The 115,343-nt window shown below is 40.5% G+C and carries 101 protein-coding genes, 4 pseudogenes and 1 riboswitch (2 of these 106 cut by a window edge); of the genes and pseudogenes, 88 read left to right on the top strand and 17 right to left on the bottom strand.

Annotated features, from left to right (window positions below; genetic code table 11):
• From ACFX4X_RS01380 to spoIID, 25 genes are all read left to right on the top strand, one after another.
• On the top strand, nucleotides 1-181 hold the end of the coding sequence (locus tag ACFX4X_RS01380) for a S8 family serine peptidase (RefSeq protein WP_377381021.1). Its footprint begins 2,048 nt before the window's first position; the window shows 181 of its 2,229 coding nt (coding positions 2,049-2,229); its start codon lies off the left edge, out of view; its stop codon occupies nucleotides 179-181.
• Between the two features lie 286 nt (nucleotides 182-467).
• Nucleotides 468-839, top strand: a complete 372-nt coding sequence (locus ACFX4X_RS01375; RefSeq protein WP_061465708.1) for an ATP synthase subunit I — start codon at nucleotides 468-470, stop codon at nucleotides 837-839.
• A 19-nt stretch (nucleotides 840-858) separates the two neighbouring features.
• Nucleotides 859-1,575: a F0F1 ATP synthase subunit A gene (atpB, locus tag ACFX4X_RS01370; RefSeq protein WP_061465706.1), complete on the top strand. Its 717-nt coding sequence runs from the start codon at nucleotides 859-861 to the stop codon at nucleotides 1,573-1,575.
• Between the two features lie 72 nt (nucleotides 1,576-1,647).
• A complete protein-coding gene (gene atpE, locus ACFX4X_RS01365) occupies nucleotides 1,648-1,872 on the top strand; it encodes a F0F1 ATP synthase subunit C (protein ID WP_061141280.1) in 225 nt (74 codons plus the stop codon).
• A 150-nt stretch (nucleotides 1,873-2,022) separates the two neighbouring features.
• Entirely contained in the window at nucleotides 2,023-2,541 is a 519-nt protein-coding gene (gene atpF, locus ACFX4X_RS01360) for a F0F1 ATP synthase subunit B (RefSeq protein ID WP_317777930.1), read from the top strand.
• Entirely contained in the window at nucleotides 2,538-3,074 is a 537-nt protein-coding gene (locus ACFX4X_RS01355; protein ID WP_377381017.1) for a F0F1 ATP synthase subunit delta, read from the top strand. The genes atpF and ACFX4X_RS01355 overlap by 4 nt, the downstream gene beginning before the upstream one ends.
• 24 nt (nucleotides 3,075-3,098) lie before the next feature.
• Complete coding sequence (gene atpA, locus ACFX4X_RS01350; RefSeq protein WP_061465699.1) at nucleotides 3,099-4,607, top strand: F0F1 ATP synthase subunit alpha; 1,509 nt, start codon at nucleotides 3,099-3,101, stop codon at nucleotides 4,605-4,607.
• Between the two features lie 37 nt (nucleotides 4,608-4,644).
• On the top strand, nucleotides 4,645-5,505 hold the full coding sequence (locus tag ACFX4X_RS01345; protein WP_061465697.1) for a F0F1 ATP synthase subunit gamma: 861 nt from the start codon (nucleotides 4,645-4,647) through the stop codon (nucleotides 5,503-5,505).
• Nucleotides 5,506-5,593: 88 nt separating this feature from the next.
• Nucleotides 5,594-6,991, top strand: coding sequence for a F0F1 ATP synthase subunit beta (atpD, locus tag ACFX4X_RS01340; protein WP_061465696.1), 1,398 nt, complete (start codon nucleotides 5,594-5,596; stop codon nucleotides 6,989-6,991).
• A gap of 25 nt (nucleotides 6,992-7,016) precedes the next feature.
• Complete coding sequence (locus tag ACFX4X_RS01335) at nucleotides 7,017-7,418, top strand: F0F1 ATP synthase subunit epsilon (protein WP_061465694.1); 402 nt, start codon at nucleotides 7,017-7,019, stop codon at nucleotides 7,416-7,418.
• 372 nt (nucleotides 7,419-7,790) lie between these two features.
• Nucleotides 7,791-8,165 carry an NADH-quinone oxidoreductase subunit A gene (locus ACFX4X_RS01330; RefSeq protein ID WP_061465692.1) on the top strand — a complete coding sequence of 125 codons (375 nt, stop codon included), beginning with the start codon at nucleotides 7,791-7,793 and terminating at the stop codon, nucleotides 8,163-8,165.
• Nucleotides 8,166-8,191: 26 nt separating this feature from the next.
• Nucleotides 8,192-8,668: a NuoB/complex I 20 kDa subunit family protein gene (locus tag ACFX4X_RS01325; RefSeq protein WP_176431826.1), complete on the top strand. Its 477-nt coding sequence runs from the start codon at nucleotides 8,192-8,194 to the stop codon at nucleotides 8,666-8,668.
• Nucleotides 8,669-9,898, top strand: coding sequence for an NADH-quinone oxidoreductase subunit C (locus ACFX4X_RS01320; protein WP_377381011.1), 1,230 nt, complete (start codon nucleotides 8,669-8,671; stop codon nucleotides 9,896-9,898).
• 5 nt (nucleotides 9,899-9,903) lie between these two features.
• Nucleotides 9,904-11,001 carry an NADH-quinone oxidoreductase subunit D gene (locus ACFX4X_RS01315; protein ID WP_061465687.1) on the top strand — a complete coding sequence of 366 codons (1,098 nt, stop codon included), beginning with the start codon at nucleotides 9,904-9,906 and terminating at the stop codon, nucleotides 10,999-11,001.
• Complete coding sequence (gene nuoH / locus ACFX4X_RS01310; protein WP_377381008.1) at nucleotides 11,002-12,009, top strand: NADH-quinone oxidoreductase subunit NuoH; 1,008 nt, start codon at nucleotides 11,002-11,004, stop codon at nucleotides 12,007-12,009.
• A 33-nt stretch (nucleotides 12,010-12,042) separates the two neighbouring features.
• Nucleotides 12,043-12,462 carry an NADH-quinone oxidoreductase subunit NuoI gene (nuoI, locus tag ACFX4X_RS01305; RefSeq protein WP_061465683.1) on the top strand — a complete coding sequence of 140 codons (420 nt, stop codon included), beginning with the start codon at nucleotides 12,043-12,045 and terminating at the stop codon, nucleotides 12,460-12,462.
• Nucleotides 12,459-12,977 carry an NADH-quinone oxidoreductase subunit J gene (locus ACFX4X_RS01300; protein ID WP_061465681.1) on the top strand — a complete coding sequence of 173 codons (519 nt, stop codon included), beginning with the start codon at nucleotides 12,459-12,461 and terminating at the stop codon, nucleotides 12,975-12,977. The genes nuoI and ACFX4X_RS01300 overlap by 4 nt, the downstream gene beginning before the upstream one ends.
• Entirely contained in the window at nucleotides 12,974-13,288 is a 315-nt protein-coding gene (nuoK, locus tag ACFX4X_RS01295) for an NADH-quinone oxidoreductase subunit NuoK (protein ID WP_061465679.1), read from the top strand. Before ACFX4X_RS01300 ends, nuoK begins: the two co-directional genes overlap by 4 nt.
• A gap of 34 nt (nucleotides 13,289-13,322) precedes the next feature.
• Nucleotides 13,323-15,194 carry an NADH-quinone oxidoreductase subunit L gene (gene nuoL / locus ACFX4X_RS01290; protein WP_284469203.1) on the top strand — a complete coding sequence of 624 codons (1,872 nt, stop codon included), beginning with the start codon at nucleotides 13,323-13,325 and terminating at the stop codon, nucleotides 15,192-15,194.
• Entirely contained in the window at nucleotides 15,191-16,714 is a 1,524-nt protein-coding gene (locus tag ACFX4X_RS01285; protein ID WP_377381003.1) for a complex I subunit 4 family protein, read from the top strand. Before nuoL ends, ACFX4X_RS01285 begins: the two co-directional genes overlap by 4 nt.
• A 3-nt stretch (nucleotides 16,715-16,717) precedes the next feature.
• Nucleotides 16,718-18,244, top strand: a complete 1,527-nt coding sequence (gene nuoN, locus ACFX4X_RS01280; RefSeq protein ID WP_284469205.1) for an NADH-quinone oxidoreductase subunit NuoN — start codon at nucleotides 16,718-16,720, stop codon at nucleotides 18,242-18,244.
• 149 nt (nucleotides 18,245-18,393) lie between these two features.
• On the top strand, nucleotides 18,394-18,636 hold the full coding sequence (locus ACFX4X_RS01275) for a DUF1146 family protein (protein ID WP_101223821.1): 243 nt from the start codon (nucleotides 18,394-18,396) through the stop codon (nucleotides 18,634-18,636).
• Nucleotides 18,637-18,795: 159 nt separating this feature from the next.
• On the top strand, nucleotides 18,796-19,545 hold the full coding sequence (locus tag ACFX4X_RS01270) for a YwmB family TATA-box binding protein (protein ID WP_377380999.1): 750 nt from the start codon (nucleotides 18,796-18,798) through the stop codon (nucleotides 19,543-19,545).
• A 32-nt stretch (nucleotides 19,546-19,577) separates the two neighbouring features.
• Complete coding sequence (murA, locus tag ACFX4X_RS01265) at nucleotides 19,578-20,879, top strand: UDP-N-acetylglucosamine 1-carboxyvinyltransferase (protein ID WP_089362013.1); 1,302 nt, start codon at nucleotides 19,578-19,580, stop codon at nucleotides 20,877-20,879.
• A 204-nt stretch (nucleotides 20,880-21,083) separates the two neighbouring features.
• Entirely contained in the window at nucleotides 21,084-22,121 is a 1,038-nt protein-coding gene (spoIID, locus tag ACFX4X_RS01260) for a stage II sporulation protein D (RefSeq protein WP_377380996.1), read from the top strand.
• Between the two features lie 20 nt (nucleotides 22,122-22,141).
• Here spoIID and ACFX4X_RS01255 read toward each other — a convergent pair whose 3' ends face one another.
• Nucleotides 22,142-22,567, bottom strand: a complete 426-nt coding sequence (locus ACFX4X_RS01255; protein ID WP_377380994.1) for a VanZ family protein — start codon at nucleotides 22,565-22,567, stop codon at nucleotides 22,142-22,144.
• 152 nt (nucleotides 22,568-22,719) lie between these two features.
• Between ACFX4X_RS01255 and spoIIQ the strand changes: the two genes are divergently transcribed.
• From spoIIQ to ACFX4X_RS01215, 8 genes are all read left to right on the top strand, one after another.
• Nucleotides 22,720-23,697: a stage II sporulation protein SpoIIQ gene (gene spoIIQ, locus ACFX4X_RS01250; RefSeq protein ID WP_377380991.1), complete on the top strand. Its 978-nt coding sequence runs from the start codon at nucleotides 22,720-22,722 to the stop codon at nucleotides 23,695-23,697.
• A 435-nt stretch (nucleotides 23,698-24,132) separates the two neighbouring features.
• Nucleotides 24,133-24,405 carry a sporulation transcriptional regulator SpoIIID gene (spoIIID, locus tag ACFX4X_RS01245; RefSeq protein ID WP_034315767.1) on the top strand — a complete coding sequence of 91 codons (273 nt, stop codon included), beginning with the start codon at nucleotides 24,133-24,135 and terminating at the stop codon, nucleotides 24,403-24,405.
• Between the two features lie 308 nt (nucleotides 24,406-24,713).
• A complete protein-coding gene (mreB, locus tag ACFX4X_RS01240; protein WP_057911932.1) occupies nucleotides 24,714-25,715 on the top strand; it encodes a rod shape-determining protein in 1,002 nt (333 codons plus the stop codon).
• Between the two features lie 279 nt (nucleotides 25,716-25,994).
• A complete protein-coding gene (locus ACFX4X_RS01235) occupies nucleotides 25,995-26,834 on the top strand; it encodes a flagellar hook-basal body protein (protein ID WP_284469208.1) in 840 nt (279 codons plus the stop codon).
• 55 nt (nucleotides 26,835-26,889) lie between these two features.
• Nucleotides 26,890-27,738, top strand: coding sequence for a flagellar hook-basal body protein (locus ACFX4X_RS01230; protein WP_284469209.1), 849 nt, complete (start codon nucleotides 26,890-26,892; stop codon nucleotides 27,736-27,738).
• Nucleotides 27,739-27,898: 160 nt separating this feature from the next.
• The gene (locus ACFX4X_RS01225; protein ID WP_061466309.1) at nucleotides 27,899-28,153 is read left to right on the top strand and encodes a DNA-directed RNA polymerase subunit beta; all 255 of its coding nucleotides are present in this window, start codon (nucleotides 27,899-27,901) and stop codon (nucleotides 28,151-28,153) included.
• A 121-nt stretch (nucleotides 28,154-28,274) separates the two neighbouring features.
• Nucleotides 28,275-28,703: a 3-hydroxyacyl-ACP dehydratase FabZ gene (gene fabZ / locus ACFX4X_RS01220; RefSeq protein ID WP_061465660.1), complete on the top strand. Its 429-nt coding sequence runs from the start codon at nucleotides 28,275-28,277 to the stop codon at nucleotides 28,701-28,703.
• A 299-nt stretch (nucleotides 28,704-29,002) separates the two neighbouring features.
• Nucleotides 29,003-29,278: a hypothetical protein gene (locus ACFX4X_RS01215; RefSeq protein WP_377380984.1), complete on the top strand. Its 276-nt coding sequence runs from the start codon at nucleotides 29,003-29,005 to the stop codon at nucleotides 29,276-29,278.
• 107 nt (nucleotides 29,279-29,385) lie between these two features.
• Here the strand turns inward: ACFX4X_RS01215 and ACFX4X_RS01210 are convergent, their stop codons facing one another.
• Nucleotides 29,386-29,820: a YwpF family protein gene (locus ACFX4X_RS01210; RefSeq protein ID WP_377380981.1), complete on the bottom strand. Its 435-nt coding sequence runs from the start codon at nucleotides 29,818-29,820 to the stop codon at nucleotides 29,386-29,388.
• Nucleotides 29,821-30,190: 370 nt separating this feature from the next.
• Between ACFX4X_RS01210 and ssb the strand changes: the two genes are divergently transcribed.
• From ssb to ACFX4X_RS01170, 8 genes are all read left to right on the top strand, one after another.
• Nucleotides 30,191-30,553, top strand: a complete 363-nt coding sequence (gene ssb / locus ACFX4X_RS01205) for a single-stranded DNA-binding protein (protein ID WP_377380978.1) — start codon at nucleotides 30,191-30,193, stop codon at nucleotides 30,551-30,553.
• Between the two features lie 600 nt (nucleotides 30,554-31,153).
• A complete protein-coding gene (locus ACFX4X_RS01200) occupies nucleotides 31,154-32,158 on the top strand; it encodes an ABC transporter ATP-binding protein (protein ID WP_155727488.1) in 1,005 nt (334 codons plus the stop codon).
• A complete protein-coding gene (locus ACFX4X_RS01195) occupies nucleotides 32,139-33,107 on the top strand; it encodes an ABC transporter ATP-binding protein (RefSeq protein WP_061465654.1) in 969 nt (322 codons plus the stop codon). The genes ACFX4X_RS01200 and ACFX4X_RS01195 overlap by 20 nt, the downstream gene beginning before the upstream one ends.
• A gap of 46 nt (nucleotides 33,108-33,153) precedes the next feature.
• The gene (locus ACFX4X_RS01190) at nucleotides 33,154-34,770 is read left to right on the top strand and encodes an ABC transporter substrate-binding protein (RefSeq protein ID WP_377380973.1); all 1,617 of its coding nucleotides are present in this window, start codon (nucleotides 33,154-33,156) and stop codon (nucleotides 34,768-34,770) included.
• A gap of 115 nt (nucleotides 34,771-34,885) precedes the next feature.
• On the top strand, nucleotides 34,886-35,890 hold the full coding sequence (locus ACFX4X_RS01185; protein WP_377380970.1) for an ABC transporter permease: 1,005 nt from the start codon (nucleotides 34,886-34,888) through the stop codon (nucleotides 35,888-35,890).
• A 12-nt stretch (nucleotides 35,891-35,902) separates the two neighbouring features.
• The gene (locus ACFX4X_RS01180; protein WP_089362004.1) at nucleotides 35,903-36,805 is read left to right on the top strand and encodes an ABC transporter permease; all 903 of its coding nucleotides are present in this window, start codon (nucleotides 35,903-35,905) and stop codon (nucleotides 36,803-36,805) included.
• Between the two features lie 208 nt (nucleotides 36,806-37,013).
• The gene (locus ACFX4X_RS01175) at nucleotides 37,014-40,748 is read left to right on the top strand and encodes a S8 family serine peptidase (RefSeq protein WP_377380966.1); all 3,735 of its coding nucleotides are present in this window, start codon (nucleotides 37,014-37,016) and stop codon (nucleotides 40,746-40,748) included.
• Nucleotides 40,749-41,309: 561 nt separating this feature from the next.
• Nucleotides 41,310-41,726: a hypothetical protein gene (locus ACFX4X_RS01170; RefSeq protein ID WP_284469215.1), complete on the top strand. Its 417-nt coding sequence runs from the start codon at nucleotides 41,310-41,312 to the stop codon at nucleotides 41,724-41,726.
• 146 nt (nucleotides 41,727-41,872) lie between these two features.
• Here ACFX4X_RS01170 and ACFX4X_RS01165 read toward each other — a convergent pair whose 3' ends face one another.
• Nucleotides 41,873-43,318, bottom strand: coding sequence for an aminotransferase-like domain-containing protein (locus ACFX4X_RS01165; protein ID WP_284469216.1), 1,446 nt, complete (start codon nucleotides 43,316-43,318; stop codon nucleotides 41,873-41,875).
• A gap of 125 nt (nucleotides 43,319-43,443) precedes the next feature.
• Between ACFX4X_RS01165 and ACFX4X_RS01160 the strand changes: the two genes are divergently transcribed.
• Both ACFX4X_RS01160 and ACFX4X_RS01155 read left to right on the top strand, forming a co-directional pair.
• Entirely contained in the window at nucleotides 43,444-44,052 is a 609-nt protein-coding gene (locus tag ACFX4X_RS01160) for a LysE/ArgO family amino acid transporter (protein WP_284469217.1), read from the top strand.
• Nucleotides 44,053-44,315: 263 nt separating this feature from the next.
• Nucleotides 44,316-44,682, top strand: a pseudogene (locus ACFX4X_RS01155) (transposase); the annotation flags it as partial.
• A 257-nt stretch (nucleotides 44,683-44,939) separates the two neighbouring features.
• Here ACFX4X_RS01155 and ACFX4X_RS01150 read toward each other — a convergent pair.
• The 3 genes from ACFX4X_RS01150 to ACFX4X_RS01140 all read right to left on the bottom strand — a co-directional run bounded on the left by ACFX4X_RS01150 (nucleotide 44,940) and on the right by ACFX4X_RS01140 (nucleotide 50,993).
• Nucleotides 44,940-47,912 carry a DEAD/DEAH box helicase gene (locus tag ACFX4X_RS01150; RefSeq protein ID WP_377380960.1) on the bottom strand — a complete coding sequence of 991 codons (2,973 nt, stop codon included), beginning with the start codon at nucleotides 47,910-47,912 and terminating at the stop codon, nucleotides 44,940-44,942.
• Nucleotides 47,905-49,530 (bottom strand): hypothetical protein, encoded by a 1,626-nt coding sequence (locus tag ACFX4X_RS01145; protein WP_284469219.1) that lies wholly within the window; start codon nucleotides 49,528-49,530, stop codon nucleotides 47,905-47,907. The genes ACFX4X_RS01150 and ACFX4X_RS01145 overlap by 8 nt, the downstream gene beginning before the upstream one ends.
• Nucleotides 49,531-50,099: 569 nt before the next feature.
• Nucleotides 50,100-50,993, bottom strand: a complete 894-nt coding sequence (locus ACFX4X_RS01140; protein WP_377380957.1) for a helix-turn-helix domain-containing protein — start codon at nucleotides 50,991-50,993, stop codon at nucleotides 50,100-50,102.
• 539 nt (nucleotides 50,994-51,532) lie between these two features.
• On the opposite strand from ACFX4X_RS01140, the gene ACFX4X_RS01135 reads away from it, so the two are divergent.
• The 5 genes from ACFX4X_RS01135 (at nucleotide 51,533) to ACFX4X_RS01115 (ending at nucleotide 58,546) form a co-directional block, all read left to right on the top strand.
• Nucleotides 51,533-51,850 (top strand): hypothetical protein, encoded by a 318-nt coding sequence (locus ACFX4X_RS01135; RefSeq protein WP_089361999.1) that lies wholly within the window; start codon nucleotides 51,533-51,535, stop codon nucleotides 51,848-51,850.
• A 642-nt stretch (nucleotides 51,851-52,492) separates the two neighbouring features.
• Nucleotides 52,493-53,932: a hypothetical protein gene (locus ACFX4X_RS01130; RefSeq protein ID WP_377380955.1), complete on the top strand. Its 1,440-nt coding sequence runs from the start codon at nucleotides 52,493-52,495 to the stop codon at nucleotides 53,930-53,932.
• Nucleotides 53,933-54,087: 155 nt separating this feature from the next.
• Nucleotides 54,088-56,094: a penicillin-binding transpeptidase domain-containing protein gene (locus tag ACFX4X_RS01125; protein ID WP_377380952.1), complete on the top strand. Its 2,007-nt coding sequence runs from the start codon at nucleotides 54,088-54,090 to the stop codon at nucleotides 56,092-56,094.
• Nucleotides 56,095-56,235: 141 nt separating this feature from the next.
• On the top strand, nucleotides 56,236-56,424 hold the full coding sequence (locus tag ACFX4X_RS01120) for a hypothetical protein (RefSeq protein ID WP_377380949.1): 189 nt from the start codon (nucleotides 56,236-56,238) through the stop codon (nucleotides 56,422-56,424).
• Between the two features lie 49 nt (nucleotides 56,425-56,473).
• A complete protein-coding gene (locus tag ACFX4X_RS01115; protein WP_377380946.1) occupies nucleotides 56,474-58,546 on the top strand; it encodes a SpoIID/LytB domain-containing protein in 2,073 nt (690 codons plus the stop codon).
• 407 nt (nucleotides 58,547-58,953) lie between these two features.
• Here the strand turns inward: ACFX4X_RS01115 and ACFX4X_RS01110 are convergent, their stop codons facing one another.
• Nucleotides 58,954-60,378 (bottom strand): alkaline phosphatase, encoded by a 1,425-nt coding sequence (locus tag ACFX4X_RS01110; RefSeq protein ID WP_284469226.1) that lies wholly within the window; start codon nucleotides 60,376-60,378, stop codon nucleotides 58,954-58,956.
• A 369-nt stretch (nucleotides 60,379-60,747) separates the two neighbouring features.
• On the opposite strand from ACFX4X_RS01110, the gene secA (ACFX4X_RS01105) reads away from it, so the two are divergent.
• The 3 genes from secA (ACFX4X_RS01105) (at nucleotide 60,748) to ACFX4X_RS01095 (ending at nucleotide 65,660) form a co-directional block, all read left to right on the top strand.
• A complete protein-coding gene (secA, locus tag ACFX4X_RS01105; protein ID WP_377380941.1) occupies nucleotides 60,748-63,126 on the top strand; it encodes a preprotein translocase subunit SecA in 2,379 nt (792 codons plus the stop codon).
• On the top strand, nucleotides 63,126-63,608 hold the full coding sequence (locus tag ACFX4X_RS01100) for an SLAP domain-containing protein (protein ID WP_377380938.1): 483 nt from the start codon (nucleotides 63,126-63,128) through the stop codon (nucleotides 63,606-63,608). The genes secA (ACFX4X_RS01105) and ACFX4X_RS01100 overlap by 1 nt, the downstream gene beginning before the upstream one ends.
• 285 nt (nucleotides 63,609-63,893) lie before the next feature.
• Nucleotides 63,894-65,660: an LTA synthase family protein gene (locus ACFX4X_RS01095; protein WP_377380935.1), complete on the top strand. Its 1,767-nt coding sequence runs from the start codon at nucleotides 63,894-63,896 to the stop codon at nucleotides 65,658-65,660.
• Nucleotides 65,661-65,702: 42 nt separating this feature from the next.
• Here the strand turns inward: ACFX4X_RS01095 and ACFX4X_RS01090 are convergent, their stop codons facing one another.
• From ACFX4X_RS01090 to tagD, 4 genes are all read right to left on the bottom strand, one after another.
• Nucleotides 65,703-66,629, bottom strand: a complete 927-nt coding sequence (locus ACFX4X_RS01090) for an LCP family glycopolymer transferase (RefSeq protein ID WP_284469231.1) — start codon at nucleotides 66,627-66,629, stop codon at nucleotides 65,703-65,705.
• A gap of 285 nt (nucleotides 66,630-66,914) precedes the next feature.
• Nucleotides 66,915-67,952, bottom strand: a complete 1,038-nt coding sequence (locus ACFX4X_RS01085; RefSeq protein WP_377380932.1) for a C40 family peptidase — start codon at nucleotides 67,950-67,952, stop codon at nucleotides 66,915-66,917.
• A gap of 350 nt (nucleotides 67,953-68,302) precedes the next feature.
• A complete protein-coding gene (locus ACFX4X_RS01080) occupies nucleotides 68,303-69,466 on the bottom strand; it encodes a CDP-glycerol glycerophosphotransferase family protein (RefSeq protein WP_284469233.1) in 1,164 nt (387 codons plus the stop codon).
• Nucleotides 69,459-69,857 (bottom strand): glycerol-3-phosphate cytidylyltransferase, encoded by a 399-nt coding sequence (tagD, locus tag ACFX4X_RS01075; protein ID WP_061465620.1) that lies wholly within the window; start codon nucleotides 69,855-69,857, stop codon nucleotides 69,459-69,461. The genes ACFX4X_RS01080 and tagD overlap by 8 nt, the downstream gene beginning before the upstream one ends.
• Before the next feature lie 1,108 nt (nucleotides 69,858-70,965).
• Here tagD and ACFX4X_RS01070 point away from each other — a divergent pair.
• The 5 genes and pseudogenes from ACFX4X_RS01070 (at nucleotide 70,966) to tagH (ending at nucleotide 78,983) form a co-directional block, all read left to right on the top strand.
• Nucleotides 70,966-74,295 (top strand): CDP-glycerol glycerophosphotransferase family protein, encoded by a 3,330-nt coding sequence (locus ACFX4X_RS01070; RefSeq protein WP_284469235.1) that lies wholly within the window; start codon nucleotides 70,966-70,968, stop codon nucleotides 74,293-74,295.
• Nucleotides 74,296-74,385: 90 nt separating this feature from the next.
• A complete protein-coding gene (locus ACFX4X_RS01065; RefSeq protein WP_377380927.1) occupies nucleotides 74,386-75,924 on the top strand; it encodes a glycosyltransferase family 2 protein in 1,539 nt (512 codons plus the stop codon).
• A 237-nt stretch (nucleotides 75,925-76,161) separates the two neighbouring features.
• Nucleotides 76,162-77,367 (top strand): annotated as a pseudogene (locus ACFX4X_RS01060) (CDP-glycerol glycerophosphotransferase family protein); the annotation flags it as partial.
• Nucleotides 77,368-77,370: 3 nt separating this feature from the next.
• A complete protein-coding gene (locus tag ACFX4X_RS01055) occupies nucleotides 77,371-78,168 on the top strand; it encodes an ABC transporter permease (protein ID WP_377380924.1) in 798 nt (265 codons plus the stop codon).
• 17 nt (nucleotides 78,169-78,185) lie between these two features.
• Nucleotides 78,186-78,983: a teichoic acids export ABC transporter ATP-binding subunit TagH gene (tagH, locus tag ACFX4X_RS01050; protein WP_061465616.1), complete on the top strand. Its 798-nt coding sequence runs from the start codon at nucleotides 78,186-78,188 to the stop codon at nucleotides 78,981-78,983.
• A gap of 37 nt (nucleotides 78,984-79,020) precedes the next feature.
• Here tagH and ACFX4X_RS01045 read toward each other — a convergent pair whose 3' ends face one another.
• Genes ACFX4X_RS01045 through ACFX4X_RS01035 form a run of 3 tightly spaced genes read right to left on the bottom strand, consistent with a single transcriptional unit; the run spans nucleotide 79,021 to nucleotide 83,169 of the window.
• Nucleotides 79,021-80,187, bottom strand: a complete 1,167-nt coding sequence (locus ACFX4X_RS01045; RefSeq protein ID WP_377380921.1) for a glycosyltransferase family 4 protein — start codon at nucleotides 80,185-80,187, stop codon at nucleotides 79,021-79,023.
• A 24-nt stretch (nucleotides 80,188-80,211) separates the two neighbouring features.
• Entirely contained in the window at nucleotides 80,212-81,735 is a 1,524-nt protein-coding gene (murJ, locus tag ACFX4X_RS01040; RefSeq protein ID WP_284469238.1) for a murein biosynthesis integral membrane protein MurJ, read from the bottom strand.
• A gap of 12 nt (nucleotides 81,736-81,747) precedes the next feature.
• A complete protein-coding gene (locus tag ACFX4X_RS01035; RefSeq protein ID WP_377380918.1) occupies nucleotides 81,748-83,169 on the bottom strand; it encodes an O-antigen ligase family protein in 1,422 nt (473 codons plus the stop codon).
• 111 nt (nucleotides 83,170-83,280) lie between these two features.
• Between ACFX4X_RS01035 and ACFX4X_RS01030 the strand changes: the two genes are divergently transcribed.
• The 3 genes from ACFX4X_RS01030 (at nucleotide 83,281) to ACFX4X_RS01020 (ending at nucleotide 86,272) form a co-directional block, all read left to right on the top strand.
• The gene (locus ACFX4X_RS01030) at nucleotides 83,281-84,024 is read left to right on the top strand and encodes a WecB/TagA/CpsF family glycosyltransferase (protein ID WP_284469240.1); all 744 of its coding nucleotides are present in this window, start codon (nucleotides 83,281-83,283) and stop codon (nucleotides 84,022-84,024) included.
• 18 nt (nucleotides 84,025-84,042) lie between these two features.
• The gene (locus tag ACFX4X_RS01025; protein ID WP_377380914.1) at nucleotides 84,043-85,146 is read left to right on the top strand and encodes a glycosyltransferase family 4 protein; all 1,104 of its coding nucleotides are present in this window, start codon (nucleotides 84,043-84,045) and stop codon (nucleotides 85,144-85,146) included.
• 76 nt (nucleotides 85,147-85,222) lie between these two features.
• On the top strand, nucleotides 85,223-86,272 hold the full coding sequence (locus ACFX4X_RS01020; RefSeq protein WP_089361979.1) for a glycosyltransferase family 4 protein: 1,050 nt from the start codon (nucleotides 85,223-85,225) through the stop codon (nucleotides 86,270-86,272).
• 208 nt (nucleotides 86,273-86,480) lie between these two features.
• Here the strand turns inward: ACFX4X_RS01020 and ACFX4X_RS01015 are convergent, their stop codons facing one another.
• Both ACFX4X_RS01015 and ACFX4X_RS01010 read right to left on the bottom strand, forming a co-directional pair.
• Nucleotides 86,481-87,503, bottom strand: coding sequence for an LCP family protein (locus ACFX4X_RS01015; protein WP_377380911.1), 1,023 nt, complete (start codon nucleotides 87,501-87,503; stop codon nucleotides 86,481-86,483).
• A gap of 173 nt (nucleotides 87,504-87,676) precedes the next feature.
• Nucleotides 87,677-88,312: a YigZ family protein gene (locus ACFX4X_RS01010; protein ID WP_377380908.1), complete on the bottom strand. Its 636-nt coding sequence runs from the start codon at nucleotides 88,310-88,312 to the stop codon at nucleotides 87,677-87,679.
• A 628-nt stretch (nucleotides 88,313-88,940) separates the two neighbouring features.
• On the opposite strand from ACFX4X_RS01010, the gene ACFX4X_RS01005 reads away from it, so the two are divergent.
• From ACFX4X_RS01005 to ACFX4X_RS00905, 21 genes and pseudogenes are all read left to right on the top strand, one after another.
• Nucleotides 88,941-90,083 (top strand): sensor histidine kinase, encoded by a 1,143-nt coding sequence (locus tag ACFX4X_RS01005; RefSeq protein WP_061465607.1) that lies wholly within the window; start codon nucleotides 88,941-88,943, stop codon nucleotides 90,081-90,083.
• Nucleotides 90,084-90,115: 32 nt separating this feature from the next.
• Complete coding sequence (locus ACFX4X_RS01000) at nucleotides 90,116-90,799, top strand: response regulator (RefSeq protein ID WP_061465606.1); 684 nt, start codon at nucleotides 90,116-90,118, stop codon at nucleotides 90,797-90,799.
• Between the two features lie 194 nt (nucleotides 90,800-90,993).
• Nucleotides 90,994-91,836, top strand: a complete 843-nt coding sequence (locus ACFX4X_RS00995; RefSeq protein WP_284469245.1) for a DegV family protein — start codon at nucleotides 90,994-90,996, stop codon at nucleotides 91,834-91,836.
• 127 nt (nucleotides 91,837-91,963) lie between these two features.
• Nucleotides 91,964-93,370, top strand: coding sequence for an ATP-dependent helicase ComFA (locus ACFX4X_RS00990; protein ID WP_377381066.1), 1,407 nt, complete (start codon nucleotides 91,964-91,966; stop codon nucleotides 93,368-93,370).
• Entirely contained in the window at nucleotides 93,348-94,040 is a 693-nt protein-coding gene (locus tag ACFX4X_RS00985) for a ComFC family protein (RefSeq protein WP_284469247.1), read from the top strand. The genes ACFX4X_RS00990 and ACFX4X_RS00985 overlap by 23 nt, the downstream gene beginning before the upstream one ends.
• 98 nt (nucleotides 94,041-94,138) lie before the next feature.
• Entirely contained in the window at nucleotides 94,139-94,558 is a 420-nt protein-coding gene (locus tag ACFX4X_RS00980) for a TIGR03826 family flagellar region protein (RefSeq protein ID WP_377380903.1), read from the top strand.
• A 219-nt stretch (nucleotides 94,559-94,777) separates the two neighbouring features.
• Complete coding sequence (flgM, locus tag ACFX4X_RS00975; RefSeq protein ID WP_061465602.1) at nucleotides 94,778-95,041, top strand: flagellar biosynthesis anti-sigma factor FlgM; 264 nt, start codon at nucleotides 94,778-94,780, stop codon at nucleotides 95,039-95,041.
• 68 nt (nucleotides 95,042-95,109) lie between these two features.
• Nucleotides 95,110-95,598, top strand: a complete 489-nt coding sequence (locus ACFX4X_RS00970; protein WP_377380899.1) for a flagellar protein FlgN — start codon at nucleotides 95,110-95,112, stop codon at nucleotides 95,596-95,598.
• 30 nt (nucleotides 95,599-95,628) lie between these two features.
• Nucleotides 95,629-97,188: a flagellar hook-associated protein FlgK gene (gene flgK / locus ACFX4X_RS00965; RefSeq protein WP_377380896.1), complete on the top strand. Its 1,560-nt coding sequence runs from the start codon at nucleotides 95,629-95,631 to the stop codon at nucleotides 97,186-97,188.
• A 15-nt stretch (nucleotides 97,189-97,203) separates the two neighbouring features.
• Nucleotides 97,204-98,082 (top strand): flagellar hook-associated protein FlgL, encoded by an 879-nt coding sequence (gene flgL, locus ACFX4X_RS00960; RefSeq protein ID WP_377380893.1) that lies wholly within the window; start codon nucleotides 97,204-97,206, stop codon nucleotides 98,080-98,082.
• Between the two features lie 42 nt (nucleotides 98,083-98,124).
• Nucleotides 98,125-98,706, top strand: a pseudogene (locus ACFX4X_RS00955) (DUF6470 family protein).
• A gap of 7 nt (nucleotides 98,707-98,713) precedes the next feature.
• Nucleotides 98,714-99,157 (top strand): flagellar assembly protein FliW, encoded by a 444-nt coding sequence (gene fliW, locus ACFX4X_RS00950; protein ID WP_284471978.1) that lies wholly within the window; start codon nucleotides 98,714-98,716, stop codon nucleotides 99,155-99,157.
• The gene (csrA, locus tag ACFX4X_RS00945) at nucleotides 99,157-99,390 is read left to right on the top strand and encodes a carbon storage regulator CsrA (protein ID WP_284471979.1); all 234 of its coding nucleotides are present in this window, start codon (nucleotides 99,157-99,159) and stop codon (nucleotides 99,388-99,390) included. The genes fliW and csrA overlap by 1 nt, the downstream gene beginning before the upstream one ends.
• 132 nt (nucleotides 99,391-99,522) lie before the next feature.
• The gene (locus ACFX4X_RS00940; RefSeq protein ID WP_089361969.1) at nucleotides 99,523-100,770 is read left to right on the top strand and encodes a flagellin N-terminal helical domain-containing protein; all 1,248 of its coding nucleotides are present in this window, start codon (nucleotides 99,523-99,525) and stop codon (nucleotides 100,768-100,770) included.
• Nucleotides 100,771-100,910: 140 nt separating this feature from the next.
• Entirely contained in the window at nucleotides 100,911-101,078 is a 168-nt protein-coding gene (locus tag ACFX4X_RS00935; RefSeq protein WP_284469253.1) for a hypothetical protein, read from the top strand.
• Nucleotides 101,079-101,417: 339 nt separating this feature from the next.
• Complete coding sequence (flaG, locus tag ACFX4X_RS00930; RefSeq protein WP_377380889.1) at nucleotides 101,418-101,780, top strand: flagellar protein FlaG; 363 nt, start codon at nucleotides 101,418-101,420, stop codon at nucleotides 101,778-101,780.
• A gap of 14 nt (nucleotides 101,781-101,794) precedes the next feature.
• Nucleotides 101,795-103,306, top strand: a complete 1,512-nt coding sequence (locus ACFX4X_RS00925) for a flagellar hook-associated protein 2 (protein WP_377380886.1) — start codon at nucleotides 101,795-101,797, stop codon at nucleotides 103,304-103,306.
• A gap of 24 nt (nucleotides 103,307-103,330) precedes the next feature.
• Nucleotides 103,331-103,732, top strand: coding sequence for a flagellar export chaperone FliS (gene fliS / locus ACFX4X_RS00920; protein ID WP_089361965.1), 402 nt, complete (start codon nucleotides 103,331-103,333; stop codon nucleotides 103,730-103,732).
• Complete coding sequence (gene fliT / locus ACFX4X_RS00915; protein WP_061465592.1) at nucleotides 103,732-104,076, top strand: flagellar protein FliT; 345 nt, start codon at nucleotides 103,732-103,734, stop codon at nucleotides 104,074-104,076. Before fliS ends, fliT begins: the two co-directional genes overlap by 1 nt.
• Nucleotides 104,077-104,329: 253 nt before the next feature.
• Nucleotides 104,330-104,887: a ribosome hibernation-promoting factor, HPF/YfiA family gene (hpf, locus tag ACFX4X_RS00910; protein ID WP_347940824.1), complete on the top strand. Its 558-nt coding sequence runs from the start codon at nucleotides 104,330-104,332 to the stop codon at nucleotides 104,885-104,887.
• 688 nt (nucleotides 104,888-105,575) lie between these two features.
• Nucleotides 105,576-105,658: riboswitch (cyclic di-GMP riboswitch) on the top strand.
• A gap of 31 nt (nucleotides 105,659-105,689) precedes the next feature.
• Entirely contained in the window at nucleotides 105,690-105,830 is a 141-nt protein-coding gene (locus ACFX4X_RS00905) for an anti-repressor SinI family protein (RefSeq protein WP_377380881.1), read from the top strand.
• A gap of 143 nt (nucleotides 105,831-105,973) precedes the next feature.
• Here the strand turns inward: ACFX4X_RS00905 and ACFX4X_RS00900 are convergent, their stop codons facing one another.
• A complete protein-coding gene (locus ACFX4X_RS00900) occupies nucleotides 105,974-106,297 on the bottom strand; it encodes a helix-turn-helix domain-containing protein (RefSeq protein WP_061465590.1) in 324 nt (107 codons plus the stop codon).
• Between the two features lie 419 nt (nucleotides 106,298-106,716).
• Between ACFX4X_RS00900 and secA (ACFX4X_RS00895) the strand changes: the two genes are divergently transcribed.
• The 8 genes and pseudogenes from secA (ACFX4X_RS00895) to ACFX4X_RS00860 all read left to right on the top strand — a co-directional run.
• Nucleotides 106,717-109,230, top strand: coding sequence for a preprotein translocase subunit SecA (secA, locus tag ACFX4X_RS00895; protein ID WP_377380877.1), 2,514 nt, complete (start codon nucleotides 106,717-106,719; stop codon nucleotides 109,228-109,230).
• A gap of 170 nt (nucleotides 109,231-109,400) precedes the next feature.
• Nucleotides 109,401-110,499, top strand: a protein-coding gene (gene prfB, locus ACFX4X_RS00890; protein WP_284469257.1) for a peptide chain release factor 2 whose coding sequence is annotated in 2 segments (ribosomal slippage) — nucleotides 109,401-109,463 and nucleotides 109,465-110,499 — 1,098 coding nt in all. Because the reading frame shifts where the segments join, the coding sequence is not laid out codon by codon here.
• Nucleotides 110,500-110,758: 259 nt separating this feature from the next.
• Nucleotides 110,759-110,919, top strand: a pseudogene (locus ACFX4X_RS00885) (YitT family protein); the annotation flags it as partial.
• Nucleotides 110,920-110,968: 49 nt separating this feature from the next.
• The gene (gene cccB / locus ACFX4X_RS00880) at nucleotides 110,969-111,307 is read left to right on the top strand and encodes a cytochrome c551 (protein WP_089361963.1); all 339 of its coding nucleotides are present in this window, start codon (nucleotides 110,969-110,971) and stop codon (nucleotides 111,305-111,307) included.
• Between the two features lie 292 nt (nucleotides 111,308-111,599).
• Nucleotides 111,600-112,286, top strand: coding sequence for a cell division ATP-binding protein FtsE (gene ftsE / locus ACFX4X_RS00875; RefSeq protein ID WP_089361962.1), 687 nt, complete (start codon nucleotides 111,600-111,602; stop codon nucleotides 112,284-112,286).
• Nucleotides 112,276-113,169 carry a permease-like cell division protein FtsX gene (ftsX, locus tag ACFX4X_RS00870; protein ID WP_284469258.1) on the top strand — a complete coding sequence of 298 codons (894 nt, stop codon included), beginning with the start codon at nucleotides 112,276-112,278 and terminating at the stop codon, nucleotides 113,167-113,169. Before ftsE ends, ftsX begins: the two co-directional genes overlap by 11 nt.
• Before the next feature lie 97 nt (nucleotides 113,170-113,266).
• On the top strand, nucleotides 113,267-114,664 hold the full coding sequence (locus ACFX4X_RS00865) for a murein hydrolase activator EnvC family protein (protein WP_377380870.1): 1,398 nt from the start codon (nucleotides 113,267-113,269) through the stop codon (nucleotides 114,662-114,664).
• A 139-nt stretch (nucleotides 114,665-114,803) separates the two neighbouring features.
• On the top strand, nucleotides 114,804-115,343 hold the 5' portion of the coding sequence (locus ACFX4X_RS00860; RefSeq protein WP_377380867.1) for a S41 family peptidase. It continues 885 nt past the right edge of the window; 540 of the gene's 1,425 nt are visible here — the first part of the coding sequence; its start codon is at nucleotides 114,804-114,806; its stop codon lies off the right edge, out of view.

Genomic DNA, 115,343 nt, shown 5'->3' with positions numbered 1-115,343 from the left:
TGAAGAAGATAGCTTGAAATTCGTGGGATATTTGGATTGGTCGAGACCGGCACCTTCTGGTTTGATCAAAAAAGAAGTGTTGAAAAAGAACTTGCCGCCTAAAGGAGTGTATAAAGCAATAATCTTTGCCAGGAAGGGCGGAAGGGAAGATCGGATAGAAAAGACGTTACTTATTGAGTGAACAAGGGACAATAAGTAAAATAAAACGCTTGTCAATAGTATAAAAAAGATAATTTGTGAACAATTCGTTAATAATTACAAACCTGTGACAAATTTCACTAACCACTCATTGACAATGATTCTTGCCTATTGTATGCTAACAAAGGATATAGAATGAGAGGGGTTTCATACGTAAATAACGTGTCAAAAAGAAGTTTATTATTGACTTTTTAATTGGACTTGTTACGGGAAACTTCACCTAGCTAACCACAGATTCTACAATATTTCTAGGGAGATTACATGACAAAATGCTAGAATTGGAAAAAATGTTCAATAGGCAACTAAAATACATGTTGTATTTAATGGGTATTTATGTACTTGGTGTGGGATTCACTCCATATGATTCAGTCTTCCAAGGATTATTGCTTGGTACTGCCTTCAGCCTATTTATATTCTGGTCAATGGTCAAAAAAAACAAAAAGTTCTCTCAAGAGGTTGCGGAAGGTAAGAAAACGCGCTCCCTTGGTAGTTTAACTAGAATGTCTGTAGCGGGTTTAGCTGCAATTATTGCATTGAGATATCCATATGAGTTTCAAGTGGTCTGTGTGGTTGTGGGATTAATGACAGTTTATTTTGTCATTATGATAGATTATTTTATGCAAAACATACGTAGGAAGTAAAGAAGAGAGGTGAATACTGTTGAATCATGAAGCTCCTATGTGGGAATTTATGGAGACTGGAATATATTTCAATTTGGCTAATGTGCTTATGATGACTATCGCAAGTCTCATTGTCTTCATAATTGCTGTTACAGCAACTCGTAAACTTGCGATGAAGCCAACAGGAATCCAAAACTTTATCGAATGGGTCATGGATTTTGTGAAAAACATCATAAACAGCAATATGGATTGGCGTACTGGTGGTCAGTTCCTAATGTTGGGAATGACATTAATTTTGTACGTATTTGTTTCAAATATGTTAGGATTGCCGTTCTCGATTGTAATAGGACATGAACTTTGGTGGAAATCACCTACATCTGATCCGGCAATAACTCTAACCTTGGCAGTTATGGTAATGGGATTAACTCATTATTATGGTATCAAGATGAGAGGTATGAAAAATTATGCCAAAACTTATGTCCAACCAATGGGTTTCTTGTTTCCGTTAAAGATTATTGAAGAGCTTTCCAATACGTTAACCCTTGGATTGCGGCTTTACGGAAATATTTATGCAGGTGAGTTACTTCTAACCTTACTGGCTGGTTTAGGAACAAGTAGCGCTTTAGGTGCAGTTACTGCTTTTATTCCAATGATGGCTTGGGAAGGATTTAGTGTCTTTGTTGGCTCGATTCAAGCATTTATTTTTACTATGTTAACGATGGTTTATCTTTCCCATAAAGTAAGTGACGACCATTAATTATAAAATTGTTCATTTCGAACATTATATTGATGAAAAAAATAAAACAACATTTCAAGGAGGAAATTTATCATGACAGGTTCTTTAGGTCTTATAGCTGCTGCTATCGCAGTTGGATTAGGTGCACTTGGTGCGGGTATTGGTAATGGTCTTATCGTTGGGCGTACAATTGAAGGAATGGCTCGTCAGCCAGAAGCTCGTGGTATGCTTCAAACTACAATGTTCGTCGGTATTGCGTTAGTTGAGGCACTACCAATCATCGCGGTAGTTATCGCGTTTATTGTTTTAGGTAAATAAGATAACTTGAAAAAGTTCAATAATGGCGAAGATGATCCAAGGAGACCCTTCGCCATTGCTCTGTGTTAAAGTGAACATTTATGGCACTGATAGTGTCAATTGAAAATACAGAACTTCAATAGTGAATCTCATGAAGGGAGTGAACCGAGCGTGTTAACAAGCAATTTTGTTCTTGGTCAAGCAACCCACTTTAATGGTGGGGATATCATATACCAGCTTTTAATCTTTATCATTTTGTTAGCGTTGCTTAAGAAGTTTGCATGGGGTCCGCTAATGGGCATCATGAAAGAACGTGAAGAGCATGTTGCAAATGAAATTGAAGCAGCTGAAGTTAGTAGAAAAGAAGCACTGAAGTATTTAGAAGAACAGCGTGAAATCGTAAAACAATCTCGTACTGAAGCGGGACAACTTATAGAGAATGCTAAGCAACAAGGCGAAGCACAACGTGAAGATATTATCAATCAAGCGCGTGCAGAGGCTGAACGTGTTAAAGAATCAGCAAAACGTGAAATCGTTCAAGAGAGAGAAAAAGCAGTTGCCGCCTTGCGTGAGCAAGTAGCTTCTCTATCTGTCATGATCGCATCTAAGGTGATTGAGAAAGAACTTTCATCAGCTGATCAAGAAAAACTAATAAACGAATATATTCAAGAGGCAGGAGAAGGTAAATGAGCGATATAACTGTAGCAGGACGTTATGCTGTAGCTCTTTTCCAAATTGCGAAAGAGCAAAATCTCATTAACCAACTTGAAGAAGAGCTTCGCATAGTGAATGAAGTTTTTACAAAAGATAAAGAGCTTTTAGGTTTTTTGGCTCATCCCAAAATGACAAGCGATGCAAAACGTGAAGTGTTGGCAAATGCATTTGCAGGTCTATCATCTTCCGTTCAAAACACTTTAATGTTAATGGTGGAGCGGCATCGTACAGATGAAGTGACTGCTATGGCACTAGAGTTCATTGAACTTGCGAATGAAGAAAACTCAGTTGCGGATGCGACTGTATATACAGTTAATCCTTTAACTGAAGCTGAAGCAAAAGCTGTGTCTTCAGCTTTCGCTGCAAAAATCGGCAAACGGAATTTACGCATTACTAATATTACGGATAGCAATATCATTGGCGGCATCAAACTTCAAATCGGTAACCGCATTTATGACGGTACGATTAGCGGTAAGTTAGATCGCCTTAGCAAACAACTATTAGGTTAATATTCACAGATAGGGGTGAAATTCATGAGCATCAAAGCTGAAGAAATCAGTGCGCTGATTAAAAAGCAGATTGAAAACTATCAGTCGGAAATTAAAGTAAGCGATGTAGGTACGGTTATCACTGTTGGTGATGGTATCGCACGCGTTCATGGTTTAGATAATGCAATGTCTGGGGAGCTCTTAGAATTTTCCAATGGTTCAATGGGATTAGCACAAAACCTTGAGCAAAATAACGTGGGTGTTGTTATTCTTGGACCATTCAGAGACATTCAAGAAGGCAGTGAAGTTCGCCGTACTGGCAGAATCATGGAAGTGCCAGTTGGAGAAGAATTAATCGGACGTGTCGTGAATCCGCTTGGACAACCATTAGATGGTCTTGGCCCGATCGCTACGACAAAAACTCGTCCAATCGAAAGCCCTGCAACAGGTGTAATGGACCGTAAATCTGTTCATGAACCTTTACAAACAGGTATTAAAGCAATCGATGCATTAGTTCCAATCGGTCGTGGGCAACGTGAGTTAATCATTGGTGACCGTCAAACTGGTAAAACATCAGTTGCGATCGATACAATCCTTAACCAAGCTGACCAAGATATGATCTGTATCTATGTTGCTATCGGTCAAAAAGAATCAACGGTTCGTGGAACAGTTGAAACACTACGTAAAAATGGTGCATTGGATTACACAATCGTTGTATCTGCATCAGCTTCTCAACCAGCACCACTTTTATACCTAGCTCCATATGCTGGTGTGACTATGGGTGAAGAGTTCATGTTCGCTGGCAAGCACGTTCTTGTGGTTTATGATGATCTTTCTAAACAAGCATCTGCATACCGTGAACTTTCCTTGCTACTTCGTCGTCCTCCAGGCCGTGAAGCATTCCCAGGGGATGTATTCTACTTGCACTCCCGTTTACTTGAGCGTGCAGCAAAATTGAATGACACTTTAGGTGCCGGTTCAATCACTGCGCTTCCATTTGTTGAAACACAAGCTGGAGACATCTCTGCTTACATTCCAACAAACGTTATTTCCATCACTGATGGACAAATCTTCTTGCAATCCGATTTGTTCTTCTCAGGTGTACGTCCTGCGATTAACGCTGGTCTTTCCGTATCACGTGTTGGTGGATCTGCACAAATTAAAGCGATGAAAAAAGTTGCTGGTACATTACGTCTTGACTTGGCTTCATACCGTGAATTGGAAGCATTCGCTCAATTCGGTTCTGATCTTGATGCTGCAACACAAGCAAAACTTAACCGTGGTGCTCGTACAGTTGAAGTACTTAAGCAAGATCTAAACAAACCGATCAAAGTTGAAAAACAAGTCATGATTTTCTATGCATTGACGAAAGGTCATTTAGATGATATTCCTGTATCGGATATCCTTCGTTTTGAAGAAGAATACTATGTGTTCCTAGATCGTTCTCATCCAGAATTATTAGATCACATTCGCACAACTAAAGGTCTTCCTGAAGACGCTGCTATCGTTGCTGCAATTAACGAATTCAAAAAGAACTTCGTTATTTCCGAATAATAAGGTCTAACTAATTTATAAAGGGTGGTGAGAATGAATGGCCTCTTTACGCGATATTAAGTCTCGGATTACTTCAACGAAAAAGACGAGTCAAATTACAAAAGCGATGCAGATGGTATCTGCTTCTAAAATGAACCGTGCAGAAGCTAATGCTAAAGCATATGTTCCATATATGGAAAAAATTCAAGAAGTGGTTTCTAGTATTGCGAACGGAAGCACGGATGCATCTCATCCAATGCTTACTTCACGTCCAGTTAAGAAAACCGGTTACTTGGTAATCACATCTGACCGTGGATTGGCTGGGGCTTACAATAGTAGTATCCTTCGCCACGTTCATAAAACTATTCTTGAACGCCATAAATCCAATGATGAGTTCGTCATTATCGCAATCGGAAGGGTTGGCCGTGATTTCTTTGTCAGCCGTAACATGCACGTAGAGCTTGAGGTAACTGGGATTCCTGATCAGCCGTCTTTCGCTGACATCAGCTCCCTTGCTAAATCTACAGTGAATTTATATCTGAATGAACTGTGTGATGAGCTTTATATGTACTATAACCATTATGTCAGTCCAATCCAGCAGGATGTAACGGAAAAGCAAGTCCTTCCGTTAGCTGACTTCAATACTTCCAATGCTACATTGACTTCTTATGAATTTGAACCGAATGCAGAAGAAATTCTTGAGGTATTATTACCTCAGTACGCAGAAAGTTTGATTTATGGTGCTTTGTTAGATGGTAAAGCAAGTGAGCACTCTGCACGTATGACTGCAATGAAAAATGCAACCGATAATGCAAAAGAATTGATCGATTCACTTTCATTACAATATAACCGTGCACGTCAGGCAGCTATTACTCAAGAAATTACAGAGATTGTCGGCGGTGCAGCAGCTTTAGAATAAAATCATTAAAGGGGACGGTCGGCCCGGACGAAGCTTGGCCGTTCCATAAACTCGATAGTCGTTATAAGCAACGTTAGGAGGGAAAACGATGAATATAGGACGCGTTACTCAAGTTATGGGTCCGGTTGTTGACGTGAAATTCGAAGACGGACAACTTCCTAAGATCTATAACGCGTTAAGAATCGAAAATACAGCGTCTGGTACAGGACTAACTCTTGAAGTAGCCCTTCAACTAGGTGATAATACAGTTCGTACTGTAGCAATGTCTTCCACTGATGGTTTAACCCGTGGTGCAGAGACTGTTGATACAGGAGCTCCAATTTCCGTTCCTGTAGGTGAAGTTACTCTAGGTCGTGTTTTCAACGTATTAGGGGAAAACATTGACTTATTTGAACCACTTACAGCAGAGGTGCGTCGTGATCCAATTCACAGACAAGCACCAACATTCGAAGAATTATCAACATCCGTTGAAATTCTTGAAACGGGTATTAAAGTAGTAGATTTACTTGCACCTTACATCAAAGGTGGTAAAATCGGTCTTTTCGGTGGTGCCGGTGTTGGTAAAACTGTACTTATCCAAGAACTTATTAATAACATCGCACAAGAGCACGGCGGTATCTCGGTATTCGCTGGTGTAGGTGAGCGTACTCGTGAAGGTAATGACCTATTCTACGAGATGACTGATTCTGGTGTTATTAAGAAAACAGCGATGGTATTCGGACAAATGAACGAGCCACCAGGCGCACGTATGCGTGTAGCTCTAAGCGGTTTGACAATGGCTGAATATTTCCGTGATGAACAAGGACAAGACGTTCTTTTCTTCATCGATAACATTTTCCGTTTCACACAAGCAGGTTCTGAGGTTTCTGCCCTACTAGGCCGTATGCCTTCAGCGGTAGGTTACCAACCAACACTTGCTACAGAAATGGGTCAATTACAAGAACGTATCACTTCAACTAATAAAGGTTCAGTTACATCCATTCAAGCGATCTATGTACCTGCCGATGACTATACGGATCCGGCTCCAGCTACAACTTTCGCTCACTTAGATGCAACAACAAACCTTGAGCGTAAACTTTCTGAGATGGGTATTTACCCTGCAGTTGATCCATTGGCGTCATCTTCTCGTGCTCTTAGCCCAGAAATCGTTGGAGCTGAGCACTATAAAGTGGCTCGTCAAGTGCAATCGACTTTACAGAAGTATAAAGAATTACAAGATATCATTGCCATCTTGGGTATGGACGAATTAAGCGAAGACGAAAAAGTAATCGTTGCCCGTGCTCGTAGAATTCAAAACTTCTTGTCACAAAACTTCCACGTGGCTGAACAATTCACTGGTCAAAAAGGATCTTATGTACCAGTTAAAGAAACAGTCCAAGGATTCAAAGATATCCTAGCTGGAAAATATGACGAACTTCCTGAAGATGCTTTCCGTCTAGTTGGCCGCATTGAAGAAGTTATTGCTAAAGCAAAAGAAATGGCTTAATTAAAGGGACCTAGGAGGGAATGAAATGAAGACCATTAAAGTCAATGTTGTTACTCCCGATGGCCCAGTATATGATGCAGAAGTTGAAATGGTAAGCACTAAAGCTAAAAGCGGTGAGCTGGGAATTATGGCTGGACACATTCCAACTGTAGCCCCACTTACCATTGGTGCTGTCCGTCTTAAAAATGGAAGCAACACAGACTATGTAGCTGTAAATGGTGGCTTCTTAGAAGTTCGCCCTGATGTGGTAACCATTTTAGCTCAATCTGCTGAAAGAGCTGAAACTATCGATCTTGCACGTGCTCAAGAAGCAAAAGCTCGTGCTGAACAAAGATTGCAGAACAATGATGGATCAAATGATGCCAAAAGAGCTGATTTAGCGCTTAAACGTGCCATCAACCGGATCCAAATTGCAGAAATGCGATAACTTTAAATGATGAAAACATCTGATTGAACCATTCGTGGTAAAATCAGGTGTTTTTTTATTTACCCAAATGTGGTTTTGAGGATTTTTGTCATTGAACGTCGTAATTAGGAAAAAACTGTTGATCATTCGACAAAAAAATCGAATTATAGAATATAGTTTTTTTACCATATTAATCCTTACGATCGTCGACATTAGATTGTCTTGATGATATAATGTATACGCTTACATCAATTGCTTCATACCCCTCCTTGTCACTTTGCTTCTAAAAGAATGTTACCCTGCATAATATTTAAAAATGGTATCCAACAAAAAAGAAGACAAGCAAATTTTTAATGCACATTTATCATGATTTATCCATAAAGGGAGATGAACATGGGACAGCTGCATATTTACCAAAATAACTATTTAATTGTATTTGTTTTTCTTTGTCTTGGGATTCTATTACCTGTAATCGCATTATTTCTTGGTAGGCTGCTAAGACCTTATAAACCTACAGATATGAAGCATACGACTTATGAAAGTGGAATCGAGCCTTTTCATGATTCAAGGGTTCAATTCAATGTCAGGTATTATCTATTCGGATTGATGTTCGTCATATTTGACGTAGAAACGGTTTTTCTCTATCCATGGGCGGTTGCCTACGATGAACTCGGGCTGTTTGCGCTGATTGAAATGCTATTTTTTGTCCTTATCCTTATGCTAGGGCTAATCTACGCTTGGAAAAAGAAGGTGTTAAAGTGGAATTGAAGTTAGATGAACTTACCGCTAAAGAAATGGAAGAAATGCGTCACAGTATTTTTTTATCCACACTTGAACAAATAAAAGGCTGGGCTAGAAGTAACTCGCTCTGGCCAATGACTTTCGGTTTAGCTTGCTGTGCAATTGAAATGATGGGTGTAGGTTCCTCTCATTATGATTTGGACCGTTTTGGTTCATTTTTTCGGACATCACCGAGACAATCGGATGTCATGATTGTCTCAGGAACGGTAACGAAAAAAATGGCTCCAATAATAAGTAGATTATACGACCAAATGCCAGAACCGAAATGGGTCATTGCAATGGGATCCTGTGCAACTGCGGGAGGGCCCTATGTGAACTCATACTCTGTGGTCAAAGGAGTAGATCAAATTGTACCTGTTGATGTATATATACCGGGGTGCCCCCCAAACCCAGCTGCACTTATTTATGGAATCAATAAATTAAAAGAAAAAATCCGTTACGAGGCAAAAACCGGAAAGCGGGTGATATAGATGAGTGAGAAGGAAGACTTAGTGAAACAAAAGGCAGCGGCAGCGGCCAAGGCGAAGGCTGTAGCGTTAGCCAGAAAACAGGCGAAAGGGGAAGCGGCAGAAAAGCCGGAAGGCGAAACGGATATAGCGAAGCAAAAGGCGGCGGCAGCAGCCAAGGCGAAGGCTGCAGCATTGGCTCGGAAAAAGGCGAAAGCTGAAAGTGCAGAAAAGCCGGAGGGCGAAACGGATATAGCGAAGCAAAAGGCGGCGGCAGCGGCCAAGGCGAAGGCTGCAGCATTGGCTCGGAAAAAGGCGAAAGCTGAAAGTGCGGAAAAGCCGGAAGGCAAAACGGATATAGCGAAGCAAAAGGCGGCGGCAGCGGCCAAGGCGAAGGCTGCAGCATTGGCTCGGAAAAAGGCGAAAGCTGAAAGTGCGGAAAAGCCGGAAGGCAAAACGGATATAGCGAAGCAAAAGGCGGCGGCAGCGGCCAAGGCGAAGGCTGCAGCATTGGCTCGGAAAAAGGCGAAAGCTGAAAGTGCGGAAAAGCCGGAGGGCGAAACGGATATAGCGAAGCAAAAGGCGGCGGCAGCGGCCAAGGCAAAGGCTGCAGCATTGGCTCGGAAAAAGGAATCAAGGGATAAGGATAATGATGATGATTTTGAAAATGCGAAGGCAAAGGCTATTGCAGCTGCCAAAGCGAAAGCCGCTGCTGCTGCGAAGACCAGGACCACTGTAAAGGAAAGCACGGAAGATAACACCCCAGACGAACCTTCCCCAAATCAGGCTAAACTTGATCGAATTGTTCACGCTATTGAAAGGCATGTAGGACAAGAGGCATTAATAGACCACTATATTAATAGACTATCAAAAGATGTACCCACTTTAGTGGCTAATCCGGATACATATTTCTCAATAGCAAAATTTCTGCGAAATGATGAGCAGCTTAACTTTTCGTATTTATCGGAACTTCATGGTACGGATTTTGAATCCCATATGGAAATCTATGTGCATTTACATTCATTCAATATGAACCAAGCGGTTGCCTTAAAGGTGAAGCTGGATAGGGATTCTCCCATTATTCCATCCTTGGTTCCATTATGGTCAGGAGCAAATTGGCCGGAATGTGAGGCGTATGATTTATTAGGTATTAATTTTCAGGAACACCCTGATTTAAAGCGAATTTTACTTGGTGATGATTGGAAAGGGTATCCCCTTAGAAAAGATTATCAGCCTTATGATGTGGAGGTGTAAGCCCAATGTTAAGGACGGAAGAAATGCTTCTCAATGTCGGGCCGCAGCATCCGAGTACACATGGTGTTTTTAGGCTTGTCATCAAGATTGACGGTGAAATTATAAAAGAGGCTACCCCGGTCATTGGGTATTTGCATCGAGGTACGGAGAAACTAGCGGAAAATCTGCAATATACACAAATAATTCCATATACCGACCGACTCGATTATCTAGCCGCAATGACAAATAATTATGTGCTTTGCCATGCTGTTGAAACAATGATGGGAGTGGATATCCCCGAAAGGGCAGAATATTTGCGTGTTATCGCGATGGAATTGGGCAGAGTTGCAAGCCACCTTGTCTGGTGGGGTACATACCTGCTTGATATAGGTGCGACGAGCCCTTTCTTATACGCTTTTCGAGAACGTGAAATGATCGTTAACTTATTGACTGAATTGTCAGGGGCACGACTCACATTCAATTATATGCGTGTTGGAGGTGTGAAATGGGATGCTCCTGACGACTGGATTGTGAAGGTGGCCGAGTTTGTACCTTATATGAGGGAGCAGCTTATCGGTTACCATGAGCTTGTAACAGGGAATGAAATCTTTGTGAATCGAGTTAAAGGGGTGGGCATCTATACGAAAGAAGAAGCGCTGCAGTATTCACTTAGCGGTGCTAACTTAAGGTGTACGGGTGTGAAATGGGATTTGAGAAAGAATGAACCATATTCCATTTACGACAGGTTCACCTTTGATGTTCCTACACGGGAAGAGGGTGATGCCTTTTCACGCTATCACTGTAGAATGGAAGAAATCGAAGAATCACTGAAAATCATCGAGCAGGCGGTTGAGCAATTTCCAGAAGGGCCGGTCCTTGCTAAGGTCCCGAAAATAATAAAGGTTCCTAAGGGTGAAGCGTTTGTCCGGATTGAATCACCAAGAGGGGAAATCGGCTGTTATATCGCGAGTGAAGGCAAAAAGGAGCCATATCGTTTGAAATTTCGAAGGCCTTCATTTTATAATCTGCAAATTCTTCCGAAATTATTGGAAGGGGAAAATATGGCGAACTTGATAACGATATTAGGGGCTATCGATATCGTTTTAGGGGAGGTGGATGGATAAATGATCAAGAATTTGCTCCACTCCACTCCAAGCCTACTGAATTTTGGCATATTTTTTGGTTTGGCAGTCCTGCTGTTATTCGTTGTATTAGGGTTTGTAACATATGGAATCCTATCAGAGCGGAAAATCATGGGGTTCATGCAGCTGCGTGTCGGCCCCAACCAAATTGGGGGTAAATGGGGGCTCTTGCAGACCGTTGCAGATGTTTTGAAACTTCTGATCAAGGAAGATACTATACCAAAAAAAGCCGATAAGCCGCTATATATATTAGCTCCAGTGATTGCTTTTGCTCCGGCTTTCATGGTCCTGGCCACCTTGCCGTTCACCGATGCCTTCCAATTTGCTGATATAGGTGTCGGACTGCTTTATTATATCGCCATTTCCGGCATATCGACAATCGGCATCGTCACTGCGGGTTGGGCATCCAATAATAAATATTCTTTGATTGGCGGAATGAGGGCAGCCGCTCAAATGATATCTTATGAGATTCCGTTGGTGATGTCGCTAGTGGGAATAGTCCTCTTAACAGGTAGTTTAAATTTGAATGAAATAGTCGCAGCCCAGGAGAAGGTTTGGTTCATTTTTCTTCAGCCGCTTGCGTTCATCGTGTTTTTTATTGCATCGGTTGCCGAGCTGAACAGGGTTCCTTTTGACCTTCCGGAAGCGGAGTCCGAGCTTGTTGCAGGCTATCATGTTGAATACTCTGGATTTCGCTGGGCCTTCTTTATGTTATCCGAATATGTGTATATGTTTGCAATGGCTACACTAACCACTGTATTATTTTTAGGGGGATGGAATTCTATTCCGTTTTTGGATTTTATTCCGGCAGCCATCTGGTTCGGTCTGAAGTTTAGTGCTGTTTTCTATGTGTTGGTCTGGATCCGTGTAACTTTTCCTCGTATAAGGGCAGATCAATTGATGGAATTCGGATGGAAAGTGCTGCTTCCGGTTGCATTAGCAAATATATTTTTGACGGCAATTATAAAAGAATTAATTAACCTTTTTTAAAAACTTGAGCTGGTCAGAAAGCGAGGGATTTATATGCTTGGTTTAGCAAAAGGTTTGACCTATACATTAAAGAACTTGACGAGGAAAAAAGTGACCTATGACTACCCGAATGAGCCGCTGCCGCTCCCTGACCGATTCCGAGGAATCCAAAAATTTTATCCTGAAAAGTGTATTGTATGTAATCAATGCGTGACGATTTGTCCAACCGATTGTATTCAATTAACTGGTAAAAAACATCCGGACCAGTCGAAAAAAGGTAAAATCATTGATACGTATGACATTAATTTCGAGATTTGCATTTTGTGCGATTTATGTACGGAGGTCTGCCCTACAGAAGCAATCGTGATGACGAATCAATTTGAGCTGGCGGAGTATAGCCGTGAACATTTATTTAAAAATCTGGAGTGGCTGGATGAAAATGATGAGAATATCCGGAAGGTGAATAAAGTATGAGTTTGTCCGGTGAATTAATTGCCTTTTTTGGTTTGGCACTCGTCGCCATTTTAGGCGGGGTACTGCTAATTACCTTAACTAAAGTAGTGCACATGGTAATTGCACTCGTTTTTACTTTCTTGAGCATTGCTGGCATTTATATGGTACTTTCGGCTGAGTTCGTAGCCATTGTCCAAATCCTTATTTATTCAGGGGCAATTACGATCGTGATGTTATTTGGAATTATGCTCACGAAACACCAAGAAAGTGATGAACCCGCTAAAGGGGGTTGGGGGAAATTCTCCTTACTGGCAGCGATTGCTGGATTTGCCGTGGCGGTTTATCTAGGGATTTATAATCTGGATATACCTGTACAGCCTACCGCCTTGCATGAGGAAAATACAAAACAAATAGGAATCGAACTTTTTTCAAAATATGTGATTCCATTTGAAGTAATGTCGGTACTCCTGCTTGTTGCTTTAGTCGGCGCCATCGTATTGGCTAAAAAGGATGATGAGGAGGGAGATCAATCATGACGGGAGTTCCCTTGTCGGCCTATCTTGTATTGGCACTCGTTTTATTTTGTATAGGGCTATATGGCGCTTTGACGAAAAGAAATGCGGTCATTGTATTGATTTCAATCGAACTGATGCTGAACGCTGCGAATATTAACTTAATTGCCTTCAGTAAATTCGGGGTAACGCCATCCATTACGGGTCAAGTGTTTTCATTATTCACGATTACAATCGCTGCGGCCGAGGCAGCTGTAGGGCTCGCTATTTTAATGTCCCTTTATCGCAACCGGAAGACGGTCAATGTCGATGAAATGGATATCATGAAGCATTGAAGGTTTATATAAATGAAGAAGGGGATTTGATACGATGATGGAGAACGCTTGGCTCATACCGATCTTTCCACTCGTCACGTTTCTGGTTCTGCTTCTATCAGGTGGGCGGTTGAGGGAACGAGGGGCTCATATAGGAATTATATGTACTTTGGCTTCGTTTGTTTTATCTTTGCTTGCCTTGATAGAACGGTTTAAAGAACCTACTTATAAAATATCGATTGATTGGCTTTCCTTCGGAAGGACGCAACTTACAGCGGGATTTGAAATCAATCAGCTTAATGCCTTGATGCTTGTGATCGTTTCCCTTGTCAGCCTGCTTGTTCAGATATATTCGAAGGGGTATATGAAGGGTGAAGTGCGATTCTCCATTTTTTATGCTTATCTGGGCTTCTTCACCTTTGCCATGCTTGGGCTTGTCATGGCACCTAATTTATTACAACTATATTTCTTTTGGGAATTGGTCGGGGTGGGGTCTTTCCTGCTTATTGGGTTTTACTTTTATAAAGAGGAAGCTAAGAATGCAGCAAAGAAGGCATTCATCATGACAAGGATTGGGGATGTAGGGCTCTTAATCGGTATTATTCTACTATTCTGGGAAACAGGCAGCTTTGAATATGGGGAGATCTTTCAAGCCGTTCAATCGGACGTTATATCAAATGGAAGATTGACTTTGATCGCTATTTTGATTTTTATCGGTGCGGTTGGGAAGTCGGGACAATTTCCACTACACACATGGCTTCCGGATGCAATGGAGGGACCGACTCCGGTTTCCGCATTGATTCACGCAGCAACCATGGTTGCTGCAGGGGTTTATCTGGTGGCGACCATGTTTCCGTTATTCCTGGCTAGTTTTGCTGCGATGCAGGTCGTAGCAATTACAGGTGGATTTACAGCCATCTTTGCCGCAAGCATTGCTATAGTGCAAAAGGATGTTAAGCGCGTATTGGCCTATTCTACAATCTCTCAGCTTGGTTTTATGATGCTTGCTTTGGGTACTGCTGGATATGTGGCGGGGGTGTTTCATTTAATGACCCATGCCTTTTTTAAAGCATTGCTGTTTTTGGCAGCAGGCAGTGTTATTCATGCTATACATACACAGGATTTGGAAAAGATGGGCGGATTATGGGGTAAATTGAATTGGACTGGGCCGCTGTTCTTGACTGGCACTTTGGCGATATCAGGATTCCCCTTGCTCTCGGGTTTTTTCAGTAAAGATGAAATTCTAATGGCAGCCTGGGAGAATGGAAATTATGTTTTGTTTGGACTAGCGGCTATTACCTCCTTTTTAACTGCGTTTTATATGTTCCGGCTGTTTTTCATGATCTTTGCAGGAGATTCACGCAGTCAAATAAAACAGGTCAAGGAATCACCTTCCAACATGCTACTTCCCATGCTCGCATTGGGATTGCTTGCTGTAATCAGTGGATATATCCAAACACCTTGGTTTGGAGATTTCCTGGGAGAGTGGCTTGTGGAGGGAAATGAAAATCTTCTAGGCGCCAGCCATAGTGAGGGACCTGTTTGGATAATGTTCATGGCCGTTCTTGTATCGCTGGCCGGGATATTCCTTGCTTATACGATTTACGCTAAAAAGAGGTTACATCCGGGCTGGCTTGTTAAGGAAAGCTCCGGGTTATATAGAATTTTGGAAAATAAGTATTATATTGATGAGATTTATCATTTCACTGTAGGCCATGCAATCAAAGGCTTCAGTATATTCCTATCTTATTTCGAAAGATTCATTGTCGGTGGCTTGGTATCCACTGTTACAAGCTCAATTGAAGGATTGGGGAAAATAGGGTCTAAATTGCAAACGGGGCAGGTACAGCAATATGGAATGATAGCCTTTCTGGGACTTGCGGTACTCTTGGTGATTTTTGCAGTAACTGGGGGGTATCTAAGATGAATGTTTATTTGCTCTCGCTTTTAGTGTTTTCACCTCTGCTGGGCATAGTGATGGTGGCCCTTATGCCGAAAAAAGAGGAAAGGACGATTAAACAATTTGGTTTTTTCGGAACACTGCCTCCCCTTTTCCTATCGTTCTTTCTATGCAGCCAATATTATTCGGGTGTGGCCTTATCCTTATTTGACATTAAGTTGAATTGGATAAGATTTGGGAATTTGGAGATGTATGATCCCAAGCTCTTCACGGTTGACTTTGAGTTGGGGCTGGATGGATTAAGTCTTATCTTCATATTACTGACGACAATCATTTCTTCACTGGCTGCAATCGCCTCCATTTATATAAAACAAGGATGGAAAGGTTATTATTTGTTATTTTTAATCTTGGAAATTGGGATGCTTGGTGTCTTCACGTCAGAAAATCTGATCCTTTTTTTCATATTTTTTGAAATGACGCTGATTCCCGCTTTCTTTTTAATTGGTAGATGGGGCTTTCTGGAGAGGGAGAAAGCGTCTTATAGTTTTCTGATTTATAATGGCATTGGTTCGGCGGTTTTATTGGTGGCTATTTTGATTTTGTTTGCCAGGACAGGTACGACCAATATTGCGGCTTTGACACAGATTATGACAATGGGCGGTGTTTCGCTTTTTGCACCAATATCCGGTTCGATGAAGTTTGGTTTATGTCTGGCCTTTCTCGTTGCATTTGCGATAAAGCTGCCCGTATTTCCCTTTCACAGCTGGATGGTGCGAGTCCATGCAGAAGCACCTCCATCCATAGTGATGATTCATGCAGGTGTACTATTGAAAATAGGGGCATATGGAATCATCCGGTTTGGAATGGGGATATTTCCTGAACAATATAAAAGCTTGGCCTTTACCGTTGTCCTATTTGGGGTCCTCAGTTTTTTATATGGTGCATTTTTAGCATTGGTACAAACGGATTTTAAACTTGTTTTAGCATACTCGTCAATCTCACATATGGGAATCGTCATGATGGGCCTGGGAGCCTTGAATGAAGCGGGCATTCAGGGAGCAACTTTTCAAGTCATCTCACATGGTTTTATTGCTGCTTTGTTATTTTTCTTGGTGGCTGTGTTGTATGAGCGGACGGGAACCACCATGCTTCCTAAGCTTGGGGGATTGGCCAAGTCGATGCCGATTTTTTCAGGCTTCATGTTAGCATGCGGGCTGGCCTCACTCGGTTTGCCTGGCATGTCGGGCTTCATCAGTGAATTCATGGTATTTCTTGGCTTGTTCAAGAGTCAGCCATTGCTTGCAGCAATTGGGGTGATCGGGCTGGTATTAACCGCTGTCTATATACTGAGGGCGGTCATGTTGATGACGTTCGGGAAAAATGATAGCTTGGTAGAGAAAGAGAAACGGGACCTTAGAGGCTGGGAGCTTGTACCAGCAACGGTTCTTCTCGGTTTGATAATATCCGTTGGGGTATACCCAAATTTGTTAGGCGGGCCTCTTCAAGGAACGATTAAAGCCATGATGCTAGCTCTAGGGGGGCGATGAAGGATGGAGTGGAACACGATGCTTTCTTATGATTGGGGAGCGATGATGCCGGAATTCATCATCCTTGGAACGGCCATGATCCTTTCGATATTGGATTTATTCTGGCCGAAGCACTTTAATCGGAGAAAACTGGCATGGCTCGCGCTAACCGGAATCATTTTGGCATGTTTGTCACTGATTAGCTTACTATCCTTTGAGACAGTCAGTATCTTATCCGATACGTTTCGTTTAGATTCTTTTGCAAAAGCATTTAAGCTACTCCTATTATTCGGGGCGGGCCTAATCATCCTTCTGGCTGAAGGCTATGAACCGCAAGAGGGGCTGCGAGAGCATCGGGGGGAATTTTATTATCTGTTCCTGACCGCTTTGCTTGGAGCGATGGTCATGTCCTCAAGCGGGGATTTGATAACACTGTTCGTTGGATTGGAACTTCTTTCACTTTCATCCTATATATTAGTCGGAATGCGTAAACATGATCGGAAGTCTAACGAAGCGTCCATGAAGTATGTGATAAACGGAGGTATATCCACGGCGATCACTTTATTCGGGATGAGCTATTTATATGGAGTGACTGGTTCTGTCAATCTAGGCGAGATGAGCCGGACGATGGCTGCGATGACGGATGGTCAGCTGCAATATATTATGGGCCTCGCTTTCTTCATGGTATTTGTCGGTTTATCCTTCAAGATAGCTGCTGCCCCATTTCATATGTGGGCACCTGATATATATGAGGGGGCACCGACACCAGTTGTAGCCTTCTTAAGTGTAATTTCGAAAATAGCGGGTTTCGTCATCATCCTGCGCATTTTTCTTTCGTTGTTCCTAACAGCTTCCGGCGATACCTTCGGAGCACTCGACTTTTTGGAAAAAAATAATATCTATATAGCCTCATTGGCAGGTCTGACAATCATCATTGGAAATGTGGTTGCGTTAAGGCAGCAAAATCTAAAACGATTGTTCGCTTATTCAAGCATTGCCCATGCGGGTTACCTCCTTGTAGCGGTGGCTACATTGGGCGGGGGATATTTCCTGATCGATACAGTCTGGTTTTACCTAATGGCTTATGTATTAATGAATATCGGTGCATTTGCAGTCATTCAGCTGCTCGCCAGCCAAAGTGGATCAGAAGACATTAGCATTCTTGCAGGACTTGGGAGGAAATCACCGTTTCTTGCCATAGGATTTACTGTATTTATCCTATCGCTTGCAGGAATTCCCGGGACGACAGGATTCATTGGCAAACTCAATATATTCCTTGGAACATTCATTACGGAACCTGGACATTTTGTCCTTGCGGGAATCATGATTGCCGGTACTGTTGTGTCCTATGTGTATTATTTCGGATTATTGGTTCAAGTCTTTTTCCGGCCCATTCATTCAGAGAAGGTCAGTAAAATTCGTTCGGGTCTATCCGCCGTGTTGATCATTTGCGTAATAGGCACCATACTTTTCGGTGTGGCGCCAAATATTGCCTTAGATTTTATTCATGATCAATTCGGTGAATTTACAGACTTTATTTCGAGTAAATGATATAATGCCTGTATCAGAGGCTTGCTCCATTGGATCAAGCCTCTATTTACAGTTTTAAAAAGAAATTTTGCAATTCTTCCTTTTATATTCCAAATACGAAGGGGTTTTGTGTTAGAATAGAAGACGGGTGTCTTTTAGGAGGTATGTACATGTTTTCAGCAATGGGACAGCAGGCTTTAACAGGAATAATTGCACACTTGTTTTTCATTGCAGTTACCTGGTGGGCTTTACAGGCATTACACTTTGATAAAATCTTAAGATCCAATTCGGTCATCAAGGCCAGGGTTTTATATATTTTATTAACGGTTGCCATCGGTTCAGTTGTGAGTAATTTCTTCCTTGACTACCTGGGATTTGCAAACCAACTCCCGTATATGTTTAGTAATGACTGATAAGCTGTAAGGCTCTTCTTATAGCAAAATATGATTCTACTCTTGTATTCGCTTTTGCTTCCTGCCATTTGTCAGGTGGAAGGTGTCACCAATTGTCGGAAAACTCGAAGTATGATCTCTCTCCTTATGGAAAGAATGATAAAAGGGGAGGGATTTAACATGTATAATTTAAACAAAAAAATGTTAACATACATAGTATTTCTTGGTTTGATGGTGATTTTAATTGGGAATAGTACGATTGTGGCAGAAAGTAAACCAGATATAGTCAAATTGGTGGGACTGTTACAAAAGGATAAGGATTTGGACATAGGGGATTGGTCTGTACTCGCTAGAGAAATAAATAAAGAGATTACAACTAAACAAGAGTTTGAAAGAGAAGTTACGGCTTTAAAACGAAAATACCCTCAATTTCAATGGGACCGGAAAGATGATGCTTCCGGCTGGAAGGCTGAGGCGTTAACTTACAATGTCAATTCAGGTCTAACCGAGTCCATCAAAATAATGACAACGGAAGAGAAATTTGATAAAGTTACCTATGTCATTTACGAAGTGAAGGGAAAAGAGTGGGAAAAAGCTAATTCGGCATTTTTTACAACTACGTTCCAGAACAGGGTGAATGAACTATTTATAGGGACTCCTTCAATTTTTTCTTGTATTAAAGGGTCTATCAATGATAATATGGATTCGGTTTTAAACGCTAAAACTGAAGACCTGTTAGATATGTTCCAAGCAAGGGAAATTGAGAGTGTGCATGAAACAAACTTTACATCTATATCTGCACATTCAACATTGTTTAAACAACCTTTGACAAAAGAAAAATTAAATTTGCAGTTTGGGCTACGGACAGAAGGATTGGGTGACCGAACGAACTTTGTAGTTGGCACACCAATCATAACGTTTGAATATTAATATAGAGAAAATGGACGCGGAGGGGAATACTTTTGGAAAAAATCATCGTCCGCGGCGGAAAAAGGCTTAGCGGGACAGTTAAAGTAGAAGGTGCTAAAAACGCCGTTTTGCCAGTTATCGCTGCAACATTATTAGCAAGTGATGGGAAAAGTATCATTAAAGATGTTCCTACGCTCTCCGATGTATATACAATCAATGAAGTATTGCGCAACTTAAATGCAGATGTTGCCTTTCATGACAATCAAGTAACTGTAGATGCATCAAGAGAGTTATTAGAAGAAGCACCATTTGAATATGTACGAAAAATGAGAGCTTCCGTTTTAGTGATGGGCTCATTACTAGCAAGGAATGGCCGGGCCCGCGTTGCTCTTCCTGGTGGCTGTGCCATCGGATCACGTCCTATCGACCAGCATTTAAAGGGCTTTGAAGCGATGGGAGCAAAAGTGAAGGTCGGCAATGGTTTCATTGATGCCGAGGTAGAAGGCAGACTTAAGGGTGCAAGAGTGTATCTTGACTTCCCAAGTGTGGGTGCCACTGAAAACATCATGATGGCAGCAACACTTGCAGAAGGTATAACTGTTCTTGAAAATGTGGCCAAAGAGCCTGAAATTGTAGATCTTGCGAACTTCCTTAATAAAATGGGTGCCAAAGTCAGAGGTGCTGGTACTGGTACGATGAGAATCGAGGGTGTCGATAAATTATATGGCACTGAACATGCGATTATACCTGACCGTATCGAAGCCGGTACATTTATGACGGCTGCTGCTCTTACTGGCGGCAATGTTCTTGTTCAAGGCGCTGTACCTGAACACCTTACTTCCCTTATTGCTAAAATGGAAGAAATGGGTGTTGAAATTCTTGAAGAAGAAGATGGATTACGCGTTATCGGTCCAAAAACCTTGAAGGCCATTGATATCAAAACAATGCCGCATCCTGGTTTCCCGACTGATATGCAATCGCAAATGATGGCATTATTATTGCGTGCTGAAGGAACAAGTATGATTACGGAGACCGTTTTCGAAAACCGTTTTATGCATGTTGAGGAATTCCGTCGCATGAATGCCAATATTAAAATTGAAGGTCGTTCTGTTATCGTTAATGGACCAACTAACATACAAGGTGCTGAAGTAGCTGCAACAGATTTACGTGCCGCGGCAGCGCTCATCCTGACTGGATTGGTTGCAGATGGCATTACTCGTGTTACAGAATTAAAGCATCTTGACAGAGGATACGTGAATTTCCATGGTAAATTGGCTTCTCTAGGTGCCGATGTGGAACGTATTAACGAAGATGTACCTGCAGAAACAAAAAAAATTGCCGATTTAAACGCATAAGATAGCTTATAAAACCATTCACGTTCGTGTCATTGAAACGTGAATGGTTTTTTAGTCTTGTATCAGGCATTCATGGCCTCCAGCTAAATGGTTGTCGTTTTTCTATTCATAAAAGCTTGTCCTTCGACATACATTTGTTATGTAAAGATACCTGCCGGATAGTGATTTACGGCAGAGAAAACAAGTGTAGGGAGGCTCAGGAATTTGAAAGCAATCAAACCGATGATTGTACTATTCATAGCAGTAGCATTCGTAATTATCATGATTCCAGCAGTGCTTGTGCTTCCATTTTCAAATGATAAGACAAGTGGAGAGTTAGCCGAACAATTAGAAAAAAAAGTGAAGAATGAAGGTAAAGAGGTAAGTGCAAATGAAATGAGTTCCGTTGAAGTTGCTGTTTACCGTACATCTGCAAGAAAGATTGAAAAACTGCCGATTGAAACGTACTTAGCTGGTGTAGTAGCGGCTGAAATGCCAGCGGATTTCGAGGAAGAAGCACTTAAGGCACAAGCATTGACAGCGAGAACCTACATTGTCAATCAGCTCCTAAGCGAAAGTCGATTAGGCTTGCCTGATGGTGCCGATGTAAGCGATACGGTCATGCACCAAGTTTATAAGAATAATGATGAGCTGAAAAAACAGTGGGGCTCTGATTATAAATGGAAGATGAAGAAAATTAACAAAGCAATAAAGGATACAGCGGGTCAAATTCTAACCTATGAAGGAAAACCGATTACTGCGACTTTTTTTTCGACCAGCAATGGCTACACTGAGAATTCCGAGGACTATTGGCAAGCGGATTTCCCCTATTTAAAAAGCGTATCCAGTCCTTGGGATAAACAGGAATCACCAAAGTTTTATAATAAAGTTGTTGTGAACACTGCAGATTTTGAAAGCAAACTGGGTGTAAGTCTATCGTCGGGAACAACAATAGGAACTGTCATTGAAAGAACATCAGGCAATCGCGTAGGTGTGGTGAAAATCGGAGGAAAGAAAATGACAGGAAAACAGATCCGTGAAAAGCTGGGTCTGACATCATCCGATTTTAACTGGGAGCGTCAAGGCAACCAGATTGTCATCACGACAAAAGGATCTGGGCACGGAGTTGGAATGAGCCAATACGGTGCTAATGGAATGGCCAGGGAAGGGAAAACCTATGAAGACATCGTAAAATATTATTATAAAGGCGTTAAAGTTCAGTCTTCAAGTAAGTGGCTGAATACGATGACGGCAAAAAAATGAGAGATGGGGAATCCCATCTCTCATTTTTTTGTGCTTATTTTTTCTATAATGGTCAAAAAGCCTCGTTCATGCTTAAAATAATGATATTGGACATGAAAATACACAGCAGCTACTCCAATGATATCTTTAATGACATCTATTAAGGTAGCGGAGCGGTATGGGATGAATGATTGGTGATATTCATCTATAACTCCGTAAAAGCATGCTGCTATGGCCGCCAACAAGCTTAATCCAGGTTTCAGTTTGTGGTTTGCAGCAAGAGCAGAAACCAATAATACATATAAAAGGGCAAATTCGACTAGATGAAGTGCCTCTTTGATAAATCGGTCAATTGAGGATGATGGAAGATCAAGAATCATATCATCGGGGTTGCTCGACATTATCCAAATGGCAATCATATATAGAAAAGGCAATAACGTTAACACGATTTTAAAGGCTTTTTTCATGAATTAAACACCCTTCAATAGTTAGATACCAAACATTTTACCATTCTACGAATAAAATCGGTTTCATTTCCACAAAATAAATCTAAAATTTTTTTTATCTGAATGTATATAATCTTACCAAAATGTTCAGAATGATTGCTGAGGTGATTAATATGAGAGAGGAAGAAAAGAAACCAACTTCCACAATCCGACGTATACTAAAACAACGTTGGGCATTATCAGCAATCTATATCGCAAGTGCAGCCATAATCTTAGCCGCGGCCTTCTTATTACAAAATAGTTTTAATGATTCAGCTAAGGATGGCAAAGAGGAATCAGCTGAAACAGGAAAAAACTATAATCAGCCTTCTGTCGAGGTTAATAGTAATCTTGAGACAATCAAGATGCCTGTAGCCGATGCAGACAAAACGGTTATTAAGAAACAGTTTTATGATGTGAATGCGGATGAAAAGGCACAAGAAGAAGCGTTGGTATTCTACAACAATAGATATGAGCAAAACAAAGGTATAGACATTGCAATGAAAGATGGAAAATCTTTCGATGTAAAAGCTTCACTAAGTGGAAATGTATCGAAAGTCCAAGACGATGCGTTACTTGGAAATTTAGTTGAAGTACAGCATGAAGATGGTGTAGTTACTCGTTATCAATCTGTTAAAGACATTAAAGTTGCAGTCGGTGACAAAGTGAAACAAGGGCAAGCAATTGCTACAGCTGGAAAAAGCCAAATCAATGAAGAGGCGGGCGTGCATGTCCACTTCGAAATCAGAAAAGATAACATTGCGTTAAATCCACTTGATTTTGTCGATAAACAAGCTTCTGCCCTTCAATCGGCAACTGAAGCTGAAGGCAGCGAACTTGACGATTCAGCTAAAAAAGAAGAAACACCTGCGGTTGACGAAACTGAAACTGATAAAGAAGAAGCACCTGCAGTCGAAGGATCTAAAACGGATAAGAAAGAATCACCTGCAATCGAAGAATCTGAAACTGGCACGGATGAATCGCCTGCCGTTGATGAAACTGACGAGAGCACTGATTTAGAGAGTGGCACAGATGAAGAAGGCTCTGTCCCAGGTGAAGATACAACTGAGGAAAGCGATTCCTTAAAAGATTCGTTAAAACAATCTAATTAAGATCAAGATTTTTAATAATATCAAAACAAAAAACCTTGAGCGTTACGAATGACAACAACTGAAAATTTGGTAAAAGGAAGCCGTTCATTTTGAACGGCTTCCTTTTTTCTTTCGAGGAAATATTGGCCGATATGCTGGAACATTTGAATTTCCGACAAATTTCTCGGGAAATAATTTGTTCTTAAGGAAAATAAACAGTTGAAAATCAGAAATAAATCCAAACCTCCTGTCCCATTAGGCATATATTCTTAACCAAGCTAATAAGATGTTATAAACCATGCAAAGAGAGTGTTTGAGGTGAGGAATCGTTTATTACAAATTATCTAATAGGTGAATAATTCTATCTTTCATTGTTTATAGGGCAGCGGTATTCGATTCGAAAAATACGAATCTCATTTCACACTTCTCACATCCAATTTGGGGAGGTCGAGTGGTGTGCACGATTACATCAAAGAAAGAACTATCAAGATAGGAAAGTATATCGTGGAAACTAGAAAAACAGTCCGCGTCATTGCAAAAGAGTTCGGAGTCTCCAAAAGCACAGTTCATAAAGACTTAACTGAGAGGCTGCCAGAAATTAATCCTGATTTGGCTAACGAAGTGAAGGATATATTGGATTATCACAAATCCATTCGTCACCTTCGAGGTGGAGAAGCGACAAAGTTAAAATATAAACGATCGGAAAGAGAAGAAGAAATCGTCAAATAATCTTTGTGATATCATTCCGGCATTTGGAAGCGAATCCAGCAATCAGGGGATGAATAAAGAGACATGGAATTGTGTCAGCTTTTTTCTTAACCTAGACTGCGGTTCCTTGCCGGAATTTTTTTGTGGGGAAAGACCGAAGATAGTACATAAGGCATCGGATTTTTTTACATATTGGAAAAAGAGGTAAAAATAGTAAGTATTAGTGTTTATTTATAATTCATACTTACTTGTGCCAATGCAATATGGTAAAATAAACAATTAGGACAGAAGTAGGTTATATGTGAGGATATTCAAGGAGGATTTAAGAAATGTTTGCTAGAGATATTGGGATAGATCTTGGAACAGCCAATGTTCTTATACATGTCAAAGGTAAAGGAATTGTGTTAAATGAGCCTTCGGTAGTAGCGATTGATAAGAATACGAACCGTGTTCTTGCTGTCGGGGAAGAAGCTCGTAAAATGGTAGGCCGTACTCCAGGAAACATCATCGCAATTCGTCCATTAAAAGACGGGGTCATTGCGGATTTTGATGTAACAGAATCGATGCTTAAGCATTTTATCAATACATTGAATGTGAAAGGCTTCCTTTCAAAGCCTAGAATTTTGATCTGCTGCCCGACGAACATAACAAGTGTCGAACAAAAGGCGATTAAAGAAGCTGCTGAAAAAAGCGGAGGGAAGAAAGTATTCCTTGAAGAAGAACCAAAAGTGGCTGCAATCGGTGCCGGCATGGATATTTTTCAACCAAGCGGCAATATGGTCGTGGACATTGGCGGGGGTACAACGGATATTGCCGTCCTTTCAATGGGGGATATCGTTACATCTTCTTCCATTAAAATGGCCGGTGACAAATTCGATAATGAAATTTTACATTATATCAAGCGGAAGTATAAGCTTCTGATTGGTGAACGTACAGCGGAAAACATTAAAATTCAGGTTGCAACAGTCTTCCCTGGTTCCCGTAATGAAGTCATCGATATTCGTGGACGAGATATGGTATCAGGATTACCTAGAACCATTTCGGTCAATTCGGAAGAAATTGAGGAAGCTCTTCGTGAGCAGGTTTCAATCATTGTACAAGCTGCAAAAAGCGTACTTGAGCGGACACCGCCTGAACTTTCTGCTGATATCATCGATCGCGGCGTCATTTTAACAGGCGGGGGAGCGTTGCTTCACGGGATTGATTTACTCCTCGCTGAAGAGCTTAAGGTCCCAGTACTCGTTGCCGAACACCCGATGGATTGTGTAGCAATTGGAACTGGAATCATGCTTGATAATATGGATAAATTGCCACGGCACAAATTCAACTAAAAAGCGGATGGAAATCTGCATCATAAGATAGGGGTCTAAGGTTCAGACAAACATGAGGCATAGTGAAAGTGCGTGCAGTTCTAGTACTAATGAGCAATAGGCCCTCTTCTTTTAGTCGAGAATTTAACACCATTCCTTTAAATCTGACCTAGCCTACGATACATATAAATTCTTCTGCCTAATGCTAGTCCTTTTCCTTAAGATACTGACGTTCATGACCGATAAGATAAATATGAGAAATTGAACGGGATAAGTTATGTAGAATGAGGAGTGAAGAGGATGTTAAGAGGTTTTTATACAGCTGCTTCCGGGATGCTTACACAGCAAAGGCGCACAGAATTGCTCACAAACAATATGTCCAATGCGAATACAACAGGGTATAAAGCAGATCAAATGAGTGTAAGGTCTTTTCCGGAAATGCTTATCAGCAACATAGATGGCAAAACGGTTCCTGCGGAGAATAAATTGAATTTGCCTGAATTATCCCAGGTCGGGGGGCTCAGTACCGGGGTTTACGTACAGGAGGCAAATCCTTTATTTACCCAGGGTACATTGGAGGAAACCGAGCTTAATACAGATATTTCCTTGGCCGATGAAAACCTTCCGATCAATGAAGAAACCGGTCTGCGAGGGTCGATGTTTTTTACTGTTCAGGATGGTGATGGTGGCATCCGTTATACGCGCAACGGCAGTTTCACTCTAGATGGACAAGGTTATCTGACTACACCTGCCGGTCATTATGTATTGAATGAAAATAATAATCGGATCCAGCTTGATAGCGATCAGTTCACCGTAACGGAAAACGGTGTTATTTTAGAAGGGAATGTTCAAACGGCACGTCTCGGCATCGGTTATTCAGATGATCCATCATCACAGCTCATTAAGGATGGGGAAGGCCTTTATAAGGCTGTGAAAGATGGGAAGTTACCTAGCGCATACACGTCTGAAGGGGTCGGTTTTTCTACTAAGCAAGGGTTCCTTGAAGGCTCTAATGTCGACCAATCGAGAACGATGACAGAAATGATGTCGGCATACCGCTCTTTTGAAGCGAGTCAGAAGGTTCTCCAAGCCTATGATAAAAGTTTGGATAAAGCGGTCAATGAAGTTGGCAGGCTTTAATTGAACATTAGCAGAAAACCGCCTTTGGAAATTTGGAAATGTAAGGGGAATATACATGAATCGTACCATGATGACAGCGACAAATACGCTGAACCAGCTTCAAAGTAAAATTGATCAAATAAGTAACAATATCGCTAATGTGGACTCGACGGCCTACAAAAAGACCCAAACGAGCTTCAATGACTTACTGACACAGAGTTTCAATAATCAACCGAGTGAGACCAAGGAAAAAGGAAGGCTGACCACACCTGGCATTCGGCAGGGAACAGGTGCTAAGATAAGCCAGTCTCAATTGGTGCTTTCACAGGGGTCCTTAAAGACTACGGACCGTAATCTTGATGCTGCATTCACTAGTGAAGACCAATTCTTCACCGTAAGCGTTCAGAACGGTAAAGGGGTCAATACAAGGCTTACAAGGGATGGCGCCTTTTATTTATCTCCAAATGCGAATGATCAGGACCAAATGGTGCTCGTTACCTCTGCTGGACATCAGGTGCTTGATGAAAATGGTGACCCGATCCTTATTGACGGAAATGTTAGAGACATTAAGATTTCGGAAAATGGTTTTTTGACGGTCGATACGGAAGAATACGGAAAAAAGAGTTTTGGGCTCGGCATCGTCTCGATAAATAAGCCGCAATTTCTTGAGCGGCTAGGCGGAAATTTACTTGGCCTGCCCGGAAACATCAAGGAATTGGGTGTAACTGATGACGATATCATGACCGCATTAACAGGGGATTCCCGCAACCAAATAGCTATCCGTCAAGGAACTCTGGAGTCCTCAAATGTCGATCTTTCCAAAGAAATGACGGATCTTATCAATGTTCAGCGGTCTTATCAATTTCAATCCCGGGCTGTAACGATGGCTGATCAAATGAGCGGATTAATCAATGGAATCCGTTAAGTTATCGGGGAAAATAAAATGTCTCCCTGCGGAATTATAGCAAATCGGTTATAATGAATTCATATCAAAGAGAATCGTTTGTCCATAGCTGCCTATTTTCTGGAGTATGGGGGAAATCAGTCGGCGAGTTTTCTTAGAAAAAGGAGCTTTCACATTCTATATGGAACAAAATCGTGTAATGAGACAACAAATTGAAGAAGAGATAAAGGAAGTTGAGACGAAACCGAATCGTAGAATCAAGGTCCGTCTTTTGCCAATTTGGCTTCGTTTACTCATTGTTATCGGATTGATTTTCATTGCTGTGTTATCCGGGGCACTTATAGGATACAGTGTGATCGGGGGAGGACATGCAATGGATGTTTTCCAAAAATCCACATGGACCCATATTATTGATATAGTGAACAAGGACGCGTAGTTCCATTGAGGTAGTTGCTGTCGTTAACGGATTTATATTACATAGCAACTACGCCTCTGTCTTTATGGCAGGGGCGAGTTAACGTTATGTTAGAAATATTTAAATCATAGGAGGAACAAAAATGCTTGATATCACACAAATAAAGGAAATTATTCCGCATCGTTACCCATTCTTATTAGTGGACCGGATCATAGAAATAGATGAAGGGAAAAGAGCGGTAGGTTTGAAGAATGTCTCAGCTAATGAAGAATTCTTTAATGGTCATTTTCCGGATTACCCAGTTATGCCTGGTGTTTTAATTGTAGAGGCTTTAGCGCAAGTTGGCGCTGTAGCGGTTTTGAAACAAGAAGAATATAAAGGACGGCTTGCATTTTTTGCTGGAATTGATAATTGCCGCTTTAAAAAGCAAGTAAAACCAGGTGATCAACTGCGCCTGGAAGTGGAAATAGTGCGTATGAGAGGCTCAATGGGTAAAGGGAAAGCAGTGGCAACGGTAGACGGAGAAGTAGCATGTGAAGCCGAAATCATGTTTGCCTTTGGTGACAAATAAGAAGTGCATTCATTTTCGGGGAAAGAAAATGGACTAATATGACTATATTTTTAAAAGTGGTTTAAGGAATCGTGCAGCGGTGTATATATTAAAGAGTACTGCAGGGGCTTTTTTAATTAGACCCTTTCCATTCTCCCTTTGAATGCCGGACATTTTTATATGTCCGGCATTTTTTAATGATTAAATTCCAATAAATATGAGGTAAGTGTATTTCCTTTTTAAAATTAAAATAGGACGCAAGTTATTTTCTCATTCGGGCAAAATAACTAATGATAAAGAAGGAAAGGAGGTTGCCAAAAATGAAGAAAAGAATTTTTGCACTAATTGGGGGATCTTTATTATCTATTATGTTCCTTGCTGGATGTGGAACGAATGATAAGGATAATGACAACAAACCCGCACCAGAAGATAATAACAACATCATAGATAAGGATAAAAATGGTGTAAAGGATAACAACGGCACGGATAACAACGACTTGAATGATGATAATAATGATGTGATTGACAATGACAATGACAATGACGATAATGATTCAAATGACTTGATTGACAAGAAACACGACGACAATAAGTAATTAGCACAGATTGAAAAAGACTGGCTTAGTTAAGAAGAGGATTATCATCCTTATTCGTCTAAGTCAGTCTTTTTTGTGTATATTCGATTAGGGAAATAAAGGGGGGGTTATTTATTCGTAGCTAATTTAGGCTTTGAACGGATTTTTTGCTTGAACTCATTTATTAATTCATCGCCGACGAGACCTTTTTGGACTAAATCGTCAAGAAGAAGTTCAGCATATTTGCTACGCGTTTTTTGGATGTGACCAACGAATAATAGGCTATAATGGTTGCCTACTTTTTTTATGGTGCGTAAAACAGTGTGAAACAATGCCGGTTCATTGTCCTTTTTGGTAATGACGGCCTGGATATAAACCTCTCCGTCTATATTGGGGAGTGAGGGTTCAAGCTCTTTGAAATGCTTTTCTTCTACAAAGGCTTCCAGTAACCATGTTCTAGCATCGTTTTCTTTATTTATTATTAGTCCATCTGTTAATACAATATCAATCAATTGTAAATTCTCAGTAACAATTTGCAACGAAATTAATTTAAATGATTTCATCTAATTCCTCCATTTCTTGCCAGAAGAGTGATAAAAGCCCCTTCTTAAACGTAAATTTTTATTCTATCTGGAATGGTTCATGTCGATTAATCCTTTTAAAGGTAATTATATCATACTAAAAGATAGTCCCTTAATGAAATGAAAACCCAGCAATTGTCTAAATTATGCAGGATAGAATAAAAATTTGCAAAATATTAAATTTTGTTAACAATGCGTTTATTACTTGATTTTAATCGAAAAAAATTGATTTTACATCAATTCAAACGGTTTTTTAAGAAGGAAAAGGGTGGAATAATGCCATTTCCTTCATTTTTTATTGGAAGGTAGAACGAGTATGATAAAAGCATATTAAAGAGGAAGGAGTGAAAAAATGATTAACCAAGTTACCCTCGTCGGCAGGCTTACGAAGGATCCCGAATTAAGATATACACCAGACGGCAAGGCTGTTTCCAATATAACGTTAGCGGTCAACCGGAACTTTCGTAATACAGTAGGCGATTATGAGGCGGACTTTGTACAGTGCATCATATGGAAAAGGTCTGCTGAAAATACTGCTCAGTACTGTAAAAAGGGTGCCTTAATCGGTATCACAGGCAGAATACAGACAAGGAGATACGAAAATCAAGAGGGTAAAAATGTATATGTTACTGAAGTGGTCGCCGAGAGGGTTCAATTCATCGCATCTAAACAAAACGATATTAAACCCAAGGATTTTGAACATATTGGCTTATAGTCTTACGTGGAGGTCGAGCATGAGTAAAGGATATAAAGCTTGCCTCCGGGCAGGAGCAAGCTCGCTTTTAGACAATGCATGAGAAAAAGCGGATGGAAGAACTCATAAGTGATTTGATCCGTCATGTGGCGAAGACCCATGTGAAAACTTCGAATAATGAATATGAATTAGTACAGATTAATTTGATGCTTACTCAACTGAAAACACAAAACAAGTATTTATACGAACATAATGAAAAATTAATGCAACGAATTTCAGCACTTGAACAAAGCATAAAATATTCCGATGACGAAAAAACTTCTGTAAAGCTTGACTGTAGTATTAGTTCATTTTCATCCCTTACTTCCCCAAAGCAAATATAGCTTTTTCCTCGCTGGAAACTCCGATTTACCCTCATTTGGAATCAAGTTTTCTGATTCCCCTCTTTCATAGACTGCAAATAAGCAGTCTTTTTTTATGCCAAAATGTGAGTGTATAAAAAATAAAAAAATATTCTGTTAAATTAGAATTTTTAGAAAATATATTGTAAAATTTTAATTTTGATGCAATAATAAACCAAATAATGTAATGGGAAAAAAGTTATATATAGGAAGTGATTTGATGGAAGAACCAATTATTAAGGTGAATGGGCTGCGAACCAGCTTTCGTACTGACGATGGGGTGATTCCTGTCGTAAATTCAATCGATTTTCACGTCAATCCTGGTGAAGTTTTAGGGATTGTAGGAGAATCAGGATGCGGAAAAAGCGTAACTTCTTTATCCATCATGGGTCTGGTTTCTTCACCTGCTGGTAAGGTGGAGGGAGAAATCCTCTTTAAAGGGGAGAATATCGCAAATGCCTCTGAAGCGAAAATGAGAAAGATTCGCGGGAATGACATAGCGATGATATTTCAGGAACCGATGACAAGCTTGAATCCTGTGTTCACTATTGGAGAGCAGTTGGTTGAGACGCTTCGGATACATAAAAAATGGAACAAAAAACAGGCCCGACATAGAGCGGTGGAAATGTTGAAGCTGGTTGGGCTTGGCCGTGCCGAGGAATTGCTCAAAGAATATCCGCATCAGCTTTCGGGTGGAATGAGACAAAGGGTCATGATAGCAATGGCCATGATTTGCGAGCCGAAACTCCTTATAGCCGATGAACCGACAACGGCTTTGGATGTGACGATCCAGGCACAAATCCTAGAGTTAATGAAGAATTTAAATAAAGAAACAGACACGGCAATCATGATGATTACCCATGATCTTGGCGTTGTGGCGCAAATGTGTGAACGTGTCATTGTCATGTATGCCGGCAAGGTGATAGAGGAAGGAAATGTGCAAACGATTTTCCAAAACCCTAAACATCCTTATACGGTCGGTTTACTTCAGTCGATTCCCGATATGCGAATAAAGAAAGATCGCCTTTACTCGATACCGGGCAATGTGCCAAAACCTGGGACAAGCAACCTCGGGTGCCAGTTTGCCCCCCGGTGCTCCCATGCTATGGAGCAATGTATAAATGAGACCCCGTCTCTATTGAAATTTGATGAGGGCAGGCATGTTCGCTGCTGGCTGTATGAAGATGGGAAAGGAGCTGCCTTGCATGAATCAAACATTGGTTAAGGTAGAAAACCTAAAGAAGCATTTTCCAATCAAAGGAGGGGTTCTCGGAAAGACCATCGGAGAGGTCAAGGCAGTTGATGGTTTGTCTTTTTCCATTTATAAAGGGGAAACCTTAGGTCTTGTCGGTGAAAGCGGTTGCGGAAAGTCGACGACGGGAAGATTATTGCTTCGATTGCTTGAGCCGAGTGAAGGGAATGTTTATTTCGAAGGAAAGGACCTGACGGCTTTATCTTCCCGTGAAATGAGAAAAATGCGCCGTGAAATGCAGATGGTCTTCCAGGACCCATTCGCTTCCCTCAATCCCAGGCATACTATTGAAAAAATATTGGAGGAACCGCTCATCGTTCATGGGGTTAAAGATAAAAAGGCGCGTAAGGCACGTGTGCAGGAACTTCTTAAGGTTGTTGGCTTAAGCAGTTACCATGCTAAAAGGTATCCGCATCAATTCAGTGGGGGCCAGCGGCAGCGTATTGGCATCGCCAGGGCACTTGCGGTAAACCCAAAGCTGATCATTGCCGATGAGCCGGTATCTGCACTGGATGTGTCGATTCAGGCCCAGGTCTTGAACCTCCTGCAGGATTTGCAGGAAGATTTTGATTTGACTTACCTTTTCATTGCCCATGATCTTGGAGTGGTGAGGCATATCTCCGACCGTGTCGGTGTCATGTATCTTGGACATATCGTTGAATTGACGGAAAGTGAAGGACTATATGAAGATCCGCTTCATCCATATACGCAGGCTTTACTATCAGCCGTGCCCATCCCGGATGTGGAATACAAAGGGGATAGGGTAATCCTGCAGGGTGATGTTCCAAGCCCATCTAACCCGCCAAGCGGTTGTCCCTTCCATACGAGATGCCCGCAGGCCATGGCAGAGTGCAAATCAGTAAAACCAGTCTTGCATGAGCATAAACCCGGTCACTACGTTGCTTGTCATTTATACAATTGACATTTAACGTACACATAAATTTTTAAAAAAATAAAGGGGGAAGAATATGAAGAAGACATTGGCTTTATTGTTGACTACTATCCTGGCGCTCTCACTTGCACTTGCAGGATGCTCCTCGTCTACATCAAAAGAGAAAGATGATGATAAAGGGGGATCAAATGAAGCAAAAGGGGGCATATTGATTTACGGTAAAGGCGGCGATGCAGTTTCACTAGATCCCGCTATAGTAACGGATGGTGAATCATTTATCGTCACACAGCAGGTTTTTGAAACACTTGTAAAATACGGGGAAGATAATACGGAAATAAAGCCAGGTCTTGCAGAATCATGGAAAGTTTCAGATGACGCAAAGACATATACATTCAAATTGAAAACCGGCATCAAGTTCCATGATGGCTCGGATTTCAATGCAGAAGCAGTTGTTAAAAACTTTCAGCGCTGGGCACAAAGTAAGGATGAAGCTAAATTTGCATACTATGCCTCTATGTTTGGCGGCTTTGAAGGTGATGAAGGTCATGTTATCAAAGAGGTAAAAGCCATTGATGATAATACAGTGGAATTCACGTTAAATCGTCCGCAGGCACCATTCTTGAAAAACATTGCGATGCCTACATTTGCCATAGCAAGTCCAACTGGCTTTGAAAAAGATGCAGACAATTTCGGTAAGAATCCTTCCGGAACAGGTCCATTCAAATTCAAATCATGGAAACCAGGCGATACGATTGAAGTGGTGAAAAATGATGATTATTGGCAAGATGGACTGCCAAAGCTTGATGGAATCACGTTTAAAGTCATTAAAGATAACTCCGCTCGTTTAAATGCTGTAATCAAAGGTGAAGTTGATCTAATGGACGGGTTAAATCCAAGTGATATAAGCAAAGTAACAGGGGATGACAAACTACAAATATTCGAACGTCCATCCATGAATGTCGGCTACTTTGCATTCAATGTTGAAAAATCACCATTCGACAAAAAGGAAGTACGCCAAGCCATCTCTCACCTAATTAACAAAAAAGAAATCATTGATAACTTTTACGAAGGCACAGCAGAGCCTGCCAAGAATCCAATGCCGCCATCTGTTTCTGGCTACAATGACAACATTGAAGACTATGACTACGATGTAGAAAAAGCTAAGGAATTACTTAAAAAGGCTGGACTAGAAGATGGGTTCAAAATGGACCTTTGGGCAATGCCGGTACCACGTCCATATATGCCAGATGGTCAAAAAGTGGCTGAAGCCATTCAAGCAAGCTTAAAACAAGTAGGCATTGAAGCAAATATCGTTTCGTATGAATGGGCTGCATACTTAGAGAAAGTGCAGGCTGGTGAAGCTCAATCTTTCATGCTAGGCTGGACAGGCGATAATGGAGATGCGGATAACTTCCTTTACACATTATTGGATAAAGATAATATCGGCTCCAACAACTATGCCCGTTATGCAAACGAGGAAGTCCATAAGCTATTGATCGAAGCTCAGTCCACTGCTGATGAAGCCAAGCGTAATGAGTTATACGGAAAAGCTCAGGAAATCATTCATGAAGAAGCACCATGGGTTCCACTTGTACACTCTTTACCACAACTTGCTGGAACTAAGACAATAAAAGGATTCGTTCCGCATCCAACCGGTTCTCAATCTTTAGTTAACGTGTCTATAGAGAATTAACCGTACGAATCGGGGAGTATGGATTTATGCATGCTGCCCGGTTTTGTTATGGAATGCATTTCAAAATGATCGAGGGCGCTTCGAAGGACCCTTATTTAAAAGGCGGGTGATTGTTTTGTTTTCCTATACCGTACGACGTTTAGGATCTCTCATTCCAGTGTTACTCGGAATGGCATTTATTGTATTCATGATGATTCGGGCGATCCCTGGAAATCCAGCACAAGTAATTTTAGGACAGCAAGCAACAAAAGAGGCAGTTGCGGCAATGACAAAGGAACTCGGTTTGGATAAACCTTGGTTCATTCAATTTTGGGATTATTTATCTGGCCTGTTAAAGGGTGACCTGGGTGTATCGTTAAAAACGAATAGTCCGGTTTCCGAAGAAATCGGGCCATACCTAATGGCCACTATTGAGCTTGCATTGATCGCCATGATCATCGCAGTGGTCATTGGTGTAAATGCAGGGATAATATCAGCATGGTTCCAAAACTCATGGTTTGATTATGTAGCCATGGTGATTGCATTGATTGGGTTGTCCATGCCTATATTCTGGCTGGGATTAATGGAGCAATACATCATTTCAATTCAATGGGATTTACTTCCGACGACAGGGCGGGATAATATCAGGGATCCCGTTGCGGCCATAACGGGCTTGTATTTGATAGATACACTCATTGCTGGCAGGGTGGATCAGTTTTTTGAAGTGATCAAACATCTCATTTTGCCAGGAATTGCGCTTGCGACCATTCCGATGGCCATTATTGCAAGGATGACACGTTCGTCCATGCTGGAGGTTATGAGGTCGGATTTCATCCGTACAGCCCGTGCTAAGGGGATGAGAATGTTTTGGGTCGTTTACAAGCACTCCTTCAAGAATGCATTAATTCCAGTGGTGACGGTTATCGGCCTGCAGACAGGATTACTTTTAGGCGGCGCCATTTTAACGGAAAACATTTTTGGGTGGCCAGGTATCGGTACATATATTTATGATGCAATACTATCCCGGGATTATCCGGTCATACAGTCCGGAATTCTGGTCATCGCCTTTTTGTTTGTCATGATTAATCTTGTTGTGGACTTGTTGTATGCAGCGATCGATCCTAGGATTAAGTATAAATAGGGAGGGAAACTCATGCCTGAAATTGCAACGAATACATCGCCAATCCTTCCTCCTAAAGAAACAGAGGAAAAAGTCATCTCTCCCTGGAAGGAAGGATGGAAAAGCTTTAAGAAAAATAAGGTAGCCCTTGTTGGTATGGGGATTGTCTTATTTTTCATCTTAATCGCCATCTTCGCGCCGCTTATAGCACCCTATTCATTTGAGGGGCAAAAGCTAAGTGACAAACATTTGGCACCGTCTGCGGAACACTGGTTTGGAACGGATGAATTTGGCCGTGATATTTTGAGCAGGGTCATTTATGGCTCGCGCATATCAATAGGAGTCGGCTTTTTATCTGTAGCAGGGTCTGTCGTGGTTGGATCTTTTTTTGGAATCATTGCCGGGTATTACGGTAAGTGGATAGATACAATAATATCGAGGGTCTTTGACATCATTCTGGCATTCCCAAGTATATTGCTTGCCATTGCCGTAGTGGCCGTTTTGGGGCCTTCTCTTCGCAATGCACTCATTGCCATTGCCATCGTCAACATCCCTATATTCGGGAGGCTTTTACGTTCGAGAGTTTTAACGGTGAAAGAAGAGGAATATGTAACAGCTGCCAAGGCAATAGGAATGGGGGATGGCAGGATTCTACTTCACCACGTCCTTCCGAACAGCCTTGCACCCATCATCGTTCAAGGTACTTTGGCGATTGCCACCGCCATCATTGAGTGTGCAGCACTCGGGTTCCTTGGTCTCGGTGCTCAACCGCCGGCACCAGAGTGGGGTAAAATGCTTGCCGATTCGAGGTCATTTATCATTCAGGCACCATGGACGGTGCTGTTTCCTGGTCTTGCGATTATGCTAACTGTCCTCGGCTTTAACTTAATGGGTGATGGACTGCGCGATGCTTTGGATCCAAGAATGAAAAACTAGAAGTAAATGGGTGATGTTAGTTTTAACATCACCATCTTTTTGTCGATTATCTTGTGAATCTATTAATTTATGAAAAATAATGACAATATCCTAGTTCTAAATAGGAAAATAGTGACTATTATCTCTTAAATCACCCCAAAAGTTGTGATACTTTTATACTCAGTAAGAAAATTCCAAATATTCATTATTTTAGAGGAGGAAAAGTTCATTGATTAAACGTAGCTTGTCCATTCTAGCAATCTTTCTATTAGTGTTTACTGCAAGCGTTTCCGCTGCCCAGCTTCCGAATTCACCGAGCGGCTCTGGTGAAGGGAAGAAAAATCAGCAGAATATCCTGAAGTTGAAGAAAAACGATATGGGAAAGAATTATAAAAGTAACGAGAAGGTCAGGGTCATCGTAGAGATGAAGGAAGCGCCTGCGATAGAAATAGCTTCCAAAGAGGGTAAGCTATTTAAACAGTTATCGAAAAGTAAGAAACAACAATTAAAGTCTGAAAAGCTGGCTAACCAGAAGAAATTGAAAAAAAAGGTGAAAGCGAAAAAAATAGCTTTCAAGGAACTTGAAAGCTTTACGACAGTCGTCAATGGGTTCAGTGGTGAACTTCAGTATGGTGAAATCAAAAAGGTGGAAGCCATGCCTGAAGTTGCTGAGGTACATATAGCGAATGAATATGAACGTCCTGTAGAAAAACCCGAGATGCTTTATAGTAAAGAACTTGTCCAAGCCCAGGAAGCTTGGCGGGAATATGGATATAAAGGCGAAGGGATGGTCGTCGGGATTATCGATACTGGAATCGACCCATCACACCGTGATATGGTCCTAAACGACGAGAATAAGGCAGAACTGACTGAAAGTGAAATTAGCGGAATAAAGGAATCTAGCCATCTATTAGGCAACTATTATACGGCGAAGGTACCTTATGGATACAATTACATGGATGAAAATGAAGAAATCCTTGACCTTGGTGAAGGGGCCTCCATGCATGGAATGCATGTAGCAGGAACCGCTGGCGCCAATGGGGATGAAGAGAATGGCGGCATTAAAGGGGTTGCTCCTGAAGCCCAGCTGCTAGCATTGAAGGTCTTCGGAAATGATCCCGCCATGCAAACAACTTGGGGCGATATATATATTAAGGCAATTGACGATGCAATCATCCTTGGGGCAGATGTGCTGAATATGAGCCTTGGTTCCACTGCAGGTTTTGTATCAGCAGAAGATCCTGAGCAGCAGGCGGTATCTAGAGCTGTTGATAATGGGATTCTCATGTCGATTTCAGCAGGAAACTCGGCTCACTTTGGAAATGGATTTGCAAACCCGTCAGCCTCGAACCCGGATATTGGAGTTTCAGGTTCACCTGGACTTGCTTATGATTCGGTACAAGTTGCATCGGTCGAGAATAACTATATGGATTTGGATGCGGCGACATATGATATAAACGGGCAAGCAGGAAAAGCGCCGTTCATGTCGGCCTCAAGCGTACATCCCAATGCATTAAAGGATAAAACATATGACTTGGTCGCTGCAGGTCTTGGGACGCCAGGGGAGCTTTCCAAAGTGGATGTAAAAGGAAAATTCGCCCTCATCGAGCGCGGCACGCTTTCTTTTATAGAAAAAGCGCAAAATGCCCAGGCAGCAGGAGCGGCTGGCGTGATTATTTTCAATAATGCTGACGGATATATCTCCATGGCTACAGATCCAAGCATCACCATTCCGCAGCTGTTTATGTTGAAATCGGATGGTGCAAAGCTGAAAACGGCCTTAATGGATGGAGAAAAGGTGAAGATTACCTTTAATGGTGATAAAACAAAAGCTGTAAATCCAGAAGCAGGAAAAATGAGCTCATTCAGTTCATGGGGAGTCGCACCGAACCTGGACTTCAAACCGGAAATCACTGCTCCAGGCGGACAAATTTATTCGACGTTGAACAATGATGAATATGGTATGATGAGCGGTACTTCGATGGCTGCACCACATGTTTCCGGCGGCTCTGCACTGGTTCTTGAAAGAGTGGATAAAGACTTTAAATTAGATGGATTTGCCCGGGCAAATTTGGCTAAGAACCTGATGATGAATACTTCAAAACCATTAACGGATCAGGGTGTCGTAAATAAGGCCCTTGACTGGGATAACCCTTACTCGCCTCGCAGGCAAGGAGCTGGAGTCATGCAGCTGCAAGCCGCATTGTCCACACCAGCTGTTGTGACGGAGGCATTCACGAAAGAAGCGAAGGTTGCAATGAAGGAGATCGGCAATAAGTTCGCGTTTACTTTAAAGGTTGAAAACTTCAGCAACAAAGCAGTCAAATATGATGTAAAAGGAAATATCCAAACAGACTATGCAATCCAGGGACAACTGGGTTATTCCGCTAACCAGTTAGAAGCACAGGAAATTAAGGACGCTTCAATTAAAATCAATAATAGAAATACAAATAAGATTACCGTACCTGCAAAAAAATCGGTTACATTCGAAGTGAAAGTGGACATATCCAATGCAAAGGTGCTTGGAGATGACCTTCAGACTCTTGTAGACATTGACAAGGTCTTCCCAAATGGATATTTTGTTGAAGGGTTCATATCATTGAAGGATCCAGCTGACACTCATCCGGAACTGCATGTACCGTATGTAGGGTTTAAAGGGAAATGGGACAAGGCACCGATCCTGGATGGCACTATATATGATAAAGAGTCTTTCTATGGCAGGGCAGGAGGAGTATCGACAGCAGGGAAAGATTTCACTTATCTTGGCTATGACCCTGCAGGAAAAACATTTAATGGCAAAAATATTGCCATTTCCCCCAATGGCGATGGAGCACAGGATGACTTCGTGCCGGTCCTATCATTCTTGAGAAATGCGAAAAAGGTAGAGTTCAATATATTGAATGGTGAGAACAAATCAGTCCGGAAAATTCGCACGGAGAATAATGTGCGAAAGGACTATTATGATGGTGGAAAAGGGTCTGCATACACAATTAATCCAGCCCGTAAATGGGACGGTAAAATCAATAATGCACTCGCTAAGGATGGGGTCTATTATTTTGAAATCAAAGCGATGATAGATTACGAGGGTGCAAAATGGCAGACGTTTAAAATGCCTATCAAAATCGATACGGTAAAGCCGACAGTCAAGATTTCGAAAAAAGGTAATGTATTAACCATCCAAGGTAAGGATAATTTGAATGGTTCAGGACTTGCCTATTACGATGTACAAGTCGATGGAGCATCCATAATGGAAGAGCCGCTTCCAGCGAATGCGAAACAATTCACTCTACCTGATGTAAAAGGGGAAAAGGTTCAGGTAGTGGCAATTGACTATGCAGGTAATGAAAAAACGGCTGAAACTGAATTAGCTAATGATTCAGCTCCAATCGATAATCATGCACCAGCTGTAAAGATCAAAAGTCCTGAGGCCTTAAGCGTGAACAATAAAAATAAAATCAAAATAACAGGAGATATTGAAGAAGCGTCGGAAATCAAAGAATTTAAAATCGATGATAAAACGGTCCCTGTAACGTATAACAAAACGAATAATAAATATGAATTCACTTATGAAAAGAAGTTTGAAGATGGCGTCCAAAACTTTACGGTTAAAGCAACGGACAAATGGGATAACACGGTTTCCTTTAAACGGACGATTATGGTCGATGCAACAAAACCAGGTTTAAAAGTAAAAGGTGTACCGGCAACTGTGGGAGTCAAAGGCAAAAATCCAAAAGTGGATGTGACGGTAGAAGATAATTTCGATGAAATCCGCCTTTATCTAAACGGAAGCGAAGTTTTCTATAATGAATTCAAGGAACCATATAAAATGCGTGCCTATAAGAAGAAGATAGAGGATTTGGAACTGCCGCTTAAATCAGGCAACAACAAGTTTGAATTTAAGGTGACCGATCTTGCAGGAAATGAATCGAAGAAATCCTTTAACATCAATAAAGCAAAAAAATGACCAAAAACAGCCCTCTTATCCAAGAGGGCTGCAGTTTGTAGACATAATTGATTTTACCGATAGTTTTTTTGAGGGTTTGTGTAATTAGAACGTTGATTGGAACTTTTTTAAAGAAAGGCTGTTTTCACATACTTTGTTGCTATTTACCAGGTAGTGAGTTGTGGTTGATTTCCCCTCCAGATGCTCGCTTTCCGCGGGGCGGGCGGTGAGCCTCCTCGGTCTCACCTGTCCTGCTGCTCCCGCAGGAGTCTCGCACTTCCGCTCCAATCAAACTTAAATAGTTTCGTTTTAAAAACAACAATCTTTACGAAAAGAGCCTAAAGAAAAAACTGAAGGCAAACTCGCTTTATTCAAATTTGTCTTCAGTATGAGTCCTCTTATCCAAGAGGGCTTTTTTTCCGGATTATGGATTTGAAGTATAATTCTTTAGGTGTAGTTTCCTGTGTTTTCACTGTGCTAATATGGAAATCTATTAGTGGGGAATTATTTTTATTATTTAGCAGGTATTTGGTGAAAGATAAAGGAATTAGGTATAAAGAATCATAAAAAAGGAGGATGTCTATGATTTATAAGAAGAAATCGAGCAAAAAGGTATATAGTCGTGGAATTACAGTGAAATTTGAAGAAATAGGAAGCCACAGGTCAAATCTTACAAAACCAAGTTTTTTTGATGCACTTCAGCACGTCAATTCTCCATTTGAAAAGGAGCCCCGCTCGGATTCACCCTATAAGGATTATCCCCTATGTCAGGAGGTTACCCTTTCCTTTTTTGAAAAGGGTGCTAAAACATCTATTAATTATGACCCCCACCAAGAAAAAATCACCATTGAGGAAAGTTCAGATGAATATCAGCAGAATAAGGGTGAGGCGCTTACCGCAATCCTCGATCATATTATGATCAATCATGGAAATCACCATTCTTTTTTCATCATCCAACCGAAAGAGTGGAATGTAAAAAGGAAGGCCGCTACCCCGTGATATCCTCTTTAACTTTCTTAGGCAGGTGACTGTCGTTAAGTGAAACGTAATTCGACAACTTCTTTACCCACTCAGATTGTTCAGTTCAATAAGAATGGGGCTGCCAAGGCAGCTCCATCAATGTCTCAACACGATGATGTCATGTATCAAATCAGCCGCCGAATGATCTTTGAGAGGGTTTGGATACCATAAGCTAATTGTTCCTCCGAGGCGTATGAATATGAAAGCCGTAGATGCGTATTGTTATTTGGTTCATATATGTACCCCGGATTAAGGAGAAGATTCTCCTTTATCGCTTGCTTGAAAAGGTTTTGATTCACAATTGGTTTACATAACTTTACCCATATATAAAATCCGCCTTGAGGTATTTGCCATTCTGCAAGTCCCTTAAAATACTGATTAAGAAGAGATAATGTAAAATCTCTACGTACTATCAACTGATGCCTTAGCCACTCTAAATGTTTTGTATATTGACCACTTTCTAACCAGTCTGCGACAAGGTGTTGAGACAGTGCACTGGAACCGTAATCCATTTGCATTTTAATATCTGCTAAACGTTCAATCACAGTTATTGGACCAGCAATCCATCCGATTCGCAATCCGGGGCTCAATGTTTTGGACATACTGCCAATGTGCAATACAAGGCCATCTGTATCAAGGGATTTTATAGGTAACGGTGGTCTCTTTTCAAACCACAAGTCACTATATACGTCATCTTCAATAATCGGAATCTGTTCTTTTTTGCATGTGGATAAGAGGTTTAGTCTTTCTTCTTTAGTCCATGTAGTATTGGTTGGATTGTTAAACGTTGGAACAGTATAAAACAGTGACGCTTTCTTCCTTCCATTGATGCGCTTTATTTGTGTCGGAATACTTTCCCGGCCTTGTTTTGATAAACCTACTAAGTGCATCCCCGCAGATTGAAAGGGATGAACAGAATTTAAATAGGAAGGGGATTCATGTAAAACCATTGAGCCCTTTTGAAGTAAACCAACTGAAATCAACTGGAGTGCTTGAAGCCCGCCAGAAACGATCATGAGGGAGCCTGGGCTAGCGTTGATTCCTTTTGTTTCTAAATAAACACTTATACTTTGGCGTAGCCTCTTATCACCCTTGGGTTCAGAATAACCTAATGAGTGGGCGTCAAAAGAAGTGGATTGCAAAGACTTTTCGATTTTTTTAGTAGGCAATAGAGTTGGAGAAAGTTCGCCGGTGCCCAATCTGATGATGGCAGAGTCCGTTTCATGCTGATTAATGTCCTGAATCGTTTTTAAATTAGGTTCATGAAGGCCATTGCGGACATAGTTTTTCCAGTCGGGCTGTTTGCTAGAGACGAGCACATTCCATGTGTTATTCGAAACGAATGTGCCAGATCCAACCCTAGTTTCTAATAATCCGTCCGCAATCAATTCATCCATAGCTGTAATGATGGTACTTCGGTTTACGCCAAAAGAATCGGCTAATGAGCGTTGTGAGGGAAGCTTGGTCGCAACCGGCCATTCCCCTTGTGTAATTTGTTGTTTCATCCAATCTACTATTTGTTGGTGTAGTGATATGCTCGACGGCCGGTTTGGCCTCCAGTCGATAAACATACGAAAACCACCCCTTTCATGTTCTAAATTCATTATAAATTGGTTGGGTTGAATACCAACCAAATGGAGGGTCAATTCCTTTGTCTTTTTCATTATACTGAATGTGAATGGAGGGAAGTATTCGTATGGGACCATTTTTTCATGGATTATTATTGGCATTGGGGCTGATACTTCCATTAGGAGTGCAAAATGTATTTATTTTTAATCAAGGTGCAATCCAACCGAACTTAAAAAAAGCATTGCCTGCAACAATCACAGCTGCCATTTGTGATACAGTGCTCATCCTGTTAGCTATTTTGGGTGTTTCGTTGATTGTCATGCAATATGATTGGTTGCGTCTTACATTAATCATATTCGGAGTCATTTTTTTATTGTATATGGGTTTTCAAATTTGGTCTGCCAAAGCGAACCCACAGTCGGACGCTCAAACTATGCAAATGTCCACCAAAAAACAAATTGTATTTGCCTTATCAGTATCATTACTGAATCCACATGCAATCTTGGATACGATAGGTGTAATCGGTTCGAGCTCACTTGTTTATTCAGGAATGGATAAAGTGATTTTCACGGGAACATGCATCGTTGTGTCATGGTGCTGGTTCCATGGATTATGTTTTGCGGGAAGATTGTTGAAAAAGGTTGATGCATCAGGCAAATTCCTTGGAATATTAAATAAAATCTCTGCAATCATCATCTGGATTACGGCACTCTATATGGTGAAATCGATTTTTTGAAACAGAAAATGACATCTGAGTTCGAACTTGACTACAGTCTTTTTATGGCTTGTACAATTTGAACATTGATTGGAACGTAGGGCACTCGCTTTCCGCGGGCGGTCCGCCCTCGGCTTGCGCCTGCGGGGTCACCCCTAGACGCGCTTTTCCCGCAGGAGTCTCGCACACCCGTTCCAATCAACTTTGTTATAAAATTAAAATCTCTTTTTGCCTACAGTCCTTTTTGTTTTAAAATGGAAGTGTTAAAACTTTAGGTGATGACGATGCTTTCGAAACATGATTCCATTCAGCGAGATCAACTTGAAATGATTACTTTAGATCAACTGGTGCCAACGACCATTTGGTTCGAAAAATGGAGGCCACCATTGACTTCTCATTCAATATGACTTGGTGAAAGATATGTATTCAGAGGTAGGACGCACAAGTATTGATTCAGTTATTTTAGTTAAACTGACATTCATTCAATATAACTTCGGTATTCGTTCCATGCGTAAAACGAACGAAGGAGTTGAAACAAATATGGCTTACCGGTGGTTCTTAGGCTATGGTTTCCATGATAAAGTGCCTCTTTCAACGTTCGGGAAAAATGATGAGCGACACTTTATAGATACAGACTTATTTGAACAGATTTAGATCGATGGTGGATGGCTACTTAAGTATGGGCGGACAGGGAAAGTTATATACCAGTCCAGAAAGCTATTAAAGGTTTTCAGAGTTTGAAAAATGAAGTAACTGAGGTCATTTTTGCAGCATTAACCTGTGCTTTTTGAATAAAAAGGAGAATACATATCGAATATGTATTCTCCTTTATTTTCTTATGTCTTGATAAGCTAGCATGCCCTCATTCAACTTCGTATCGTGAGAGCGGATTTTTGAGTGTGAGAACATTATTGAAGAGCAACCAAGTCCTTGATTTCCTCTGTGGAAAGTTCGGTGATCCAGTTGTCACTGCTGATGATCTCGTCGTTCAGGGCTTGCTTTTTGTCAAGCATCTGGTCAATTTTTTCTTCCAGTGTCCCTGTGCAAATTAGCTTATGAACATGAACGAAACGCTGTTGTCCAATTCGATATGCACGGTCGGTTGCTTGATTTTCAACAGCTGGGTTCCACCAGCGATCATAGTGAATCACGTGGTTTGCTTCTGTTAGATTCAGCCCCGTGCCTCCTGCTTTCAACGACAGGATAAAGACAGGGAATTCCCCATCTTGGAATCGAGTGATCATATCATCACGCTGCTTCTTGTTCGCACTCCCGTTCAGGAATGGCACTTCAAAGCCATACCGTTTTTCCAACAATTCCTTCATCATATTGCCCATACCAATATATTGAGTGAAAATGAGACAGCTTTCATCCTGTTCGCGGACAGCATCGACAAGCTCAGTCAGCTTCTCGAGTTTGCCAGAACGGTTAGGCGCCTTCATGATGTTTTCCTTTTCCATCTCTTTTAAGTAAAGAGCCGGGTGATTGCAAAGTTGCTTTAGCTTATTCAGCATTTGCAGGATGATGCCTTTTCTTTCGAAGGCCGACAGTTGTTCGATATCAGTGAATGTATCTTTGATCAGTTGTTCATACAACGATGCTTGCTCCGTGGTAAGCGGTACGAATTCCTTTTGTTCTTGCTTATCCGGCAGATTAAGGGCGACTTCTTTATCGCGTTTTGTACGGCGGAGCAAAAATGGCTGTATCAAACGCTGTAATTCTTTGATTTTATCCTTCTGTTCATCACGTTCAATGGTTGCCACATATTTTTCCTGAAACTGTCCTAGCGTTCCAAGATACCCTTTATTTATGAAATCAAAAATCGCCCATAGCTCACTTAAACGGTTTTCCATTGGCGTACCCGATAAGGCAATATGATGCCTGCCATTTAGCTTGCGGACCGCTTTGGATTGCTTTGTTTGGGCATTCTTGATGTTTTGTGCTTCATCAAGGATCACGCTGCTCCAATGGATGGAGGATAGTTCAGCTGCATCTTGGTGGGTAAGGCCATATGATGTTAAGACAATATCATGATCCACTGCTATTTTAGTAAATGCTTCACCTTTAGCCCGATTAGACCCGTAGTGAAGGTGAACTTTTAGTGTTGGTGCGAATTTCTCCAATTCCTTTTGCCAGTTGCCTAGGACGGATGTTGGGCATACGATGAGCGACGATTGTACAGAGACCGATTCGCATGTAGCGGTATTGACCTCAGCCTCTTCGCAGCTCTCTGCGTTACTATCCTCATCAACAATGATCGGTTCACTCTTTTGTATGTCCATATGGGCAGTGGGCAGCTCTTTACTGGCTCCTTCTTTGTCTTTTACATGAAGGAGGTAGGCTATCATCTGAACTGTTTTTCCAAGCCCCATATCGTCAGCTAGACAAGCACCAAAGCCATGCTCCCTTAAAAAAAGGAGCCAGCTCATGCCCAGTTTTTGATAGGGGCGTAAATCGCCTTGAAGTGCATTAGGGACGGGCAGGATGGAGATGTTTTTGGTTTCCCTGAGTCTTCCCACCATTTTACGAAGCTCCTGGTTCAATTCAAATTGAATTCGGAGCATTTCGTCGTTTTCAGAATCACTATCGTCATCTTCATTTTCGCCGTTCAACAGTTCCTGCTGCAGCAAGTCAGTCAGTTGGATTCCTTTTTCATTAGCTGTTTCCATCAGCTCCTGAATTTGCTTAATGAAAGCGGGGTCAAGCTTGACCCATTGGCCGCGGATGAAAACAAGCCGCCTTTTTTCATCGACGAGCTCCTCGAACTCCGCCTCAGTGAGCTCTTTTCCATTTAAAGAGAACCGCCAATCAAAGTCCATTAAAGCTTTTAACCCGACATAAGAAGGGCCGCGGTTCGATTGGCTCTTTACTTTCGCCTTCACCTTCAAAGAGGACTCCTTCAAGGCAAGCCACCAGGATGGAAGGAGAATTTCGACGCCAAGAAACAGGAGTTTTTCGCTTGCGTCGGTCAAGAATTCCCATGCATCCGTTTCCGAAATCTCCCTTTTTAGACGTCCATTCTCTCCAAGCCATGGTACGACGAGTTGCCAGCGTTTCGTAGCACGCACCACTTCACTTGCATACTTATTCCAGCCGCGCGGCAGTTTTTTTCCTGTATAGGTTTCGATGATATTCTCATCCCTTTTGGAACGAAGGGTAACATCAAGTACCCAGGGCCCATTACCATCCGGAGGCTCAGTCAAACGGAGGCCTATAGTGAATGGTTTGGGATCGGGCTGGGTCCCAAGCCATTCCTGCCAGCTGTCTTTGTCAAAAAAGGCCTGCAATTCTTCGGGGGAAAGTCTTGAATCCTTTAATGCCCCGACTGCTTCACTCCATTTATGCTGCATAGGTGAGTAGTTTTTTAAATACATATTAGCGGCACCGTTATACCATTTCTCGATAAAAGTCCGATTGGTTTCCACTTCTGGTGAAGGGAGATCTAAAGATATTTCTTCTTCCCAAAAGGAAGGGACGAATTCCTCCTCTACCTCTTCCGGCAGCTTCCAGCCGATGGAGTCCAACTGAAGATTAGTGAAATCCGGTACGGGTATCCCTGCTTCGATGGATTCATGAAGAACAGGCGCAGCAGACAGGCAAAGGGAGGATATCTCCGACCATTCCCATTCTATGAAGGAGTTGAAACTTTCCTTCGCAAAAAAGTTGAGGAGTCCCCAAGCGTCAAGAATGAATACAGGATTTCCATCAATGGTATCCGAAGTCATTTTAGTTCCATAAAAGCTTGCGTCATCCCAATTGAATAGCAACCTGCGTATATAATTCGTGTTGAGGAAGGCATTCTCTTCATTGACGGCACCAAGGGCGTAGGATCCGTTTTCGAGAGCCGCTATTTTGATTTTTAATTTCCCTGGATTAAACATCGATAAGCTTACCCCTTTTTAGTTCTTCTTGGAAAGCGCGAAGCCGTTTGGTTGAATCGGCCACATACAGAATATAACGTTCGAATACGTCTTCCTTTTTGCTCTTTTTATAGATGGTGCGCATCCTTTTTAAATAACGGACAGCTTGCTTATAGGCAGGCCGGTTTTTTAAGGAAACTTTTTCCTGGACCGCATGGTAATAAAGGGGCAGGATTAGTTCCGGTTCTTTAGAGACCACTTCTTTGATGGATTCACTGCTGATTAAGTCAATGCTGATTTCTGAGTAAATATGCATCTCCACCCATTTTTTATATTGTCCTTGTTCAAAAAGGAAATTTGCATAGTTCCAATAGCTGTGCGGAAGGGTGGCTCTGTAAAATTTCTCTAGCAAATCGTTCCGTTTTAATTTATAACAGCAACTGCTGATTAAAGTCGTAAAGGTCCTTACGAAGTCTACCCGCTGATAATAATCGGATAAATCGGCAAGGAACTCCTGGACATTAGCGATGATGAATTCAATGAAAGGAATGGCCCGTGACCGATTGTCTGATTCAGACAGGAGACTCAGCCAATAAAAAATGTATGGACAGGCTTCCTTCTTCAATTCATGGAGAAGTCCAATCGCTTGTTTATCTTGATTCTCCAGAAGGGAAAGGTGAATGGCTGCGAGGGAATAGGACGTCCTCTCAGTTGTGCCCATATACTTCTGAGGAAGTTCTTTCTTGATTCGTTCCAGTTCCTCTTTACGCCATGAGGAATTGGAGAATAAGAAGCTCCAAATCTCCCGGTAGAGATCGATCTTTTCATATTCTAGACCTTCTACTCCGTCAAGTAATTTAGCTACATCTTCCTTGATGCTGAAAACGAAGGGGTCAAAGGCGAAGGGCCTGGCTTGCCGGCTAAGCGGCTGCACCGTTTCATGCAGCTCTTCCGCTAGGTCGACAGCAAGTGCATAAAAGACCCGAATCGTTTGTGGCTGACTTTTATGTAACTGAATCATTCTCAGTGTCAGCTGCATCGTGCAAAATTGCGTAACAAAATGATAAAGCAGTTTCCATTCCCTTTCCATTGGAGCTTTAGAGCTAAGGCGTTTAAAGTATGTTTGTATATGGTTTTCAATTATATAAGTAGGCTCGCCTATATGGGGCTCGACATGTTCAGCAAAGGTTGCATTCACGAATTGCTTCCATGAAGGATAGTTTTTATCTAAGATGAGGGATTTCTCCCCCGCTTGTTTAAGTAATTCACTCGCCCGTTTTACTTGCCGCAGTGCTTGGGCGGTTGAGGTATCTTTTGGTGCTTTCCATTCACTCAGCCAATCGGAAACACTAGCGTTTTCTGAATACGCAGAAAAGAAAACGGCCATTTGATGCCGGCAAATGAACCTTGAATCACATGTACAGCTTCCATCCTGAGGGAAGAGAAGATTCAACCTGGACTTAAAGCGAGTCTCATCCTGTACCTCGGCCACAATCGTATCTACCGATTCTTCTTTAATATCAACAAGCCCCTGACGGTATAACTGGAGCCCTTGATTCACCACGTCCGAATCTTCCGGATTCCCGACCTCCAAAAATTCCGCCAGCCTTTCCCCAACTAACAACAACTCCCGCTCCATACTCTCCTCCTTCAGGGTCAATCCCTGTTAACCAAAATTATATTTTGTATATCATGAACTATCAGTAACCATATTATTGCCTCGGTTAACCGAGGATTTGACGTGTATATTACATCCCGAGCAATTGCCGCAATGCCTTTTTTTAGCCATCATATGCATCATGCTGGACTTATTTCATGGCCGTTCACTTTGCATCTTCATCCATTTAATCGAACAAATCATCAATGCCACAAGCCGTATATTCATTTAAACCCTGTAAAAGTCAATATCGTCAAAAACCCTCATGAATATAAGCAGTTCGGATATATAGCCTTCCAAACAGGAATAACTGGTCTTCAAGATAACGATGCCACGAATCCTTCATCCTCTTCACACTCACGAAACCAAGTGATGAGGGGCCGGAACCCTTTTTTAAAAGTGGGTTTTTGAAGCATCTCTTTATTATACTTCATTTTGGCTTGGAATTTGAAATGTAGAATAGAGGTTTTGGAATTGATATGTGATAGATTCTACATATTCTTGTGAATGGGAATAGCCATTCCCGTGGGGAATGGCTTTAATATATGGAATTAGTCTATTTTCATTTCATTCTTCCAACTGTCCAACTTTTTGTTGATGAATGTAGCAAAGGTATGATTTTTTTGTAATGTGAAGAGAAATGCTGACTTTTCCAAGTACTCTTTTGCCTCATCAAAGTTACCTACGAGTTCAAAATTATAACCTAAATGGTAATGTAAATCCGCTAAAGCATATAATTGATCATGTTGGAGGCACCACTTTATGGCATCTTGGCAGCAGGTAATGGACTCCTCATATCGGACCAGGCGTGTTAACACTCTGCCAAAATTATAGGACAAACGTGTCTTTAGCGTTTTATCCGTCAAAAAAGGCAGGGCTTTCAAGTGATCTAAAGCTTTCCTTAACAAGGCAAATGCATTTTCGTATTGTTCTTCGGCAACATACATTACACCTAGGCTACTCAAGATTTCAAGTTCCCGTTCTGAATAAATTTTATCAGTCGTATGAGTGATGGCGATGGCCTGATTAATAAATTCAATGGCTTTATCTAAATCTTTATTTTTTTCGTATTCGTATATCCCCTTGTGCCAAAGTATCAATTGATGATTCTTTTTATTCTGAAGAAAGAGAGGACTGTTCTCCTCAGCCTTTACAATTTGCTGCATTTCCTCATAATTTCGGGTTCTTCTGGCTATTTTTAATTGATAAATCACTTCTTCCACGTAATCCAGCCTAGGGGTCATTCCAATATCGAAAAAATAGTTTACATCAACGCCTAAACGTTGAGAAATTAAGTAGAGAGTGGATGCATATGGATAGACATCGCCTTTTTCAATCTTACTGATCTGTGCTTGTGTACAAATGCCGGATGCCAACTCTTCCTGGGAAAGTCCGATTTGTTTACGTAGCTCTTTGATCTTTTGTCCAACTGCAAAAAAATCCATTTTGATTCTCCTTGAAATATGCCTAGAGTTATATTTTGTTATGAAAAATCGGTGAAAGCTATATGTACATGTCCTTAACTGATTAAATAGATTCTTTAGTCGAAATATATGGTTTAAAGAAATGTGGTTAAATATAACTATAGAATTAATTTCTATTTTAACCAATATTTTTTTAAAGAAAAGGAGGAATGACCTATGAAAAAAAGTACTAAAGCATTAGTCGTATCTTTTCTTATCATCGCTGCTTTCGTTATTGTCCCAAGCGAATTACCAGGCCTTTACGCAGAACTTCCAGGTTTATATAAATAAGTAATGAAGCTTCAATCAATCATTCAGCATCTTCATTTGAAGATGTTTTTTTTTTTTATCAATGGATTATTCTTTTGCGCATATTCCTGTAGTTATAATTATCTATGCATTGGGAGTGTAAGGTCCATTTGGTAGGTGTGGAAGAACCGTGAGGGTAGTTTGGAACGCCTATTTCCTTTTATTAATTTTGTTATAGTGTAAATAACAAAACGGGGAGAGGTGTAAGGTTAATGATTGATATTAATATGAAAGTTCAACCCTCTTTTTACGATGAAGAATGTGCCATTGTGTTTTCTTTTTACTTTGATGAGGCAACCAGGAAAATTGGTGAAGCCGTGGTGTACACATGCAAAAAATCGAATGAAAAAGAATACAGCCATGATCATATAGATACAGATGTACAAGAAAAAATCGCTTATATTAAAGAGTTTGCCATTGTAGATGAATATCAGGCAACCTCCATGAAGAAAATCCAACATTTTTTGAATGTAATCGGTATCAAAAAATGTGTGAGGCATAACCTTCAGGGAAATGAAATCGCACTTTAAACGATAAAAACTCATGACATCCCATATGTCATGAGTTTTTACCATTTAGATGAGAGTTTTGAGCATTCATTTTCATTTTTTTGACGAAATCGCTCATTTGTTTTCTTTCGCTTGGTTTAGAGTTATTTGTTCTCTCGAAAAATTTAAAGTGTTGCTTATTGCTATCGGTTTTCATGATGTCTCCCCTTTTCTTTTTTTTATTTACCCTTTCTCCATTATTTAAAACGTGATTTTCATGATAAAAGGATGGATTAAACGGTAAGGAGATCATGTGTTTATTCCTATAGTTATATTTTCATGTGTTAACGACTGTATATCCGGATTAATAAGTTAATAATAAGCCGTAAAGTCCAAATATGAAGGGATTCCGTGTTTTATCATACTGAAAATAAATGCTAAAATGGTCCGAATATCGGATTTTTCATTAGAAACATCAGTTTCTAGTACCCTAAAGTGAAGAGAGTTGGAGAACTCTTTTCGATGGCCCCCGAGTGCTTGCTTGGGGGATCTTTTTTTCTTGGATAATATGTCCACTTTATTTCTATAATATGTTTCGTTTTGTTTATATATACATGGGTAAATATAAGAAACAAGATGAATTAAACCTGGATTTATCCCAGTTTAATCGGAGGAATATATTTTATGGATGTGAAAGTAAATAAGAATGACCCCACGAAGCGAACTTTCCAGCAATACATCTTTCCGTTTACCCTTGAAGGAAATATGATTGAAAAGTTTGTCGAAAAGTTGTTTGAGGACAATTTCGTTTTTTTGAACTTGAAAGATATGGAACAACAAAATCAATTTTACGGTGGCCATAAAGTTTCACACCGTAAATTGGAAAAGTATTTTATGCCTTACATCGAGCCGATATTATTTCCAGGTAACGCACAACAGAAGGAAGGCTTGCGCCGTTTTACGAAAAAACAGGATATTGAATGTACCTTCGAATCTCCCTATCTAAATACCCCATTTATTATTAACTCTATAGATATTTTTATATGCCCATTTCATATTGGCATGATGAATCTTCGTGTTACGTTACCTGAAGGACTTTCCTATAATGATGTGCTCTATTTTGGCGATACATTCCGAATTCTCGAACCGATTGCCGATGACGAAGAGAAAACGAAAGTCGGCTGTCGGGAAAATCAGTATGAACAGGTGAAGGATTTCATCTTTAATGAACTATTGCCGCCAATGGAAAAATATATGGATGAAGATCAGGCGGACCCGACCTATTTTGGCAGTTTACCCTTCTTCATCGATGAAAGAATGTACGTAATCAGTTATATTGCATTCCCCGAGAATCGTGATATAACTAAAAATGACTTATTCCGGATCAGCGAGCTGAACGGATATGACAATGATGGAGCGCCATATATAGGGGCACTAAACCCTGATTATATTGAAAAGTATTATCAAGAAAGAGTATATGACAGGTGGGGCAAGGAAACCTATTATGTAACAAGCATGTATCATTTTGCGTGTGTCACGAAAGCAACAAGTAAACTAGAACAGGAACTGGCAAGCGAAATGTATGGCCAGCACTTTTATACAGTGTTGCTTTTCTTCTATTATAAGATCGTACTGCTCAAATTGGCTCATGAGAATTCCCAGATAGATGTAGAAAAAGATCAGTCGGATACGGAAATGCTGATTTTCATGATCACTGAGTTTTCTGCAAAATATTTATTTACTGAAGTCAATAGTACGGCTATCGGTAAAGAGCTATTCAAAAAAACGGATGAAACCTTCAGGATAGCTCCACTCTACAAAGAAGTGAAGGAGACCCTTTCCTACCTTTATCAAAATCAGGATAAACTGGCTGGGAAAAGCAGTAATTATCTTTTGCAAATACTAACGATTTATACGGTTATCTCCGGGATATTCGGAATGAATCTATATATTGAGGATTGGAAAGGGAAATTACCTTGGAAAGCATATATGGATTACACCTTATACGAATGGATAGCTGTCATTGTAACGACAAGCGGTCTCATCATTTCGGGCGTCATGGGTTTTTTCTTCTTGAAAAAATGGCTGCAAGAGAAAAAAAGCCGAAAAAAAAGAATGCTTTAAAATAAAAGTCCTGTACACTATGTACAGGACTTTTGCTTTAGAAAAAACATGGTAAATTAGCAAAATGAAGAAATTGGTCATACAAATTCCCCCATTCCCCTAATATTTTGATAAACTATATGTATACCATTCTAACTATTCATTGGGAGGAAATCATGAAGAAACTAGTTTTAGTTTCCAGCGTATTGTTGATGAGCGTATTGTTCCTGGCCGGATGCTCGGATGAGCCAAGTCCAGAAGATCGCTTTGCGGCATACACGAAGCTTTGGAATAAACAGGATTTTAAGAAAATGTACGAGTATCTGTCACCTGAGACAAAGAAAGAAATCAGTGCGGATGAATTTGCGAAGCGTTATGAAAAAATCTATAAGGGCATAGAAGTCAACCAATTAAAGGTGGATTATAAACAGCCAAAAGAAGAAAAAGATCATAAAGATGGAGAAAAGGTAAACCTTGATTATACCGTAGATATGTCCACTATGGCGGGGGCTGTCAGCTCTGACCATAAAGCGACCCTTGTCAAGGAAGGGGAAGGTGAGGAAGAGAATTGGTACATAAAGTGGGATGAAAGCTATATATTCCCTCAGTTGGAAGCTGGTGAAAAGATATCGGTCGAATCGTATCCAGCCATTCGCGGGGAAATTGTCGATCGACATGAACATGGTCTTGCCATGAATGGAACGGTATCGGAAGTAGGAATTGTGCCAGAGAAAATGGCCAACGCATCCGAAACGGTTAAAAAGGTCGCTGGAATCCTCAATATGTCCACCGACGAAGTGAATCAGAAATTAAAACAATCATGGGTAAAGCCCAGCTATTTCGTCCCTATCAAGAAAATGTCAAGTGATAATGCTGCAACCCTGGAAAAGCTATTGGGCATTGCTGGGGTATCGGTCAATAATACGGAAGAACGCATATATCCATATAAAGAGGCTACTGCCCATCTAATCGGATATGTCGGCGAGGCATCGGCCGAAGACCTGGAGAAATTGAAAGGAAAAGGCTACACCTCAAATGACGTTATTGGCAAGCGCGGCCTTGAGGAAGTTTTAGAAGAACGCCTTAAAGGGAAACCGGGCGGTAAGATCTTTATTAAAACAGCAGATGGCGAAGAAAAGGTGATTGCTGAAAAGCCCGCTGAAGAGGGAGAAACAATTACATTGACCATCGACGCCGAGCTTCAAAAGGATATCTTTAAGCAATATAAGAACGAAGCAGGATCAGCATCGGCACTTGATCCGAAGACCGGCGAAACACTTGCACTTGTTTCAAGTCCGTCATTTGATCCTAATAAATATATATTCGGGATAACAAAAGCGGAACAAAAAGCGCTTGAAGAAGATCCAAAAAAACCGCTTCTAAATCGCTTCAGTTCGACGTTTGCACCTGGTTCAACCATTAAGGCCATAACTGCGGCAATCGCTTTGAAAAATGGCGTGGATCCGAATGAGGCGATCAATATCGAAGGAAGAACGTGGGCCAAATCGACATGGAAAGACCATTCCATTACAAGGGTTTCTGACCCCGGTGTTCCAATCGATATGGAAAAGGCATTAATTTATTCAGACAATATTTACTTTGCCCAAAAAGCATTGGGGCTTGGAAAGGAAAAATTCACAAATGGACTCAAGGCATTCGGATTTGATGAAGCTTTGAACTACGATTATCCGATCAAAGCATCGAGCATTGGTAAGATCGACAGTGAAGGACGCTTGGCAGACGCTGGATATGGTCAAGCGCAAGTCCAAATGAGCACGCTTCATCTCGCTATGACCTATTCAGCCTTCTTGAATGAAGGAAATATCCTGGCACCTTCGTTGATAGCTGGAGATAAAATAGAAAAGAAAATATGGAAAGAAAATGCCATATCAGCTGACCAAGCAAATCAGATCACCAAGATGCTGACACAAGTGGTGGAACATCCTAAGGGAAGCGGACATGGAATAAATGATCTTGGCATCAAAATGGCAGCCAAAACGGGAACTGCTGAAATCAAGGCATCCAAAAATTCTGACGGAACGGAAAATGGCTGGTTTGTTGCCATGGACACGGAAGATCCAGAACTTCTCATGGCCTGGATGATTGAAGATGTGAAAGGACGTGGCGGCAGCCATTTAGTCATCGATCATATGAAACCGGTTTTGAAGAAGTATTTGAAGTAAAGAAATAATTCATCGGTAATGGGTTATATGCATCTAGAATTTACCATAAAAAAGTTGGACATGGTTTCTTCCGTGTCCAGCTTTTTTATTTTTTCACCGGTTATGGAATGAGCCACGTTATCTCAACATTAAAGGTTGGATTTGAAGGATAATGAGCCGTACATCCAGAATGTAAAAAGAGAGTTCTGTGAACGGAATATGGTTGCCATAATCATAGAAGCCTTTACGAATAATGAAAAGGAAACCCGGGACCTGAATTCTATGGCCCTGGAATCATTCAGCAGCAGTGACATCATCCTGGCCGTTATGGACAATGAATTGAGCGTATAAGGAACTGGAAATCTTTGAAGGATAAATAGTTTAGGGAGGATGAAGAGGAATGAGGAGTCTAAAGTATTTGTTTATTGCTTTCTTTATCATTTTTTCTGCATTTCCTTCTCATGAAGCATCGGCAGCGGAAGAGAGTAAAACGATGGAAGTGAAACTGAAGAATTACTTAGGGAATCAAACCAGTGTCAAATTAACGGCAACCGGGGACTATCGTACTTCAGGTGGAGAGACATTCATCAAGGAGGGGGAAGAACTGACTTTGAAAATGGAGTCAGGAAAACTTGGCGTTTACAAAGATTCCAAGAAAATGGGATCCGATGCCTCCTTAAAGATAATTCCTGTTAAACAAGATGCTTTATTGTCCATAAACGGCCGGCCGTATACAGGATCATTTTTATTTACAGTGGAGGGCGGTTACATTCGTCCTATCAATCATGTTTACATTGAAGATTATCTAAAGGGCGTTGTCCCGCGGGAAATGCCCGCACTATGGCATTCCGAAGCCTTAAAGGCACAGGCAATTGCAGCCCGGACTTATGCACTTCGCCATCAATCCACATTAATTGATGATACGGTTTCCTACCAAGTATATGGCGGGGCGGACGGTCACTACCAATCTAATTCAGCCATTGAGCAGACAACGGGTATGGTAATCAAACATGATGGTGAAATAATCGAAGCGTTTTTTTCCTCAAGCAATGGAGGCATGACCGAATCGAATTCGAATGTTTGGTCAAGTGGGAACCCTCTTGCATATTTAACTATAAAAGAAGATTCCTATGATACAAAAACAAATTGGGCGATAACGCTGGACAAGCAGCAAATTGACCTGTCAAAGAAAGATTTATCACAGCCGGATGAATGGTGGACAAGTGTACAGGAAAAAGATAAAGCGGTTGTACCTAAGCTGAAGGTTTGGCTGAAAAATAACGGATATGCCAAGCAGGATATTAAAATTGCTGAAATACCCGCTTTAACCTTAACTGGTAAAAAAACGGGAGGCCGGGTTACGAAAGGCTCCATCCAAATCAATTTCTATGTAAGGAATCTCGTTGATGAAAGGGGGAAACTTTTGGAGCAAAAGGTTAGCCTTACGAATGTAGCGGCTTCCAAAATCAGGGGCATGGTGGGGCAGGATGTGATGAAAAGCTACCTGGTTGACCGTTCATCTTCCAATCCTTCCAGAATTGCTATTGAAGGGTCAGGATACGGACATGGCGTCGGCCTAAGTCAGGTTGGAGCGAAAAACAGAGCGGAAGCAGGTCAAACGTATCAAGAGATTTTGGGGTTTTATTATCCTAACACTAATATAGAAAAGGAATATGGACATGCAGTGTCTGAACCTAAAAGGGATCTTGTTGCGAAGGCGGCACCGAATCCAATAAACCTAAGAGCGAAGCAGGATCATATAAATGATGAGGTTGGAATCATATACTCCCTTAAAGAAGATGCTGTAGTTTCACTCACGATTAAAGATAGTAAGGGGAAAGTCTTAGCCACCCCACTCCATGACCAAACCTTGAAAAAGGGGAGCCATTCAGCAACCTGGAACACGAAAGCTGTAAATAACGGTACATATACAGCAGAAATGTCTGCAATGGACCGAAGCGGTAATGAAGGTTCGACAACAATGAAGATTAAGATAAATAAGGATGCGTCGGCCCCGGATATCACCGATGTCGATACATCGGGTAATTACAGTACCGAGAAAGCGAACATAACGTATATAATAAATGAAAATGCCAATGTAACAGTGGAAATCAAGAACAGTAAAGGAATAGTGGTTGGAACCCTTGCTTCAAGGCAGGTCACTAAAGGCAGGCAATCGGTAACTTGGGATTTCAGAAATATGTCCACCGGGACGTTTACCGTGACCATCTCCGCTAAGGATGAGAGGGACAATCGGAATACCGTTTCAACGAAAATCCCTATTAGGAAGACGATGGGAATAGTGACAGCAAGTGTATTACATATTAAAGAAAAAAGAAGTACATCTTCTAAAACGGTCGGGAAACTGAACAGGGATCAAACCATTACGATACTATCTCAACAAGGTGAGTGGTATAAAGTGAAAAAAGGAAGCCAAATTGGGTATGTTTTAATAAAACATGTTAAAAAATGAGTAATTAAGACGTCATTCATGGCTTCTTTTTATGAACTGGTCCGATCCCTAAATCACGAATCCACGAGTAAACGCACTAAACTCACGAGTAAAAGGCGCAAATTCACGAGTAAACGCACTAAATTCACGAGTAAAAGGCGTGAATCCACGAGTAAACGCACTAAACTCACGAGTAAAAGGCGCAAATTCACGAGTAAACGCACTAAATTCACGAGTAAAAGGCGTGAATTCACGAGTAAACGCTTGGAACACACGAATAAATCCACTGAACTCAGGGATATCGCGCAATATCGTTAGTAATTGCCCAAAACATCGGAGTTATTCCACAAAACTTGAGTTGACGGACCCGAATAGCCGAAAAAACCCAGTTGAAGAGACAGGAGAATGAACTTAAAAGAGGAATGAATTCATTCCTCTTTTGTTTTATGCTGACCAGGTGTGAACGGAACACCGGCGGCTTTTGTGATGATTTTCGAAACATCTGTATTTTCAATGACCCCATCAAAGGCTTCGCTTCCCGGGCCAGAAGCAAAAATGGGAATCATATTGGCGGTGTGCCCTCCTGTGGAACTGGCGGCCCGTATGCTTCTATCAGCTACACCTGCCTTATAATGCTTGGCGATGGTGCTTCCGATTTCCCAATCAATTTGATGCTGTGGATAGACAAGCGTTCTATTCTTTTTTACGTTATCGATGAATTGATGAACTTCCTGATCCGTAAGGGATATATGTGCATACTTCTTGAATGCGGAAACGACACTTTCTGGAATGATTTCATGATTTTTATCGAATATAAGTTGTTTGGACATATATTCAGAAGAAACCCTGATTTTTTTCAATGCGGGGATATCCATCGTTTCAGAAGCGGAGGTCCCCATTGTTTCGTGGTCTGCAAGCACAACAATCAAAGTATCATTTCTATTTTTTGCCCAATTCACAACCTCTTTCACGGTCTGGTCAAATTCGATCGTTTCTTTCCATATTCCAGTGATATCAGCTGCATGCTCCATATGATCAATACGTGCACCTTCACTCATCAAGAAGAATCCCTTATCACTCTGGGATAAAATATCAATCGCTTTGGATGTCATTTCGGGCAGAGATGGCTCCTGTGAATGTAATACTTCTTTATCCAGCTTAAAATTCATGTAGGTAGGGTGAAATAACCCTAAAAGTTTTTCCGGTTTATTAATGGAACTAAGTTCTTCTTTCGTCGTTGTAATCCCATAGCCAGCTTGTTTAAATTTAGCGATTAAATCCTCGCCATTCTGCTTATTTGCCTCGAAATAACTGGAACCTCCGCCAAGAATGACGTCGATCCGGTTATCAAAGAGCTGCCTCGCGATATTCGCGCCGCCTGTCCAGCGGTTAGATACACTTGCACCAAAGGCTGCAGGAGTGGCATCGACTACCATATTGGTTGAGATGATCCCGACTTTTTTTCCTTTAGCCTGAAATGCATCCAATACACTATCTACCTCGGAACCATTGGCATCGACACCGATCGATTCATTGTTGGTTTTTATTCCAGTGGCAATCGCGGACCCACCTGCCGCTGAGTCAGTGACGTAATTATTGGCGGAATAGGTGCGCATTAGGGCAACGTGCTCCAGTTTTTCCAAATGTAAAATACCTGTTTTTCCATATTCCATTTGTCGGGCAATTTCTATTGCACCTAACCCCATACCGTCGCCAATCAGCAATATGACATTCCTGGGGGTGTTCTTTGTTTCTGCTTGAATAGGAGAGGTCATGCAAATAAAGCAGATAAGAACGAGTAATCCAAAGTGATGAGACTGTAAAAGTTTATGACTTCTGGATGTCTTATTCATCGGTAATCCTCCATTGGGTGAAAGTCTCCATATTATTTGTTAAAATCGATAAAAAAACCCTTCATGATATTCACTAATTTCTGCGCTATGTGAATGCAAAAGTAAAGAGCCTGCCTATATTGCCAGTTTGTGCAACAAGGAAAAAGCAATCGCCAAGAATGTTAGCTGACGAATGATCCGCCAACCGTAACCTGAACCTTTTTTTACTCATTGAATAATGAAAGAATATACAGTTTTAAAATGATATTGTAATAAAGTGAAAAAACTTTTCTGTAAATTACAATATATAGGCAATAATTTATAAACAGTAAATATATAACTGATATAATTTCACTAGAGTTCATTTGAAATAATAGGAGAGAGAACCCTATGCTATCCAGTATGAAAAAGTTCTTCAAAGAAAGCTCAAAAGACTTGAATAGAATGTATAAGTTGGTTGATGCCGTGAATCGACTAGAGGGTAAGTATGAAAGTTATTCAGATCAAGAATTAAGCGGAATGAAGGATAGATTTAAAAGCGTATTGGATGCTGGTAAAAATATATGGGATATACAAATCGAAGCTTTTGCGGTAGTAAGGGAAGCTTCTAAACGAGTATTGAATCTTAGGCACCATGATGTTCAGCTTGCAGGCGGTTTTGTCCTGAATGAAGGGGGCATTGCACAAATGAATACGGGCGAGGGGAAGACGCTTGTGTCTACTTTACCAAGCTATTTACATGCACTGTACGGGAATGGTGTCCATATTATTACGGCCAATGAATATTTGGCAAGACGTGATAAAGAGTTAATGGGACAAATTCATGAATTTCTAGGAATGACGGTCGGTTTGAACATTTCCCAATTGGAGCCTTCTGCAAAACGTGAAGCGTATGCGGCGGATATCACGTATGGAACGGCAACAGAGTTCGGTTTTGATTATTTGCGTGATAATATGGTTTTCCGAAGAGAAGAAAAGGTTCAAAGAGGACACCGGTTTGCCATTGTTGACGAGATTGACAGCATCTTGATTGATGAAGCGAGGACACCATTAATTATTGCGGGCAAGTCAAGCGATGGTACCGGGCTTCACCAGATCACTGCACAAATCATGAAGTCATTTATAGAATATGATGATTACGAGATTTTCATTGAGTCAAAGGCTGCCTTTTTCACGGACCGAGGGGCATTGAAGATTGAAGAGGCCTTTGGTATCGACAATCTGTATGGACTGGATCATCAAGAGTTATTACATAATGTAACACAGGCACTTAAAGCCCACGCGATTATGAAATTGGATGTGGACTACATTGTCATGGATGGAAGGATTGCGTTAATCGATAAATTCACAGGCAGGGTGATGGAGGGTAGGAGCTTCAGTGATGGGCTTCATCAAGCAATTGAGGCAAAAGAGGGCTTGGAGATTACCGAAGAGAATGAAACACAGGCAGCGATTACCGTCCAAAATTATTTTCGTTTATATCATTCAATATCTGGGATGACCGGCAGTGCCATGCCATCAAAGTCGGAATTCCAGGAAATATATCAGCTCCCCGTCATTGAAATTCCAACTAATAAGCCCATTATTCGTGTTGATGAGATTGATTTAATTTATAAGGATGAAATGAGCAAAATCAACAAAATCGTCACAGAAGTAAAACGGATTCATAATGAAGGTAGACCTATTTTGATCGGGACGACCTCCATTGAGCAATCTGAGAAAATTTCGGTTCATTTAGAGAAGGCGAAAATTAAGCATCAAATCCTTAATGCGAAGACGGAAGCGGATGAAGCAAAAATCATCGCAAATAGCGGCCAAAAATATCAAGTGATGCTGGCGACGAACATGGCTGGGAGAGGAACCGATATATTATTGGATGAAGCTGTCAAGGAATTGGGCGGCCTTCATATTATCGGTACTGAGCGACATGAAAGCAATCGGATTGATATGCAGCTTAGGGGACGTTCCGGCAGGCAGGGTGATCCAGGTTCAACACAATTCATCATTTCATTTGAAGATGATTTGTTTGATTACTATGATGAAGATGAACTCGAACGGTATATAAAGAAAATCAAAACGGATGAAAGTGGATTGGTGGTGGGCCCTGCACCCGAAAAATTCGTGAAAAGGGTACAGGAAACGATAGAGCAGATGCATCAATCAAGCCGTTACCATTTATTGAAGTTAGAACATGCATTAAATGAGCAGAGTAAAATCATATACGCGATGAGAGACCGGATACTAGATTTGGAATCTGGACGGATGTCGGCCATTTTACTTGAATATATCGAAAAATACATTCGTCGGCTCATAGTGAAATATTACCATGAGCATATAGAGGAACCTGATTACTCGGCCTTTATTGAAGAGCTTTCCCTTGCTTTCCTGACATTGGATTGGCAGGCAAGTGATTTGCAGGACTTAGAAGGTCATATAGTTGAGGGAAAAGCTCTGGATGCTTTAGGTGAATTGGAAGCGATACTTGAAATTTTTCAAGCCGATGCAGAATGGCAAAATCAGTTACGTGTTTTCATGCTGCAGCATATTGATACAAATTGGATGAACCATTTAGACGAAATGAATAGTGTGAAGGAAGGAATGGGTTTAATCGGTTATGGTCATCAGGACCCATATATGCTGTTTGAAAAAGAAGCTCTTAGTCAATTCAATCTTCTATTAAGTAAAGTCGAGTCGGAGATTAGCATCGGCTTTATGGAATATATGAAAAGCAATCAGGAAGACGAAGCTGCTTTGGGGAGTGATGAATGATGAGTTTTTTTGGAAAAAGGGATAAAGGGGTTAATGGAAGGGAAAATATTTTAGCTTCAGATGGGCATAAGGTGCACAATCCGGATGTCACTGTTCATACTTCCCTATTGTTTCACAAGGATTGGGAAACTTCCAAGCAAGAGGAATATGTATATAAATTCCACCATCAAAGGCTGCCTGCATTAAAACCGAATCAAATTTCAATTTCCGGTGTTAAGCTGACTAGGGTGGAGGATGATGTAATCATAGTGGCTTTTCTACGAAATTCATTGGAGAAAGCTGTCCTGTTTGATATCGTGGATTTACTGTTAGTGGATGAGAACGGAAAATTATTGGCAAAAAAGGCTTTCGATCTTTCAAAGCTGGGTGAGATACCAGCACTTTCAAGCATGCCATGGCGGTTTTTATTCGAAGAAGGGGATATGTTGGCAGAATCGATTCCTGATGAAGATTGGAAGATTGCTTTTGAATGGAAGAGATAGTAGGAAAAACACTATGATTGGTGGCAGCCGGACGATATTTTTTTGCCGGACTGCCAAATCAAAACACGCAGAAATGATTAAGACTGTTGAAAGGCCTTCATCCGATGAAGGCTTTTTGTTTTTAAAGGAAGACATTAAAGACTAGTTGGATACCTGCCAAATATTTATGCTGTTTTCTGTGTGCAGTTTCTCATAAATGGCAACGCTAAGTAATATTTATAAGTATTCTTCCGTAATCAGGCTTAATTAAGTCCTGGAAATAATGAAGAGGAAAGTGGCAGGAGCATGAAGAACAACCTGAATCAGCGATTGAAGGAACGGTTATTTGAGATTATGTCCATTTTAATCGTGGCAATACTTTTCATTTATACGAATGATAGGATGGGTAATGATCTTTCGATTGGAATTTTTACGATAATCATCGGCGTTGCCGGTTTTATTGTTTATCTGAAGGAATGCGTACCGAATGGAGTCCTAAAGGGCATCATTTTTTCAGTCTTCCTTCTTTCGATCATGGCCTTTTTCCTTGGGGACATTTGGTTTTATCGCTATTACTCGACACCTATCACTTCCTATATGTGGATGCAAAAAAGCAATCTGAATGGGCTTGGTGAAAGTATATTCAGTATGATGAAAATGAAGGATTCAATCTTTCTTCTGTTAGGCATTCCAATTGCTGAGTCATTCATGAAGAAAAAATACCCCCTCAAGCATATGGCACTTGTACCGGCCGTAACATTCCTCATGATAGCAGGGCTAAAGCCGGTAAAGAATATATTTATCGATAAGGTCGATATAACCCGGCGTTATGAGGCGAATACCTTCTTGCGAAACTGGGGTCCGATCGGTCATCACGTATTGGATACGTATGCCTATTTTACTGACTCGGGAAGGCATGGTATGTCTTCGAAAGAAAAGAAGGCCGTTTCTGATTACTTCGATGAAAAGAACAGGCAGGGTCATGCGTTTTCAGGCTCTTTGGAAGGGAAGAATCTCATTATCATCCAGGTGGAATCTTTACAGGCGTTTCCGCTATTTCAAAAGAGTGCCGGACAGGAGGTAACGCCATTCATGAATGAATTGGCGAAAGAGGGTCTGTACTTCCCGCATGTATATCCACAGACTGTATTTGGAAATTCATCTGACGGAGAGCTGATCGTGAATACCGGTTTATTTCCTTTAAAGCAAGGCGCGACCTTTTTTCGATTCCCTTATAATGATTTTCCGGGTCTTGCTAAAGAATTAAAGAAGTCGGATTATCAAAGTTATGCTTTCCACGGAGATGAAGAAGACTTCTGGAATAGGCAGCATGCATATCCCTCGCTAGGGTTTGATGACTATCTTTCCATAGAGGATATGCAGAAGGATGAGATGATATCGATGGGCCTGGGAGACCGCAGTTTCTTCAATCAAAGTTATAATTTCTTAAAAGATAAAAAAAATCCCTATTACGCTTTTTTCGTTACGCTGACCAGCCATGTACCTTTTTCGCTACCGAAGGAACAGATAACATTGAAACCTAAAGTTGGAAAAGAGGACAGCTATCTGACTAAATATTTCGAAGCAATTCATTATACAGATTCAGCCATCGGGGATTTCGTAAAGAAGCTGAAGGATGACGGGAAATTGAAAGACAGCGTGATTGTCATATACGGAGATCATGATGGACTATTTTTAAAAGATAAACAAGAAGTTGAAGCGTATTACGAGAATAAAATTAGCGATGAGCAGTGGATTGAAAAATATATGCCCATTCCGTTGATCATCTATCAGGAGGGTATGGAAGGAAGAACGATTAATAAGGTAGGGGGCCAGGTCGATATTTTACCAACTCTATACGATTTATTAAATATTAAGAGTTCATCATACTTTGGGGAGAGCATGCTGAATGGCGAAGATGGCGACGCATTGATATTAAAAGGGGATTATGGTTCTCAAATGAAAATAAATGGAAAAGGGAAGGTCGAAGGATTTTCACCAGAAGACCAAAAGGAGGTTGATCTGAGTGACCAAGTGATACGTACCGATTATTTTAAACAAACGAAGGATTGACCAAAAAAAAGAGGATGACTGATAAAAGCCATCCTTTCTCCATTATAATCCCAGATGTTTCTTCACACGGTTCTGGGCTTCAAGTTTTATATCTTCTGGAACAATGTTGTACCAAACGCCATCTAGCTTTTGATTGTCACCTTCAAGAGTATATTGTTTTATATTTTTAAGGGATGATTTATAGTTATTTTGGATACTCAACATTTCATTGAAACTTAAATTGGTTTCCACGTTTTTACCTAGTGCCTCGAAAATATCGTCATAATTGGTAAGTGTTGAGAGACTTGCCCCTTTTTTCATGACGGCTTGGATAACCTGGCGTTGCCGCATTTGCCGTCCATAATCCCCGCGGGGATCTTCCTTCCGGATTCGGGAATAAATCAATGCCTCTTTTCCATTTAAGTCGATTGTGCCCTTTTTAAAATTATACCCTTTATAGGCAAGGTCCATATCATTATCAACAGTGACACCGCCTACGGCATTCACTATATCCTGAAAGCCTTCCATATTCATTTTGACGTAATAATCAATCGGAATATCCAAATAGGCCTCCACTGTGTTTATCGACATGGAAACTCCGCCATAGGCATAGGCATGATTCATTTTATCATTTGTGCCTTTACCGATGATTTCTGTACGCGTATCTCTGGGTAAACTCAATAATTCAATGGATTCTTGTTTAGGATTAACAGTCATGACAATCATCGTATCTGATCGACCTTTGTCATTTTTCCTTTCATCCACGCCAAGAATTAGTATTGAAAATGGATCTTTGCTTTTGAACTTGATGTCATCTACACGCTTATCCGTTTTATGCGCAGTACCTTGCATAGTTTGAATCGCACCTGCCAAAGATTGATAAACTGAAGCTCCATAAGCAACTGTGCCAATGAGAAGGATAAGAAGGGTGAAGCCGATTATTTTAAACGATTTGCGTTTCTTTTTCTTTTTTTGTTGTTCGGATCTCATCTAATTCCTCCCTGAACCATTCCACTAAATGGAAGATGTGAAAAAGTACCTAGTCGGTATGTTTTTAACTATACCTTTTTTTAATCAAAAATAGAATAGTTTCTTTTTGTACTTAGAGTGCATATTTACCTGTTTTTATTCAAAAAAAACGAAGGATTCACAGAAAATGAATTCCTTCGCTTCCTAATCATTCGAATATTAGTTAATTATATACCCATAGATAAAAAGAAGATGTGATTCTCTTACATGAACTTCGGCTTTAAGAGAAAGTCTGGCAAGTAAATCCTATAAACTTCTATAACCGATGATTCTGCTCTTGAAATAGGAGTTTGAAGTAGAATTGATTTCTACTCCCTTACTTGTTGAGGCATGAATGAACTGCCCACCGCCCAAGTAGATTCCCATATGGCTTACAACTGATTTATTAGAACCCGTTGCAAAGAAGATAAGATCGCCACTTTTCGGTGAAGTAACCCTTTTACCCATATCGTAATATGTGGAAGATGATAGCCTGGAAACTTCATACCCGGCCTTTTTGAACGTATAGTAAATAAATCCGCTGCAATCGAAACCTGATGGGGAGGCGCCCGCCCACGAATAAGGTGATCCAATTAATTTCTTTGCTTCGGAAACGAGTGTGGTTACTTTGTTCCCGGAACTTGGGACTTCCACTTTTCCATCATTTTTATCTGCAGGGGCTGTACTTGCCGATTTACCTAATTTTAGTTTTTGTCCAACTCTGATTAAATCGGATTTTAACGAGTTGTTAGATTTAAGCTGAGCTACAGTCAAATTGGTTTTTCTGGAAATTCCGGAAAGTGTGTCACCTTTTACCACAATGTATGTAGCTGAATTCGCTGGGGTCTGTGTAACATTGGACGGCTTGGAGCTGCTGGGTAAATCAATGGTAGTGGTAGTGGTTGATTTAGATACGATAAGTTTAGCACCTGCATAAATTCTATCGGATTTTAAGTTATTCAATTTCATCAATTCAGCAAGTGTAAGGTTATGCTTGTTTGCTATCCTTGTTAAGGTATCACCTGAAACAATGGTATATGTGGTATTTTTTGTTTTTTTCACGGAAACTGAAGAAGCATTTGATGTTGTTTTGGAGTTGGATGTAATTAATTTTTGATTAATTTTCAAAAAGTCTGTTTTTAAGTTATTAAGCTGTTTTAAGTCTTTTACTGTCGTATTATGCTTCTGTGCAATTTTACTTAGGTTATCGCCGCTTTTGACTGTATATGTACTGGCAAGGGCAGGAGAAACAAAAGTCGAAGATAAAATGGCTAATGTCGAAAATGCGACTACACTTTTTTTCACGGTTTTCCACCTCGAATATGTCTTTTTCCCTATTCTAACAAATGAAAAGGGTTAAAAAATATTACATTTTTGTTACAAGGGGAAAATAGTAGTATTTTACTGGTTTATATTGGTTAGTTTTGAGAGATGTAATCTACAATATTTTCTATATTATGAGTCCTTTCTCACAATGTGGCTTCGTGTTTTCCTGTTTGTCAATCCCTGTGAAAATAGCGCTATTTTTAGAATGTTCATTTCCTGTCCCATCTAATTTCACATTGAGAAGGTATTTCCTTCTTTTTATGAGGGGTTATTGGATATTCTGCCACTTAACATTAAAAACCCACTTCATTTTACAAAGTGGGTTGATTTTATTTAAAAAGGAAATCAACTAAATTCCTACTTGAATTTCCTGTGGAGTATTGATTCCATTTTTGGTTAAAGGGAGCAATCTTCATTAATGATTGATCTGCGACCCGTATTTTCCCTAAAAGCTCTTCAGTGGTAGATACCACCGGTCCGGGCATGGAAGAGGAGTAATCCTCCCAAAATCCCCGTTCCTTCACATACTTTTCTAAGTCATATGCAAAGAATATCATTGGTCTTTCCAAAAAAGAGAATTCAAATGGAATCGAAGAGTAATCGGTTATTAAAAGATCCGTACTGATCAGCAGTTGATTTACGTGAAATTCACTTTTGACAGGGTAAACGAACCCTGGGAATTTATGTTGTAGATCATCCTCCGTTTTTACAGCTGGATGCAGTTTAAGTAATAACGCATATTGTTCGTCCTTTAGTTCCTTGTAGAGCATTTCTAAATCGAGTGCAATCTCTCCGTTGTTCAAGCCGTCATTACGAAATGTAGGGGCATATAAAATGATTTTCTTATGCTCAAGTTCTGGATATTTGGCTAGCAACGAACTGCGTGCAGTTTTTTTTGATTCATCATTGAAAAAGAAATCAGTCCGAGGTATCCCGGTTCTTAGAATATGGGATGTCGGCAATTGAAAACTTTCTTGATAAATTTCCGCCATTCTCTCTGAACCTGATGTAACATAATCAAATTTTTTATATACCTCTAAAAATCTTGTCCTTGCACGGGTAGAGCGGTTTTGAATGGAAGGGTCTTTTGCCCCGAATTGCTTAACGGCACCGGCCGCATGCCACACTTGAACACATTTCACTTGCTTTTTGAATGCAATAGCTGAAAGAAAGCCAAAATAATTATCAATGATGATCCATTTTGATGTAGCGAGGTGATAAATCGATTGGATCATGGCAATGATATTATTAGATTCAAACGGAAGGACGATGGTTTTTCCATCGTCCTTCACTTCTATATGACTGCTCGGCTTCATTAAAAATACTTTTTGAATAGGAATGTCCTGCTTGTCCATTTCATCCGCTATATATTGGCAGTTGTCCCCGAATGATGTGACAAAGGTCGTTTTATCACGTAAAGGGAAAAGTTTAAAGATAGAGAATAAAACCTTAAAACAAAAAAGGTAAATTCCTATCGCGAATTCTTTAGCCATTAGTAACTTGTAAAAGGTCATCTTTAATTTGGGATGTAGAAATGCCAATTGTTCTTGGAAGGTAGACCACTTCACAAACTTCAGATAATTCATCGAATTGGCCTTTCCAGTCATCTCCCATTACAAAGATATCTACACCTTCACGAAGGATGTCTTCTCTCTTTTGTTCCCAATTGTCTTCCGGTATAACCTCGTCCACAAAGCGGATTGATTCAAGGATCATCTTCCTGTTTTCAAAGCTATGATAAGCTTTTTTATCTTTTAAAGCATTGAACTCATCCGTTGAAATGGCAACGATAAGATAATCCCCTAAATCTTTAGCACGTTTTAATAGATTGATATGACCCCAATGAAGTAAATCAAAGGTTCCATAAGTGATTACTTTCTTCATATTTTCATTCCTCCTGTAAGACTCTTTATTTCCTTAATTAAATTAGGATATATATTTGGACTATTAGAATATTAAATGAAACAATAAAACAGGTAACCAGCTTTTCAGGGCATTCAGCTTTTTGCTTAAAGGCAAGACAAATGCGTTTTTAAGTAAGTCTTTCTCCTATTAATTATAACTTAATAGTTTTACAAATAAACCACAATTTTTTTACAAATAAACCACATTTATTTAATTTAATGATAATTGTAGATATTAATTTTTAAGCTATAATTAAATGTTGACTAAGTTGTATTATTCTGGAGGGAATATTAATATGTCCATACAAAATATTTTATATTGAAATAGATATTGTATGGTTTATATTGAATAGTATTTAATATAATTTCAAACACACACCACTCTTATTACTTGGAGTCAAAGGTGATTGCTTAATAAAATTACAAAAAAAATATTATTCTTGCTGTAATTAGAATAAGCCATTCACATTTTACCATTTGTAGGTGAGAACATCATAAAATCCATGTTATATAATATAGAAGTTGAAAGTGTCATTAAAAAATCTAAATTCGATCTATGAAGGACAGAGGATGAGTCATGTATAGACTCTAAACCTACCGGAGAACATTTTATAGACCCATTTAGCCTATTCCTGTATTGAAAGCGTTAACTATGATGTTAAGAATGCTCCTATGCTATTAAGTATCTTGATTTTGCTATACCCTTTCTATTCTGGCTGGCAACGGAAGGACATGCAAATGATTTTTACGTTAGTCCTTCCTTGGCAACGAACACATTGTGCTCAAGGGGACAGTCATTGGCTTGTAGAACTTGGTCTTTTAGCCGATTGAAGTAAAGGTGTTGCTTTCAACCCAAACGATATCAAAAAATTAAGATATGTAATATTCGATGTAAGCTGCAAGTGACTCACATTTAAAGGTTCTATTAGGATAAGCTAACCAATAATGTCCCATTTTGTATATTCAAGGCGATTTGGGTAATATATGAACATTTCACCTGATATTGAGGAAAAACCGAAAAAAGTTTATGATTTTAAAGTGCAATGAAAGATTCATTTATTTAAATAATTTGTTATAGGTGGTCTAAAATGATAAAAAAGCTTCTTAGAAAAAGGAAAGCAAGAAAAACCCCTAAAATTAAGTTGAAACAAGTTCTGTCCATTGTGCAAGAGGAAAATACGCTCTTTATAAAAGGTCAATTTTCAAAAGAACATTATTGTGCGAAAGAACTATGGCTATATTCTAGGGGAAATGAAGATCAAAAATTTAAAATAGCGGAATCGGTGGTTTCACATAAATTTGAGTTTGAAATAAATCTAATAGATTTAATCCGAAAATTAGAAGATGAACCCCATTCTGTTTATGACTGTTATATCAAAGTTTCCGTTCCAGTTGAAAATCTAAGCAAAAAATCAATCCTTAATATTGAACATAAAGCTGAATATGTAGAAGTATGCGAACAGGTTAATATTGAATATCCAATTCGTCTAGGGCGTTTTCAGGAAACATACACGAACAATTTAGGTTTTTATACCTATGAAGATAAACAAAGTATATTCTCTATAACCAATAAAGGGAATTTATCTCTTTATATCAATAAGACCCCTGAAATTTCGATTAAGTCTCAAATCGAAAAAATCACCAACAAATCGAAGACAATGCATATTAGTGGTCAAATCTTCACCAAGAATTCAAAGATAATAAAAGGTGAGAGCCTAGTAAAAGGCAGGCAAAGTGACAAAGAATATCAGGCAAATATATCTTTTATTCATAATAAGGAAATGAATATTAAGAAATATGGACTGAATCGATATATATATGATATGAATTTGGATTTAGAACAATTGGTCAGTGTGGATTTGGAAGATGATGTATATGATATTTACATGAAATTATATTTGCATGATCAGGAAGAGCCGAAAATGATACGCGTCGGAAGACCAACCACCAGAACTAAAATATTCACTAAAAAGACCGATGTTATCTCGGATAATGGAGTTGCTATAGTCAATCCATACTATACCTTTAAAGCAGCTAATTTATCTTTGGAAGTGTTTACCTTCCCTACGGAAACATATCGATACTTAAAAAGGATGATGGGGTGGAGGCGATTTCTGGGTTTATTTAAAAAGAAAAAGGATGTCTGGATTATTGGAGAAAGAACTTATAAAGCCCAGGATACTGGATATCATTTTTTTAAATATATGAGAGAAAATCACCCTGAAAAAGAAGTGTATTATGTAATAGAAGAGAGTTCTGTGGAAGCTAAGAACGTCGAGCCCTTTGGAAATATACTTTATTTCAAGTCAAAGGAACATATTAAAAAGACAATGGAATCAACACGTATTATTTCATCACATCATCCAGATTATTTATATCCTTTAAGGACATCTGAATTTAAAAATCGTGTTAAGGGTGTTAAGGTGTTTCTACAGCATGGTGTTATGGGTACTAAGAATATGGTGGCAAACTACGGGAAAAAGGCAACCTCTGGTTTTAGTACGGATGTTTTTCTAGTAAGTTCAGACTTCGAAAAGGATATGATCGTAACTGATTTTGGGTACAACGAAAAAGAAGTATTCACAACGGGACTGTCAAGGTTCGACTCGCTGTTTAAGGGTGATGTTTTAATAAAGCGACAATTATTGATCATTCCAACATGGAGAGATTGGATTACATCCGATGAAATATTTTTGGAAAGCGAGTATTTTGAAAGGTATCAGAAATTAGTGAATCACCCGGTTTTACATGATTTATCTAAAAATAATGGGTTTGAAATCATTTTTTGCCTTCACCCTAATATGCAGAAATTCACGTCTTATTTTAAAGATGCTCCAGTTAGGGTAATTAGTCAGGGTGAAGTGGATGTCCAAAGATTAATTAAGGAAAGTGCGATTATGATTACGGATTATTCAAGTGTAGCTTTTGACTTCAGTTTCCTGCATAAACCGGTGATTTACTATCAATTTGATAGAAACCGTTTTATAGGGAAAAGACCGTCACATTTGGATTTGGATAACGATCTTCCGGGTGAAATCGTTGATGAATTGGATGAATTGTTAGGTGTTTTAGCCGAATATGCCAAGTCTGATTTTGTCATGAAGAAAAAGTATATGGACAAGGCCGACCGTTTTATTAAATATCGCGATGTTCATTCTAATTCAAGGATATTCGAAGTGATTCAACATGCTGAAAAAGATCCAAATTCACTAAGTAAATTATATAACCATCCGGTTGTTAAGCTCTTTGTTAATCGATTTAGGAAAAGTAAAAAGTATTTCCCTGTTATGAAAAATGTATATAAAATTATGTCTAGGCTTATCCCGGTTGACAGGAATCTTATTCTTTTTGAAAGTGGAATAGGAAAACAATTCGCAGATAGCCCCAAGTATATATATGAAGAGCTAGTGAAAAGGGACAATAATTATAAAAAAGTTTGGGTGTATAATGGTAATTTACCGATAAAAGGAAAGAATACGAAGCTGGTAAAACGTTTAAGCCCGGAATACTATTATTATTTAGCTAAAGCCGGCTATTGGATAAATAATCAAAACTTCCCTACCTATCTAAGCAAAAGGAAGGAAACGACTTATATTCAGACTTGGCATGGTACCCCTTTGAAAAAAATGCTATTTGATATAGAAAATATACAAGGAAGAGACGATGGGTACTTAAATCGGGTTCATGGTGCAACGAGAACTTGGGATTATTTAATATCACCAAGTCCATATGCGTCCAAGGCCTTCAGAAGTGCTTTCAAATATGAAGGAGAAATATTAGAAACGGGCTATCCAAGAAATGATTTATTTTATAGGGAAGATGCTTCAATGACCGCCAAGTCCGTGATTGAAAAACTGAAGATACCAACAGGAAAAAAAGTCATCTTATATGCTCCTACATTTCGGGATAATCAAACATCTAAAAATAATAAATTTATTTTTGAGTTGAAATTTGATTTAGAAAGAATGAAAGAAGCACTTGGAGATGAATATGTCCTATTGTTAAGGATGCATGTTGTTATAAGTAATAATCTCAGCATCCCGAGTGAATTTGAGGATTTCGTTATAAATGTATCCAATTATTCAGATATACAGGAACTTTACCTGATTTCTGATATATTGATTACTGATTATTCTTCAGTAATGTTCGATTTTGCTAATACTGCTCGTCCGATTTTGTACTACACTTATGATATGGAAGATTACAGAGATAACATCCGTGGATTCTATATGGACTTTGAAAAAGAAGCACCAGGTCCTTTTTTAAAAACAACTGAAGAGATTATCGAAACTATTGGCGATATTGATGAAATAAACAAGCAATACAAAAAGAGATATAGTTTATTTAGAGAGAAGTATTGTGGAATAGAAGATGGTAAAGCTACACAGAGAATCGTGGATAAATTTTTTGATGATTGATTCCTTAAAGGGTATTTTTGCTTTTAAGTAACTGGTAAACTGGCTGCCTAATCGAAGCATGTGCCTCTACACATAAAGGAGAGGAACCGTATGAATTTTTTGGTGCGTCAAAAAGCGAGGGAACTTTTAAAGAGCAGCAATATTCAAATAAAAAATAATCCTTCAAGCTTAAGAAATAAATTTTTAGGAAAAGTTAAAAAAGTCACTGTAGTTACTGCTGCTTTTAATGCTGAAAAATTCATTAGAAAAACGATTGAATCAGTAATAAATCAATCCATAGGTATAGATCAGATTGAATATATCATTATAGATGATTGTTCGACTGATGATACCGTTAAAATTATTCAGGAGTATGCAGCTAAATATAAAAATATATGTTTAGTTTCCCTTCAGGAAAATAATGGGTCTCCTGGGACCCCCAGAAACATAGGAATAGAACTGGGAACATCTAAATATATAACTTTTTTAGACGCTGATGACTGGCTTGCTCCTGATGGACTGGAAAGCCTCTATAACATCTTGGAGGAAACAGGTGATGATTATGTAGTGGGCAAAACGGTAAAAGTCGAATCTGAGTCAGAGACTGTTATTGGTGAGTTTGCTTCTATTAAAGAAAGAAGAAGCATTACCCCATTGGATGTTCCGCACTTTTTTTATCATATGGGTCCAACGGCCAGAATGATGAATTTGTCTATGGTTAAAGAAAATGAAATTGGTTTTCCAAATATGAAATTCGGTGAAGATAAATGGTTTTTTACAGATGTTTTCTTTAAAGTCAGAGCAGTTTCAACTACTAAAAAACCTATTTATTATGTCAACAGAACTTCAGAAAATCCAAATTCTTTAACACGTGTTACGAATGTGTTAGATAAAAGAAAAGCGGATGTCGAAATAATAAGGTATATTCAATCCAAGGATATAGCCATTGAACTGAAAAGAGTGGCCCTTAACCGGATTTATGAGTACGATATTGTAAAAACGTTCGACAGTCAAATTTTTGTGAAATCCAAGAAAAAAGAAGATTTTATAGAAGTATTAAGGGATGCTGTCGAAACAACGAAAAACCTGTCATATGACTTTAAGAATGAATTTAAAGTCCCTATCTATAAATTTGCCATTGAATTATTCATGGCGGATCGTATTGATGATTTCGTAAGGTTATTTGAATGGTTAAAGCGAGATGCTAATAAAAAATATCTTATTAAAGATTGTTTGCCTTATTATGAACTTCCATTTCTGGAAGGTGATTATCGCTTCGTAAGGATACCGATGCTTGCTCGTGCAATAGATTCTTATGTTATCGATAATGTCTACCACCAGAGTTTTGAGATTTATGGTGATGATATAAACAACATAGAGTCTGTATTAATACGTGATAGAAAAAGAATGGACAATGAAATCAACTGTGAAGTTCGAATAGAAGGTAATAGAGGTCATTTTACTGTTTCATTAGATGAAATTGACCGAATGGAAAAGTCATTATTTACAGTGTTCATTCGATACAATGATTATCAATTGGTGAATATTAAAAGAATCCTGAAAAATAAGATGGCGTATAATAACAAAAATGTGGAGTTTTATACAACAGTGGCAAATAATTTGGGACTAGCTATAAAGTCTTTGGAGTAGCTGTTAGAGGTACACCAAAAATAAGCTCTCCCTTTTATTGGGCGAGCTTATTTTTAATTTGATATATTTGAGAAGAAGTTTGATGATGATTGTATGTAGTAGGTTATGGGGATTGTGTTAATAGGCTGATAACACAAAGAAAGACAGTGCTCCACGATTAATTATAATCATTATTCAATTATTACTAATTAATAAAAAGGGAGATCAGATATGTCAAATGAAACAATACAAACCTCAAAGAGACCTTCCTTTCTATCGCTATTAAAAAATGGGGCTAAAGCAATTATTTTAAGAGGATATAAAATGGCTTTTGCAATGGTAGGGCAAGTATTTCCAGTGGATCATAAGCTTGTAATATTTGAGAGTTTTTTAGGAAAGCAGTATAGCTGTAATCCACGAGCGATTTATGAATACTTGCAGAGTCACCATCCTGAATATAAAATGTATTGGAGCGTAGATAAAAGATATAGTGCTCATTTCAAAGAGGCAGGCATTCCGTATCTCAATCGTTTTTCATTCAATTGGCTGCTTAAAATGACCAGGGCCCGTTATTGGGTAACGAACAGCAGGCTCCCGCTTTGGATTCCGAAGCCGAAGCACACAATCTATTTGCAAACGTGGCATGGGACGCCATTAAAGAAACTTGCTGCAGATATGAATGAAGTACACATGCCTGGAACAACGACGGATAAATATAAAGAAAATTTCCATGCCGAATCAAGTAAGTGGGATTATTTAATTTCACCGAATGCTTATTCAAGTGAAATTTTTGCCCGTGCCTTCAATGTCGATACTTCTAAAATTCTCGAAACTGGTTATCCGCGCAATGATATACTTTACAATGGGAATAATCGTGATACAATCGACTCATTGAAACAGAAGTTGGGTATACCAATAGAGAAAAGGATCATTTTATACGCCCCTACTTGGAGGGATGATGAGTTTTATAGCAAGGGAAAATATAAATTTGAAATAAAACTGGATTTGAATCGAATGAAACAGGAGCTGGGGGAGGAGTATGTCATTTTGCTCCGTCTTCATTATTTGGTTTCTGAGAACTTGGATTTAACAGCTTATCAAGGATTCGCCTACAATTTATCCAATTACGAAGATATTAGTCATTTGTATCTTATTTCGGATTTATTAATAACCGACTATTCATCCGTATTCTTTGATTACGCAAATTTAAAGCGGCCGATGCTTTTCTATGTATATGATATTGAAAATTACAGGGACAAGCTTCGCGGGTTTTACTTTGATTTTGAAAAGAATGCGCCAGGTATGTTAGTAAAAACATCTGATGCGGTCATTGATAGTATCAGTGCGATCAAATTTGAAAATAACAATGAGTTCAATCACTTTCACGAACGGTTTTGTGCTCTCGAGGATGGCCAGGCTTCACGCCGTGTCGTAGAAAAAGTGTTTTTAGGAAGGTCTGTGTAATATATGAGTTCAGCTTTGACCGTTTTAAAAGAACAAATCAATAATTTTTATTTGGTAAGGCGTTTATCTGTTTATGAGGTGAAAAGTGCCAACAGTAATAACTATCTGGGAATCCTATGGGAAATCATCAATCCGATGATACAGATTGCGATTTATTGGTTTGTATTCGGATTTATAATCTTAAATCGCGGTGAACATTTCCTTCCATGGCTGATGGCAGGGATCGTTGTCTGGTTTTTTGTGAATCCTGCTATAACCCAAACGTCCAAATCCGTCTTTTCCCGACTGAATATGGTATCCAAGATGAGCTTTCCGATGAGTGTCATTCCTTCGTATGTCATTTTTGCTAAGTTGTATCAGCATCTTGTGCTGCTGGGGGTCATTATCATACTATTAGGTTTTACTGGATACCTCCCTACAGTTTACATCATACAACTGCCATATTATGTTGTCGCGACGGTTGCGCTGTTATTTTCATTTGGCTTAATCTCGTCAACCTTATCAACCATTATTCGTGATTTTCACAATATGATCGTGTCATTAATGAAAGTCTTGTTTTATTTAACACCAATCCTTTGGGTATTAGATGCTAAAGATCATCCAGTAATCGTTAATATCATGAAGCTGAATCCTCTATATTATATTGTGGATGGGTATCGAGCTTCGTTATTGGGGGAATCATGGTACCTAATAGTGAATTGGGAATATACGCTATATTTCTGGGCAGTCGTAATCATCTTCTTTTTGATAGGTTCCTCGCTGCATGTTAGGTTTAGAGATCGCTTTGTTGACTTTAAGTAAACTGGAAGTGAGAAAAGTTGGAAAAATCGGTAATTGTCAAAGATATAACGAAAAAGTATAAATTATATAATAAAAACTCGGAAAAATTATTGGATCTCCTTTTACCTAAAAGCTATGGGGAAGAGTACTTTGCTCTGAGAAATGTAAGTTTTGAAGCGGAAAAGGGCGATGTAATAGGATTTGTCGGGGTCAACGGATCCGGGAAATCCACATTGTCCAATATTATTGCAGGTATTATCCCGCCTACGGATGGAAATGTCCAAACTAACGGGAAAACGGCTTTGATTGCCGTTTCATCGGGCCTGAATAATCAGTTGACGGGCAGAGAAAACATTGAGCTGAAAATGCTTATGCTCGGATTCGATAAAAATAAAATCAAAGAACTTGAGCCTGAGATCATTGAGTTTTCAGAGCTTGGCAAGTTCATTGACCAACCGGTGAAATCCTACTCAAGCGGTATGAAGTCTAGGCTTGGTTTTTCCATTTCCGTGCATATTGATCCAGATATCCTGATTATTGATGAAGCCTTATCGGTCGGGGATAAAAACTTTGCTGAAAAGTGTTTGGAGAAAATGAACGAATTTAAGGAAAAAGGCAAAACGATGTTCTTTGTCAGCCATTCAATCGGTCAGATGAAGAAGTTTTGCCAAAAGGCTTTATGGCTTGAGTATGGAGAGTTAAAAGCATACGGTGCCATGAACGAAGTAATGCCGCAATATGAAGCATTCTTAAAAGAATATAACGCCATGTCTAAAAAAGAACAGAAAAAGTACCGTGAAGAACAAATGAAAAGACGTAGTTCAACACTGGTATGATAGTGAAAAGCAGACCCGGTCATCGGGTCTGCTTTTTTTAGTTAAGCACTTCATCATAAGTTTTCTCAAACCGCTCGGCAGCTGTAAGGTGGGAGTATTCGCTTTCCATTTTATTTCTTGCTTTCGTAGCTAACATTGTTGCATATTTAGTGTCATTAAGCAGAATAGAGATAGCTTGTGCAAGTGCTTCTATATTTTTTTCCTCAACTAACAGACCATCTTCACCATCAATGAGAATCTCCTTTAAACCTCCGATTGCACTTGCAATGACGGGTGAGCGGCAACTCATCGCTTCTAATGCAGATATGGAAGTCGCCTCTTCCACCCCGTGGGAATGAACACTTGGGATGAGTACGATATCCGATGCTTCATAGAGGCTATGCATTTTCTCGAAAGGCACTGAACCTAAGAAAAGTACGGAATCGGATAATTTGAGCCGTGCTGCCGTTTCCTCAAGCCGGGTTCGCTGTTCTCCTGTACCCGCATAGACCAATACCGTTTCAGGATGGTTTTCCAGCACCTCCGGAAGAGCAAGGAGCGGGTAGATGACACCGTTCTTTTCCGTCATTCTTCTAGGGACGAAAAGCATCTTTTTATGTAGGGGGATTTGAAAATCCTGACGGGTTTGCTTCCGCTTTTCCGTTTCCGGTTTGAAAGCTGACACGTCAATGAAGTTCTTGATCGTTTCCGCCTCTATATGTGCCAAATGATTTATATAGTCTTTTATCCTTTGATCGACCGTCACAACTTTTGCAGCAGACTGATAGGCTTTTCTTTCAAGCTCCCGAATGATTAAATCTTCTTCACTGTCCGGAAGGAGGGCGCCCCTGCTGACTGCTTCGAATGAATAATACCCATGGACGGTTTGTACCGTTGGAATCCCGGATTCAATGGAAGCAAGCGTTGCGAAAATGTCTTGGGCATTAATGACATCATAGTTCTTTTTCAAGCTTTTAATAGATGAAGCCAATAATTTTTGGCGCTGTTTGTCATTGAAAAGCTGACCGCTCCCTTGTTTTACTTTATTCAATAAAAAACCGGGAGCTTGGGCGAGTATCTTCCTCTTGAAAGGGGGCAATTGAGAGAAAGATAATATGTCCACATTATGGCCCCGTGACATTAACCCCTTTTTTAACGTAGTGATATGACTTGATAGCCCTCCTTCATGAGGGTAGTTGAAAATCGTCGTGATTAATATGTTCATAATGGCACTCCTTCTTCTAATTTATTACTTTGATCTTATCCTTTTCATTGCTTGCAGGCTGCTTACTTTAAAAAGCATGGCTAATGCGAAATATAATCCGAATACCAAAAGCGATATGATCACTAATTCCATAATGATGGGGAACGTTTCGGTAAGCGGATGGACCCAGAGCGCAAGTCCGAATATGATGGTTCCGATGATGATCAGCTTGCCGCTTTCCTGAAAAACATCCCTGAAAACGGCCTTGTCCGTTCTTTCTGTCTTTAACCACAGGAAGCCGAATAGGTAGAGAGATTGCAGGAGCATGGATATCCCTGTGGCTAAGGCAATTCCGCCGACACCAAGATAACGTGATAGGACCCAGCTGAGCAGGACATTAAGCAATACGGCGAACAGGCAGGAATACATGGCCACTTTTGTTTTCTTTAAGGCATAGAAGGCGTTCATCAAATAATCCCTTAATGCAAAGAATGGGAGGGAAGCTGAATAAAAGGTAAATGCATTATAGGTCGTTTCGGTGGCTGAAGCATCGAAAGCCCCGCGTTGGAAAGCCAGAGTGATTAAGCTGTTTCCGCTGATTAACATGACGATCATGAAAGGAATGGCTAAAAATAAAAGTGACTTCAGACCTTTTAAGGTCAAATTAAGGAAAGATTGATAGCCTATAAGTGCTCGCTCGACGATTGTAGGATACAATACGGTAATCAACGGCGTGAGGACAATGCTTAATGGCAGCCACAGCAGCCGATTCGCATAGTTCAGAGCTGATACGCTTCCGGTTTCGAGCGAGGTGGCAATGATCCGATCGACGACACTATTCAATTGGATCGCCAAAGCGGCGATGATAATCGGGTAAAAGGTGTACAGTGTTTGAACGATCTGCCTTTTATGAGGCAGGAAAGAGACGATGGGCCGGATTCCGAATCTCTTTAATGATGGGTATTGAATCAGGAACTGACTGGCCGCACCGAACACAAATCCCCAAGCCAGCCCTTCAACCCCAAAGGGAGCAGCGAACAAAACGGTGGCTGCTATAATGACCGTGTTTTGTGCAGTCGAAGTGAGTGCTGGAAGAATAAAACGCTTATTCGCATTCAGGACTCCCGTCGCCATGTATGAAAGTGTGAAAAATAGTAAACTTGGCAGCATGATTCGGGTCAGGGACTCCGTCAGAGCAAGTTCCGAATCAGAGAAACCGGGGGCTACCATTATGACGAGCGGCTTTGTGAAAATCATGCAGGCAATGGTCATTAATCCGGCTATCAACATAAAGAAGGAACCTAAAACACTGATGAATTCATCAGCTTTCAAAGGGTTATTCGCCTTCTTTTCCAAGTAAATGGGAATGACGCCTGCCTGAAGACCGCTGCCGAGGGCCGTAAATAAAATGGTTGGTATGAGGCTTGCCACGAAAAAAACATCTGCCATTGACGATGCACCGAAATAGGCGGCAATGATCGATTCCCGCCCGAATCCGAGGACTTTTCCAATGGCTGCAATAATAGTGACTAGCCCGACCGATTTAATTACATGTGAAAGAGTAGGCATATTTTCAATCCTTTAAATGATATCCTTTTGTAAACAGAAACCTAAACAACTATAAAAAAATAGTGTAAACGTTTTATCTTCTAGAATATTGTAAAAAAGTCCTGCTAGCAATGCTGCTAACATCAGGCAGATAGTAAATACCGTTAAAGTGCCATTTCTCGATTTAATGATTTTACGGTAGGTAAAAAGAATGAATGCAAGTACCGCGAGAAAACCCAGCACCCCAGTTTGAACAAGAATTTGGATATATTGATTATCGGTATACATCCTTTCACCAATTTTGTAATCCTGATAGATTGGTGAGGAAAAGGAAAGGGTGGCAGAATCTCCGAAGGTTGCTAGCCCTGTGCCAATTATGGGATGATCTTTGAAAATTTCAAGTCCCTTAATTAGGACATATAATCGGCCCCATTCTGTACTTTGGTGAAGAGTCGTATTAGAGAACATTTCAGAAAATCGATTGGAAAGGGCATGTTCGTGTTCGGAAGTGGGAGTGCTGCCAATTGCCATATTTTCCATGGGAACCGATGCGGATACCTCCACTTTACTTGAAGCGAATAGAACAGGGTAATAAATCAGAAGCAGGCCGAGACCGAATGCGCCTACAGCATATTTGAGAAATGATTTATTTCTAGTCCAGATTATAAACACGAGCGCCGCGAAGCCGAATGCAATCATCGTACCCCGTGAATAGGTGAGCAGTAACGTACCAGAAAGTAAGATGGACGCTAGAAAGACAAAGGGTTTATATTTTTTCAGCGACTGAAATAGAAAGAAACTAAGGAATAACTGAATGCTTAAGAATAAGGCAAATACATTAGGGTTGGCAGGTGCTCCATAAATCCTCATCCGGTTAGTTGGAGAAAGATTCCACATTTCCCATTCATGGGGCAGCAAGATCGTACGTGAAAAGATTTTCTCCAATATGCCATGCAGGCAAAGAAAAATTGTAAATATTAGGATTACCTTCAAAAAGCGAAAGATATCCTTTCTTTCTAGATTTAATTCACCGATAATGTATAGAAGTAAGAATGTAACAAGCAATGCCCGGAGTTCGAATAGGATGGGGAAGATACCCACTCCGTTTAGGAGTCCAGCTACTGCACCCACTAAACAAAACAACCAAAATGGCACAGTAAAATGATATTTAGAAATATGCCATTCGTATTTCTTGAAATTTTCCATAAGCAAAGAAATGAATAAGGTGAGGATGATCAGATCACCTGTATAGGTTAAGCCGCTATTCAGTTCCATCAATAAGGGACGGGCAGGGAAGTAAATGAATAGAATTAATAACAGGTTTTTTTTATTTATACCGATAAAAACGAGCATTAACACCGTTGCCATGTAACCGGTGATAGGGTGAGGCACTGCTAATGGGACGAGCAGGCACATGATTAGAATGAATAACGATTGTTTTTCTATAAATTTCAATTGATTAACCACCTTTGAATCGAAAATCACGTTCTTTGATGTGTATGAAAAAATTTCTTGAATAATACCCCACCCTTTAGATGTATAGTACATATGAAAGGCTGAAGTGAAATGACAGAAAAGTTTGTTGAGATACTATCCATACCATTCATCGATAGCAATATGGATGAATTCATGAATGAAATGATCTATCCAAGATTAATGAATCAGGAAAAAACGTTTGTCGTTACGGCAAATCCAGAAATAGTTGAGTATGCAAATGAACATCAGGATTATAAGGACATCATTATATCGGCTGATTACATCACTCCGGATGGCATTGGTATTATTATGGCCTCTAAATGGCTAAATCAACCTTTACAAGAGCGGATTACAGGATTCGACTTGATGAATGAATTATTTCGGGTGGCTGATGAAAAAGCGCTGAAGGTATATCTGCTCGGAGCGGAGGAACAGGTTATTGAAACAGCGGCCCTTAAAGCAAAAGAGCTATACCCTGGCCTCGAGTTGGTGGGATACAACCATGGTTATATCGATATTAAGGACGATAGCCTGGCCAAGTCCATAGCGGAACTTGAACCTGACATCATTTTGACTGCATTAGGGTTTCCTAGACAGGAAAAATGGGTTTCCAGGCATTATCCGTTATTTAAAAAAGGAATCTTCATGGGAGTTGGGGGAAGCTTTGATGTACTTGCAGGAAAGGTGAACCGCGCCCCGGTTTTCTGGCAGAAGATGCGTCTTGAATGGTTGTACCGACTGATCCAGCAACCTTCACGGTGGAAACGGATGCTTGCTTTGCCAAGATTCGTATTCAAGGTTAGACGGTTAAGGAAAACGGTACAGCGTTCCTGAACATAAGGAGTGGAATGGATGAGAATCTTGCACTTAAACGCTGGCAATGAAACTGGCGGCGGTATGTTTCATATTATGTCCTTACTGAACCAATTGAATAAAGAGGAGTGCTTGCTTGGTGTATTTGAAGATGGTGAACTTTACCGGCGGGCCATGTCTTCCGGGATACAGGCCGAACTTTTCAAGCAACATTCCAAATTTGACCTTTCAATTTTGAAACCTTTACGGGACTTTATCCGTCTTAATAATATAGATATCATCCATACCCATGGACCGCGGGCGAATATATATGGTGCCTTTTTAAAGCGCTTCATTAAACGCCCTTGGCTCCTTACTGTTCACAGTTCACCTCATCATGACTTTTTAGGCCAGGGTGTAAAAGGAAAATTGTTTACGGGACTTCATGTAAGGTCATTTAAATATGCAGATCATATACTGGCAGTTTCCGATCGCTTTAAGCAAGGCTTGATTGACCAAGGAATCGATTCGTCCAAAATAACAAAGATCCTAAATGGAATCGACTTTGAAAAGGAATTGCCTTTCCCCTTTCAAAGAGATGATTTTGGGTTTGGGGCAGATGATTTCATCATCATCATGCCTGCAAGGCTTGAACCGGTGAAAGGTCATGAATTTGCCTTAGCGGCATTAAGTGAAGTGGTATCGAAATTCCCCCATGTAAAGCTGTTGCTTGTAGGGGACGGGAGCAGGAGAACTGCTCTGGAAGAGATGGTCTCGGAAAAGGGATTATCCGATCACGTGTCCTTTTTGGGGTATCGTGAAGATTTAGAAAGAATCTACCCGATGGGGGACGTCACATTATTGACTTCCTTAAGCGAAAGCTTTCCACTGGTTTTACTTGAAGGAGCAAGGTCCGGTCTTCCCGCTATCACTAGTGATGTTGGCGGTGTAAAGGAATTGATTCCGGATGGGGGAAAGGGCTGGATTACAGATATAGGAAATGTCGATCAACTGAACTTGGCGATCTGCAATGCTTTAGAATTAAAAAAATCCGGGGACCTGACAAAGATAGGGTCGGATTTACAAAAATTTGCAAAAAACAACTTTTCTATAGAGATTTTAGCCAAAAACGTATATAATGTTTATTTGAGGATGAAAAATTAAAATAAGCATTTATATATAGGTTTTCTTATAGATCGTTACGGGTATTAGATTTTTAGTTGAATTGAGGTGGTTCTTGATGTTAATAGGGGCCTTGTTGGTAGCCTTTTTATTATCCATTTTTTTGACTCCTTTTGTCGGAAAGTTGGCCTTTAAATTAGGAGCTACCGATAAACCGAGTGAGCGAAAAGTGCATAGTAAAATTATGCCGCGCATGGGCGGTTTAGCTATATTTTTGAGTTTTTCCATTACATTCTTAATTTTTACGAATGACTTGTGGGAGCAATTGCCTCTTCTAGTAGGTGCTCTTGTCATCATATTAATTGGAATGGCTGATGATATATATGAATTAAGAGCTGCACCCAAATTCCTTGGCCAGATTTTGGCTGCCCTCATTATCGTATTATGGGGCGGTCTTCAAGTGGAATTCATCAATTTGCCGTTCATTACCGATACACTTGAATTTGGTGTTTTAAGTATACCGATCACCATTTTGTGGATTGTCAGCATCATTAATGCAATCAACCTAATAGATGGACTGGATGGTCTTGCAGGCGGTGTCTCGACAATTGCATTAGTGACAATTGCAACAATGGCCCTTATCAAAGGGGACCTATTCGTTGCCATGGTCGCATTGATTGTGATTGGAAGCACTCTTGGCTTTTTGAAATATAACTTTCATCCGGCAAAGATTTTCATGGGAGATACAGGCGCCTTATTCTTAGGTTACATCATTGCTGTCCTGTCCCTGCTAGGGTTTAAAAACGTTACGATGATTTCCTTGATCGTACCGATCATCATCTTGGGTGTTCCCATTTCGGATACATTTTTCGCGATTATCCGCAGGGTCGTCAATAAACAGCCGATTTCGGCTGCTGATAAATCCCATTTGCATCACTGTTTGATAAACTTGGGATTCACTCATAAGCAGACTGTCTTGCTCATTTACGCTTTAGCTGCTTGCTTCGGCTTAGCGGCGATAATCTTTTCATTTGCAACGATGTGGGGAGCTTTGATCCTTGTAACCGGACTCCTGCTGATCATAGAGATTTTTGTGGAGAAAATCGGTTTGGTCAATTCAAACTATCAACCATTGCTGAAGATGCTCAACTTTAAAAACAAGCCATAATGCTTTGCAAATAGATTAATAGATTTGAATAGATGAAAAGCCTCCAAACGTTACTATAAACGGTTGGAGGCTTTTTTGGCATTGATAAAATAAAAGAACCCTTCTATCGGTTATCCCTGACTTGGAAGTGGAGTAGGAATTTCAGAAGTGAGCCGGATGATTCATGAAACAAGGAAAACCCCACTACATGAAGAGTGGGGTTTTCACTTTATTCTTTTATTTGTGATTGAACGGCCTCAGTTTGATTGCCTTCTTTTGGTCCCAGGTTCAAGTGGGATCGAAGTATCTGCTTAGCGTTCGCTACTGATGTATCGTTTAGTTGATAATAATAGGTTCCGTTAATGTAAGAATCCTGACCTTCAAGTTTGATGGTTTCAAGATTAAGTCCCTTATCGGTAGTCACATATTTTATGAAACCCTTAATTTGTGAGAATTGTAGGTTCGTCGTCATATTGTCACCGACAGCTTCCATTACGTCTGTATATTTCGTTATGGACCCAGCAGAAGTTGCTTTGGCGACGATGGCTTTAAGGACTTCCTGTTGACGCTCACCACGTTGGATATCACTGTCCTTTTTACGTGTCCTTGCAAAGGCTAATGCTTCTTCACCATCAACGGTCTGTAATCCTTTTTCAAGATGGATGCCATTCTTCTTGTCATGTGAATCCAGTTCATTTATTTCATAAGGTACGTCGACTTTGATTCCATCCAATGAATCCACGACATCGATGAAAGCATTGAAGTTCATGCGGACATAATAATCGACAGGGATATCGAGTAACTCCTCAACTGTGTCCATCGTTGCTTTTGGTCCACCTGCAGCATGGGCCGCGTTGATTTTCGTGGTTACGCCTTTGGCTGGAACGTACACATAAGAATCACGGGGGATGCTTAAAAGTTTTATGGATTTCTGATCTTTATTGAATGTAGCCAAGATTAAAGCATCCGAGCGTGAGTGTCCTTTATAGTCACGTTTATCACTATCATCGATCCCTATGAAAAGAATCGAGAAATTATCTTTGAGGGGATCTACCGTTTCACTCCGCTTGGCTGAAGCTTCAACCGGGTCATAGGAATTCTTGAAAACATCCTGGGCTTTCAAATATATAGTTGCAGCATACGTAGTGGCCCCTAGACCAAGTACCAGTAGGGGAACAAGCAATAACCAGAGCCTCTTCCGCCTTTTTTTCTTTGTTTTTTTTACTTTATAGACACGCCTAGTAGTAGACATCTTTTTCTTCTCCTTTTAAATAGCGAACATCAGACATAAATCGCTATTTTTCGAATCCAATATATTTCGTCATATATTAATCTTAATTTTACAATGATTTAATAACTTCGTAAAATATATATTTCTTTTCAATTATATTACAGCAAAAAAAAGGAAAAATATGCAGGAGAAAATCAAGTGAATTCCTGTTCCAAATAAAGCATTTCGCCTTCTGTGATTTGGCCTTGACCATTTGTCAGCTCTGTCATCCAGGCGGTATATGCCTCTTTTTGTTTTTCTTCAACATATACTTGGATATCGACCTGTTCAAGGTACTTGATTTCCTTTATTTGATAAATAGAAGATCGCAGTTCATTTTCTAATTTTCCAAGCCAAGTATAGTCGACGGTTGTCGAAATGACCCGCATTAAGTTTCTAATGACTACACCAGTGGCATTTATTCCTTCTGAAGTCGCTTTACTGTAAGCGCGAATGAGACCTCCTGCACCAAGTTTGATGCCACCAAAATACCGTGTGACGACAACGGCGGTGTCTTTCAGTTCTTTTTTCTTTAGAACTTCAAGGATAGGGACGCCTGCTGTACCGCTAGGTTCTCCATCGTCAAGGGCTTTTTGGATTTGATTTTGTTCTCCTATCATATAGGCTGAACAATTATGTGTTGCATCTTTATGCTTTTTCTTGATTTCCTGGATAAAGGCCTGTGCGGCTTCTTCGGTTTCGACCCTAGCGATGTGGGAAATAAAACGGGATTTTTCAATGACGATTTCATGTTCGCCGCGTCCTGTCACCGTTAAATATTGAGTGAGCATATTATTCCACCTTCGTACTTCCTATTAGTTGATTCATTATAAGGCTTTGCGGAAAAAGTGGCAATGACGATTCTATTTCATGCCGTATGTGTAAAGAAACTTTAATATAAGAAAAAGCTGTACGTGTTATAATTAATTCTATTGCCTGCTATTATTATTAGCTGATCATATATGCTTAAAAGAATAACAATGTAGGAAAAACATGAGTTCTGTGCCATTATCTTGCCTTGTCCTTAACGTGTCCTCTCATTTCAAGGATTTTGCCATTTACTAAATGCATCTGTTTCATATGATAATCAATGGAGCGGAATATCCCATTTGATAGAAAAGGATAATTTGTATTGGGATAATAGAAATGGCTTTCTGCCTTTGATGGGTGACTATTACATGATCCCTAATAGCCGATAATATGAGATGGAAAGTTATTGCACATTTTGTGAAAATCAAATAAGGAAAATAACGTATTATTATTATTTTTTTGGTACAATATGTTCATGAAGGTTACTTTATACAAAAGTTTCCTGAAAATTAGCCATTCATGAAAAAGGAAAAAGAACTTTTTTCCATATACATAGTCTTTAAGACAAGAAATTGTTTAAGTCTTTTGATTTAAGTGGAGGGGATCTTAATGTCCATAAAAAAGGTTGATGCTAAAGCATTGGACAAGATCTTAGAAACAATGGTGAGCACTGTTAGTGAAAGTAAGGATGAAGTCTTTGATATCGGCGAACAATGCCGAAACGACTTTGAATCATTAACAAAAGAGCTCGACGATGTGAAAATTAGGGTCGCCATTGTGATAACCGACAGCGATGCACTGGACTCAAAGGCCAGGTTTGCTCGAAAAAGGCTTTCCGAAGTCAGTATGCACTTCAACCATTTTTCTGAAGAACAGGTACGCGATGCTTATGAAAGGGCACATAAGCTGCAAGTCGATTTGCAAATAAACAGGCAATTGGAGAAAGAGCTCCGTAATCGCCGGGATGAACTTGAATTAAGGTTAAGAGGTTTACAGCAGACGATCGATAAAGCGGTGCATCTCGTCTCTCAAATATCGGTTGTACAGAATTATTTGATGCAGGATCTTAAATTTGTAGGGGAAGCCCTCCAAGAAGCGAAACGCAAACAGGACTTCGGCTTGAAAATAATCGAAGCCCAGGAGCAGGAACGTAAAAAGCTCTCACGTGAAATTCATGATGGTCCGGCTCAAATGCTGGCGAACGTCATGATGCGTTCTGATCTGATAGAGCGAGTGCAACGCGAGAGAGGTCCTGATGAAGCGCTGGTTGAAATTCGCAGTTTAAAGGTCATGGTAAGGAATGCTTTATATGAAGTGCGCAGAATCATCTATGATCTTCGCCCTATGGCACTTGATGATCTAGGCCTTGTACCTACCCTCAGAAAGTACCTGCAAACGACCGAAGACTATAATACTGGCGTGCATTTGAATTTCGTCAACCTCGGGCAGGTCAAAAGGCTTCCTTCCGATATGGAGGTCGCTTTATTCAGGCTGGTTCAGGAGGCTGTACAAAATTCATTGAAGCATGCGGAGCCAAAACAGGTTCAAGTTAAACTGTCCATTTCCAAAGAGATGGTGACCGTCGTCGTCAAGGATGATGGAAAAGGGTTTGACTCTTCGATCCAAAAGGAAGGTTCATTTGGCTTGGTAGGCATGAGGGAGAGAGTCGAGCTGCTCGAAGGTGAAATGACGATCGATTCACAACCAGGGGCGGGCACTTTGGTGTTTATACAGATTCCCTATCATTTATAAATTTTAGAATAGAAACTAGGAGGAAGAAGCCGTTGAAGACTAGTATCATCATTATCGATGACCATCAGCTTTTCCGCGAAGGCGTAAAGCGTATATTAGATTTTGAATCATCCTTTGATGTTGTTGCCGAGGGCGATGACGGAAGCGAAGCTATGGATCTCGTTGAAACACATAAACCGGATGTTGTTATCATGGATATCAACATGCCGAATATGAATGGGGTCGAAGCAACAAAAATGCTCGTGAACCGTTACCCTGAAACAAAAGTAATCATCCTTTCCATTCATGATGATGAAAACTACGTACAGCACGCATTGAAAACGGGAGCACAAGGTTACCTGTTGAAGGAAATGGACGCAGATGCGTTGATTGATGCTGTTCGTGTAGTCGCTGAAGGCGGCTCATACCTTCATCCGAAGGTTACCCATAATTTAGTTAAAGAATATCGCCGCTTGGCAGCCGAAGAGGGTGCTGATCGTGATTCCGTACATGCAATAGAAATCAGGAGGCCGCTGCACCTATTGACTCGACGCGAATGTGAAGTACTTCAACTTCTAGCTGACGGAAAAAGCAACCGTGCCATCGGTGAAACCCTATATATCAGTGAAAAGACAGTCAAGAACCATGTGAGTAACATTCTTCAAAAGATGAATGTGAATGACCGTACACAAGCGGTTGTCCTTGCCATTAAAAATGGCTGGGTAGAAGTGAAGTAATTAAAGTATTCGATAAGTCCGGCTCTTCAGTTTCCGCAATGCGTGCTGAAGGTCCGGGCTTTTTTTGATGGCTCGATTTGACTAATTTTACATATTTCCGGTAATGAAGAAAGCTATTTAATGCAAATAAAGGCAATTTCAGATAGAATGGTGAATGAGATACAGAGTAAATTTTTATAAGGATGGTATTATTTATGAAAACCGCAGTCGTAACAGACAGCACTGCATATATACCTAAGGAAATTCGTGAACGTTTACATATACATATGATGCCGCTTAATGTCATTTTTTCCAATGAAGCTTACCGGGAAGAAGTGGACATTGCTGCGGATGAATTTTATGAGGAAGTAAAGAGGCAGGAGAAATTGCCGACCACTTCTCAGCCCCCAATCGGGCAGTTTGTCGAAAAGTTCGAGGAGCTGCAAAGAGAATATGATGATGTTATTTCGATTCATTTGTCGAGTGGTATCAGTGGTACGTATCAAGGAGCGGTATCGGCAGGTGAAATGGTCGAGGGGGTTAGGGTACATGCCTTTGATTCGGAAGTCAGCTGCATGGTCCAGGGGTTTTACGTGATCGAGGCGGCTAAGATGGCACTTGATGGTAGTGCTGCAGGAGAGATCATGGCCAGGCTCGAAGAAATGAAACCATCGGTCAGGGCATACTTCATGGCAGATGACCTATCCCACCTACAGCGCGGTGGACGCTTAAGCAGTGCCAAAGCATTGATTGGCAGTCTGCTTCAAGTAAAGCCGGTCCTCCATTTTGTTGATAAAATCATCGTCCCATTTGAAAAAATCCGTACTAGAAAAAAAGCGATGAAACGAATTGCCGATTTACTTGGAGAAGACGCTGCGAGTGGAGAGAAGTATAAAGCTGTCATTATTCATGCAAAGCGAGAAAGTGAAGCTAAAGACTGGAAAACCGAACTCGAAGCACGATTCCCTAATGTCGAGTTCGATATCAGCTACTTCGGTCCAGTAATCGGAACGCATCTGGGCGAAGGCTCGATGGGGATGGGCTGGTATAAAATATAAGCTGGGACGTCTTTCCTTCGAAAAAGAGGAAGGCGTTTTTTTATGAGCAAAAAGGGATCTGAGAGTAAAAAGCGAATGATATGGAGGAGTATAGTTTATTAAGAAAGAAGGTTACAGTTTGGAAAATATGGTCATTCCCCCCTTTTTTTCTCCGGAACTTCAGCACCATCTCACGGGAAGGCACCTTTTGGCCTTCGAAATCCCCTTCTCGCAGGAACTCATCGCAGGGCATCTCAAGAATGGGTATGTCTCGGAAACTTACGGAGTGCAGTCCAGTAATGGCCTGTTTAACTGTGTGCGCTGCGGTAACAAGGATCAAGCTTTGTTTTATACGTTCCCATGCAAGATTTGCAATCAGGATTGTACTTACTGCCGCTCATGCATCATGATGGGAAGAGTCAGTGAATGTACAAAGTTATATAGGTGGACCGGTCCGGGTTTTCAGTTTGAGATACCTGACAATGTGCTGAGTTGGGAAGGCACTTTATCTGCAGGTCAACAATATGCTTCTGACTGTGTCGTCGAGGCGGTAAACGGAAAAGGTGAATTCCTTGTATGGGCTGTATGTGGTGCCGGTAAGACGGAGGTCCTATTTGCAGCGATTGAGGCAGCCTTGCTTGCTGGGAAACGAATTTGTTTGGCAACACCGCGGACCGATGTCGTTCTCGAACTCTCACCAAGGTTAAAAAAAGCCTTTCCTGCCATTGAAGTCACGGCGCTCTACGCCGGCAGTACAGATCGACATGCGTTTTCGCCACTAACTGTTTCTACGACCCATCAGCTATTCCGTTTTATTGAAGCCTTCGATGTCATCATTGTTGATGAAGTCGATGCGTTTCCCTACTCAATTGATGATTCGCTGCATTATGCAGTTAATAAATCAAAAAAGTTTTCTGCCGCAACCATCTACTTGACCGCCACACCTTCGAAACGAATGCAGCGACTATATCGAAGCGGCAAATTGAAAGCCGTTATAATCCCAGCCCGCTATCATCGTCAGCCAATCCCTGTCCCTGAAATGAAATGGAGCGGCAACTGGCAAAAACAATTTCATCAAAAAAAGATTCCTCCCGCAATCAAAGGATGGGTATGTGAACGACTTGAGCAGAATATCCCCTTCCTATTGTTTTTCCCAAGCATTCAAGTGATGGAGCAGGCACTTCCGCTGTTTCAAATGCTGTCCCCTAAATTATCGATTGTCCACTCACGGCACCCTGACCGAAAAGAAAGAGTAATGGCATTAAGGAATGGAATGGTTCCTGGATTATTGACCACGACCATCCTGGAACGCGGCGTGACAATTGAACGGTTGGAAGTAGCCGTGATTGGTGCTGAACATAAAGTGTTTTCAGATAGTGCCCTCGTCCAGATTGCCGGCCGGGTAGGGAGGAGCTTTGCTAACCCTGCCGGGACGATCAGTTTTTTTCATTACGGTAAAAGTAAAGCGATGGTTGAGACGGTTCACCATATACAAATGATGAATAAAGATGCAATGAAAAGGGGGCTGCTGGATGAAGAGATGCCTAGTTTGTGATGAAGGAATGAAGGAAGCATTGACATGGAGGAGCCTATTGGTGAGGGCTGAGGCAAAGGTAATTTGCGAAAAGTGTGAGGGGAAACTTAATAGGATAACCGGGGAAACATGTACAATGTGCTCAAGGGAGCTGGGTAGGAATTACAGTACTGGTGACATCTGTCTGGATTGTTCAAGATGGGAAAGGAATAGGGAATGGTCCGGCTATTTGTCGAAGAACATATCGCTATTTCATTATAATGAAGACTTAAAAGATATTATTGCTAAATATAAATACCGAGGGGATTATGCATTAGCTGAGGTATTCGTCCCTTTTTTGAAAGACAGGTTAAAGGACATGGAGTTTGACCTGGTAACGGCCATCCCGCTTAGTGATGAACGGCTTAGGGAGCGGGGATTCAACCAGGGACAAGCTTTGGCAGTACTTCTTGGACTTCACACTGCCGAGATCTTAACAAGGATCCATACGGAAAAACAGTCAAAAAAGTCACGTCAAGAGAGAATGTCATTACCCCAGGTTTTTCAGGTCATACAAACGGATTTGCTGGAGCATAAATCAATTTTGATCATCGATGACATTTACACTACAGGCACAACGCTCAGGCATGCAGCCAAGGCATTAAAAACGGCTGGGGCCAGAGAGGTATCATCCATCACCCTGGCAAGGTGAAACAGCTAATTTTAATAAACGTCCTAAAGTATCGCTGGTATTATTCGATATATACAGTAATAAGAATAATCGTTGTGATGGTGAGGGAGGGAAACTCAATGGGAATATTCAACTGTCCAAACTGTAATTCGTTATTCGTTATGACGAAATACCGTGATCTATGCGATGCCTGTTATAAAGAAGAAGAAGCCCAATATGATAAAGTGTATGCCTATATTCGCAAGAAAATAAATAGAACGGCGTCCATGATACAAGTGGTTAAGGAAACTGGCGTTGAAGAAACTTTAATTATTAAATTTGTGAAAACAGGAAAGCTAAGGATTTCGCAGTTTCCCAATCTAGGAATTCCTTGTGAAAAGTGCGGCATTCACATCAAGATCGGAAGGTTATGCGGCAAGTGCAGCGATTCCCTCGTTACGGATTTGCAGGCATTTGAAAGTGAGGAAAGGCGCCCAACTGAAATTCAAGGAAATGATAAAAAAAATACGTACTACATGAAGGATGATCAAAAAGGGTAGATATCATGGCGAAAGCATGCATGATTTGTTAAAATATCCGATATTGAGAACAATATTCGACAATGGTTGTCGAAGGAAAGATTACAGGAAACAATAAAAGGAATCTTTGTCGATAATAACAATAGGGTGAATAACACAGTCCAGAGCATTCTCATGGTCTGCTGAAGAATCATATTGTTATGGGATTAAAAAAATCGACCGAAGGAGAGGATCTGGAATATGAAAATCAATAACATCGGTATGACAGGTGTTAACCCGTATAATCTTCAAGCCAATAAAACGGGGAATATCAAAGAGTCTAAGGTCAATGCCTCGGATAAAGTTGAAATTTCTTCAGCGGCAAAAGAAATGCAGCAATCATCTCCGATTCCTGCTGCTAGACAAGCAAAGGTGGACGAACTGAAAATCCAAGTTGAAAACGGAAATTATAAATTGAATGCCCAGGCAACGGCTAAAGGCCTCATCGATTTTTACCGGAAATGAACTAAAGTTTGAATGAAGTGGACGGGACCAGTTTCCGTCCTTCATTTATGAGCAGAGGAGGCAGCAAAATGTCTGCACGGAACATCATCGAATCGCTTGGAAAATTGATCAAGCTTCATAAAAGCTTCAATCAATTAGCGATAAGAAAAACGGCCATTTTGAAAGCAAGTGATACCGAGGCAATTACTGCCCTGCTGATTCAGGAACAAAAGCATATTAAAGCAATCAGTCAAACCGATATGGAGAGAGAGGGGGCAGTCAAGGAATTCCTTGCAGTAAATGGAACCGTGGGAAAGAAGGCCTCCATCCACGCCGTAACGGAACTGACAGGACCAGTTGAAACGGAAATCATTGAACGGCTAAAAGCGGAATTGATTGATGAAGTGACTAAGCTGAAAGAGCGGAACGGTTTAAATCAGCAATTAATCTATCAATCCCTTCAATTCATCAATGTCTCTTTGGATATGCTGAGGCCGCAGAATCAGAACTTGAATTATGGGGATTCGGTTAAAAAGCCGGTAAAAAGCGTCATGGCAATGTTTGATTCAAAAGCTTAAGAAACAGAAAAAAGATGGAGGTTTGACCAAATGATTTCAACCTTTATGGGTCTTGAGACGGCAAAGCGCGGATTATCCACCTCTCAAGGAGCCTTGTACACGACAGGGAATAATGTGGCCAATGCCAATACATTAGGATATTCAAGGCAGCGGGTCAACCTGGTACAGACGTCTGGCTTTCCAACTGTCGGATTGAACAGCCCGCGCGTAGCTGGCCAAATCGGGACAGGGGTGGCGGCAGAAACGGTTCAGCGGATCCGGGATAGTTTCCTGGACGCACAATTCAGGACACAAAGTAATAAAATCGGTTTTTATGGGGCCATGAGCGAATCATTGTCTAAAATGGAAGGGATCATGAATGAACCAACCGACAGCGGATTAGCTGCCACGATGGAGAAGTTCTGGAATTCGCTGCAAGGGCTGACGGCCAATACGGAAAACTCCGGGGCCCGTGAAGTCGTTGCCTCAACGGGCGTCATGGTCGCGGATACCCTTAACTACTACTACAAATCGCTAACGAGCGTTCAAACGGATATCGGTAATCAGATAAACGTCAAAGCGAACGAAATCAATACGCTCATTAGCAGCATTGATCAACTCAATCAACAAATCAGTAAAGTGGAGCCGCATGGATATATTCCAAATGACCTTTATGATAAACGTGATGTACTTGTAGACCAACTTTCGCAGCTTGTCAGCATAAAAGTGAATAACGTCATTCCGACGGATTACGGAAGATCCAGCGATGTAGCTGCAGGGCTATACAACATCGAATTGATGCAAGAAGACGGTTCGTCTTATGTGCCGCCTATCAATCTAGTAAGTGTTAACCAAACTGGGATGGTGGGAACTTCGAAAGTTGAAGTTAGCTATGATAAAACGACAGGTATGGTAGACGGAGTGAAGTTCGGTTCAAAAACAATGACGGATTACAAATTCTCGGGAGAACTATCCGGTTTGATCAACAATTTTGGTTATAAAAAGGATGATGGTACGATCGGGGGAGCGTATCCTGATATGCTAAAAAAGCTGGATAATATGACGACGGCTTTTGTGAACGAGTTTAATGCCATCCACAAACAAGGATATGCACTAGGTGATAGCGATGCTTCAACATTGGACTTCTTTGAAATAGAACCAGGTAAGAGCGCTGCCCAAAGCATCAAGGTGAATAGTGAAATCGTAAAGGATCCCTCGAAAATTGCCGCAGGCGCTAAAAGCGGAGGGGCATCCGGGGATAATGAAAATGCCAAACTCCTGGCTGACCTGAAGAAGAAAGCGTTTAGTGAGTACTCGACTAAAGACCAAAATTCAAAGGAATTGACGGGAAGTTTCGACACATATTATTCCGGAATCATCGGAAAACTGGGTGTGGATTCTCAAAGCGCCCAAAAAAACCTTTCCAATTCTGTCGTGCTTGCTACATCCGTTAACCAAAATAGAGACTCTGTCAGTTCTGTATCCTTGGATGAAGAGATGACCGATATGATCAGATTCCAGCAAGCATACAATGCTTCTGCAAGAATGATGACGATGATGGACGAAATGCTCGATAAAATCATAAACGGAATGGGCACTGTAGGCCGATAATAGGAGTGAACGAACATGCGGGTAACGCAATCGATGCTAACCAATAATATGTTAAGCAATTTAAGCAGCAGTTACGAGAAGATGGCCAAGCTTCAAGAGCAGGTTTCCTCTCAAAAGAAATTCTCCAAACCATCCGATAACCCTGTCGCTGCCATGATGGGAATGGGGTACCGGACAAACCTCAATCAAATAGGGCAGTATCAGAGCAACATTGCCGAGGCGACAAATTGGATCGACAGCACGGATGATGCCATTTCTGAAGCTGTTTCCGCCATGCAGCGGATACGTGAGTTGACGGTTCAGGCCAGCAATGGTACGTATGAAGGCGAACAACTGAAAAATGTTGCTGAGGAAATAAAGCAATTAAAAGAACATCTCATAACTCTTGGCGACACACAGATAGGCGGGAAATATATTTTCAACGGCCAGGATACAAATGTGAGACCGTCTTCCGTTAAAGATGGGAATGGGAATACGGTGTATGGCACAGGAGACATAAACCTTGAAGTGTTTTCCGGGATTTCCCTGAAAATCAATACGGACGGTTCGAAGATTTTTGGTGTTGCGCTTGCCGCTGGGGGAAGCATTGACCAAACAATCGACGCACTTGAAAACGGTGGTGACGTGAGTGGCACGCTGGCAGGACTTGACGCAACCATAAATACTTTCTTAGGCATGCAAGCACAGGTTGGCGCAAGGCAGAATCGGATTGAGCTGATGACGGACCGCCTCAAACAGCAGGAGGTCTTTGCTACTGAAATCCTTTCGAAAAATGAGGATGTCGATATCGAAAAAGCAATCATGGATTTGACGACCCAGGAAAGTATCCATAGTGCTGCATTAAGTATCGGTGCAAAAATCATGCAACCGAGTTTATTAGATTTTCTTCGCTAAGCTATTCTTAAAAGGATAGCTTTTTTCTCTTAAGGAGTGTTGATGATGCAGATTCCACAAATTAGATTGCAATCCACCTCAATGAAGATTGGATTGAATATAGAACAGCCTGTACAGCAAATCGAACAGAAGGCAGCGGACCAATCTATCGAACAGCCGCAGGCAATCCTGGAAATCCGAACGGCCCCAGGCAAGCTGACGATCGACCAGTCACAAGCCAGGGAAGATATGGATTTAAAAAGCCTTTCCAAGCGAGTGGAGGAATTTGCCCGGTAGGGATATCAAGATTGGCTGGCTGGTATGGCAAGACGTGCTCAGCAGGGGACGGAGCTAAGGCATATTGAAAAAGGCGGTAATGCACTCGCTGAACAGGCCAGGCAAAACAGCAAAGGACCGGAGAAGCAATTCAATCTTGGGTGGATTCCCTCTCATTTCAGCGTAAAGCTTGACTATCAGCCGGCCCAGGTGGAGATTGAAGCAACCGCTCAAAAACCGATCATTGATGCTCGAATCAATAGACCGAACCATACATACACACCAGGGAGTGCAGATGTGGAAATTCTACAAAAAAATGCGCTGGATATAGATTTCATCAATTTATTTCCGGATGAGATAGGTGAGTGAAACAATAATGATTCTACAAACAAAATTTCATGGCGAAATCGAATTAGTGGAAGAAGAGATTTATCGATTTGATAGCGGGATACCAGGATTTCTAGAAGAAAAACAGTTTTGTTTGCTAACTCTGGATGACACGCCCTTTTTCGTCCTGCAATCTGTAAAAACAAAAGAGGTTGCCTTCATTGTGACAAATCCTTTTGAAGTGTTTCGTGATTACGAAGTGGAGCTTCCGGATGAGGTATTATCTTCTTTACAAATAGAAACGGAACTGGAAGTCATTACTTTCGTCATATTGACGATTCAAGACCCTTTCAATGAAACGACGGCGAATCTTCAGGCTCCCATCATCATAAATGCCTCTAAAAAAACGGGAAAGCAATTTATCATGAACGGCAGTGAATACCGTACAAAGCACAGATTGATTGAACCTCCAGCAGAACAGGGGGAGGAATGATGCTCGTATTGACCAGAAAGCTAAACGAAGCGATCATGATTGGCGATGATATCGAAATTACGATTTTGGCTGTTGAGGGAGAACAAATTAAACTGGGTATCAATGCTCCTAAAAACGTCGATATCCATAGGAAGGAAATCTACCTGTCCATCCAGCAGGAAAATAGCGAAGCTTCTGAAATAAAAACCAATCTTCTGGAAAATATAAATGAGTATTTCAAGAAAAAATCTTGAAAACCCGCTAAATATGTTTCCAAGCAGACCGATATTAAATATACAACGATGAGCAGTGAAATAGACTTATTCATTGCTTTCGTAAACAACCACATGGACGTGGGAACTTAAAACTCAAGGAGGAAACATAAAATGATTATCAATCACAATATCTCAGCTTTAAACACGCACCGTCAATTATCAAGTGCAACGAATGCACAATCTAAATCAATGGAGAAACTTGCATCAGGTATGCGTATCAACCGTGCAGGCGATGATGCTGCCGGTCTTGCAATCTCTGAAAAAATGCGTGGACAAATCCGCGGTTTGGACCAAGCTTCCCGTAACTCACAAGATGCTATCTCTTTGATTCAAACTGCAGAAGGTGCATTAAACGAAACGACTGATATTCTGCAACGTATGCGTGAGCTTGCTACACAAGCAGCAACAGACACCAATACTGGTACAGACCGTAATGAAATCCAAAAAGAAATCAATTCCCTAACATCTGAAATTAACCGTATCGCTAACACAACTGAGTTCAATAATCAAAAACTATTAAACGGCGACAAAGATGGAGCAGCAGTGGCAGGGAAACCAGCAGTTGCAGGAGAATATTCATTTGATTTTGGATCAATTTCCACCACTGTAGACGATACAATTGAAATTGGTGGTCAAACATTCACAGTTGTAGCTGCCGGGGATGAGGATCCAGCTACAGGTAAATTCAGTGATGCAGATACATTAAAAGCTGCCATCGAAGGTAATGCCGCACTTAAAGATAACTATTCTGTAGCTGTTGATGCTGGAACAGGAAAAATCACTTTAACTCAAAAAGCTGACAAAGAATCTTCTGTTGCCTTGACTGGTAACGGCGTTGGAACTGTAACAGAAGTTACTAAGGGTGCAGAAAAGGTCGACGCAGTTCCTGCTGACCCGGATAAGAGCCTTAAATTCCAAATTGGGGCTAATGAAAAACAAAGTTTGACTCTTGATATTGGAAATATGAGTGCAGAAGCTTTAGGTATATCTACTAAAGGAGCAGATAATGCAGGATTAGCAGTAACAGACGGAACTAATAACGAAACAACTGAACAAGCATTAAATGTAGGAACCCATGCTAGTGCTGCTGCAGCAATTACAAAAATTAATGACGCAATTAATACAGTATCAGCAGAGCGTTCTAAACTAGGTGCAAACCAAAACCGTTTAGAGCACACTATCAACAATTTAGGTACTTCTTCTGAAAACCTGACTGCTGCTGAATCACGTATACGTGATACAGATATGGCAAAAACAATGATGGAGCAAACTAAAAACTCTATCTTGGCGCAAGCATCACAAGCAATGTTGGCTCAAGCTAACCAGCAACCGCAAGGCGTTCTTCAGTTACTTCGTTAATTGAATAGTTAGCTTAACAATAAAGGGTCTGACACTTTGTGTCAGGCTCTTTTATTTGTACTGATTGAAGGGTGTAAGGAACACTGTGATGTAGAAAAAAAGAGATTACTGCCACTTAAAAAGGAAGGGACCATTCGTTCATGTCACCAAGGAACCTTATGGCTAAAATCCTAATAGAGTATGATGGCACTGCAAAATACACAGCTGAAGATGTCAGTAATGTGTATGGTGAAATGACTGTGAACACAGCTATCAATCACAAGCTGGATGGGATATATCAATTTTTAGTATGTTCGCTGATTATTTGAATAAAAAGGGAAGTCCTAAACAAGATTGTAGGTAAAGGGCTTTCTATCTAAATATTAGAACAAAGTTGATTGGAACGGAAGGTACGAGACTCCTGCGGGAGATACGTGTCCAAGGGAGACCCCGCAGGAGTCTCCCGGACCGCCCGCGGAAAGCGAGTGCCTGGAGTGGAAATCAACTAGACCCCAAATATTTTTCTGGAGTTTTTTTAGTAGAATCTCTTTTATAGCAAAGGATCATTAATGAGTATTTGCAGGTGCAACCAAAATCTATGAGTGACTAAAAATAAAACCTTAATTACCGATATAAAAAGTAAACAGATCAAATTGGGGGCTATTTAGATGCTGGAGAGTTTGTCCACGAATATTCTTTCCTCACAGCTTAGAACAGCAATCTCAGACGGAATTAGTTCATATTATCAACGTGAAATGAATACGTTTGCCTATTCAGAACAATGTGTGGAATCTAATAATGAGCCTGCTAAAGAAAAGGTGAATGAAGTAGTGGAAAGTTTGAACACCTTCCTGGATCCAACACAAACGGCCATCCATTTTGAGTATCATGAGGAGCTGAATGAGTATTATGTCAAGGTTGTGGATGACGTTACGGATGAGACGATCAGGGAGATCCCTCCTAAGAAGTTACTGGATTTCTATGCGGCAATGACAGAGTTTGTCGGGATTATGGTGGATGAAAAAATATAGGCGGGTGATTGATTGTGGTAAGAATCAGTGGTTTTGCGAGTGGAATGGACATTGATGAATTAGTTAAGAGTATGATGCAGGCGGAACGGGTGCCTTTGGATAAATTAACACAGAAAAAGCAGTATTCCGAGTGGCAGCGGGATGATTACCGCTCGATAAATACATCTTTATCAGAATTGGATAGACTCATTGGTGATGGGGTTGGGAAGCAGTCTTCCTTTATTAAAAAGAAAATATCGGTATCAAATCCAGATGCAGTATCGGTGAGAAATGTGAGCTCGACCAGTGATTTTACTGGAAATATCAAGGTGAATGGGCTTGCCAAAGCAGCAACCATGACCAGTACAGATAAATCAGCAGTTACTGATTCCAAAAAGAAACTATCGGAATTGGGTATCACGACTCCTCAAGATATTACGATACTGGCTATCAATAAAGATGGCGGTTTTGATACGGAAGTAAAAGATGGAGTAACAATGGACAAACCGTATACGCTTACTCTTAATGAAAACGATACGCTAGAGAGTGTTATTAATAAAATTAATGCTAACTCGGGAGTGACTCTATTTTTTGACGAAACCTCCCAGAAGTTTTCCATCACTGCTAAAAATACCGGTGATGTAAATGATCGCCCTGAAATTGAATTAGGGGGTAGCGGAGATTTTTTTGCTGTGTTAAAAATGAGCAGTAATAATGAAGGGGCTGTCGGCGCAAAAGGGGAAAATGCATCGATTACTTATAATGGACTGGACATTTCCCGGCCTTCGAATACGTTTCAAATCAATGGAGTGGAAATAACGGTTAAGCAGAAAACGACGGATACCATCACATTCTCATCAACGGCTGATGTGGATTCCATCTTGGATACAATCACTCAGTTTGTGAATAAATACAATGAAATCATTAAAAAGGTTCAGGATAAAACAGGTGAAGCGAAATATCGCTCCTTTACCCCGCTTACTACTGAGCAAAAGAAGGCAATGACAGAAGATGAAGTGAAGATGTGGGATGAGAAAGCGAAGAGCGGAACGTTAAAAAGTGACTCAACACTAAAAAGTCTCCTAACTACGATGAGAACGTCCCTATACACCTCGGTGGATGGAATCACAGGAAAAAACAATCTCAGCAGTTTGGGTATCACTACGACCAAGAATTATTTGGAGGGCGGTAAATTAACGATTGATGAGGACAAGCTCCGGGCAGCCATTAGTGAAGATCCCAATGCGATTTATGATATGTTCATGGCCAATGGAACGGAGAAAAGCGATAAAGGCCTCGCGCGTCGGTTACGGGGTGATATAGAATCATCCATGAAAGTGATTACTGAAAAGGCCGGAAAGGCCGGATATGTTAATAACAATTTTACAATTGGAAAATTGGTTGATGGGTTGGATAAGAGGATATCAACATTTGAAGCAAAGTTAACGAAATTGGAATCGCGCTATTACAATCAGTTCACGGCCATGGAAAAAGCGATTCAAAAGGCAAACAGCCAAAGTTCATCGTTAGCCTCTTATTTTAGTTAAGGCAAGTCGGAAAGGAAGATAAATATGGCGATAAATAATCCATATCAATCATATCAACAAAGTTCAGTCAATACAGCATCCCCGGGAGAGCTTACATTAATGCTCTATAATGGCTGCATAAAGTTCATCATGCTTGGGAAAAAAGCAATTGAAGAAGGAAATATCGAAGCGAAAAATACCAACATCATAAAGGCGCAAAACATTGTCCATGAATTGATGGTGACGCTGAATATGGATGTCGAAGTGTCCAAGGAAATGATGAGTCTGTATGATTTCATGAACCGACGTCTGATAGAGGCGAATATGAAAAATGATGTTGCAGCCTTGGAAGAGGTCGAGGGACTCGTTACTGACTTCCGTAATACCTGGAAGGAAGTTATTCAGATGAACCGGAAAAAACAGTTTACACAAAGCGGTCAAGTGTAATGATCATTCAAACCTTTCATGATTTGACTGTTGAATTACTTGCCGTTTTGGAAGATCGGACGATTGCAGAACGTGAAGATAAAATAGAAAGGTTCACACAGCTGATTGACCAGCGGGATGAACTTCTTTCTCAAATCAAACCGCCTTTTACTGGTGAAGAGCAACAACTTGGCCGTGCAACAATGTTACTTAACGAACAGGTCGATCGCATGCTTTATCTCCAAAAGCTGGAGATAAAGCGGGACATCCAGGAAATAAATAAGAAGAAAAAATCATCTAATAAATACACGAACCCCTATGAAAGTCTATCAATCGATGGCATGTTCTACGATAAAAGAAATTGATTACCCAGCCGTTTGGATTCCAAACGGTTTTTATGTTAAATATTTTTAAATTTTCTGTAAATAATGCGGGCTTAATTTTTTCTTTATTGCTAGGCATTTGTTATAATGAAGCTAGGGCAGACATCAACCCTTTCCAAAACCTTCCGACAATTGCTTCATAATTTCGACATATTTCATGATGTGTTTCTAAAGGGAACCGGAGGGGTATTGTAGAATCTAACTGTATAGTCTTAATTTAAGGAGGACTCACTTTATGAATTACAACGTACGCGGTGAAAACATTGAGGTAACTCCAGCAATTCGAGAATACGTCGAAAAGAAAATTGGCAAGTTAGAACGATATTTTAACAATACACCAGATGCAAATGTGTTAGTGAATTTAAAAGTGAACAATAATACATCTAAGGTCGAAGTGACGATTCCCATGCAGAATTTGGTTCTTCGCGCTGAAGAGGAAAATGCGGATATGTATGCTGCCATTGACTTGATCAATGATAAGCTTGAACGCCAAATTCGTAAACATAAAACGAAGGTCAATCGTAAGTTCCGGAACAATCTATCGACGACACCCGATACATTCGCTTTCAATACGGATGTTGACGAAGTGGTGGATGAATTCGAAGACGATAATGATATTGAAGTGGTCCGCAATAAGCGCTTTGATTTGAAGCCGATGGACAGTGAAGAAGCCATTTTACAAATGAATATGCTTGGTCACAGTTTCTTCGTTTACACGAATGCGGATACTAATACAACAAACGTAGTGTACCGCCGAAAAGATGGACGCTATGGATTAATTGAACCTAGTTAACTATAATTCTAAAATCAAAAGCACAACCCAGCCTCTGGGTTGTGCTTTTTTTATACATTTTGGTAGTTTCCCATTACATTAATAGCCGATGAGTCCATATGTTTGCTGTTGATTATTTCATTACTATTTTACTAAAGTTAGATGGATATAATCAAAAGGTATAAAAAATGACTGTAATTAACGAACAATTCTTGTTCTTTAACGAGATAGACGTTTATTTTTACCTATTCAAACACCTACAACTTTTGTACTATACTCAAGTTGTTAATTCTTTAAAGAGAACGAGTAGTTTCTTATAAAAAAACATTTGCTCAAGGTGCAGAGGGGGCGTTTTTTATATCGAAACAATTGCCATAAATACCATAGGGCTTCCTTTAGCAGTGCCGAATATGGAAAGTGGCTTTGCCCGATCTGCGGTGAGGACTTAACTGTGCAAAAAATTGGTTGCGCCCAAAGAGAGAATTAATACGCCCCATCGAATGGTTAATGAAGGCAGTATCCCCCATTTTAAAAAAAGCGAATATGAATAGGACTTTGATAATGATTGAATTAATATTAAAAATTCCTAATATTGTAATATTTTGTCGGATAAAAGGTTTGCTTTTAGATAGATTACCGACATAAAATAGCAATATATGGAGTGTGTATCCGTTATAATATGATTAAAAGTAATGATTTGGTAATAGTAACACGACAAAGGCAAACTTATTGAAATTAGGGCGCAAAGGCACAGGTCTAAGGTTTAGCGACTACGATGGCTGGTCTGCCTGAAATACAAAGAGTATTTTAGGAGGTAGAAGAGGTGGCTAATTTGGAAATAGATCAAGAATGGGTAAAGTTGATTTCAGAAGCAAGGAGCTTGGGTTTCAAAAAAGAGGAAATTAGTGCTTTTTTTGAACGGGAAAGCCTTGAGGTTACATTAGAGGAGAACGATGGAAGTTGAGTACTGAAAAGGAGCGAGAACATCCCTATAAACAGTGGTTCAATTCATTAGCTGTTTATAGGGTTGTTCTTCCATGAGATTCTAGCAAGTCTAGTTCATTCAAGCTGTATTCTTCCGGATTATGTAGGTAGATTATTAAACTACTATTCTTCTTTATCTTTTCTCCATTTATTAAACTCGATGAATTCCCTGAATTGTTGTTTTGATACACCCGAATTCATAGCCTCCTCAACGATTTTCATCCAGTCAGTGTCCAAGTTTTCCTTATTTGGTGCATCGTAAAGAAGGGCATCAACAGGAATGTTAAGCACGGCGGAGATTTTTTCAAGAAATTGAATAGAAGGATTCGTTTGTAAGTTTCGCTCGAGCGAACTTAAGTAAGACTTTGCCACCCCCGCTTTATCGGCGAGTTCAGTCATGGACATTTTCTTTTCTTCTCGCAGTTTTTTTACACGTTTACCAATCATCAATACCACCTCGAAACATGTTCTATTTATCTTCTGCTTATAAGTTTGAGTAGCCCACATTAAATCATTCAAAGCATGGAGCCTGTAAGGTTGGATTACCTTGACATGCTATCGCTAGAGAAGGACACAGATTAGTGATGGAAGGTTATGGATAGTTCTCAGTTGCATTTGGAATAGTGGGGAGTTTGCAATATATTTTTTATACTTCCTTTTATTTTAACAGTTTTACTCTTCATTTATCCATTGTTTTTCGTAATAATTGAATTCAGGTCTATACCAGGTAAGTGACATGAAGTTGTACCTCTAGGGTAGAAGTGGTAAAATTAAGCGTGGATTGTAATAATAGAAGGTGTGTTTCTTCTTACTTATATGAATTTTGTTATTGAACGATCATTACCATAATAGAGGAGCGTTATTGAATGCTTAATATATTAAATAAAGTTTTTGATCCGAATAAGCGGGAAATAAAGCGTTTGGAAAAAATCGCTGATCAGGTCGAAGCGCTGGCTGATAAGACGGCTGCGTTATCGGATGAACAGCTGCGTGCCAAAACGGGAGAGTTTAAAGAGCGTTATCAAAACGGGGAAACAGTGGATGATCTGCTAGTTGAGGCTTTTGCGGTTGCGCGTGAAGGGGCAAAGCGTGCTCTGGGCTTATATCCTTACCGTGTTCAAATCATGGGTGGGGCATCGCTTCATGATGGAAATATCTCCGAGATGAAAACAGGGGAAGGTAAAACATTAACCTCCACCATGCCGGTTTATTTAAACGCGCTTACTGGTAAAGGTGTACATGTCGTTACTGTCAACGAATATCTGGCACACCGTGATGCTACTGAGATGGGTATATTGTATGATTTCCTTGGCTTGACCGTCGGATTGAATTTGAACAGTCATTCTAAAGAAGAAAAACAAGAGGCGTACAATGCTGACATTACGTATAGCACGAATAATGAGCTAGGTTTTGATTACCTACGTGACAATATGGTGTTATATAAAGAACAAATGGTACAGCGGCCATTGCACTTTGCTGTCATTGATGAAGTCGATTCGATTTTGATCGATGAGGCGAGAACGCCTTTGATCATTTCCGGTTCCGCACAAAAATCGGCCCAGCTTTATATTCAAGCCAATGCGTTTGTGAGAACTTTACAAAAAGATACGGATTACACGTATGATGAAAAGACAAAAGGTGTTCAGCTGACCGAAGATGGGATGAACCGAGCTGAAAAAGCGTTTAACATCGATAATTTGTTCGATATTAGTCACGTTACTTTGAATCATCATATTAATCAGGCGTTGAAGGCGCATGTTTCCATGCATTTGGATGTGGATTATGTGGTCCAGGAAGGTGAGATTGTCATCGTTGACCAATTCACTGGCCGTTTGATGAAGGGCCGCCGTTACAGTGAAGGTCTCCACCAGGCGATTGAAGCGAAAGAAGGCCTTGAGATTCAAAATGAAAGCATGACTCTTGCGACGATTACGTTCCAGAACTATTTCAGGATGTACGAAAAACTTTCCGGTATGACTGGTACAGCCAAAACGGAAGAAGAGGAATTCCGCAATATCTATAATATGAATGTCATCGCGATCCCGACAAACAGGAATATCGTTAGGGATGACCGGGCAGATCTTATATACGCGTCAACTGATGGAAAATTCAAGGCTGTTGTGGAAGACATCGCCGAACGTTATACAAAGGGTCAGCCTGTGCTTGTCGGTACGGTTGCCATCGAAACATCTGAAGTCATTTCTGCCTATTTATCTAAAAAAGGGATCCCTCACGATGTTTTGAATGCAAAGAACCATGAACGTGAAGCGGAAATCATTGCGAATGCAGGTAATCAAGGCTCAGTCACGATCGCTACCAACATGGCAGGACGTGGTACGGATATCAAGCTTGGTGAAGGTGTCAAGGAGCTTGGTGGACTTGCTGTCATCGGTACGGAGCGCCATGAGAGCAGGCGTATAGATAACCAGTTGCGTGGTCGTTCCGGCCGTCAAGGAGACCCAGGGGTCACTCAATTCTATTTATCAATGGAAGATGAATTGATGCGCCGCTTCGGTTCGGATAACATGAAAAGCATGATGGCACGTCTTGGTATGGATGATTCCCAGCCAATTCAAAGTAAAATGGTGACCAGGGCCGTTGAATCCGCACAGAAACGGGTCGAAGGCAATAACTTCGATTCACGTAAGCAGTTACTGCAATATGATGATGTTCTCCGTCAACAACGGGAAATTATTTATAAGCAGCGTTTCGATGTAATGGAAAGTGAGAACCTACGTGAAATCGTCGAAAAGATGATTACTGCATCCATCCAGCGCAATGTTGCCGCATTTGCACCAATGGGCGATGAGGAAGGCTGGAATTTACAAGGTCTAGTCGATTACCTGAATGGTAACCTATTCAATGAAGGCTCAATCACTGTAAATGATTTAGATGGAAAAGATGAATTGGAATTGGTTGAATTCATTTTAGCAAAAGTGAAAGAAGGCTATGACCAAAAAGAAGAAGAGCTATCCGAAGAACAAATGCGTGAGTTCGAAAAAGTAATCGTTCTTCGTGCAGTCGATAGTAAGTGGATGGACCATATTGATGCAATGGAGCAATTGCGCCAAGGGATCCACCTTCGTGCTTATGGCCAGATCGATCCGTTACGTGAATATCAATCTGAAGGTTTCGCAATGTTTGAAGCCATGATTGCTTCTATGGAAGATGAAGTCGCTAAATATATCATGAAGGCTGAAATCCGCAACAATTTAGAGCGGAAGGAAGTCATAAAAGGACAAGCGGTCAACCCGAAGGAAGAAGACGGGGGAAAAGTGAAAAAGGCCCCTGCCCGTAAAAAGGAAGACGTTGGCCGGAATGCGTTATGTCCATGCGGCAGCGGTAAAAAATATAAGAATTGCCATGGTAATTTAGGCTAAAGTTAGGTGTATAATGATTATGAGACGGTAAAGTTTAACGCTTGCCGCCTCTTTTCATGTTTAGTTTGCATAAAGCAATATATTTGCATATAGTTTGAAGAGGTTAATTTGTAATGAAGCGAATCCCTCTACAGGGATTTTTTTTAACATACTTAATGAGGTGAAGAGAAATGGAATTGGCAGAAATTAGAAATGAACTCGAACGGACAGCGCAACGATTAACGGACTTTAGGGGGTCTCTTTGACTTAGATGAAAAAGAGGCACGAATCGCACAGCTTGAAAATGAGATGACACATCCTGATTTTTGGAATGATCAGCAAAAAGCACAGACTGTCATCAATGAAACGAATGCTTTGAAAGAACAAGTGAATCAATTGTCCGACCTTAATGAATCATATGAAAATCTGGATTTGACATATGAACTAGTGAAAGAAGAGAATGATGAAGAACTTTTGGCTGAGCTGGAAGAAGAAATCACGATTCTTTCACAAAAGATGAATGACTTTGAACTTCAACTTTTACTAAGTGAAGAATATGATTCGAAAAATGCCATTCTTGAACTTCATCCAGGTGCAGGCGGAACGGAGTCCCAGGATTGGGGTTCAATGCTACTTCGTATGTATACAAGATGGGGTGAAAAAAGAGGCTTTAAAGTGGAAACCCTTGATTACCTTCCAGGTGATGAAGCTGGAATCAAGAGTGTCACTTTACTTTTCAAAGGCCATAACGCCTATGGCTATTTGAAAGCGGAAAAGGGCGTGCACCGTCTAGTCCGTATTTCTCCTTTCGATTCATCGGGACGGCGCCATACTTCATTCGTTTCGTGTGAAGTCATGCCGGAATTCGATGAGACGATCAATATAGAAATACGCACGGAAGATTTGAAAGTCGACACGTACCGGGCAAGTGGTGCAGGTGGTCAGCATATCAATACAACTGACTCGGCAGTCCGGATCACCCATTTACCTACCAATACTGTGGTAACGTGTCAAAACGAGAGATCGCAAATCAAAAACAAGGCCCAAGCCATGAATATGCTGAAAGCCAAATTGTATCAACGTGAAATCGAACAGCAACAAGCGGATTTGGATGAAATCCGCGGTGAGCAAAAGGAAATTGGCTGGGGAAGCCAAATTCGTTCTTATGTTTTCCACCCGTATTCCATGGTTAAGGATCACCGTACTAGTGCGGAGACCGGAAACTTGGGAGCTGTCATGGATGGGGATATTGATATGTTCATTGATGCGTACTTACGTTCAAAATTATAAGATATGCAAGTCGGACCATTTCGCGGTCCGGCTTTTTTATGGTTTCTTATGCATGAAAGATCCTTGAATGACCTATTAAACACGTCCTCTGGCTGACATTAACAGGATATGAAAAGGGATGTTCTGCTTCGTTCGGCCAATACTATATATAGAGGAAAAGAAACCGGGCGAAGCATCCTTTAATACAAAAGTTAATGGAGTATTGATGGGTGATTGTTGGTTCGGCCATAATTGCCATGACCGGGGTGTATAGGGATATGGCGGCTATATGGATAATACTCGTCCTATATATTGATGTGCGTAATAGACCAGTCGGAATTCACCAAATTGAAACAAATGGTGAAACAAGTTGACCCTAAAGCGTTTGTAATTGTAATCGACGCATCGGAGGTACTTGGGGAGGGTTTTAAACTGGAATAAAATTGGTATAATGTTCTTGTACTGGTATAAATCAGAGGGGGTAAATTCAATGAAAATGAAATGGTTAGCCTTAGTTCTGGGTACTTCTTTGGCCTTGGCAGCATGCGGTGGAAATGATGATGCTGCAGATAAAGAGCCTGCTAAAAATAGCGAAACGACAACGGCAGGTGCTGGTGATGCCGCGAAAATTTACGAAAACAAATGTTCAAGCTGTCATGCAGTGAATCTCGAAGGCGGTGTGGGACCGAATTTAACGAAGGTCGGCTCGAGGCTATCAAAAGCGGACATCGAAAAGGTCATTGCGAATGGCCAAGGTGCAATGCCAAAAGCTATAATCCAAGGCAAGGAAGCGAGTATGGTCGCGGAATGGCTTGCCGAACATAAGTAATGATCAATGAAACGTTCTGCTTAGCAGGACGTTTCATTTAATCTCCTTTAAAATCCTCGAATAACCACATTTAATCCCTTATCAAGCAATCAAATCCTAGGAATATTACATAGATGTTGATATATGTCTAACTGAAATGAAACTGTAATATTTTTTATGCTTAATTTGACAAAATTTGATGTTATAATGTTTCTGTGCTCAAGTAAGAGAGATTCCTGTCAGATTTCAGTGAAAATTGTCGAAAAAGCTGTAGATACATAGTGATAATACAAGCAAATTAGGTGGTTTTAGAATGATAGAAATGATAGATGTGAAAAAGACATATCCAAATGGCGTAATTGCCATTAATGGTATCAATGTGAAAATAAAGCCAGGCGAGTTCGTTTATGTAGTAGGTCCCAGTGGTGCCGGAAAATCGACCTTCATCAAAATGATGTATAGGGAAGAAAAGCCGACAAGCGGTAATATCTTGGTCAATGGCATTAGCCTGCCAAGTATCCGCAATTCGAAAGTTCCTCTATTCCGCCGTAATATCGGTATGGTATTCCAAGATTTTAAACTCCTTCAAACATTCACTGCTTATGAAAATGTAGCATTTGCCATGGAAGTTATCGAAAAGGAACCAGAAGAAATCAAAAAGAGAGTCATGGAAGTTCTTGATCTGGTTGGCATTAAACATAAAGCAAGGATGCTGCCTTCCGAGTTATCTGGTGGGGAACAGCAAAGGGTTGCGATAGCCCGTTCGATCGTCAATGATCCTAAGGTAGTCATAGCCGACGAGCCTACAGGGAATCTTGATCCTGAAACATCGTGGGAAATCATGAACATATTTGAAGAAATTAATAAACGCGGAACTACACTTGTCATGGCCACTCATAATAGGGACATCGTCAACAATATCAAACGACGTGTCATTGCCATTGAAAGTGGAAAAATAGTTCGCGATGAACATCGAGGTGATTACGGATATGAAATTTAGAACATTGCTCCGTCACTTCCGTGAAAGTTTTAAAAATATTGGCCGTAATGGATGGATGACGTTTGCTTCAGTCAGTGCAGTAACGGTCACACTAACATTGGTTGGCGTCTTTTTAGTGCTCATGATGAATTTAAATCATATCGCGGGAAATGTGGAGAAAGATGTCGAAGTTCGTGCACATATTGATAATGCGGCGAATGATGACGATATAAAAGAAATTGGTAGGGAGATTACGAAGATGAAGGGCATTGAATCAGTCATCTTCTCTCCAAAAGATGAAGAGCTTACGAATTTAATAGATGATTTAGGCGATAATGGTGATGCTTTTAAACCATTTGAACAGGACAACCCATTAAGGGACGTTTATATCATCAAAACGAAATCTCCGCAAGATGTCATCAAGGTGGCAAAGAAAATCGAAGGTCTTGATTATATCCAAAGTGTTAAATATGGACAAGGCTACGTCGAGAAACTATTCAAATTCGTGAATATCGCGAGAAACATAGGGATCGTTCTTATTGTAGGATTACTATTTACTGCAATGTTCCTGATTTCGAATACGATTAAAATTACCATTGTAGCTAGAAGAAAAGAAATTGAGATCATGAGATTAGTGGGAGCAACGAATACATTCATCCGTTGGCCATTCTTCTTGGAAGGACTATGGTTGGGAATCCTCGGTTCCATCATTCCAATCGGTCTGATTGCTGCACTCTACTACAATATTTATAAATATGCTGCACCGCAGATTACGTTCAAATTCATAGATTTTCTACCTGCAAACCCATTTATTTATCAAGTTTCGGCCATCCTCATTGTAATTGGCGCCGTTATCGGGATATGGGGCAGCTTGATGTCCGTTAGGAAGTTCTTGAAAGTATAAAAAAGCATCTTTACACTCGAATATTAAAGAAGCCAGATACAGATAGAGAGACGTTACAAGGCACTGGATGTAACGGGATTGAAAGGGGAAATGAAACGTGAAAAAAAATATCATTGCCATGAATGCCTCCATCATGATTGGGTTGGGAAGCATTTTAGCGGCACCTTCGGTTTATGCTGAGTCGATTTCGGATCTGCAAAAACAGAAAGAATCCATTCAGGAAAAACGTACGGGCGTTGAATCGAATATTTCCGACACGGAGAAGAAAATCGATAACCTGCAGGATAAGCAAATGACAGCAGAAGAACAAATCGAGGCCATTGAAGCGAAAATTGCAGAGTCCTCAAAAAAAATCGATGCTAAAAATGCTGAAATTACAGAAACGAAAAAAGAAATAGAGGCATTGAAAGAAGAGATTAAAGTATTAAAAGAGCGGATCGCAAAACGTAATGAAGTATTGAAGGAAAGGGCACTTTCTTTCCAGGAGACTGGTGGGGACGTGAACTATCTTGAAGTATTATTCGGATCATCCAGTTTTGGGGATTTAGTTGACCGTGTCGGAGCTGTAGCGACAATTGCTGAAGCCGACAGGGATATTTTAAAACAGCATGAGCTGGATAAAAAGGATCTGGAAGAAAAGCAAAATGCCGTTGAAACGAAGCTTGCCAGTTTACAAGTGGCAAAAGCTGAACTATTAGAAATTCAAATGCAACAAAAGCAGCAGAAGCAAGAAAAGGATGCATTGGTTAAGAAATTAAGGCAACAAACTAAAGAACATGAAGATGTGAAGATGGGCTTAGAGGAAGAAAAAGAGAATCTTGCTGCTCAAGAAAAAGCTATCAAGTCAGCCATCAACTTAGAGCATCAACGTCTTGCCGAATTGGAAGCAGCTCGTAAAAAAGCGGCAGCCGAAGCGCAAAAACGTGCAGAGCAAGAAGCGGCACAAGCGGCAGCACAAGCAGCATCTCGAGCATCCGAATCTAAAAAACAATCTACTTCTTCAGAATCCAGTGCAAAAAGCAACAGTTCATCACCATCATCTTCACCTTCACCTTCACTCTCTTCGTCTAATGTAAGTCAAGTGCCAGCTGTATCATCGGGTACTTTCACTAGACCAAGTGCAGGATATGTATCATCAAGAATGGGTGAACGTTGGAATAAACAGCATGCCGGCATCGATATTGCTGCTAGCGGAACGGTTCCAGTTGTAGCAGCAGCCGACGGAGTCGTAAGCCGTTCTTACTTATCAAGTACATACGGTAACGTCGTCTTTGTTACCCATTCAATCGGCGGTCAGCAATGGACTACTGTGTATGCACATTTAAGATCTAGACAAGTAAGTGAAGGTTCTGTTGTTGCCAAAGGCCAACAAATTGGCATCATGGGTAGCACAGGACATTCAACCGGTCAGCATTTACACTTTGAGTTACATAAAGGGCCATGGAATTATAGCAAGTCAAATGCTGTTAATCCATTAAACTATATAAATATTTAATACCCAATATATCATCGGAAAAACAGATTAGGATAAATTCCTAATCTGTTTTTTTGTGGTGTATCATTTTCTTCAAGCATATTCATTCCAATCCCCACATATAGTGAAATACATATCAGGGTCAGAAATGGGGATAAATATGGTCAAAAAATGGGTACTTCCTCTAGCAATCATCATGTCACTAGCCATTGGAGCAGTGGGGGGCATATATTGGACAAGCTTCCCGGATAAGAATGAAGCAAAGGAAGAAAGTCAAACAATACCGAAGGATAAGGAATGGGCAAAAGTGGAACAAGCTTACGGTTTGATCGTAAGCCAGTATGTAGAACAGGTGGACGGTTCTAATCTGGTGGAAGGTGCCATCCAAGGCATGCTGTCAGCGTTGAAAGATCCTTATTCCGTATATATGGACAAGGAGACCGCTAAGCAATTCAATGAAACCTTGGACTCCTCTTTTGAAGGGATAGGGACTGAAATTGGAATGGAAGATGGTAAGGTCATAATTGTATCTCCTTACAAAGACTCGCCTGCCGAAAAAGCTGGACTAAAGCCGAAGGATCAAATCCTTAAGGTGAATGGTGTAAGTGTAGAAAGTTTAGATCTATATGAAACACGCCTGAAAATCCGTGGCGAAAAAGGGTCACCCGTAAAAATGGAAATAAAGCGGGCAGGGGTTGCC

Source organism: Peribacillus sp. YIM B13481 (assembly GCF_042787985.1).
GTDB lineage: Bacteria > Bacillota > Bacilli > Bacillales > DSM-1321 > Peribacillus > Peribacillus simplex_A.
This window is presented reverse-complemented; position numbering and strand designations above follow the sequence as displayed.

Excerpts from the sequence above, each read along its gene's own strand:
- ACFX4X_RS01375 (WP_061465708.1), top strand. The coding sequence starts at position 468 with ATGCTAGAATTGGAAAAAATGTTCAATAGGCAACTAAAATACATGTTG.
- atpE (WP_061141280.1), top strand. The coding sequence starts at position 1,648 with ATGACAGGTTCTTTAGGTCTTATAGCTGCTGCTATCGCAGTTGGATTA.
- ACFX4X_RS01355 (WP_377381017.1), top strand. The coding sequence starts at position 2,538 with ATGAGCGATATAACTGTAGCAGGACGTTATGCTGTAGCTCTTTTCCAA.
- atpA (WP_061465699.1), top strand. The coding sequence starts at position 3,099 with ATGAGCATCAAAGCTGAAGAAATCAGTGCGCTGATTAAAAAGCAGATT.
- ACFX4X_RS01345 (WP_061465697.1), top strand. The coding sequence starts at position 4,645 with ATGGCCTCTTTACGCGATATTAAGTCTCGGATTACTTCAACGAAAAAG.
- atpD (WP_061465696.1), top strand. The coding sequence starts at position 5,594 with ATGAATATAGGACGCGTTACTCAAGTTATGGGTCCGGTTGTTGACGTG.
- ACFX4X_RS01335 (WP_061465694.1), top strand. The coding sequence starts at position 7,017 with ATGAAGACCATTAAAGTCAATGTTGTTACTCCCGATGGCCCAGTATAT.
- ACFX4X_RS01330 (WP_061465692.1), top strand. The coding sequence starts at position 7,791 with ATGGGACAGCTGCATATTTACCAAAATAACTATTTAATTGTATTTGTT.
- ACFX4X_RS01325 (WP_176431826.1), top strand. The coding sequence starts at position 8,192 with ATGGAAGAAATGCGTCACAGTATTTTTTTATCCACACTTGAACAAATA.
- ACFX4X_RS01320 (WP_377381011.1), top strand. The coding sequence starts at position 8,669 with ATGAGTGAGAAGGAAGACTTAGTGAAACAAAAGGCAGCGGCAGCGGCC.
- ACFX4X_RS01315 (WP_061465687.1), top strand. The coding sequence starts at position 9,904 with ATGTTAAGGACGGAAGAAATGCTTCTCAATGTCGGGCCGCAGCATCCG.
- nuoH (WP_377381008.1), top strand. The coding sequence starts at position 11,002 with ATGATCAAGAATTTGCTCCACTCCACTCCAAGCCTACTGAATTTTGGC.
- nuoI (WP_061465683.1), top strand. The coding sequence starts at position 12,043 with ATGCTTGGTTTAGCAAAAGGTTTGACCTATACATTAAAGAACTTGACG.
- ACFX4X_RS01300 (WP_061465681.1), top strand. The coding sequence starts at position 12,459 with ATGAGTTTGTCCGGTGAATTAATTGCCTTTTTTGGTTTGGCACTCGTC.
- nuoK (WP_061465679.1), top strand. The coding sequence starts at position 12,974 with ATGACGGGAGTTCCCTTGTCGGCCTATCTTGTATTGGCACTCGTTTTA.
- nuoL (WP_284469203.1), top strand. The coding sequence starts at position 13,323 with ATGATGGAGAACGCTTGGCTCATACCGATCTTTCCACTCGTCACGTTT.
- ACFX4X_RS01285 (WP_377381003.1), top strand. The coding sequence starts at position 15,191 with ATGAATGTTTATTTGCTCTCGCTTTTAGTGTTTTCACCTCTGCTGGGC.
- nuoN (WP_284469205.1), top strand. The coding sequence starts at position 16,718 with ATGGAGTGGAACACGATGCTTTCTTATGATTGGGGAGCGATGATGCCG.
- ACFX4X_RS01275 (WP_101223821.1), top strand. The coding sequence starts at position 18,394 with ATGTTTTCAGCAATGGGACAGCAGGCTTTAACAGGAATAATTGCACAC.
- ACFX4X_RS01270 (WP_377380999.1), top strand. The coding sequence starts at position 18,796 with ATGTATAATTTAAACAAAAAAATGTTAACATACATAGTATTTCTTGGT.
- ACFX4X_RS01255 (WP_377380994.1), bottom strand. The coding sequence starts at position 22,567 with ATGAAAAAAGCCTTTAAAATCGTGTTAACGTTATTGCCTTTTCTATAT.
- spoIIQ (WP_377380991.1), top strand. The coding sequence starts at position 22,720 with ATGAGAGAGGAAGAAAAGAAACCAACTTCCACAATCCGACGTATACTA.
- mreB (WP_057911932.1), top strand. The coding sequence starts at position 24,714 with ATGTTTGCTAGAGATATTGGGATAGATCTTGGAACAGCCAATGTTCTT.
- ACFX4X_RS01235 (WP_284469208.1), top strand. The coding sequence starts at position 25,995 with ATGTTAAGAGGTTTTTATACAGCTGCTTCCGGGATGCTTACACAGCAA.
- ACFX4X_RS01230 (WP_284469209.1), top strand. The coding sequence starts at position 26,890 with ATGAATCGTACCATGATGACAGCGACAAATACGCTGAACCAGCTTCAA.
- ACFX4X_RS01225 (WP_061466309.1), top strand. The coding sequence starts at position 27,899 with ATGGAACAAAATCGTGTAATGAGACAACAAATTGAAGAAGAGATAAAG.
- fabZ (WP_061465660.1), top strand. The coding sequence starts at position 28,275 with ATGCTTGATATCACACAAATAAAGGAAATTATTCCGCATCGTTACCCA.
- ACFX4X_RS01215 (WP_377380984.1), top strand. The coding sequence starts at position 29,003 with ATGAAGAAAAGAATTTTTGCACTAATTGGGGGATCTTTATTATCTATT.
- ACFX4X_RS01210 (WP_377380981.1), bottom strand. The coding sequence starts at position 29,820 with ATGAAATCATTTAAATTAATTTCGTTGCAAATTGTTACTGAGAATTTA.
- ssb (WP_377380978.1), top strand. The coding sequence starts at position 30,191 with ATGATTAACCAAGTTACCCTCGTCGGCAGGCTTACGAAGGATCCCGAA.
- ACFX4X_RS01200 (WP_155727488.1), top strand. The coding sequence starts at position 31,154 with ATGGAAGAACCAATTATTAAGGTGAATGGGCTGCGAACCAGCTTTCGT.
- ACFX4X_RS01195 (WP_061465654.1), top strand. The coding sequence starts at position 32,139 with ATGAATCAAACATTGGTTAAGGTAGAAAACCTAAAGAAGCATTTTCCA.
- ACFX4X_RS01190 (WP_377380973.1), top strand. The coding sequence starts at position 33,154 with ATGAAGAAGACATTGGCTTTATTGTTGACTACTATCCTGGCGCTCTCA.
- ACFX4X_RS01180 (WP_089362004.1), top strand. The coding sequence starts at position 35,903 with ATGCCTGAAATTGCAACGAATACATCGCCAATCCTTCCTCCTAAAGAA.
- ACFX4X_RS01170 (WP_284469215.1), top strand. The coding sequence starts at position 41,310 with ATGATTTATAAGAAGAAATCGAGCAAAAAGGTATATAGTCGTGGAATT.
- ACFX4X_RS01165 (WP_284469216.1), bottom strand. The coding sequence starts at position 43,318 with ATGTTTATCGACTGGAGGCCAAACCGGCCGTCGAGCATATCACTACAC.
- ACFX4X_RS01160 (WP_284469217.1), top strand. The coding sequence starts at position 43,444 with ATGGGACCATTTTTTCATGGATTATTATTGGCATTGGGGCTGATACTT.
- ACFX4X_RS01150 (WP_377380960.1), bottom strand. The coding sequence starts at position 47,912 with ATGTTTAATCCAGGGAAATTAAAAATCAAAATAGCGGCTCTCGAAAAC.
- ACFX4X_RS01145 (WP_284469219.1), bottom strand. The coding sequence starts at position 49,530 with ATGGAGCGGGAGTTGTTGTTAGTTGGGGAAAGGCTGGCGGAATTTTTG.
- ACFX4X_RS01140 (WP_377380957.1), bottom strand. The coding sequence starts at position 50,993 with ATGGATTTTTTTGCAGTTGGACAAAAGATCAAAGAGCTACGTAAACAA.
- ACFX4X_RS01135 (WP_089361999.1), top strand. The coding sequence starts at position 51,533 with ATGATTGATATTAATATGAAAGTTCAACCCTCTTTTTACGATGAAGAA.
- ACFX4X_RS01130 (WP_377380955.1), top strand. The coding sequence starts at position 52,493 with ATGGATGTGAAAGTAAATAAGAATGACCCCACGAAGCGAACTTTCCAG.
- ACFX4X_RS01125 (WP_377380952.1), top strand. The coding sequence starts at position 54,088 with ATGAAGAAACTAGTTTTAGTTTCCAGCGTATTGTTGATGAGCGTATTG.
- ACFX4X_RS01115 (WP_377380946.1), top strand. The coding sequence starts at position 56,474 with ATGAGGAGTCTAAAGTATTTGTTTATTGCTTTCTTTATCATTTTTTCT.
- ACFX4X_RS01110 (WP_284469226.1), bottom strand. The coding sequence starts at position 60,378 with ATGAATAAGACATCCAGAAGTCATAAACTTTTACAGTCTCATCACTTT.
- secA (WP_377380941.1), top strand. The coding sequence starts at position 60,748 with ATGCTATCCAGTATGAAAAAGTTCTTCAAAGAAAGCTCAAAAGACTTG.
- ACFX4X_RS01100 (WP_377380938.1), top strand. The coding sequence starts at position 63,126 with ATGAGTTTTTTTGGAAAAAGGGATAAAGGGGTTAATGGAAGGGAAAAT.
- ACFX4X_RS01095 (WP_377380935.1), top strand. The coding sequence starts at position 63,894 with ATGAAGAACAACCTGAATCAGCGATTGAAGGAACGGTTATTTGAGATT.
- ACFX4X_RS01090 (WP_284469231.1), bottom strand. The coding sequence starts at position 66,629 with ATGAGATCCGAACAACAAAAAAAGAAAAAGAAACGCAAATCGTTTAAA.
- ACFX4X_RS01080 (WP_284469233.1), bottom strand. The coding sequence starts at position 69,466 with ATGGCTAAAGAATTCGCGATAGGAATTTACCTTTTTTGTTTTAAGGTT.
- tagD (WP_061465620.1), bottom strand. The coding sequence starts at position 69,857 with ATGAAGAAAGTAATCACTTATGGAACCTTTGATTTACTTCATTGGGGT.
- ACFX4X_RS01070 (WP_284469235.1), top strand. The coding sequence starts at position 70,966 with ATGATAAAAAAGCTTCTTAGAAAAAGGAAAGCAAGAAAAACCCCTAAA.
- ACFX4X_RS01065 (WP_377380927.1), top strand. The coding sequence starts at position 74,386 with ATGAATTTTTTGGTGCGTCAAAAAGCGAGGGAACTTTTAAAGAGCAGC.
- ACFX4X_RS01055 (WP_377380924.1), top strand. The coding sequence starts at position 77,371 with ATGAGTTCAGCTTTGACCGTTTTAAAAGAACAAATCAATAATTTTTAT.
- ACFX4X_RS01045 (WP_377380921.1), bottom strand. The coding sequence starts at position 80,187 with ATGAACATATTAATCACGACGATTTTCAACTACCCTCATGAAGGAGGG.
- murJ (WP_284469238.1), bottom strand. The coding sequence starts at position 81,735 with ATGCCTACTCTTTCACATGTAATTAAATCGGTCGGGCTAGTCACTATT.
- ACFX4X_RS01030 (WP_284469240.1), top strand. The coding sequence starts at position 83,281 with ATGACAGAAAAGTTTGTTGAGATACTATCCATACCATTCATCGATAGC.
- ACFX4X_RS01025 (WP_377380914.1), top strand. The coding sequence starts at position 84,043 with ATGAGAATCTTGCACTTAAACGCTGGCAATGAAACTGGCGGCGGTATG.
- ACFX4X_RS01020 (WP_089361979.1), top strand. The coding sequence starts at position 85,223 with ATGTTAATAGGGGCCTTGTTGGTAGCCTTTTTATTATCCATTTTTTTG.
- ACFX4X_RS01015 (WP_377380911.1), bottom strand. The coding sequence starts at position 87,503 with ATGTCTACTACTAGGCGTGTCTATAAAGTAAAAAAAACAAAGAAAAAA.
- ACFX4X_RS01010 (WP_377380908.1), bottom strand. The coding sequence starts at position 88,312 with ATGCTCACTCAATATTTAACGGTGACAGGACGCGGCGAACATGAAATC.
- ACFX4X_RS01005 (WP_061465607.1), top strand. The coding sequence starts at position 88,941 with ATGTCCATAAAAAAGGTTGATGCTAAAGCATTGGACAAGATCTTAGAA.
- ACFX4X_RS00995 (WP_284469245.1), top strand. The coding sequence starts at position 90,994 with ATGAAAACCGCAGTCGTAACAGACAGCACTGCATATATACCTAAGGAA.
- ACFX4X_RS00990 (WP_377381066.1), top strand. The coding sequence starts at position 91,964 with ATGGTCATTCCCCCCTTTTTTTCTCCGGAACTTCAGCACCATCTCACG.
- ACFX4X_RS00985 (WP_284469247.1), top strand. The coding sequence starts at position 93,348 with ATGAAGAGATGCCTAGTTTGTGATGAAGGAATGAAGGAAGCATTGACA.
- ACFX4X_RS00980 (WP_377380903.1), top strand. The coding sequence starts at position 94,139 with ATGGGAATATTCAACTGTCCAAACTGTAATTCGTTATTCGTTATGACG.
- flgM (WP_061465602.1), top strand. The coding sequence starts at position 94,778 with ATGAAAATCAATAACATCGGTATGACAGGTGTTAACCCGTATAATCTT.
- ACFX4X_RS00970 (WP_377380899.1), top strand. The coding sequence starts at position 95,110 with ATGTCTGCACGGAACATCATCGAATCGCTTGGAAAATTGATCAAGCTT.
- flgK (WP_377380896.1), top strand. The coding sequence starts at position 95,629 with ATGATTTCAACCTTTATGGGTCTTGAGACGGCAAAGCGCGGATTATCC.
- flgL (WP_377380893.1), top strand. The coding sequence starts at position 97,204 with ATGCGGGTAACGCAATCGATGCTAACCAATAATATGTTAAGCAATTTA.
- fliW (WP_284471978.1), top strand. The coding sequence starts at position 98,714 with ATGATTCTACAAACAAAATTTCATGGCGAAATCGAATTAGTGGAAGAA.
- csrA (WP_284471979.1), top strand. The coding sequence starts at position 99,157 with ATGCTCGTATTGACCAGAAAGCTAAACGAAGCGATCATGATTGGCGAT.
- ACFX4X_RS00940 (WP_089361969.1), top strand. The coding sequence starts at position 99,523 with ATGATTATCAATCACAATATCTCAGCTTTAAACACGCACCGTCAATTA.
- ACFX4X_RS00935 (WP_284469253.1), top strand. The coding sequence starts at position 100,911 with ATGTCACCAAGGAACCTTATGGCTAAAATCCTAATAGAGTATGATGGC.
- flaG (WP_377380889.1), top strand. The coding sequence starts at position 101,418 with ATGCTGGAGAGTTTGTCCACGAATATTCTTTCCTCACAGCTTAGAACA.
- fliS (WP_089361965.1), top strand. The coding sequence starts at position 103,331 with ATGGCGATAAATAATCCATATCAATCATATCAACAAAGTTCAGTCAAT.
- fliT (WP_061465592.1), top strand. The coding sequence starts at position 103,732 with ATGATCATTCAAACCTTTCATGATTTGACTGTTGAATTACTTGCCGTT.
- hpf (WP_347940824.1), top strand. The coding sequence starts at position 104,330 with ATGAATTACAACGTACGCGGTGAAAACATTGAGGTAACTCCAGCAATT.
- ACFX4X_RS00900 (WP_061465590.1), bottom strand. The coding sequence starts at position 106,297 with ATGATTGGTAAACGTGTAAAAAAACTGCGAGAAGAAAAGAAAATGTCC.
- secA (WP_377380877.1), top strand. The coding sequence starts at position 106,717 with ATGCTTAATATATTAAATAAAGTTTTTGATCCGAATAAGCGGGAAATA.
- cccB (WP_089361963.1), top strand. The coding sequence starts at position 110,969 with ATGAAAATGAAATGGTTAGCCTTAGTTCTGGGTACTTCTTTGGCCTTG.
- ftsE (WP_089361962.1), top strand. The coding sequence starts at position 111,600 with ATGATAGAAATGATAGATGTGAAAAAGACATATCCAAATGGCGTAATT.
- ftsX (WP_284469258.1), top strand. The coding sequence starts at position 112,276 with ATGAAATTTAGAACATTGCTCCGTCACTTCCGTGAAAGTTTTAAAAAT.